The following is a 111146-nucleotide window of genomic DNA, read 5'->3' on the forward strand; positions in this document are numbered from 1 at the left end:
CGTGAAGACGTACCCGCATTCCATTCACAGAACTGCTTGCGCGATCCTTCGCCCCGTTGCAGGGTACACGGGTTCGAAGCACGAGATGCTGGTCGGGATCCAATTCCACAAGCCCGGGTCTCCGGCTCCCGCCAAGGAGCGTGCCGACAAATATTACGTCGGACCGGTGACGATTGCGATCAACAGTAAGTACGGTACGTACAGGGTGTTCGGCGCGATCACGATCGGCAAGCGCGTGTACAACATCAGCGGTCCCTGGCGGAGCTGACCGGCTCCCAAGTCGACACCCGTTCCGAACGCTCGGTGAAGGGTTCCGCGGAAGCGCCCTGGGCACTCCTTGTGTCGCTTCGACCGGAGCTTTACCGAGCGTTCCGCGCGCATCGTCGTGTACCGGACCTATCTGAGTGTGCGGGAGGACGGCCGCGACCTGGACCTCCCCGAACGAAGATCGCTTACGGCCCCGCGTGAGGTTGATCTTCGACGTGGTGTCGCGGGTGATTCCGAAACCGGACGAGAAAGGAGAAATTTTGCGCAAGCGAACAATAGGGGCGGCCGTGACGGCTGCCACCGCGCTACTGGTCCCCGCTCTGGCCGCCACGCCGGCCAACGCCGCAAGCACTTTTTATCTTCAGAACCAAGAGTCCTGGAAGTGCCTTGCGAGCAGTAGTTCGACGTCGGGTAAACCTGCTCTCATCGGCAGCTGTGGCAACGCGCGGAAGATCCGCTTCCAGACCAAGTGGGGGGACCACCTGGTCAACGTTCTCACCGGCAAGTGCCTGGACATCGCACTCGGCACGAACAAAAAGGTGAATAGCGGCGACTACGTTGTGCTGAGCACCTGCAAGAAGACCGCTGCCAATCAAAAGTGGGACGTCAGCTCAGGTAGCGTGGTCACGATCATGCACCGCCGGCGCGCAGGAGAGCCCTATGTGTATGTTTCGGAGAAGGGGGCCAGGATAAACTCTGGCGTAATCGTGCAGACGCAGCCCTACCCTCCGCCGGGCAGGCAGATCTGGGAGAAGCTCTGAGCTTGCTCCGCGTGGTCATGAGCGGAGCCGGCTGAGGGACGCGACCGCGCGCCGCGGTCCGGGCGAAGGCGGGTGCGTCCGCAGGGGTCTCCTTAAGGTCGGGGAGACCCCTGCGGATTCGGATCACCGTGGTTGGTTCACCACCTGATCCACTCCCGGTCGGCTCATCACCGCCTTGATGATCGCCTGGAAGTCGGCGGGTCGGCGCATGGTCACCCGGAACGAGGCGGGGATGTCGCCGGGGCGGAGAGCGTCTCCCCTCTTCGTTCCCGCGAGGCTGTTCTTGGCCTGGGCGAACGCCTCCGCCTTCGTGACGTACTCGACGGCACGTACCTGCGGCGTCTTCCTCAGCGCGTCGGCGATCGCGTCCCGCTGGGCCGGGGTGGCCTCCTGATGGTGGCAGCTGGGGTTGAGGGACGCCTTGGCACAGAGATAGATCGTGGCCTGATTCGTCGGGAGCTGCGTCGATGTCGGCGTGGGGCGGGACTGAGGGGGAGCGGTCGTGTTCCGCGTGCCGTGCGGGAGTCCGGTCGCGAGGAATACCACCGCCGTGACGCCGGCGGCGGCCGCGAGGGGAGCGGCGAAGCGGAGTCGGCGACGGCGCGCGGTGCGGTGGCGCAGCGGCGGAGGGACGGCCGGCCCCCACTCGTCGGCCATCGCGTAGGCGTCCCGGATGCGATCTTCGAGTGTTCTCATCTGACGTCCTCCAGAAGCCTGGCGAGAGCGGCGAGGGCCCGGGACGTCGTGGCCGAGACGGTGCCGCGGCTGATCTTCAGAATGCCGGCGATCTCCTGTTCGGGCAGGTCGCAGTAGAAGCGCAGGGCGAGGACCTCACGCTGGCGACGAGAGAGCCGTGCGATCGCGCCCAGGACCGCCAGCCGCTCCTGCCCGTCGATCGCGCTGTCCTCGGCCGACCACGCCGGAGGCTGGTACGGCTGCCGGAACCGGCCGGCGACCGCCCGGCGGCGCAGCACGGACCGGCAGCGGTTCAGCACCGCCGATCTCAGATAGGCCAGCCCGGCGGCCGGATCGCGCAGAGACCGCCATTTGTCGTGCAGCCCCAGGAAGGCGTCCTGGACCACGTCTTCGGCCGTCGGTCCGTCACCGACCATCAGCATCGCGAGCCGGATGAGCCCGAGGGCGTGGTCCCGATAGAGATCACCGACATCATCGGGCGCCCGCGCGGAAGAGACCATTTCAATGTCCACGTACCAGAGACGCCCCGAGGCCTCGAATGCTGCGTGCCTCCCATGATCATCGAGAGTCCTGACACCGCCAACGCATGAAAACCTCGATGATCAGGCGCGGCAGTCGCGTCTACTACGCCCTTATCCACGAGACCGCCGCAGGGGGACGCCGAAGGCGGAGACACGTCGAGCACTTAACGTACGTCGCTCGGATAAGCGATTACGTGCGTGTGCCTCGCACCGTATTCGGGTCTCCGGGCCGTATCGGCCCGGAGACCTCGACACCGTCAGGACCAGGCGAGCATGCGCATGGGGTCCTCGAGCATGGCGCCGACCTCGCGGAGGACGGCCGAGCCGAGTTCGCCGTCGACGATGCGGTGGTCGAACGACAGTGCCAGCGTCGTCACCTTGCGAATCCTGATCTCACCCTCGTGCACCCAGGGCATGTCCCTGATCTGGCCGAAGCAGAGGATCGCCGACTCACCGGGCGTCAGGATCGGGGTGCCCGCGTCGACGCCGAAGACGCCGACGTTGGTGATCGTGATCGTGCCGTCGGACAGGTCGGCCGGGGTCGACTTGCCGGCTCGCGCCGTCGCGGCGAGGTCGGCGAACGCCCGGGCCAGGTCCGGCAGCGACAGGTCGTGGGCGTCGCGGACCTTCGGCACGATCAGCCCGCGCTCGGTCGCGGCGGCGATGCCCAGGTTCACGTAGTGCTTGACCACGATCTCCTGTGCCTCGTCATCCCACGACGAGTTGATCAGCGGGTGACGCCGGACCGCCAGCAGCAGCGCCTTGGCGACGAGCAGCAGCGGCGAGACCTTGAGGCCCTCGAAGTCGGGCAGGTCGCGCAGCCGCCTGGCGGCGTTCATGGTCTCGGTGACGTCGACCTGCAGCCACTCGGTGACGTGCGGCGCGGTGAACGCCGACTGCACCATGGCCGCCGCCGTGTGCTTACGCACGCCCCGGATCGGGATGCGCTCCTCCCGCCGCTCGCCCACGGCCCGTACGGGGGCTGCGGGCGCGGGGGCCGTCGCGGCCTGACGGACGTCGTCCCGGGTGATCGACCCCTGCGGGCCGGTGCCGGTGACGGCGGTCAGGTCGACGCCGAGGTCCTTGGCCAGCTTGCGGACCGGGGGCTTGGCCAGCACCGCGACGCGTCCCCCGGCGGGCCGGACCGCCGGCGCGGGCGTGGCGGCCTCCGCCCGTACGGCGGCGCTCGCGGGAGCGGCCGGGGCCGTCCCGGCCGGCGCGCCGGACGCCGCCTTGCGCGGCCGGCGCTTGGTCGAACCCGCCTTCACGCCGTAGCCGACGAGCACCGGAACACGCTTCTGCTCCGGGGCGGACGGGTCCACCGCCGGTGCGGGGCTGCCCTCCATGCCGGGCTCCCGCGCGCCCTCGGCGGGCGGGGAGGCGACCACTTCCTGCGCGGGCGCCGTGTCCTCGGCGGTCCTGCCGACGACCGGCACGTCGCCGCCGACGGCGACCGAGATGATCGGGACGCCGACGTCGACCGTCGTGCCCTCCTCGACGAGGAGCTCGGCGACGGTGCCCTCGTACGGGCACGGCAGCTCGACGACGGCCTTGGCCGTCTCGATCTCCACGATCGTCTGGTTGACCTCGACGGCGTCGCCGGGCCGTACGTGCCACTTGATGATGTCGGCCTCGGTCAGGCCTTCGCCGACGTCCGGCAGTTTGAACTGCTTCAGCTCGCCCATGCTCACCACGCGAAGGTCCGGTCGACGGCGTCGAGGACGCGGTCAAGGTCGGGCAGGTAGTGGTCCTCGAGGCGGGACGGGGGGTACGGCGTGGAGAAGCCGCCGACCCGCAGCACCGGTGCCTCCAGGTGGTAGAAGCACTTCTCGGTGATCCGGGCGGCGAGCTCGCCACCGTACCCGCTGAACACCGGGGCCTCGTGCACGACCACGCACCGGCCCGTCCGGCGTACGGAGGCGAGCACCGTCTCCTCGTCGAGCGGGTTGAGGGAGCGGATGTCGATGACCTCGATCGAGTGGCCCTCGTCGGCCTGCGCGGCCTCCAGGGACGTCTTGACCATCGGCCCGTACGCGAGCACGGTCACGTCCTCGCCCGGGCGTGCCACGACGGCCTTGTCGAAGGGAGCGGCGTTCGCCAGGTCGCGGTCGACGGGGGCCTTGTCCCAGTAGCGGCGCTTCGGCTCGAAGAAGATCACTGGGTCGGGGCACTCGATGGCCTGCTGGATCATCGTGTACGCGTCGGCCGGGTTCGAGCAGGCGACGACGCGCAAGCCGCCGGTGTGGGTGAAGTACGCCTCCGGCGACTCGCTGTGGTGCTCGACGGCGCCAATGCCGCCGCCGAACGGAATGCGGATCACGACCGGCAGCTCCAGAGTGCCCAGCGAGCGCATCCGCATCTTGGCGAGCTGGGAGGTGATCTGGTTGAACGCCGGGAACACGAACCCGTCGAACTGGATCTCGCACACCGGCCGGTAGCCGCGCAGCGCGAGCCCGATGGCCGTGCCGACGATGCCGGACTCGGCCAGCGGCGTGTCGATGACACGGGCCTCGCCGAAGTCCTTCTGCAGACCGTCGGTCACCCGGAACACACCGCCGAGCCGGCCGACGTCCTCACCCATGATGAGGACCTTCGGGTCGTTCTCCATGGCCTTGCGAAGGCCCTCGTTCATGGCCCTGGAAAGAGTCAGCGTCTCAGCGCTCACCGTCGCACTCCCCTCCGCGCGTGCCGTCGGCCCGGGTCGGCAGCCGCCTCATCGGGACACCTCCTCGAACGACTCCAGGTAGGAGGTGAACCCGGCGCGCTCGTCCGCCAGCATCGGGTGCTCGGTCGCATAGACGTTCTCCCAGATCGCCGTCGCCTCGGGGTCGGGCAATTCTAGACACCGTTTCCGCAGGTCCGACCCGACACCTTTGGCTTCGGCCTCGATCGCGTCGAAGAATGTGCGGTCGGCCATCTCGTTCTTGACGAGGTACGCCTTGACGCGCTCGATCGGGTCCTTGAGCTTCCAGGACTCCAGCTCGGCCTGGAGCCGGTAGCGCGTCGGGTCGTCGGTCGTGGTGTGGGCGCCCATCCGGTAGGTGTACGCCTCGATGAGCGTGGGGCCCTGGCCGCTGCGGGCGTTCTCAAGGGCCTTCTTCGTGACGGCCTGGACGGCGAAGACGTCGTTGCCGTCGACCCGGATGCCGGGGAACCCGAAGCCCTCGGCGCGGCGGTACAGCGGGATCCGGGACTGCTTCTCCAGCGGCTCGGAGATCGCCCACTGGTTGTTCTGGCAGAAGAAGACGACGGGGGCGTTCTGCGCGGCCGACCACACGAACGCCTCGTTCACGTCGCCCTGGCTGGTGGCGCCGTCGCCGAAGTAGACGATCGCGGCGTTCTCGGTGCCGTCCCGCTGGATGCCCATGGCGTAGCCGGTGGCGTGCAGGGCGTGGCTGCCGATGACGATCGTGTAGAGGTGGAAGTTGTGCTCCTTCGGATCCCACCCGGCGTGGTTGACGCCGCGGAAGAGCCCCAGGAGGTCGAGCGGGTCGACGCCCCGGCAGTAGGCCACGCCGTGCTCCCGGTAGCTCGGGAACGCCATGTCGTCCGTACGCAGGGCGCGGGCCGAGCCGATCTGCGCGGCCTCCTGGCCGAGCAGCGACGCCCAGATGCCCAGCTCGCCCTGGCGGGTCAGCGCGACCGCCTCAGCGTCGATCCGGCGGACGATCACCAGATCGCGGTACAGACTCTTGATCTCGTCGGGGGTCAGGTTCACGTCGTAGTCGGGGTGCTCGACGCGCTCGCCCTCCGGGGTGAGCAACTGGACGAGTTCCGATGGGGGAGACTGTGCGTCGGTGCCCAGGGGCGCACCGCGCGCGGCGTCGACGATCACGTGCCACTCCTTGTGCGTTCAGGGCCGTCGCGGGATCGCCGCGGTCGGCCTGGTTGCGCGTCACCCTTCCCGCGGATCCCGGCGAGTACGGGAGACGTAGTCGTCATCGTGACAGACCTCATGTACCTGGGCGCAAGCCTCGGGTTCTACGGATTCGTACCCGGAAGGTTGTGCCCTGCCACCAACGCGAATCACACGCGAATTCGCTAGACGCGGATCACTCGCGGGACAGGACGCGGGTCGCGCCGGCCGCGACGGTCAAACCGAGGATGAAGCCCACGGCGACGAGCGCGTCGGAGATCCACAGGTAGAGGCCGTGCGGCGCGAACTCCCCCTCCTGGCCGAGCGAGCCGACCGGCAGCAGCAGGTCCAGCGTGTACAGGAAGGGATTGAACTGCGTGTTGTGGCCCGGCTCCTGGATCATCGGGTGGTGCCGGAAGATGACGGTGCCGAACGCCAGCAGCGCCACCAGCCACGCGCCGGCCAGGAACGGCCGGTAGCCGTAGCCGACGGTCCAGTCCTGGATGTATCCCCACACCCGGTGCGGCACCGGCTGGGTCGTACGGCGGTTCCGCTGCTTGGCGAGCAGCACGGTGCGCCGCTCGCCGTCGTGGCCGAGGGCGCGGTAGGTCTCCGCGAGCTTCTCGTACGGCTGGGGGATGTAGCCGTCCGTGTCACGGGCCACCCACTTCAGCCGCTCCTTCGCGGTCAGCGGCGGGTCGATCATCTCGTACGTGAGGCCGTCGAGCTGGTACCTCGGCGCCCAGGACAGCGGGTCGTCGCGCAGCAGCTTGATCCGCGCGTAGCTCAGGTCGACGATGCCCTTGATCGGCTCGGCGGTCCGCAGCAGCACCTCTTCGGCCTGGGCGCGCTGGAGGTTGAGCGCCACCCCGGCCGGGTTGGTGAGCCGCCCGCCGCGCAGGTTGAGCAGGCCGCCGATGTGCGCGCCCGCCAGGCTGACCACGCCCTCGGCGCGGAAGCCGTCCGAGCAGTAGATGTCGGTCTCGATGCTCATGTCGTCGCAGTTCAGCGCGGCGCGCGCCGGGTTGGACACGGACGCGCCGACGAGGGAGAGGTAACCGCCGATCCGCGCCCCGCGCAGGCGGATCTCCCCTTCGGCGCTGAACCCGCCGTCGCAGAAGACATTGGCCGCGACCGCGAGCCGGCTGGCGTACAGCGCCTGCCCCTTCGGGTTGCGCAGCCGCGCACCCCGGAGGATCAGCTGGCCGCCGACGTGCGCGCCCGGCAGCCGGACCTCGCCTTCCGCGGTGAACCCCTGGTCGCAGTAGACGTTGTTGTCGACCACGAGGCGGTCGGCCAGCAGTGGAGCGTCGCCGCCCGGGTGGGACAGGTGCGCGCCGGTCAGGTTGAGGATGCCGGTGATGTGGGCGCTGTCGAGCCACACGCCGCCGTACACGTGGCTGCCCTCGAGCCACAGGTGCCCGTCGATGCGGGCGCCGGAGGCGACCAGGCCGGGCAGCCGGCAGCGCATGAGGTGGACGCTGCGCAGCTGTGCCCAGTACAGGTGCGGCGCGTCGGTGAGCTGGCAGCCGGTCAGCGCGAGCGGCACGGTCACGTGGGCGTGGCCGAGGTTCAGCGTTCCGGTGATCCGCGCCCCGGTCAGGCGGACGGCGGCGACCTGGCCGGGCTCGTTCTCGCGCGCGCCGAGCAGTAGCGCCGAGATCACCTCGGCCCGGATGGTGCGGTCGGGGCCCCAGGCGTTCGTGCTGTCGAAGTCCTGATCACCGCCGGACAGGTCCACCGTCTCGCCGCGGGGGAACGCGTCCCACAGCACGCGCTCGGGCGGGGTCAGTTCATCGCTCAGCATCAGACGACTCCGGGGGAGGACGGGAGAACCCTCATGTATATCGCGCCGGCGATCCGCCCGCTCTGATCGGCTTACACGGAAACGAGACGCACCTGATCACCGCAGAGTTTCGTCATATCGTCGAGGTCCGAGGTGAGAAGGACGACCGGACGTCGCTGCCGTACGGCCATCTCGGCCACGGCGGCGTCGATCGCGTACTTGTGGCCGTGCAACCCGGCACTGATCAGCATCGCCGAGGCGGCCTTGGCCTCCTCCTCGCCCACGTGCACGATACGCACACCTGAGAGGATCCAGGCCAGCCGAGCCTTGTCGGTCCGGCGATGCGCGGTTTCGATGATGGTCAGCGCGCTGATCACCACCTCCATGCCTCTTTTGCGGGCTTCCGCGACCAATGAGACGACACGCTCGTGATCATTTACGAGCTTCGACAGTCCCTCGCAGTCGAGAACGATGGTGCCCTCGTGGCTCAGCTTGCGGCGGGCCAATGGCCCTCCTCGGCGAACACCTCGTCGAAGACCTGGCGCGCCTGCTCCTGTTCTCGTGCCGAGATCGGTCCTTTGCGGCGTTCGTAGTCGGCCAGGTACTCATCCAGGATCTGGCCACGCAACTCGCGCTCGACCGCTTCCGTGATGAAGGCTGAGAACTCGCGCTTGCCGACTCGTTGGCGGATCGCCTCGGCCGTCCCCTCGGGCAGGGAGAGACTCACCCTGGTCGCTGGGCCTTCGCCGACGTTGTACGGCTGCTCACTCATGGAGCGAGATTATCAAAGAAGTAGGAATTCGGCACCGCTAGTGACGGGAGAGCACTCGCGAGACGCCCGTGGCGATGGTGGTGGCGAGGATCCAGCCTGACGCGACGAGCGCCGCGGCCAGCCACTGTTGCCAGCCGTGCGGCCCGAAGGCGTCCTCCTGGCCGAAGCCGATGATCGGCAGCAGCAGGTCGAGGGTGTAGAGCACCGGGTTGAACGGCGGCGCCTCGCCCGCCTTGAGCGGAGGCGGGTGGTGGACGCCGAACGCCACGCAGCCGAGGAGGAGCAGCCCGGCCAGCCACAGCACCGCCCGCTGCGGCCGGTATCCGTAGCCGACCGTCCAGTCCTGCACGAAGCCCCAGACGGCGAGCCAGCGCGGCAGCGTACGCCGCCTGCGGCGCTGCCGGGCGAGTTGGACCGTACGCGCGTCTGCGTCCTGCCCCAGCCGCCGGTAGACGGCCGCGAGCTGTTCGTACGGCTGCGGATGGTACCGCTCGACGCCGTCCAGCCAGCCGAGCCGGTCGGCGCCGCTTCCGGGGTCCTCGATCGTCTCGTACGCGAACCCCTCGAGCAGGGAGTGCGGCGGCCAGCCCGCCGGGTCGTCGCGGAGCACCTCGACGCGCGCGTGCCGTACGTCGACCGCGCCGTCCACGCCACCGTCCGTCCTGAGCCGCAGCACGACCGCGCGCAGCTGCCGGCAGCCGATCGCGATCGCGCCGGGTGCGCTGACCGTCGCGCCGTCGAAGCACAGCTCACCGCCGATCCGCGCGCCCGCGAACGACAGGCGGCCCTCGGCGGTGAAGCCGTCGCAGCAGTTCACGACGCCGCCGACGGAGATCCCGTGTGCCTTCAGCGCGACGGCCCCCGGCGCGGTGAGCCGCGCGCCGGACAGGTCGACACTGGCCCCCACACGCGTGTCCACCAAGTGGATCGCGCCGTCGGCCACGAATCCATACTTGCCGAACAGGCCGCCCGTGATCTCCGCCCGGGAGGCACGCAGCGCGATACCGCCCGGGTTCGACAGGTGCGCCTCGTCCAGGTCGATCGACCCGCTTACGTGGGCCGCGTCGAGGTAGACCTGCCCATGCGCCCGGAAGCCCTCCGAGGCCCGCAGGCTGCTCCCGATGCGCAGGAGATGCCCGTGCAGCGACACGCCCGAGGGATTGACCAGCTCCGAGCCGTTCAGCACGAGCGTGCCGCCGATCACGGCCGACCGCAGGCTGACCATTCCCTCGGCGCGAAGACCGCCTCCGAGTTCGACGGTGCCCTCCACGTGGGCGCGGTCGGCGTCCAGCGCGACGGCGCCGGGGGCGTTCAGGCGTGCCTTGGACAGGTCGAGCCGCCGGCCGATGCGGGCGTCGCGCAGGCGTAGTTCGCCGTCGACGGTGACCCCGACGATGGAGAGACCGTTGGGCAGGCTGATGCCCTCTGCGTCGACCGCGACGCCGCCCGGGTGCGACAGCCGGGCGTTGTCGAGTGTCATCGCGCCGTGCACCTTGGCGCCGCGCAGAGAGATCGGCCCCGCGACGCGCAGGTCCACCGCGACCAGGTCACGGGACACGGTCAGGTCATCCGCGTAGAGCGCCCGTGCGCCGTCGATCCGCGCCGAACGCAAGGACAGCGCGCCGTCGACCTGAGCGCCGACGAGAGTCACCTGGCCGTCGAACCGGCACTCTTTCAGCCAGAGCAGGCCGTCGATGCGGGCGTCGGCGGCCTGCAGACCCGGCAACCGCGAGCCGGCGAGATTCACCTGCCGCAGGTGCGCGCCGTACAGGCTCGGCTTCTCGGCGAACTCGCAGTCGTGCAACAGGGCGGCGTACGGCACGTCGGCGAACGAAAGGTCCAGTACACCGCTGATCACGGCTCCGCGCAGGCGGACGGCGGGGACCCGCCCCGGCTCGGGCGGTCGCGCGCCGAGCAGTAGGGCTGCGATCACCTCGGCGCGCACCTCGCCGTGGCCGCCGAGGTCGACCGTCCGGGCGGCGGGGAACGCCTCCCACAGCGCGGACTCCGACTCGGACAGTTCCTCGGCACGCATGACGACTCCTCGGGGGGCGGGGAACGGCCCCTACGATCCCATCGGGCGAGGCCTTGCGTCATCGGCGGCGCGGCGTGCCGTACGCTTCGGTGCCGTACCTGCAGATCAGAGGGGGTTGTCATGGCGCGTTTCATCGTCGACGTCATGCTGAAGCCGGAAATTCTCGATTCCCAGGGTCAAGCCGTCGCCCGTGCGCTGCCGCGGCTCGGCTTCGAAGGCGTCACCGGGGTACGCCAAGGTAAGCGCTTCGAGATCGAAGTCGAAGGGCCTGCCGACGAAGCGGCCACCGAACGCGTGCGGAAGATGGCCGAGACGCTGCTGGCCAACCCCGTCATCGAGACGTTCGAACTTCGCGCAGAATAGTCGCTCAAAGTTAGCTCAGTGACGCGATTACGCCAGTTTCCACCGGGGAAGCCTTAGCTTCGTTGAAAGAATCGCGAAGACGGGGTCGACCCCCAGGTCAGGGGCCAAAGATGACACGAGGTGACCGGTGGATATGAAGTTCTCACTCGACTTGCCGCGTGAGACTCTCAGTATCCCGGTGATCCGCCGGGTCCTGGGCGATACGCTGCGCGGGTTGGGGGTTTCGGAAGGCTGTATTGCCGACCTTCTCGTGGCCGCATCCGAAGCCTGCACGAATGTCGTGCAGCATGTTGATTCGGCGACCCACTATGAAGTGATCGCCAGCATCGCCGGTGACCACTGCGTACTCAAGGTCTCCGACACCGGACACGGCTTCGAGAGCGACGCCCAGAAAGGCGCGGGCCCCGATTCGGAGTCCGGCCGCGGGATCAAGATCATGCGGGCGCTCGTCGACGACGTCATCTTCGACAGCCGCCCCGACACGGGCACGGTCGTCTACCTCCAGAAGCGGCTGAGCTGGCGGGAGGAGTCGCCGATGCGCCTCCTCGAGCCTGAGCTCCTGAAAACCGCAGGTTGAACCCCGGATAAGCTGGGGCACGTCCCGAGGCCGTTCTTGATCGGAGTGTGCCCATGTCAGCCCGTGTGGGCGTCATCACCTTTCCCGGTTCGCTGGACGACCGGGACGCCGCACGAGCGGTTCGCCTGGCCGACGCCGAGCCAGTATCCCTCTGGCACGCCGAGGCCGACCTGCTCGGTGTCGACGCCGTCATCCTTCCCGGCGGCTTCTCGTACGGCGACTACCTCCGCGCCGGCGCCATCGCACGCTTCGCGCCGCTCATGGAGAAGCTGGTCGCCGCCGCCGGTGACGGCCTGCCGGTGCTCGGCATCTGCAACGGCTTCCAGGTGCTGTGCGAGTCGCACCTGCTGCCGGGCGCGCTGACCCGCAACGCCGGCCTGCACTTCGTGTGCCGCTCCCAGCGGTTGCGCATCGAGAACGCCGGCACCGCCTGGACCCAGGACTACGAGGAGGGTCAGGAGGTCGTCGTGCCGGTCAAGAACATGGACGGCTGCTACGTCGCCGACCGGGCCACCCTCGACGAGCTGGAGTCCACCGGCCGGGTCGTGGCCCGCTACCTCGACGTCAACCCCAACGGTTCCCTGAACGACATCGCCGGCATCTGCAACGAGGCGGGCAACGTGGTCGGCCTGATGCCGCACCCCGAGCACGCCGTCGAGGCACTGACCGGCCCCTCCACCGAGGGTCTCGGCTTCTTCACCTCGGCCGTCAAGAAGTTGGTCCAGTCATGAGCGAGCAGGTCAACACCTCCGTCAACGAGCCGGGCGACGAACGATCCGAGGAACTCGCCGAGTCGTCGGTGACGCGCCCGGACATGTCCGCCCCGGAGCCCGCGGAGGAGCAGCACGCCGCCGTTCCGCCGTCCGACGTGGACACCGTCGCACGCGCGGAGGAGACGCCCGAGCGCGAGCTGCCGTACGCCGAGCTCGGCCTGAAGGACGACGAGTACGCCCGCGTGCGGGAGATCCTGGGACGGCGGCCGACCTCCGCGGAGCTGGCCATCTACTCCGTCATGTGGAGCGAGCACTGCTCGTACAAGAGCTCGCGCGTCCACCTGCGGCAGTTCGCCGACAAGGCGCCGCAGAGCGACGCGCTGCTCGTCGGCATGGGGGAGAACGCCGGGGTCGTCGACGTCGGCAACGGCTGGGCCGTCACCTTCAAGATCGAGTCTCACAACCACCCCTCGTACGTCGAGCCGTATCAGGGCGCGGCCACCGGCGTCGGGGGCATCGTCCGCGACATCATCTCGATGGGCGCCCGACCGGTCGCCGTGATGGACTCCCTGCGCTTCGGCCCGCCCGACGTCCCGGACACGCGCCGCGTGCTCGACGGTGTCGTGCGCGGCGTCGGCGGCTACGGCAACTGCCTCGGCCTGCCCAACATCGGCGGCGAGGTCGTCTTCGACCCCTGCTACTCCGCGAACCCTCTGGTCAACGCGCTGTGCGTCGGCGTGCTCAAGCCCGAGGACATCAAGCGCGCGATCGCGCCCGGACCCGGCAACAAGGTCATCCTGTTCGGTGCGGGCACCGGGCCGGACGGCATCGGCGGCGCGTCCGTGCTGGCGAGCGCCACCTTCGATGAGGAGTCACAGCAGAAGCGGCCGTCGGTGCAGGTCGGCGACCCCTTCATGGAGAAGCTGCTCATCGAGTGCTGCCTGGAGATCTTCGCCGAGGACCTCGTCGTCGGCATCCAGGACCTCGGCGCGGCCGGTGTCTCCTGCGCCACCACGGAGCTGGCCGCGGCCGGCACCGGCGGAATGGACATCGACCTGACCCGCGTCCCGCTGCGCGACGCCACGCTGCGGCCCGAAGAGATCCTGATGAGCGAGTCTCAGGAGCGCATGATGGCCGTGGTCGAGCCGGCCAAGGTCGAGCGCTTCCTCGAGCTCTGCGCGAAGTGGGACGTCCCCGCGACCGTCATCGGCGACGTGACCGACACAGGCCGGCTGCGCATGACCTGGCACGGCGCGACCATCGTCGACATCCCGCCGGGCACCGCCGCCGACGAGGGGCCGGTCTACGAGCGGCCGTACGAACCGCCGGCCGACCTCGCGCAGCTGCAGGCGGACGGCCCCGGCCGGCTGCCGCGCCCGGTCACCGCGGAGGACCTGCGCAACACCGTCGTGTGGCTCGCGGGCTCGCCGAACCTCGCCGACAAGTCGTTCGTAACCTCGCAGTACGACCGGTTCGTGCTCGGCAACACCGTGCTGGCCACGCCGGAGGACGCCGGAGTGATCCGCATCGGCGACGGGCCGCAGGGCATCGCGCTGGCCACCGACGGCAACGGCCGCTACGCCCGGCTCGACCCGTACGCCGGCGCGCAGCTCGCGCTGTCGGAGGCGTACCGCAACGTGGCGACCACGGGCGCGCGGCCGCTCGCGGTGACCAACTGCCTGAACTTCGGCTCGCCGGAGGACCCGGGCGTGATGTGGCAGTTCGCGCGCGCCGTCGAGGGTCTCGCGGACGCCTGCCAGGCGCTGGGCGTCCCCGTGACCGGCGGCAACGTCAGCTTCTACAACCAGACGGGCAGCACCCCGATCAACCCGACGCCGGTGATCGGCGTTCTCGGCGTGCACGACGACGTCAACCGCCGGGTCCGCATGTCGTTCAACATCGAGGGCACCACGCTGCTGCTGCTCGGCGAGACCCGGCCGGAGCTCGGCGGCTCCGAGTGGGCGAACGTCGTGTTCCAGCACCTCGGCGGCCTCCCGCCGCTCGTCGACCTGGCGGCCGAGGCGGCGCTGGCGTCCGTGCTCGTGACCGGCGCCCGCGAAGGCGTGCTGAACGCCGCCCACGACCTGTCCGACGGCGGCCTGTCGCAGTCGCTGGTCGAGTCCTGCCTGCGCGGCGGGCTCGGCTGCGTGATCAGCCTGCCGGACGACCCGTTCGTCGAGCTGTTCAGCGAGTCGGTGGCCCGCGCCGTCGTCGCCGTCTACCCCGAGCACGAGGAGCGGGTGGCCGCGCTGTGCCAGGCCGCCGGGGTCCCGGTGCGTCGCCTGGGCACGGTCGGCGGCGATGCCTTCGAGGTCGAGGGCCTGTTCTCCATCCCGCTGAGCGAGCTGCGCGAGGTCCACCAGGGCGCCCTGCCCGCCCTGTTCGGCTGAGCGAGGGATCGCGCCGGGCGTCGGACGACGCCCGGCGCGATCCCTCCCACCGCCGGCGGCGGCGATTCGGCGCCGAAGCGCGGCGGCCGCACGTTGGTGTCGGCGGGTGCGGTCAGCCGTTGGGGGCCAGGGCCCGGACGCCCGCGACGAACAGGTCGATCCCGAGAGCGACGTAGGGGTCTGAGTCCTCTCCGAAGGAGAGCGCCGACGCGGCGTCCACGACGTGTGCGTACCGGTCGGGCGGCAGTGTCTCGAGCGTGATGCGCTTGTGCCGACGGAGCTCCGTGACCTCCTGGCACGACATCTTCGGGTTGATCTCGGGATCAGCGATCGCCAGGGTGACGGCCGTGCGCAGGCCGTAACGGCAGATGGCCGCGGCTCGACGCGGCTCGAACCCGGCCTCCGCGAGGAGCGCCAGCGCCGCTTCCATGGAGTCGAAACACCTCGGAGCCGCGTCGAGGTGCGTGGTCATCATCAGCTGCGCCGCGCTCGGGTGCGCGTGCAGCACGTGCACGACCGACTCCATCAACGCGCGGAGCCGGTCGAACCACGGCGCCGCCGGGTCGACCTTCGTGTCGACCAGCGACCACATGCGGTCGACGAGCGCGTTGTGCAGCTCGTCCTTGTTCTTGAAATGCCAGTAGAGCGCCATGGGCGTGACGCCGAGCCGCTGGGCGAGCCGGCGGATCGTCAAGCCGTCCAGGCCCTCCTCGTCGGCGAGCGCCAGCGCGCCGTCCACCACTGTCTCCCGGCTCAGGCGAGCCCGTTCCTCTGTCGTGGCCACTTGACAACTATACGCCGTACAAGATTTCCTATACAAGGTACATGTACGACGTATAAGACAGCCGTATAGGAGCGGGGCAATGGAATCTTCTCGACGGTGGTGGACCCTGACCGGGGTCGCGCTGGCGACCTTCATGACCTACCTGGACAACAACGTCGTCAACGTGGCGCTGCCGTCGATCCAGCGCGACCTGCACCTGACGCTGTCCGGGCTCGAGTGGATCGTCAGCAGCTACATCCTGGTCTTCTCCGGCCTGATGCTCGTCGGCGGCCGACTCGGCGACGTGTTCGGCCGCCGACGGGTCTTCCTGGCCGGGCTCACCGTCTTCACCGCCGCGTCGCTCCTGGCCGGGATCGCGAGTGATGAGACGACCCTGATCGTCGCCCGGGTCCTCCAGGGAGTCGGCGCGGCGGCGGCGGCGCCGTCGACCATGGCGATCATCTCGTCGATCTTCCCCGACCCCCGGGAGCGCACGAAGGCGGTCAGCGTGTGGAGCGCGGTCGGGGCGCTCGCCCTGGCGCTCGGCCCGCTCACCGGCGGGTTCATCAGCGACCACTGGCACTGGGGCTGGATCTTCCTCATCAACGTGCCGGTGGGCGTGGTCACGATCGCGATCTTCGCCTTCTCGACGCGTGAGTCCGGCGCGGCCGTACGCCGCCGCCTGGACGTCCCGGGCCTGCTGGCCTCCGCGATCGCCCTGTTCTCCGTGACCTACGCGTTGATCGAGGGCCACGACCGGGGATGGACGTCCCCGCTGATCCTCGGCGCGTTCGCCCTCGCCGCCGTCGCGGCGGCCGCGTTCATCGTCGTCGAGACGCGCACCGGCGACGCGATGGTGGACCTGTCGATGTTCCGGGAGCGCGTCTTCAGCGGCGGCCTCGGCGCGATGGTCCTCTGGGGCTTCGGCGTCATGGGCGTCTACCTGTTCACGGCCATGTACCTCCAGAACATCCTGGGCTTCTCGCCGACCAAGGCGGGCGCGTCCATCATCCCGATGGCCGTGATGATGATCGCCATGGCGCCGTTCGCCGGAACGGTCGCGCGGCGCCTGGGCACGCACGTCACGGTGGCCGCCGGCCTCGCCCTCAACGTCGTCGGAATGGTCATGGTGTCGTTCGTCGGCGAGGGCGGTGGCTTTCTCGACCTGCTGCCCGCGTTCATCGCCTTCGGCGTCGGCTCGGGCTTCACGATGCTGCCGCTGACCGACGCGGTCATCGGCGTCCTGCCGCCCGCGCGGGCCGGCGCGGCCTCCGGCGTGCTCAACGCCGCACGCGAGGTGTCGGGCCTGCTCGGCGTCACGATCATCGGCGCGATCCTGACCTCACGCCAGTCCGCGGTGCTGCGCGGCGGCTCGACCCCGACCCACGCCTTCCTGTCGGGCTACCAGCTCGCCCTGCTGGTCGGCGCCGCCATCGTCTTCGTCGGCGTCCCGCTCAGCCTCTACACCCTCCGCACCCGCCGCGAGGCCCCCGTAGACGCCCAGCCCATCCTGCAACCGATCGCCTGAGCCTAGGCGCCGCGCCCCAGATTAGGGGCGGCGACGCTACCCCGGCCAGGAACTGATCACCAGCGTCGGTGAGTGCAAGTCAGGTACGCGAGAGCCCCCGGCCGTACGGCCGGGGGCTCTCGGTTTCACGCTTTGACAACGGTCACTTCAACGCATTCCGTGTTCTGGCCACTGCGTGAGCTCTTTCGCCAGTCCGAACCCGACAGATCCTTCTCAGTCATGGGCAGACGTCTCTCGTTGGGTGGATTAGGCACTTGTCGCCTCATTGGCGATCAGCGACAGGGTATCCACTGGACTGAGCGCCGCTCCGACGAGATGCCGGAACGCGGTGTGGAACCGCCCGACCTCTTCGGGCTCCTCCACGAACAGCTCTCCGGCGAAAGTATCGACGTAGACGGCATCTTGATCTGCTTCATCCGGGAACTGCAGGATCGTGAACGACCCACCCGTGACGCCCGCATGCAAACCCGCCGAGAACGGGATCATCTTCAGCGTCACCCTGGCAGTGCGGGCCATCTCGGCGAGATGCGCGAGTTGCTCACGGTCGGCTCTGCGTAGAGCCGCCTCGTCGAGGACCGCCCAGATCCGAACCGGATCGTCTTCCGTCAGCACGGCCTGTCGTTCGCGGCGGACACGCGCACGCTGCTCAATACCATCCGCGTCGAGTTCAGCCGGCCCCGCCTGGAAGAGCGTGCGAGCATAGGCATCGCTTCGACCGGCCTCCGGCGACTTCGGTCCGGTGGAAGTCACTCTTTGAGTCTCAGGTCCGAGTCGGTCTGATCCGGCCGTTGATCACTGGTGGTCACTGCGGTCCTGGAGGCTGTCGCACTACTCGCGATCTCGATTGCTCAAGGCCATGGCGATCCAGCGAGCTGGCGCGCAAAGGCTGCGAATCGGGCTGCCGCCGGCGCGGTTCGGTGCTGAAAGCTCGGCGAACGCTGCGGGGGTCATCCCGTTAAGGGGACGGAGTGGGGCAATTCGGCTCGCCGCAGGGGTGTTCTCCGAGAGTTCTGCACGGTGGCGGCCGGGGCGGCATCCGGCGGGGTCGGGGGGGGGCGCGGCGTCGGTCGGGCTTCGCCGGGTGGGTTGCCGGTCGCCGTGCTGGAACGGGCGCGGCCGACGAACTGAGCCGGGGGCCGGCAGAACGCTCGGCGAAGGCCACGCGCGGCCCGCCTCACCAAGGGCAAACCTGGGTGAACCGGGCCGCTGCCGGTTTGTTCCCGAGCGTTCTGCGCGCCGCCCTCCGCCGGGTACACACGTCCGCGTCGGCCGACCGGTGCCTGCACCCGGTCGAGGACGCCTTCGCCAAGACGGCGTGGGGATATGAGTGGAAGGGGAGTGTCTACGTACGGGCGCTCGCTGGAGTCCGTTTTAGCGTCCAGTAAGAAAGCCGGCCCTCGATTTCATTATCGTGACGTTTGGATTCGATGAAAAATACGCTATACATGAGAACCCCCTAGGCGATGGACATCGCCTAGGGGGCTTTTGCGCGCTATACGCGGAAGGGGGAGTTAACGAACTCCCGCCACTGCGCTACGCCCGCGAGGAGTTGAGGTACACCTCGGTCTCTTCGGGAGACATCGCGCGGAAGGAGTTGATGAACCCCGTCCACGCACCGGGAGTCAGCGTCGCGATGCCACCGGCGTCCCCTGCCTTCGAGTCGCGCACCTCGACGGCCTTGCGGACGCGCCATTCGACGCAGGCACAGCCGGACGCACTATAGGACGACGTCGTCCACTCTTGCGGATTTGTTGTTTGCATCGTTTTTCTCCTCTCGCCACCACTTTGGTGGGGGCGACCTGATCATAGCATTGCATGATAAAACTTCAAAGGGCCCATTGAAAAGGTAATAATTGCCGTTGCAGCGCGCGAAGCGAGGGCTGTTCAAAAGCAGAGATTGACCGTTCATCTTCAATCTCCTTGGCAAGTTTGAACGCGACGAGGCCGCCGCCCTGCAGGGCGGCGGCCTCGTCGGTGGTCAGAGCTTAGAGGGAGCTCTTGTAGAGCAGGCGGTTGTGGGTGCTCGCCTTGTTCTTCTTGATGACGCCGGCGGTGGCGTTCGAGTTGATCCACTGCTGGACGGTGCCGAACGACTTCTGGCCGTACGCCGACTTGTAGAGCGCCGCGACGCCGGCGACGAACGGAGACGCCATCGACGTGCCGCTGGCGAGCGCGGTGCCGCCCAGGTAGGTCGACTTGATGTTCACGCCCGGTGCGTAGATGTCCACGCACTTGCCGTAGTTGCTGAAGTCGGCGCGGGTGTCGCTGGACGAGCTGGCCGCGACGGCCTCGACGCTCGCCGCGCTGGCCGGGGACGTGTTGCAGGAGTTGGTGCTGTCGTTGCCCGCGGCGACCGCGAGGAACACGCCGGACTTCGACAGCTTCGTGGCCGCGTTGTTCAGGGCGGTGGACTTGCTGCCGCCCAGCGACATGTTGGCGACGGACCGGGCGCCGTGGTGCGCGATCACCCAGTCGATGCCCGCGATGATGGTCGAGATCTTCGTCTCACCGGTGCAGTCCGTGAAGACCCGGACGCTGTGCAGGCTGACGCCCTTGGCCACGCCGTACGTCTTGGAGCCGATGATGCCGGCGACGTGCGTGCCGTGGCCGTTGCAGTCCTTGCCGCCGTACGCCAGGTCCGCGCGCCCCTGGAACTGGCTCAGGGAGGTGTCGATCCCCGTGTCGATGACGTAGGCGTCGACGCCCGCGCCGGTGTGCTTGTAGGTGTAGGAGTGCGACAGCGGCAGCTTGCGCTCGTCGATCCGGTCCGGGCCCCAGTTGGGGTTCGTCTGGGTGGTGTTGATCCGGACGATCTGGTCCTGCTCGATGGCGGCGACGTTCGGGTCGCTCTGCACCTTCTTGAGCTGCTCCGGCGTCAGCTTGGCCGCGAAGCCGTCAGTGAAGTCGTGGATGTGGCGGAGGCCGGACAGCCGCGACAGGCGGGAGCCGGCGTGCTTCATGGTCACGATGTACTGCCCGGGCACGGCCTCGGTCGAGGAGGAGGCGGAGGCGATCGCGACGTGGGACGTGGGCGTGCTGATCGCGGCGTACGCGGGAACGGCGGCCGCGGCGATCGCAACGGCGGAAGATGCGATCACAAGTCGTCTGGCTCGGACCCTCACAGGGGGGATCTCCTTCAGATGGGGGGCGCCGGCCGGGAACGGGGGGCACCGGCGACAAAAAACTGCCACCAAACGGTACAGCCGTGACAAGCGGGCTTTAGTGGCATATGGGTGACTAGGGTAATTTAGCGGGTTTGGCGGGTCAGTGGGGGGTGATCTGGACCCTGTAGCGTCGGTGCTGTCATGGCCCGACCCACACCGGAGCGGCTGCGCGCCGCACTCGACGCCCAGCTCGCCGCGCTCGGCGAGGAGCCCTACGCCGGCCCGGTCGCCCGCCTCGCCGACGCTCTCGTCGACGCGGTCCTGACCGCCTACGCCGCCGGCGACGACCCCGAGCGCACCGCCGTACGCCTGGCCGCGAAGGTGCTGCTGCAGCGGCTGGCCGACGAGGCGCCGGGCCGCTCGGTGGAGGTGCGCGTGCCGCCGTACGCCGCCGTGCAGTGCGTGGAGGGCCCCCGCCACACCCGCGGCACGCCCCCGAACGTCATCGAGACCGATCCGAAGACCTGGATCCTGCTGGCCACAGGCCGGCTCGCGTGGGCGGACGCCGCCGACCGGATCGCGGCGAGCGGCGCGCGGGCCGACCTGTCGCCCTATCTGCCGGTGAAACCGTACGAATCCCGGTAGAGCCGGCGGTGCTCGTGGTCGCGCGGCCGGCTCAGGACCGGTTCAGGCGAGGTCGAGCAGTTCCAGGCGCTCGGCCATCGCGCCGAACAGCGGATCGTCCTCGTCCGGCACGGACGATCCGCATCCCAGGCAGAAGCCGACGCCGTCCTGGACGATGAAGTACTCCCGCACGGTCCAGGTCCGGTCGGCGTCATGCCGCGCGCAGCCGAGCCGTGCGCCGGCGCGGTCGGCGACGGTGGCGTCGTCGATCTGGAAGTCGACGAAGCCGATCCCCGCGAGCGAGTGCTGAGCGCCCTCGGCGATCTCGGCGGCGGAACGCCCGGGTCGTACGGGTCGTACGGGCTGGCGGAAGACAGTCAAGAAGTGTCCGCGTTCGATCCCGTCGTCAGGGGGCGGGGGTGGCCTGGAAGAAGGGGACCCGCTTCTGGAGGCACTGGTCGCGTGCCTCTTTGGTGGGGTAGCGCGTCTGGTCGGAGCAGGGCGCGATGCGGCTGTAGAACCACGCCGCCAGGCCGATCGCGAGCACCAGCGTCACCGCCGACAGGATCAGGCCCGCGACGGCCATGCCGCGGCCGTTCCGCTGGACCACCGCGATGATGCCGACGATCAGACCGGCGACCGCCAGGATCGCGCCGAGGCCGCACAGCAGCAGCGTCAGGATCGACGCGATGCCGAGGACGAGCGCGGCGATGCCCAGCCCTCTGCGCTGAGGCGGCGCCTCGCGCACCGGTGGATACACCTGTCATCACCCCCCTCCCTCCATCGTCCTGGATCGGGGACGGCAGGGCGCCGAGGCACGCCGACCGCCGCGCCGTGAGCGGAGGCGCTTCGGCGGCCGTACTACGCCGCATCCGGCACGGTACGGGGATGAGCTCGGCGAATGCCGCACTACACTGGCCATGTGTCGCACGGAGACGGACGGCTGAGCCATGACCTCGACCCCCGTGATCGAAGCCCCCAGGACGCCTGCGGGGTCTTCGGCGTCTGGGCACCCGACGAGGAGGTGAGCAAGCTCGCCTACTTCGGGCTGTACGCCCTGCAGCACCGCGGTCAGGAGTCGGCCGGCATCGCGGTCAGTGACGGCACGCGGATCGTCGTCTTCAAGGACATGGGCCTGGTGTCCCAGGTCTTCGAGGAGCCCGTGCTCAACACCCTGCGCGGGCACATCGCCATCGGTCACTGCCGCTACTCGACGACCGGGTCCAGCGTCTGGGAAAATGCCCAGCCGACGTTCCGGTCCACCGAGACCGGCAGCCTGGCGCTCGGGCACAACGGCAACCTCATCAACACACGGGAGCTCGCCGCGCGCGTCCCGGCGGGTGAGCTGACCGCCACCACCGACACCGAGGTGCTCACCGCCCTGCTGGCGGGCGGGGAGAGCAGCGTCGAGGAGACCGCGGTGGAGGTGCTGCCGCTGGCCCGCGGCGCCTACTCCCTGGTCTTCATGAACGAGCGCACGCTCTACGCCGCGCGCGACCCGCAGGGCATCCGCCCGCTGGTGCTCGGCCGCCTCGAGCACGGCTGGGTGGTCGCCAGCGAGACCGCCGCCCTCGACATCGTCGGCGCGACGTTCGTGCGCGAGGTCGAGCCGGGCGAGCTGATCGCCATCGACGAGGCGGGCGTGCGGTCCACGCGGTTCGCCGTCGCCGAGCCGAAGGGCTGCCTGTTCGAGTACGTCTACGTCGCCCGGCCCGACACCTCGATCGCCGGCCGCAGCATCCAGGCCACCCGCGTCGACGTCGGCCGCCGGCTGGCCCGCGAGCATCCCGTCGAGGCCGACCTGGTGATCCCGACGCCGGAGTCCGGCACACCGGCGGCGATCGGGTACGCCGAGGAGTCCGGCATCCCGTACGGCCAGGGCTTCGTGAAGAACTCCTACGTCGGGCGCACGTTCATCGAGCCGTCGCAGACCATCCGGCAGCTCGGCATCCGGCTGAAGCTGAACCCCCTGCGCGAGGCGATCGAGGGCAAACGCCTGATCGTCGTCGACGACTCGATCGTGCGCGGCAACACCCAGCGGGCCATCGTGAAGATGCTCCGCGAGGCGGGGGCCGAGGAGGTGCACGTCCGCATCTCCAGCCCGCCCGTGGCGTGGCCGTGCTTCTACGGCATCGACTTCGCGACCCGCGCCGAGCTGATCGCCGGGAACCTCTCGGTGGAGGAGGTCCGGCAGTCCCTCGGAGCCGATACGCTCGGCTACATCTCGCTCGACGAGCTGATCGCGTCGACGCGGCAGGACAAGAGCCGCCTGTGCCGGGCCTGCTTCGACGGCGTCTACCCCATCGACGTCGCCGAGGACGCCCGCGGCAAGCACCTGCTCGAAGAGGCCCGCCGGTGACCGACGAGTCCTCCGCCACGTCCTACGCCGCGGCCGGGGTCGACATCGCGGCCGGCGAGCGTGCGGTCGAGCTGATGAAGTCCCGCGTCGCCTCGTCCCACCGGCCCGAGGTCGTCGAGGACGCCAGCGGTTTCGCGGGCCTGTTCGACGTCTCGGCGCTGAAGCGCTTCGAGCGGCCGCTGCTGGCGACCTCCACCGACGGCGTCGGCACCAAGGTCGACCTGGCCCGGCGCCTCGGCGTGTACGACACGATCGGGCACGACCTGGTCGGCATGGTCATCGACGACCTGGTCGTCTGCGGGGCCGAGCCGCTGTTCATGACCGACTACATCGCCTGCGGGCGGGTCGTCCCGGAGCGGATCGCCGCGATCGTGGGCGGCATCGCCGAGGCCTGCGCGCTGGCGGGCTGCGCCCTGGTGGGCGGCGAGACCGCCGAGCATCCGGGGCTGCTGGAGCCCGACGAGTTCGACGTCGCGGGGGCGGGCACCGGTGTGGTCGAGGCGTCCGCGGTGCTCGGCCCGCACCGGGTGCGGGCCGGTGACGTGGTGCTGGGCCTGGCCTCGTCGGGCATCCACTCCAACGGCTACTCCCTGGTCCGGCACATCCTGCGCGAGAGCGGGCTCTCGCTGGAGGAGACGCCGGCCGAGCTGACCCGCTCGCTGGGCGAGGAGCTCCTCACCCCGACCCGGATCTACGCCAAGGACTGCCTGGCACTGATCGCCGCCGCCGAGGTGCACGCGTTCGCGCACATCACCGGCGGCGGGCTCGCGGCCAACCTCGCCCGGTCCCTGCCGAGCGGGTGCGACGCCGTCCTCCAGCGCTCCTCCTGGGAGCCACCGCCGATCTTCGGCGTGCTCGAGGCGTACGGCCGGGTGCCGCGGGCGGAGATGGACAAGACCTTCAACATGGGCGTCGGGATGGCCGCCGTCGTCGCCGCGTCCGACGCCGACGCCGCGCTCCGTACGGCCTCCGAGCGCGGCCTCCCGGCCTGGGTGCTCGGCGAGATCGTGTCCGGTACGGGCGAGGCCCGCCTGATCTGACCGGATCGTCGGCAGCGCGCCCGAACCTGCGGGGCGCGGCCGGCGTCTCTTCAAGAGTGCGGAAGCTCTGGTCGCGTGCGCGGAAGCCGGCGCGGATCCTTTGGCGGTGCAAGGCACCGCTGTCCGTGCTGTGTGCTCTGGGCGCGTACGCGCTGATCCTCCCCGCCGCGTGGATGTACACCGACACCGGCCGGTACCGGACGAGCCCGGAGCGGGTTCCGGCGACGACCGTGGGAATGATCTTTGGCGCGGGGGCGCTGAACGGCCGGCCGTCGCGGATGCTCGTCGAACGCCTCCGGCTCGGCGCGGACCTCTACCGCCGGGGAAAGATCCAGGTGCTGCTCGTCACGGGGGACAACAGCCGCAAGGACTACGACGAGCCCTCGGTGATGCGGGATTTCCTGGTCGCCCAGGGCGTGCCGCGACCCCGGATCGTCCTCGACTACGCGGGCTTCGACACCTGGGACTCGTGCGCCCGCGCCAAGCGGATCTTCGGCGTCGACCGGGCGATCCTCGTCACCCAGGATTTCCACCTGCCGCGCGCGGTGACGCTCTGCCGCGCGGCGGGCATCGACGCCTGGGGCGTCGGCGACGACAGCAGCCGGTACAACGTGACCACGACCGCCTACCTGTACGTGCGCGAGGCACCGGCCGCCGTCAAGGCGCTGTACGACCTCGCGCTGCACCCGCGGCCGTACTTCCTCGGCCCCCGCGAACCGGGCATCCAGCGGGCCTTGGAAGCCGCCGGGCGCCACTGAACGGCCCGCCCTCGCCGCGTCCCGGCCGCTCGGGGCACGGCACTCTTGCCGTGCCCCGGGCGGCCGAGCCGCCGGCCCGCGTCAGCCGGTGAGGGCCGGCTCCCGCATCCGTACGGACGACTTCTCGTCGCGTCCGTCGTGCTGTGCCGCCCACGCCTGCAGCGCCGTACGGCAGGCGTGGTCGAGATGGCGCAGGGCGGACAGGTCGAGTTCGACCGCCCGGCCGTGCGGGATCGCCTCCAGGGTGTCGAGCACCTTCGGCAGGCGGAGGAACGTCGCGTTCCCGCTGAGCCGGATGACGAGGGGGTCCGCCTTCTCGTCCACGTCGACGTGGATGTCGGAGACGTCCCAGGCGGTCTTCACGATCGCCAGCAGCAGGCCGATGAGGACGCCCTCGAACAGGTTGGTGACGACGATCGCCAGCGCGGTGCCGGTCAGGACGACCGCCTCGCCGCGCTCGGTGCGCCAGAGCCGGCCGACCTCCCGCAGCGACAGCAGCTTCCATCCCGCGTGCACGAGGATGGCGGCCAGGGCGGTCACCGGGATGTGGCCCAGGGCCGCCGGGAAGATCGCGGTGAAGGCCAGCAGCCACACCCCGTGCAGGATCCGCGATGCCTTCGTACGGGCCCCGGCCTGCACGTTGGCGGCGCTCCGCACGATGACGGCGGTCATGGGCAGGGCTCCCAGGAGCCCGCAGAGCGTGTTGCCGGCGCCCTGCGCGATCAGTTCCCGGTCGTAGTCGGTGCGGGAGCCGTTGTGCATCCGGTCGACGGCCGCCGCGCTGAACAGGCTCTCCGCCGAGGCGATGAGCGCGAACGCCACCACGGTGCCGAGCACGCCGACCGACGCGAGCCCACCGAGGTCGGACAGACCCGGCGGCTGGATCGAGCCCAGGAGGCCCTTCACCTCGATGCGCTTGACCGGGAGGTCGAACGCGAGGGTGGCCAGGGTCGCCAGCGCCACCGCCACGAGCGCGCCTGGAACCACCCGCAGGCGCTTCGGCGCGTACTTCCAGCAGACGAGCACGACGATCGTGCCGATGCCGATCCCGCCGGCGGCGAGGGCGGCCGGTTCGTTCGCCGAGTCCGTGAGCAGGCCCGGCAGGCCCGCCACGTTGGCCGTCGCCGCGCCGGGCGACCTGCCGTCGAACAGGCCGTGCACCTGGCCGGTGACCAGGACGAGCCCGATTCCGGCGAGCATGCCCTGCACGACCGAGATCGAGATCGCGCGGAACCAGCGGCCCAGCCGCAGCGCGCCCATCCCGAGCTGGATGAGGCCGGCGGCGATGACGATCGCTCCGAGCGACCGCAGGCCGTACTCCCGCACGGCCTCGAACACGAGCACGGTCAGACCGGCGGCCGGGCCGCTGACCTGGAGGCTGCTGCCCGGCAGGGCACCGGCGACCAGGCCGCCGACGATGCCGGTGATCAGGCCGAGCTCGGCCGGGACACCGGACGCCACCGCGACGCCGATGCACAGCGGCAGGGCGACGAGGAAGACGACGATCGACGCGAGCAGGTCCTGTCGGACGGTGTCACGTCGGGAGAGGAACGATGTCATGTTCACCTCGTTTCAGGATCGGGGGATCAGAGCGGCGAGAACGTTCCGGTGCGCGGGCGGTGGGCGCTGACGACGCCGGTGTCGATGGCGTAGAACCACGCGTGCAGCGCGAGCCGCCCGTCGTCCACCCGGGCCGCGACGCTCGGGTGGGTGCGGAGCCGGTCGAGCTGGGTCAGGACGTGCCGCTGGACGGCGGAGGTGATCGCGGCGCCGTCGGCGTCGGTCATCGCGTCCCGTACGGGGTCGTGCGGCTCGGTGTGGGCGAGCCAGCGCTGGACGGAGGGGATGGCGGTCAGGTCGCCGGCACGCAGGAGTGCGCCCACGGCCCCGCAGTGGGAGTGCCCGCAGACGATGATGTTGGTCACCTCGAGCACCTCGACGGCGTACTCGATGGTGGCGGCCTCGGCGGTGACCCGTTCGGCGTCATGGACAGGGACGATGTTCCCGGCGGTGCGGAGTTCGAAGAGCTCCCCCGGGCCGGCGCCGGTGATCAGCGTGGGAACGACGCGGGAGTCGGAGCAGGTGATGAAGAGCGCCTCGGGGTGTTGGCCCTCGGCAAGGCGACCGAGGTCCGTACGCCGGTCGGCCGCTCGCTGCGGGAACAGACGAGCGTTGTCGATCAGCGACTGCATGGCAAGCCTTTCTGTGGGTCGTCGGAACCGGTGAGAGAACTGACGAGGAATGCGCGGCACGCGAGGCACGGCGCTGGGCCGTCGCGGGCAGGCGTGGACCAGGCGGCGCGAGCGATTCACGCCGTCTGCGGAGAAAAGGGACTTGTCGGGCGGTCGATCGCCCTAAATGCCGATCAGCAGCGGAAGACCTGCAGAGATTCGGGTGAGCAGCCGGTGCGATGACGCACGGGGTGGCGGTCGGTGATCGAGCCCGCAGATCCGCGCGCCAGGTCGGTGGCGACGCCGTTGTGTCCGGTCGCGGCGGCGGCGCGGGTGTTCTGGGAGGGCGGCAGGCCCGGCACCCGGCGGCGGCCGAGCGTGAGGTGCTCGGTCACGGAATCGGGGCTGTCGAGCTCATCGCCGGCGCGGTGGTCGCGCTCGGCGGCCGAGGTGGCCGCGGCCGCCGGGGTGTGGGAGTGGCCGGTCAGGAGGTCGGGGCCGCCGAGGAACGCCAGGGCGATCAGCAGCACCGCTGCGACCCAGCCTGCGCGCACCCTGAGCACGACGCCCCCCCCGACTCCGGATCCTTACCCACTTGACTCGGGTCAGCGTAACCCGAGACGCAGCGTGATGGGGAGGCGTCATATGGTGGCGATTTCGACGCTGGCCAGCGCATTTTCGGGAGGTTCCCGCATTTTTCGTGGCGAATGCCACTGCTCGGTCAGGGGTATTTAACCCGGAAGTTACACGGCGTCAGCGACCGGTCACCGACGAATTCCATCGGTGCCGGTCCGCCCATGCGTACGGGCCGCGGGGAGGCCCCGCGGCCCGTACACATCAGGGACTAACTACAGGTGTGATCCGGTTTGAGCGCGAAGTCGGCCGTCGTCGACGCGAGCTTCACGATCTTGACGGATCTGGTCTGCGGCGCCCAGCCGTCCTTCGCCGCGATCAGGGTGAGCGGGTTGTTGCGGACGTCGAGCCAGAGCACGTACTGACCGTTCTTGTCGGTCTTGAGCGTGTAGCTCGCCGTCCAGGTGTCGATCTGCACGGTCGCGCCGGCCAGCGGCGCCGGAGTCCCGGTGCAGGGCGCCCCCGTCACCGTCCCGGTGATCTTCCCCCACGTCGACGGCGGGTTCACCGTGAACGTCACGGGCACGGGCGCCACACCGTAGGGGGTCTTGGCGTCCACCGTGAGCTGCGCGGTGAACGTCCCCGGTTGGGTGATCGCGGCGATGTTCGCGTCGAAGGCCACCGTGACCTTGGCGCTCTTGCCCGGCTGGATCGTCACCTCGGTCGTGTCCTCCGACAGCCACGGAACGTCGGCCGTCGCGGTGCACTGGTCGTACCCGGGCAGGGTCTCGCCGCTCTTGACGGCGTTGAACCCGCCGCTGGAACCTCCGATCCGGTACAGGCCGCAGGCGGCACCGCCGCGATAGAGGGTGTTGTTGGAGTTGGGCAGGGCCGTCCAGGAGTCGGAGTCCGGGCGGTAGGCGAAGCCCTGGTTGGTGAGCGTGCTCGTGCCGTTGGTCACGCCTCCGGACACCAGGAGCTGCCCGCCGGCCGCCGCGTACCCCATCGCCCACAGGTCGATCGGCAGGTCGGCGATGGACGACCAGGTGCCGCCGGCCGGGTCGTAGGCGTAGGCGTGCTTGCTGCTGACGCTGGACGACGAACCGCCCGCGCAGTACAGCTTGCCGCCGAGCCCGCCGCAGGCGAGCCAGGAGGTCTTCTCCGGGTACGCCGCCGCCGAGCTCCAGGAGTTCGCCGCCGGGTCGTAGACCTGCACGTCGTCCGCGCCGCAGCTGTCCAGGCAGCCACCGACGACGTAGATCTTGCCGCCTACGACGCCGACGCCCGCGCCGGCGTACGGCTTGGGGTTGTCGGCCCCGGCCGACCACGCGCCGGTCGCCGGGTCGTAGATCTCGGTCTTGGCGACCGCCGCGCCGGTGGAGCTCCAGCCGCCGAGGACGTACAGCTTTCCGCCGACCGTCGCGGCCTGCGGTGCCTCCCGCGCGGTGTTGAGGGCGGCGATGGCCGACCACGCCTGGCCGGCCGGGTCGTAGACGTACGCCTTGTTCAGCACGGACGAGGAGTCGACGCCCGCGATCGAGTAGATCTTGCCGCCGACGTTCGTCACGGCGTTGTCCATGATCGTCGAGGGGTAGTCGGCGATGCTCGTCCACGGTGGCGCGTACGGCGCCGCGGCGGCCCTGGCGGCGGCCTTCGTACGGGCCGTCGCCGCCTTGTCGGGACGGAAGCGGCCCTGGGCGTAGTCCCCCTTCACGTTCTGCACGGGCGCGCCCTGCGCCGCGGGCCGGTAGTCACCGGGCTGCTCGCCGATCTTGGCGGTCACCGGGGCGGACCCGGTGTTCTTCAGGGTCAGGGCCGCGCTGCCCTGTCCCTGCCAGGCGACCGTCTTCTTCAGCTCGGCCGGCGTCACCGCGAGCCGGGGCGCGGGCAGCGAGAAGTCGGCCGCCGACGCCCAGTCGGCCGCGACGTTCACGGTCGCGTCCTTGCCGGAGTAGCCGCTCGCCGACGCGGTGAACTTGTGGCTCCCGGTGACCGAGGAGAAGAGCCAGTAGAAGCCGTCGCCGAGGTTCGGGTCGTCCGGCGTCGCCGCCGAGGTCGCCTTCTCCGCCGGCCGGTCGGCCGACGTCACCACGGCGCCGTTCACGCCCGTACCGGTGTTCTGGTCGAGCACCTGGCCGACGACGAGGCCGCCGGAGACCGGCTCGCACGTGCGCTCGCCCAGGAAGACGTCGTCGACCTGCCACCAGTAACCGAACTTCCCGGTGAAGTGGAACCGCACCTGGACCGCGCTCTTGCCGGCCGCCGCCGACAGGTCGACGGTGTCCGTGCGCGGGCCGCGCACGCTGGTCGTACGGTGCGAGACCGTCGTCCACGTCTGGCCGCCGTCGACGCTGAGGTCCACGTCGCCGACCTGGCCGGAGAAGCCGTAGTAGTCGCTGCGGAAGGACACGATCGGATGCGCCGTGCCGCTGAAGTCGGTGACCGGGCTGATCAGAGAGGTGTCCTGCGTGTTGCCCGAACCGTACTTGTCGCTGTCGACGATCGCGAACCCGCCGGCGCCGCCGGTCTTGTTGCCGCGACCGCCCGGGTCGTTGAACACCCAGGTCTGGCCCTTGCCGACCTTGTCGTCGACCGTCCAGCCCGCCGGTGCGGCGGTGCCGTCGAAGCCCTGCGTCGCGCCCGCGTAGTGGAAGCCGTACCCGGGGGCGCTGCACGTCGTCTGGTCCACCAGCGTGGTGACGTCGTGCGTGGCGTCGGCGGATCCGACCTTCACGTCCTGAGAGTCCGCCGTGTATCCCGGATACAGCGGGTCGACCTGCAGCGCGTAGGTGTCGTCGGCGGGCAGGCTGAGCGCGTACCTCCCCGTCTTCGGATCGGTGTAGGTCACCGCGGTCGGCTCGTCCTTGACGCGCACCGTCGCGTAGACGGGCCAGCCGTGGCCGGAGCCGTCCCGTACGAGGCCGGTCACGTTGACGCGCGCCTTGGCCGTCAGTGCGAGCTTCTCGGTCACGGTCTGACCGTCGCCGACCTCGACGCCGCTCACGGTCCTGGCGGCGTAGCCGAACTTGCTCGCGGTCACGTCGTACGTCCCGGGCGGCACGCTCAGGGTGTAGTTCCCCTGGCCGTCCGTCGTGGTGGTGGCGTCGCCCGCCGTGACCTTCGCGGCGGCCAGGGGGGCGGTCCCGTCCGTGACCGTGCCCGTCACGATGCCGTGCGGCCCGGACCGGAACGCTCCCACGCCCTTCGGCGTGCCGAGCCCGGTCGGCCCGTCGTACCCCGTCCCCGCCGTGCACAGGTACGCCGGGCTGCAGCTGCCGTTGGAGCCGCTGGTCACGTCGTTGAGGTCGCCCGGGTGCGCGTACGGCAGGGCGTTCGGCGAGGAGCCCGCCGCCGGGGCGCCGGCGAGCGCGTAGACCGACGCGATGATCGGGGCGGACACGCTGGTGCCGCCGTAGACGTGCCAGCCGCCGTTGTAGACGGCGACGCCGGTGTTCGGGTCGGCCACCGCCGACACGTCGGCGATCGACCGCTTGGCGCAGCCGGTGTCCTGCTGGAAAGACGGTTTGGCCTCGTACGTGGAGCAGCCACTGCCCGCGCCGTCCCACGTGGTCTCGCTCCAGCCGCGGGAGGAGGTGTCCTTGACCAGGGACGTGCCGCCGACGGCCGTGACGTACGGCGACGCCGCCGGATAGCTGGTGCCGTACCCGTCGTCGCCGCTGCTGGCCGTGACGACGACACCGGGGTGCTTGAAGTACGCGTCGTCGGCCTGGCCCTCGTCGGAGCCCTCACCGCCGCCATAGCTGTTGGAGACGAACTTGGCGCCCTGCGTGACCGCCTGGTTCACCGCCGCGCCGAGGTTGTCCATGTAGTTGTCGTCGGCCTCGACCAGCAGGATCTTGCAGTCCGGGCAGACCGCGCTCACCATGTCGATGTCGAGGGCGATCTCCCCGGACCACCCGGCGTCCGGTGCCGGGTAGCTCGTGCCGCCGCGCTGGTCGATCTTCTTGAAACAGCCGTTGGCCGTCGTGCACGGCGCCAGTCCGTACTGCTGCCGGTACACCGCCAGGTCGGCCTCGGCGTTCGGGTTGTCGAACGCGTCGACGATCGCGACGGTCTGGGCCGCCCCGGTCGCGGGCAGGTCGTAGGCGCCGGCGAGGTCGGCGGGCGCCCACCCGGCAGGGGTGCTGTTCGGCTGCACCCCCTTCGGCCCGAGGACGTCGTCGCGGACGAAGGCCAGGCAGGCCATCTCGCTCGCCCGGGAGGGCTTGGCGCACGCCCGGCTGGTCGGGTGCGACCCCGGTGAGGTCGCACTCGTCGCCTTGGCGTGCGGCGCGGGTCGCTTGGCCGGGATGCCCGAGGCGGACGCCGCGGGCACCGTGATCACCGTCAGGACGGCCACCATGAGCGCCACGATGAGGGCGCCCACGCGTCCGCCCGCGGCCGACAGGCGGACCGCGGGCGGAGGGGGCAGGCGACGGGGCCGTCGCCGGCTGGGGGGTCGGGGCATGTACGTCTCTCCTGGCGGGGGAGGGAACCCGGATCGCGGGTCTCGAACACGCCGATCGTCACCCAGGAGACGGCAAAGATCACGTCCGCATATGGCCGAAAGTCAAGCTGTCTGTCAGCTTGAAATTCACTGAAAAAACGCTCAAAACGTGAAGAACTTACGAAGCGTGAGATTTTCGACCCTGTTGCACACCCGTGTGGACCGTGCCAGTGCCGACCCCTACAAACGAAGGTCCGCATTTCTGGCCGCGTACCGGTCCGGTCACGGAGAGCATCGGCGACACGTACGCGAAGCGGTGTGGACGTACGAAAAGCGCCCCCGCCGGTGCCGGCGGTGACGCTTTTCGGTCGTACGTCCCGGCATACCCCTCAGGCCTCGGTCGGCCGGGCGACCGGGTGTCTCAGACGTCGAGACGGCATTCAGCTGCTACTCGTGCCGTCCTTCTTCTCGTCGTAGTCCTCGGCGTAGTCCGCATAGCGTGCCGCGAGGTCTTCGGACGAGTCGTCGTCGTAGGGGTCATGGTCATCCTGTGAGTTCTGGTCAACGCCCAGCTCACCGCGCAGGCGATCCAGGTCCGTCCCGCCGCTGTTGTACTTCAGCCGGCGAGCAACCTTGACCTGCTTGGCCTTGGCTCGGCCGCGCCCCATTGGCTCGACCCCCTCGATGGTCGGGGGCCCGTCGTATCGGCCCCACTTACGCGCTTACGCATCCGCAACCGGGCGCGACGTCACCCCGCGCACCGGCTACGGATACAACCGTACCCGTTTTGCGCCCAGCTCGGTACGTCGTCTACTCGGCGGCGGCTGATGAAGAGCTTAGCCCACCGGTCCGGCCGCCGCTCTGGCGGCCGTGGCCAGGGCAGAGATGCCCAGCGTACGGTGATCACGGGTTGAGGAGGATGCCCCGCAGGCGGCCGATTTCGGACATCCGGCGTTCGGCGAGCCGATCCGCCGCAACCGCCGGCGGAACGCCCTCGTCGGCGGCGATCGTGAAGATCCGCCGGGTGGTCTCGAAGATGCCGCTCGCCTTCTGCTTGGCCCGCTCGAAGTCGAAACCCTCGATCTCGTCGGCCACCTGGATCACGCCGCCGGAGTTGACGACGTAGTCCGGCGCGTAGAGGACACCCCGGTCGGCGAGCTGCTTCTCGATGCCCGGGTGGGCGAGCTGGTTGTTGGCCCCGCCGCAGACGACCTTGGCCCGCAGCGTGGCGACCGTGTCGTCGTCGAGGGCCGCGCCGAGCGCGCACGGGGAGTACACGTCGATGTCGGAGCCCGTGAGGGCCGCGTGGCCGTCGACCACGTCGACCTCCGGGTGCCGGGCCTTCACGCGGGCCACCGCGGCCGTGTCGACGTCGGTGATCACCACGTCGGCGCCGTCCTCGCGCAGGTGCTCGACGAGCCGGTGCCCGACCTTGCCGACGCCCTCGACGCCCACGCGCCGGCCGCGCAGCGTGGGCGAGCCCCAGACGCGCTCGGCCGCCGCCCGCATGCCCTGGAACACCCCGAACGCCGTGAGGATCGACGAGTCACCCGCGCCGCCGTGCGCGACCGTACGGCCCGTCACGTAGTCGCACTCGCGCGCGATGACGTCCATGTCCTCCGAGAAGGTGCCCACGTCACAGGCGGTGAAGTAGCGGCCGCGCAGCGACTGCACGAACCGCCCGTACGCCCGCAGCAGCGCTTCGGACTTGTCCGTGGCGGGATCGCCGATGATGACCGCTTTGCCGCCGCCGAGGTCCAGGTCGGCCAGGGCGTTCTTGTAGGCCATGCCCTTCGACAGGTTGAGGACGTCGGCGAGGGCCTCGTCTTCGGAGCCGTAGGGGTAGAAGCGGGTGCCGCCGAGCGCGGGACCGAGCGCGGTCGAGTAGATGGCGATGATCGCCTTGAGGCCGCTGGTCTCGTCGTGGCAGAAGACGACCTGCTCGTGGGGTGTGCCGAAGACCTTCGTCACTGTGGGGGCTCCTCTCTGAGCACACGCTGCCCATGACCGGGGTGAGGCACGGGCGGAATACCCGGTGCCGATGGCATCACCGTGGATCGCACGGCCGCGACCGGCACCGGGGCATGAGTCCGACAGGTTCAGGGTAGGCGTCTCGCGGTCGGAGTGCGGGCAGCGGCACGGCGGAACACTGAAGAGGTCTCAGGAGGATCTCGGCGGCCCCGGCGACGAGCGTTTTCCGCACGCTCGTGTCACGATGCGGTCGTGTTGCCTTACGCCGCCTACCTCCGGGTGTACGAACCGCTGGCCGCCTATCCCGAGCCGGAACGCTCCCGGTGGTCGGCGTACGCCGAATCGGAGGAGCGGCCGCGCAGGGTCGGGGCGCTGGGCGTCGAGCATACCCGCGCGCTGTGGCGGATGATCGCGGTTCCGCCCATCGTCGCGCCGACGCGCGAGAGCGGTGACGCGTACGTCCGGCGTGTCGAAGGCATGACGTACGTCTGCCCGTGGGAGACGCGCCTGCGGTCGTGGCTGGCGTTCGACCGGTTCCGGGCGGAGATGCCCGAGCGGCTGACGGACATGTTCGTGCCACCGCGTGTCGCCGATCAGGCGGACGCGGCGTTCGAGAGCTGGAAGCGCGGGTCCGGGTCGCTGAGTCCGCACATCCTGTCGAGCACGTGGCAGCTGCCGCTCGCGTGGTTCCTGCCGTTCGTGGCCAAGGAACGCTGGCTCGTGCTCGGCGGTCAGGGGGAGGGCGGTTCCGGCGGGCCGACGACCGCCACGCCGACCCGGACGCTCATTTACGTCACGCCGATGGCCCAGGCGCGGCGCCGTGTCGCCCGCGCGCGGGGCGTCCTGCGGCGTCAGGCGGGCGAAGGGCTGGATCTCGGGGACGTCGAGTCGGTGGGCCGCTGGCTCGAGGAGTTTCACCCGCACTCCCTCGTCGAGCTCGACTACGGCGGCCTGGTGCACCTGCTCGACGACGCGGCGTTGCGGGCCGACGAGTCCGTCGCGGAGATCGCCGCGGCGATCACGGGCCTGGAGACCGGGCAGAGCGAGGTCGCGGTCGCGATGCACAAGCGCGTGACCGCCCGCTGGCGGGTTGTACGAGCTCTTGAATCCGCCAACTGAGCAAAATTAGCCGAATCACCGCGCGATGCGACTATACGTGTCGCTAGAATCACGCAGCGTGACTCGACCACCAAAAATCACAGAGTTGCTATCAGGGACTTGCCTGTTGCGCTCAGTGGTGGCATGGTTACGTCTTGTGATGTCAAAGTGGTCCATCCAGACCATATGAGACATCAGTGGCACGCGCGAGGTTCAAACGCTGGATCGCTGTCATCGGTCCACGGAGGAGAGGCCGCACAAATGTCAGCTCGTACGCCAGAGGCCGAGCCCCTGCTGACGCCGGCAGAGGTGGCGACGATGTTCCGCGTCGACCCCAAGACCGTCACCCGTTGGGCGAAGGCCGGGAAGTTGACGTCAATCCGGACGCTGGGAGGACATCGGCGCTACCGCGAGGCCGAGGTCCGCGCTCTGCTGGGGGGGATCCCGCAGCAGCGGTCGGAGTAGTCGGAGGAGGACCCCGATCAGTCGCCGGTGACCGGTACGGACCTGTCGGCGACGTTTCAACTGGGGGGCGCACGGCCGGCAGTCGCCGGGCGTGTCGCATGAGCCACGAGCTGGCGCACTCCCGCCGCTCGTGGAAGGTCGGGGAGCTTCCGTGAGGTTCGACCGGTCCCGTTCGCTCGGGACCGTGCCGGGGGGTTGCACGGACTCCAGGTGAGGGATGCCCCGCCCGAGACCGGGCGGGGCATCCGCGCTGTTCGGCGCGCGGTGAGGAATACCCCGCGCGCGGAGGTCGGCGATCAAGGGCGCCGAGTGGGCGCTCAGGTGCACGGACCGGGCGGTCAGATGGCGCGGACCGGCCGGTCAAGTGCACGGAGTGGGCGGTCAGGTGGCGCGGGGCTCCCGCGACAGCCGGTCGAACAGCGCGGCCACCTCGGGGTCGTGCCGGGCAGCGACGTCCAGCAGCACGACGTGGTGATCGATCAGGAGACGTTCGAGCTCGTCGCGGGGGATGTCGCGGTGTTCGAGCCAGTCGAGGCCGGCCGTCTCCACCGAGGCCATCCACGACCGCAGCGTGATGCGCAGGATGGGGCCCGGCTCCTCCACGCCGATGGTGGCGATGATGCGGCTCATCACGAAGCTGCGGATGCCCTCGATGACCTCGCCGATCTCCCCGGTCCGGTAGGCCGGGCCTCCCCGCAGGAGCGCGACGAACGCAGCGGCGTAGTGCTCGACGAAATCGAAGTAGCGGTGCAGCGACACGGCCAGCCGCTCCAGGCCCCGGCCCTCCGCCGGCGGGTCGAGCAGTTCGCCCAGCTGCCTGGCGGCGGTGTGCAACGCGGCGAGGTAGAGCTCCTGCTTGCCGCCGAAGTAGTGGTAGACCAGCGCCCGTGAGGCACCCGCGGCGTCGGCCACGTCGTCGATCGAGATCTCCTCGGGCGGCCGGTCGCTGAACAGCTCGAGGGCGGCGGAGATCAGCTCCTCGCGACGCTCGTCGACGGTGAGGCGTCGTCGGCCCGGCCGTCCACCGGAAGAACGCCGGGGCGGCTCCGCCTGATCTTCCGGAGCGGTTGCGCGATCACCCACAGTGGAAGCGTATCGGAGCCGGCTTTCTCGCGGTGGTGCCGCCAACGGCTGGTCAGCGTACGGACGCGATGTAGTGACCCGGCCCGAATTCCCTCTCGGGTATGCCCCTTACTCAGGGTCACGGGCGCGGAAGGCGATGTGAGGGCATCATGGCATCTCCTCCCTTGCGGCGGTCCGCCGGTATCTGTCCCTGATTCAGGCGGTCGCTCGGACAGGAGAACCCCATGCCCGAGGACCCACGCCAGGAGGCGGCCGTGCCCAAGGTGCCGGCGGCGAAGCCGACAATCCGTAACGTCGCGGAGCGCGCCGGCGTGTCGAAGTCGCTGGTCTCTCTCGTCATGCGCGGGTCACCGCACGTCAGCGAGGCCCGCCGGCAGGCGGTGCTGAAGGCGGCCAGGGAGCTGGGCTACCGCCCGAACGCGGTCGCCCGCAGTCTGGTCGAGGGGCGCACCCGGCTGATCGGTGCGCTGGTCGCCGACCTGCACAACCCGTTCTTCGCCGAGTTCCTTGACGGGTTGCAGGAGTGCCTGCACGGCGCGGGTCTGCGGATGCTGGTCGGCAGCGGCCGCTGGGACCCGCAGTTCGAGGCCGAGGCCGTCGAGGCGTTCCTGGAGATGCGCGTCGACGGGCTCGTGCTCCTCAGCGTCGTGCCCGACACGCTGACGGAGACGGCGAAGAACGTCCCCGTCGTCGTCGTGGGCGAGCGGGACGTCGAGGGCGTGGACATCGTCGTCGACGACGACGAGCTCGGCGCGCGGCTCGCGGTCGATCACCTCGTCGAGCTCGGCCACCGCCGGATCGCCCACATCGAAGGCGCTCCCTCGACCACCGCGCGCTATCGCAGGTCCGGGTACGAATCGGCGATGAGCCGGCACGGCCTGGCGGACCTGATCGTGGTGGAGCCGGGAGACTTCACCGAGGAGGGCGGTTACCGCGCCGCACGCGAGCTGCTGAGCCGCGACGAGCCGCCCACGGCGATTTTCGCCCCGAACGACCTCGTCGCCACCGGTGTGCTGTCCGCCGCCGACGAACGCGGGCTGCGCGTCCCCGACGACATCTCGATCGTCGGGTACGACAACACGCACCTGGCGGCCATCCGTCACATCGCCCTGACCAGCGTCGACCAGCCACGTCGTGACATGGGTCGCGTCGCGGCCGAGCGCCTGTGCGCGCGCATCGAGGACCCGTTCCGGCAGCCCCGGCAGACACTCGTCGTGCCCCACCTGGTCGTCCGCTCGACCACCGGCCCCGCCCCGCGCTGAACTCGCAGTGTCCGCGCCGATCTACCCACGGCATCGCTGATCTACCCGGGAGCGCCCCCTCACCCTGCTCCGGTCTGCGGTCGGTAAGGGCGTCGCCAAGCCTCGCGGAACCCGCGTGCCACGGGTCGGCGCGCCCGTCTTAATGGGTGCGTGCCCGGCCGCCCGGCGGGTCCGCCATCGGAATCGCCACCGGCCCTGTCGGGGGGACGGCCGGGGCGCCGAAGGGGAGACCGCCGGGCGACGGACGGGTGGATCCGGTGGGAATGCCAGGGGGCCGATCGTGCGTGATCCGGAGCTGGTGTCATCCGCGCAGCGCGCGGCGAGTGAGCTGGAGCGCGCATGGTCGCAGTGGCGGCACGCGCGCGGGCTGATCGAGGAGGTGACGGAGTCCGTCGCCGGATACGTCGCCCACTCGATCGACCACCCGTGGGGACGGCCCCGCGTGGTGCTCGGCCTGGACGCGGACGAGGCGCGGGCGCTCGCCGCCCTGCTCGGCAAGGAGAGCGCCGTTCGCTGACCGTCTCCGCCCGCGACCGGCCGGGTGGCGCGGATACGCCGCCCGGCTCCGAACGTGGCCGTCGCCGCCCGACTCAGCGCGGAGGGAGCGGCGGCGGCCACTCGCCGTCCCGGGGCCGGCTCCGTGGATTCCGGGGGCGGGACACGGCGGTCCCGCGCGTTTGGCACACTGGTCGTGATGCGTTGTTCGACGATTCTCTCCGGCAGGGCGCTGGGCGCCATGGGCATGGCCGTGCTCGCGGGCGCTCTGACCGGCTGCGGGTCGGGAGGTTCGCCCTCGGCGTCGGCGGCCCCGCCGACGGCGACGTCGGCCGCCTCACGCACCGGGCAGCCCTCGCCCGAAGACTCCTCGCCGTCCCACGGGTCCAAGGGATCCCAGGGCTCCCTGGCGGGCAAGGTGATCGTGGTGGATCCGGGACACAACGGCGGCAACGCGGCGCATCCCGAGATCATCAACAAGAAGGTCGACGTCTACAACGGGCGCAAGGCCTGCAACACGACCGGCACCTCGACCGACGACAACTACAGTGAGCACGCGTTCACCTGGGACGTCGCCACCCGCCTCGTCAAGATCCTGCGGGCCAAGGGCGCCAAGGTCGTCCTGACCCGCCCGAACGACACCGGCGTCGGGCCGTGTGTCGACGAACGCGCCAGGATCGGCAACCGGGCGCACGCCGACGCGGTCCTGGCCATCCACGGTGACGGCGCCCCCGCGAAGGGACACGGCTTCCACATCATCGAGCCGGCGCCGATCAAGGGCCACAACGAGTCCATCATCGCGCCGTCCCGCCGGCTCGGCGGGGACATGCGCGACGCCTTCCACCAGGGCACCGGCATCCCGTACTCCACGTACCTCGGCAAGAACGGCATCGACGTCCGCAGCGACCTCGGCGGTCTGAACGTCTCGACGCGGCCGGCGGTGTTCATCGAGTGCGGCAACATGCGCAACCCTGGGGACGCCGCGAAGATGAAGAGCCCGCAGGGCCGCCAGAAGATGGCCGAGGCCCTCGCGAACGGCTTCGCGAAGTACTTGGGCTGAGCGTGGCCGTCGACCAGGGCGCCGCCGAGCGCGTGCGCGGGTTGTTCGACCACGCCGACTACACCGTCGCCGGGGTCCGGCACCTTCTCGGACCGGTCGCCGGAGCGGCGCTGGCCCGCGACGAGATCGTCCCCGCGCTGCGGTCCACCCGGGGCGCCGCGCCGCTGGAGACGCTGGTCCGGCTGTTCTGGCTGCAGGTGCCGGTTCCGGAGTCGGCGCTGCCGTTCGACGACCTGGCCGCCCTCGGCCTGGTCGAGCGGTCGGGCGGTGAGGTCCGCGCGCTGCTGCACGTCGAGCCGGTGGAGTCCCCTTCCGGCGTTCCCGGTGACCCGTCGTCCGCCCGCGGCCATGTGGTCTCCGACCTGAAGGCGCGGCCGGGCGACGCCCCGCCGCGCCCCGATCACGTCGTCGGCCAGGGCGGGGCGTCGGGCAACCTCGCGCAGCTGGTCGTCCGCGGCCCGGTGGGCGACGTCCTCGACCTCGGTACGGGATCCGGCGTGCAGGCCGTCCACCTCGCGGACCGGGCTCGGAGCGTCACCGCCACCGACGTCAGCCCGCGCGCCCTCGAACTCGCGCGGCTGAGCTTCGCGCTGTCCGGCGTCGACGCCGAGCTGCTGGAGGGTTCCCTGTTCGAACCCGTCGAGGGCCGTACGTTCGACCTGATCGTGTCCAACCCGCCGTTCGTCATCTCGCCGGACCTGCGGTTCGAGTACCGCGAGTCGGGGCTGCCCGGCGACGAGCTCTGCCGGCGTCTGGTCCGGCGGGCACCCGCGCACCTGGCGCCCGGCGGCTGGTGCCAGCTGCTGGCGAACTGGCTGCACGTGGAGGGCGAGGACTGGCGCGAACGCGTCGCGGGCTGGGTCGAGGGCGTCGACGGCTGGGTGGTCGAGCGCGACGTCCAGGACCCGGCGGAGTACGCCGAGCTGTGGCTGCGCGACTCCTGCGACGCCGGTTCGCCGGAGTACCACCGGCGCTACGACGCCTGGCTCGACTACTTCGAGGCGCACAAGGTCACCGGGATCGGCTTCGGCTGGATCACCCTGCACCGCTCCGGCGGTGACGACGTGCGGGTCGAGGAGCTGCGGCACGCGGTGGACCAGCCCGTCGGCGCCTACGTGCGGGACGTCGTACGCGCCCGGACGCACGTCACCCCGTCGACGCTGTTGCGCACCACGCCCGGCGTCGTCCAGGAGCAGATCGGCCCGCCCGGCGCGGAGGACCCGGAGCGGATCGTGCTCCGGCAGACGTACGGACTGCGCAGGGCGGCGCAGGTCGGGACGGTCGAGGCCGCGTTGGCGGGGGCGTGCGACGGTGACCTGCCCCTCGGCCCGCTGCTCGACGCGATCGCCGAGCTCACCGGCGCCGACACCGGGATCGTACGGGCGCGCGCCCTCGCGGTGCTGCCCGATCTGGTGGCCGACGGGTTCTTTGACATCATCTGAGCATGGTTCCGATCCGTACGCTCACGCTCGGAGTGCCCGAGCCTCACCCGCTCGCCGCGGACGTCATCGCGAAGGGCGCCGACGCGCTGCGCCGCGCGGAGGCGGTGTTCCGCGACGCGGGATACGAGGTGCAGACGCTCCGCCTGTCGACCCGTCCCGTGTTCGACGACATGACGCCGACCGCCGCGTACGCGCGGGGCCTGCAGGCCGCGCTCGACGACGCCGGCCTGGCGTACTGCTCGCTCGGTCCCGCGACCTCGGGCGTCGAGACGATCCCGGACCTGCTGATCGGTAACGACGCCCTGAGCTGCACTGTTCGCCTCGACGGGAACACGGCGGCGGCCCGGCCGGCGGCGGAGGCGATGCTGCGGCTGGCGAACGAGACGGAGGAGGGCTTCGGCAACTTCCGGTTCGCGGCGCTGGCGTGCGTTCCGCCCGGGGCCCCGTTCTTTCCCGCCGCCTACCACGAGGGGGCGGCGAGCCTGACGGTCGGCCTGCAGGGCGCGAGCATCGCGGTCGGTGCGGCCAAGGGCGGCCTGGACGGCCTGACCGAGCGATTCGCCGCGGCCGTCACCGAGGAGGCCGCCCCCGTCGTCCGCCTCGCCGAACGGGCGGCCGCCGAGCTGGGGGTGCGCTTCGGCGGAATCGACCTGTCCCCGGCCCCGAACGGCGAGGACAGCATCGGCGCGGCGTTCGAGGAGATCGTCGGGGAGTTCGGCGCTCCGGGCACGCTCGCCGTCGCGGCCGCGCTGACCGCTGGGCTGCGGAGCACCGCCCTGCCGACCTGCGGCTACAACGGGCTCATGCTGCCGGTGATGGAGGACGTCGTCCTCGCCCGGCGCTGGGAGGAGGGCCGGATCGGCCTGCACGACCTGCTGGCGTACTCCTCGGTCTGCGGCACCGGCCTGGACACCGTGCCACTGCCCGGCGACGCTTCCGCCGACGCCATCGCCCGCCTGCTGCTGGACGTCACCGCGCTGGCCGTACGCCTGCGCAAGCCGCTCTCGGCGCGGCTGTTCCCGGTGCCGGGCACGCGCAGCGGGGACCGTACCGCGTTCACCTCGGAGTACCTGACGAACACCACGGTCCGGTGGTGACCACGGCGGCCCTCAGGTGGTGACGCGCCCGATCGCCTCCAGCGTCGTGGCGACGTACGTCTCCGGGTCGGCCAGGAAAACGTCGTGGTCGTCGTGGATCTCGAGCACCTCGGCGTCCAGCAGGCGCGCCATGTCGTACTGGTCGCCGGGCGGCACCGCATGGTCCCGCGTCGTCAGCACCACGGCGGTCGGCAGGCCGGCCAGCAGCGGCGCGTACGGCCGGAAGTCGAACTCGTACTCGGCCAGCATGGTGTCCACGATCGCGCGGGGATGGGCCTGTACGAGTTCGCGGCGCAGCCAGGGCCACAGCCGCGCGGTCTCGGGGCTGCGCTCGCGCGTGTCGCTGAAGTAGCGCAGCGGGGCGGTACGGCCGATGTCGAAACGGGTGAGCGGCCGGACGGCCTTCAGCAAGGGCCGGGTCACCCGGTCGGCGGGGCTGTCGAAGCGCAGGGCGGTGGACTGCAGCACCAGGCCGGCGACCCGATCGGGGTGGCGGCGCGCGAGTTCGAGGCCGACCGGGCCGCCGAGGGAGTAGCCGCACACGATGACCTCGTCGATGCCGAGGGCGTCGAGGAGCGCGGCGTGGTCGTCCGCGGCGGCCTCGATGCGGAACCGCCCCGGTCGGCTCGGCCCTCGTCCGTGCCCGTGATGGTCCATCGCCACCATGCCCTGGGACAGGTGCGGCATGAGGTGGCAGAAGTTGACGTCCGCGGTGAGCGCCCAGCCGTGGAGGAGGAGGACGGGTGCCGGACCCTCGACGACACGTACGGTGGCCTCGCCGCGCCGGGGCAGATCGACGACCCGCGCGGGCGGGAGGGGCGGCTCGACGACGCCGTCACCGACCCTGCCGACCCGGCGGACGAAGGAGAGTCCCCGCCGGAGATCCGCCTGCATCGAACTCATGATCAGAGCTTGGCATGACCAGATGACGGCGAGGTATGAGACCGTGGTCACATCCGTGTACTCCGCGGTGCATTTACGCTGAACGTGATGGAACGCATCCTCGTCAGCGCGTGTCTGCTGGGCCGGCCGGTGCGCTACGACGGCACCGGCAAGCGCAGTGACCACCGCGTGTTCGAGCGGTGGCGGGCCGAGGGGCGTCTCGTTCCGGTCTGCCCGGAGGTGCGCGGCGGGCTGCCCGTGCCGCGCCCACCCGCGGAGATCCACGGCGGGCTCGGCGGCGACGTGCTGGACGGGCGGGCGCGGGTGCTGACCCGCGACGGCGCCGACGTCACGGAGCACTTCCTGGAGGGCGCACGGCAGGCGCTCGACGAGGCGCGTGCGCACGGCGTGCGCATGGCGATCCTCAAGGAGAGCAGCCCCTCTTGTGGCGTCGCGCGGATCTACGACGGCACCTTCAGCGGCACCGGGGTGCCGGGTGAGGGCGTGACGACCGCGCTGCTGGAGCGGCACGGCATCGCCGTCTTCGCCGAGAACGCCATCGACGAGGCCGCCGCCCACCTGGCCGACCTCGAACGCTGAGTCGCTTCGCCGCGCACACCCCGACCGGTCCATGCGAGTAAACGCGATATGTCTTGACGCGTCTCGATGAACGCGATATATCTTCTCTGAAATCGAGTGATATCTGCGAGATCGGAGGAGCCATGCCCGCTACCGATACGTCCCGCGCGGGAGTCGTCGTCCCGGTGGCCTACCGCTGGCGGTGGGTCGCCCTGTTCGTCCTGCTGGCGGCCGAGGTCATGGACATGCTCGACGCCATGATCACCAGCATCGCGGCGCCGTCCATCCGCGCCGACATCGGCGGTGGCGTCAGCACGGTGCAGTGGCTGGGCGCCGCCTACACCCTCGCCATGGCGATCGGCCTGCTCACCGGTGGGCGGCTGGGCGACGTCGCCGGACGCAAACGGATGTTCCTGATCGGCGCGATCGGCTTCACCGCCGGCTCGCTGCTGTGCGCGCTGGCGCAGTCGCCGGAGACGCTGATCGCCTTCCGGGGGCTCCAGGGGCTGTTCGGGGCGGTGATGCTTCCGCAGGGCCTCGGCGTGATCAAGGAGATGTTCTCGGACGAGGAGTCGTCGAAGGCGTTCGGAATGTTCGGCCCGGTGATGGGCCTGTCCTCGGTCGGCGGGCCGATCCTCGCCGGCTGGCTGATCGACGCCGACTTCTTCGGCACCGGCTGGCGGATGATCTTCCTCATCAACCTGCCGCTCGGGCTGCTGGCCGTCCTCGGCGGGCTGAGGTTCCTGCCCGAGTCGCGGTCCGCGCGGCCGCCCAGGCTCGACATCGTCGGCGTGGTGTTCGCCGCGGTGGCCTCGCTGCTCCTCGTCTACCCGCTGGTCCAGGGCCGTGAGCTCGGCTGGCCGGCGTGGACGTTCGTCATGATCGCCGCCGGGGTCGCCGTCTTCGGCCTCTTCGGGTGGTACGAGAGCCGCAGGCAGCGCGCGGGGGACGACCCGCTGATCGTGCCGAGCCTGTTCCGCAAGCGCGGCTTCACCGGCGGGCTGATCGTCGGGATCGTGTTCTTCTCCGGAATGGCCGGGTTCTCGCTTGTCTTCAGCCTTTTCCTGCAGATCGGCCTCGGCTACTCGCCGCTGCGGGCCGGCCTGTCCACGGTGCCGTGGTCGGTCGGCGTGGTCGTCGGGTTCGGCGTCGCCCAGGCCGTGCAGCGGTTCGGCCGGCGGGTCATCCACGGCGGCACGCTGGTGATGGCGCTCGGCGTCGCGGGCGTGGTGCTCACCCTGCACCTGGCCGGCTCCGGCGTCGGCCCCTGGGAGTTCGCTCCCGCGCTCATCGTCACCGGTACCGGCATGGGCCTGCTGATGGCGCCCTTCTTCGACACCGTGCTCGCCGGAGTCGAACAGCACGAGACCGGCTCGGCCTCCGGCGCGCTCACCTCGGTCCAGCAGCTCGGCAGCTCACTCGGTGTCGCCGTGCTCGGCACCATCTTCTTCGGCCTCCTCGGCGGCCAGGTCGCCACCGCCACGGACACGGCGGCGGCGAAGGCGTTCGCGGCGGCCGGAGTCTCCGGTCCGCAGCGGGACCGGCTCGTCACCGCGCTGCGCGACTGCGGTCACGACCGTGCGGTGGCCAAGGACTCCGAGGCCGTCCCGGCGGCCTGCCTCCGGGCTCAGGGGCAGGTGCGCGCGGCCGGTGCCCCGGCCCAGCGGGCGGCCGCCGAGATCGGGCGGACGGCGCTGCGGAGAGGGTTCGTCGAGGCCATGAAACTGACGCTGTGGGTGGAGGTCGGCCTGCTCGGCCTGACCTTCCTGGCGGCGTTCCTGTTGCCGAGGCACGCGCGTTCGCCGGAGTGAGCCCTCCGGACCGCGTGCCGAATGCTCGGTGAGGGCGTCACGAAAGCGGGAGAGTCGCCGCGAAACGGCCACCCGCCGACGCCTTCACCGAGCATCTCGTACGGGCTCAGCCGTCGATGCGGAGGCACCCGCCTCTCAGGGCTCAGTCCTCGAGGTGGCGGCGTCCCGCCTCTCGATCCTCCAGCTTGCGGCGGCGCAGTTCGGCGTCGGTCGCCCGGCGCTGTACGCCGACCCCGCCCCAGAAGGCGAAACCGGTGATGATGATCTTCGGTGCTCCGGGGGCGCCCACACCGCTCGCGCGGTGGTCGAAGCCGCCCATGATGCCGATGCCGTTCACGTGGACCTCGGCGTCCTCGGGCACCAGGATCTCCATGCCGCCCATGACGGCGAACGCCCGGATCGTCACCTGCGGCGCGGCGAACCGCGCCTCGCGCAGGTCGAGCTGACCGCCGCCCCAGAACGCCACCGCGGTGAGCTCTTCGGGCACGACCCAGGCGCCCTTGCGCTGGAAGCCGCTCATGATCCCGAGGAGTACCCGTGAGCCGGGCGTCCCGCCGAACCGGTCGCCGCGCGGGGCGGCCGGCCGGGTCGCGGGTTCGGGCAGGTCACGGGTGACGGGCTCCAGATCGCCGTACGTCTTCGCGGCGTAGACTGCCGTGAGGCGTTGGTCGAGCTCCTCGAAGTCCAGCCGGCCCTCGCCCGCCGCCTCGCGCAGAATCGCGGCGACCTGGTCGCGTTCGGCGTCGGAGATGCGCATTTCGCGCCGCTCCGGAAGATTCGTCATGACCACACCCTAGATTGCCGGGTTCCCGTAGGCTTGTCGCCAGCGAACACGCTGGGGGTTTTCATCGTGAAAAACCAACGAACCGCGATCCTCGCCTCGATCGTCCTCGCGGGCGGTGCGGCGTTCACCGCCCTGGCGCCCGCCGCGCAGGCCGCCACCTTCAACCCGTGCTCGGCCGCGAACCACGGCAGGCTGAAGTACTCCACGGGTTCCGCCTCGCACGTGGTGTTCGCGATCTCCTCCGGATACTCCTCGAACCACGTCGTGGTCACCGAGTGCGTCAAGCAGGGGAAGTCCTGGAAGAAGGTCAGCGCCACCACGGGACGCGCGGGAACGAAGGCCTTCGCCCGTCCGGGCGCCAAGCGCGAAGGCGACGGCAAGTCGCCGACCGGCTCCTTCACCCTCACCGACGCGTTCGGCCTGGGCAACCCCGGCACCAAGCTGACGTACCGCACGCTGCACAGCAGCGGCGACTGCTGGGGATCCACCCCGGGCGAGAGCCACTACAACGACTACTACGCGGCGGCGAAGTGCCGCTCCACGGACGAGGACCTGTCGGCCACCGCGCGCCGCGGGCCGTACCACCAGGCGGTAGTGATCAACTACAACCGGCCGAACCCCAAGCGGGGGTACGGTTCGGCGATCTTCTTCCACGTCGGCGGCGTCACCCCGACCGCGGGCTGCATCTCGATCAAGGAGTCGAAGCTGCGCGCCATCATGCGCACCCTCGTCCCGTACGACCGGATGATCATGGGCCCGAAGAGCGCGCTCTTCCGGTCGTAGACGCCGGGAGCCCGTCGCGGCGTTCGGCCGCGCGTACGAGCCGCCGGGTCAGGGAGCGGAGTATCAGCCGCATCACCCGCTCGGCCAGTGGTCCGGTGCCGGGGATCAGCTCGGCGAACGTCCCCTCCCAGACGACGTCCGTGCCGCCGCCGTCGCGGGGTTCGAACCTCACCTCGGCCCGGTAGTCGCGGATCGGGGCGGGCGTGCGCAGGGCGTAGCCGTGCAACCGGTCCTGCTCGTAGGCGACCGTCTCCTCGCGTACCACGACCGGCCACAGGCCGAGGCGGCGGACCGCGCCGATGCCGCCAGGGGGCGGGTCGCCCTGCCGCTCCCACGACGACCGCGGCGCGAACGGGCCGGCCCACTCCGACCAGCGGCCGCCGTCCGCCGCCAGCCGGAAGAGCGTCGCGGCATCCGCCCGGCTGTGCGCCGTCGCCGTCGCCGTGAACGAGGATCTTCGCCCGTCGCGTGCCATGCCGACCTCCCGGGTGTCGCCCCCAACGATCTCGCGGCACGCCGTCTCACGCCAGGGCCCGCTGACAGGACGGTGCTGAAGACCGCTCGGTAGGGCCACCGCGAACGGCCCCGGCGACAGCGCCGGGGCCGTTCGCGCGTCCGTCAGCCGAACAGCCGCTGCCGGAGGTGCACGGCCTGGAGCAGGCCGAAGGCGATCATGTTGGCCAGCGTCGCGGACCCGCCGTACGAGATGTACGGCAGCGGCACCCCGGTGATCGGCATGATGCCGATCGTCATGCCGATGTTCTCGAACGTCTGGAACGCCAGCCACGACACGACACCGGCCGCGAGGAGCATCCCGAAACCGTTCGCGCACAGGGCGGCGATGCGCAGGCCGCGCCAGAGCACGACACCGACGAGCACGACGATCAGCGCGGAGCCCAGGAAGCCGAGTTCTTCTCCGGCGACCGTGAAGATGAAGTCCGTGTGCTGCTCGGGCACGAAGTGGCCACCGGTCTGCTGCCCCCGGAACAGCCCCTGACCGGCCAGGCCGCCCGAACCCACCGCGATACGGGCCTGGGCGGCGTTGTACCCGGCGCCCTTCGGGTCGGCCGCCGGGTCGGCGAACGCGATGAACCGGTTGATCTGGTACGGCTTGAGCAGGTGGAACCGCCAGGCGGCGACCGCGCCCGTCACGCCGCCGCCCACCATGGTCAGCAGCCAGCGTTTGGGCGCGCCGGAGATGGCCACCATCGCCAGGACGACGACGGCGAGGACCATCGTCGTGCCGAGGTCCGGCTGCATCATGATCAGGCCGGCGAGCAGCGCGGCGAGGGCGAGCGCGGCCACGATGTCGCGGGTGCGGGGTGCGGCCTGTGCGGCCTGTGCGTCCCGTCGCTCGCCGAGCAGCACGGCGAGCACCACGACGAGGCCCACCTTGGCGAACTCCGACGGCTGGAGCTGGAACCCGCCGCCCAGCTCGATCCAGGAGTGATGTCCCTTGATCGTCGAGCCGAGCGGGGTCAGGACGAGGACCAGGCCGACGCACGAGGCGCCGTAGAGGATGGGCGCGTAGGCGCGCACGAGCCGGTAGCCCAGCGCCGTGACCAACGCGGCGAGCCCGAGGCCGATCGCGACCGTCAACAGGTGCTTCTTGAGGAAGATCTGCGGGTCGCGGCCGGTGTTGAGCAGGGCGGGGCGGGTCGCCGACCACACCAGCAGCGTGCCGATCAGCGTCAGCATGACGACGGCGCTCAGCAGGACCCAGTCGAGCCGGCGCAGCGGCGACTCGTGACCGGACAGCCGGCGCAGCAGCGAACGCCGCGCCGTCGTCGTCACCCTGTTGCGGCTCCCGAACATGGCACCCCCACGCCCGCCCCCCGACGGGCCCCGACCATCGGCGCTCGGAGCCCGCAGCCCCGGCGGCAGATCGATGGCGTCTCTCTGAGTGACTGATCAGTTACTCGGTGAGCATACCCGTGAGCGGCGGAAACGCCGCCGAGGCGGGGAGCGGGGGCGGGGAGGCCCAAGGGGTGTCCGACAAATCCGCTCGCTACAAACGGGATCTGTCAGACACGCCTAGAGGGGCACGAAGGTGCCGGTGTCCGGCTGGTACCTCCACACCGCGCCGGTCTCGACGTCGTAGAACCAGCCGTGCAGCCGAAGGGCGCCGTTGGCCAGCCGCCGGGCCACCCACGGATAGCGGCGGAGCTTGTCCAACTGGGCGACGAGGTGCGGCCGTCCCGGATCCTCCTGCGCCTGGGCGGGGATTCCGCGCCATCGGTGCGTGTGCAGCAGCCAGAAGCGTGTGGTCGGAGCGTGGCGGAGCGCCCGGCCGCTCGTGCGCGCATGGACGGCGCCGCACCGGGTGTGGCCGCACACGATGAGGTCCCGGATGCCGAGGACCACCACGGCGTACTCCAGGGTGGCCGCCTCCGCGGTCAGCCGTCCCACCCGGTGGGGCGGGATGACGTTGCCCGCCGTGCGCAGCTCGAACAGGTCTCCGGGTGCGGAGCCGGTGAGCAGCGAAGGGACGACGCGGGCGTCGGAGCAGGAGACGAAGACGGCCTGCGGGGTGCTGTCCGGCCGGGAGGAGGAGAGCCGCCCGCGTCGGGTCGCGACCTGCTGATGGAAGCTGCGGGCATGGTCGATCAGTGACTGCATGGGACATGTCCTTCACGCTGGAGACGAGCGGTGCGGGCCGGTGATCCCGTCGCGCGGCGTCCTCGCGCGCGTACGGGCGGATCGCCGATCAGCAGCGGAAGACCTGCAGCCGTTCCGGTTCGGGGTGCGCGAGGCGCCGTGCCGACCGCGCGACCCGGCGGGGTGCCGCCGAGCCCGCGTCCGCGTTCGCCCGGACGGGCGGCCCGGAGCACCCCCGCAGGACCTGCCCGCCGTGGCCGGAGGGCGGCGCGGGCGCCCGGTGCAGGGCGGCGTCGCAGTGGCCCCAGGGCGCGGGCCGGCCGCCGTCGCCGGGGTCGGATCGCACCCGGTGCGCCGACCTGGAGACCGGACAGGGATCGAGCACCGGATGATCGGCGCGGATGGACACGAGCGCGGCCGCCGCGTGAGGGCCGTGTGCGGCGGTGCCGTGCACGAGGAGGACGACCGTCACGGTCAGCGCCCAGAGGATGACGGCCGCCGCGCGTGCCGCCCGGAGCGCACCGTCCCCCGCTCGCCGTCTCCGGCCCAACCCGGCTCCAATCAACTACAAAGAGTGTCCAATCAATGACTCTATGTTGCCGCTGGGTGTCGGGTCTACACGTGGGGCGACGCAGAGGTGTCGCCGCCGCCACCTACGGGCGGGGGGTCTCACACGGCGAAGGACCGAGCCGGTCGACCTCGGCTCGGTCCTTCGCCGTCTCCCTCCGGTGGTGTCAGCCCTTGCCGGGTGATCCCTCGTGCCAGGTCATCTGGGCGCCGAGGTGGCCGGTGCGCACCACCCAGATCGCCGACACGATCGCGACCACGACGGCGAGGACGGCCACCGCGGTGCCGATCACGGGACGGGCGAAGAAGCCCTCCGAGGTGTACGCGCGGTACCGCGCGAGGATCACCAGGACGATGAGGAGGACGGTGAGCAGGGCCACCAGCAGGCGCAGCTGCGAGCCGAGCTCCGCGTGCCGGTCCAGCATGCTGCTCTCGCCGCCGCCGCCTCGGGGCGCGCCGGCGCCGCCGGCGCCTTGGGGCGCGCCGGCGGGACGGCCGCCGGCCATCTGCTTCATCCGCTGCGTCCGCGCGTCCCGCAGCTTCTCGCCGGCGCCGGCGGTGAGGACGGTCGCCGCCATCGTCACGATGGCGAAGATCCCCGCCGCGAGGCCGTACCGGACCTGCCAGACGGGGCGCACGGCGAGGGCGATGACGACGCCTGCCAGGATCGGGACGAACACCACCGGAACGTGCAGGAAGATCGCGTGGGCGGGCAGCCCGAAGGCCTTCGACAGCTCGATAGGGGTGACGGCGACGGCCACCACGACGGTGGCCGCGAGCAGCAGGAGTGAGGGGTCCGAGGGGAAGAACCGCCGCGCGGGCGGGCTCTCCGGGGTGTCGGATCCGGGCAGGGCGGTTTCGGTCATGGGCGGTGAAAGTATTAGAGGCGCCGCTGCGTTCGCTGAGAGAAAGCTATGAATCACTTCTCAACATCCCCGGCGAACGTGTTCTCGATCACTCACCCAATGTGTCGCGTCTACCGCACACTGTGGCGATCCCGGCGATAACGTGTCCTGATCATGAAATCGCAGTGAACATCGCGGTGTCGTCGGAAGGGCGTACGTGGCGAGTCGGGTCAAGATCATTGGAGGCGTGCTGCTCCTCGCCGTCGTGGCGGCACTCGGCCTGGTCGCCAAGACCTCCGCGGTGACCAGCGCGGACATTCGCCTCGACGAGCATCTCGTCGCCCTGCGGAACCCCACCTTCACCCTGGTCGCCAAGGCGGCGACGCTGGCCGCTCAGGCCGCGGTGGGTGTCGCCGTCGCGGTCGTCCTGCCGGTGGTCCTGTGGTTCGCCCGGCGCCGCCGTGACGCGCTGCTGACCGCCTGCCTGATGATCGGTGCCCTCGCGATCGCCTTCGCGGTGAAGACCCTGGTCGCCGAGCACCGCCCGCCGAAACGGCTGTGGGTGATCCCGCCGGACAACGCGATGAGCTTCCCGAGCGGGCACGCCGCCGTCGCCGCCGCGTTCGCCCTGCTCCTGGGCATGCTTCTGCGCGGGCGCATGCGTCCCCTCGCGATCACGGTCGGAGTGATCTTCGCGGGCGTCGTGTCCTTCGCCCGGGTGTACCTCGGCGTCCACTACCTGCTCGACGTCGGCGGCGGTTGCCTGGCCGCGGTGAGCGCCGCGCTGCTGGTCTCCGGATTCCTCGACCTGCCGCGCATCCGGCGCAGCCTGGAGGACGTCGGGACGCCCGCCTCCGGACGGCACCACGCCGGCCGTACGCCCCGGGTCCCCACCGGGTGACGTCCGCGCTGTACGCCCTGGGTCCCCGCCGGGTGACGCGGCTGATGACGGTGGTGGGCACCGCGACGATCGTGCTGGTCATGCTGCCGATCCTGCGCGGAGCCTGGCGCGTCGTCGCCTGGGCGGCCGCGGCGGTGCTCAGTGTGGTGTCCGGGCTGTGCCGCGTGCTGCTGGGCGTGCACTATCTCAGCGACGTCGTCGCCGGGTGGATCCTCGGAGCCGCCGTCGTGCTGGCCACCACGGCGGCGTTCGAGGCGTGGCGGCGCGGCGAGGGCCGGCGCCCGGCCACCCCGATCCGCGAGGGCACCGAACCCGAGGCGCACGCGTCGATCGCGGGCAACGACCAGGCGCGGTCCGCCTGACCCCGGACGGCAGAAGACCCCGGGCGGCACCCGCCCGGGGTCTGTCACCGACGCGACGTGCGGCGGATCTTTAGGAGTGGACCGGCCGCGACGGCTCCTCGGCGGCCTTGATGGTCGTCGCCGCGCCCGTGGGCCACACGGCCGCGCAGTGCGTGCCCGCCGGAGGGACCTTCAACGCGGTCAGGTACGTCTCGATGTACCCCTTCGCGCACGGGCTGTTGCGGTAGTCGCCGTGTCCGACCCCGTCGTACTGCAGGAGCCGGGCGCTCGGGATCTGCTTCGCCACCGCCGTGCTCCACACGTGCGGCGTGGCCACGTCGTACTTGCTGGCCGTGACCAGGATCGGGGTGGAGGTCCGGACCGACAGCCGGTGCTGCGGGTTCGTCACCTTCGACGGCCAGCCGAGGCAGCTCGTGATGTCACTCCAGAACTGCGACATCCGCGTGTGCGGCGCGATCTTCGCCAGGCTCTTCCGGTAGCGCTGCAGCTCCGAGTAGCCGCTCACCTGCCACTTCCAGTCCTGACACCAGATCGCCTGGTAGGAGTTCTCGCCCAGGTCCGCGTGGGCGGGCCGGGCAGGCGACGCGAGCGTACGCGCCGTGGGGTTCCCGTTCGCCAGGGCCGCGAGCCGGGTCGCGAGTGCCGCCCAGCGTTCCCCGGGCCGGTACATGGGGCTGAACGCCACATCGCGCAGCGCGTTCGCGTCGATCTTGGCGCCGTTCGCCGGATCGGTCAGGGTGCCCTTCTCGGCCTTGGCGTACAGACCGTCCCACAGCGCCCGTACGTCCTTGCCGTGCAGCGCGCAGCCGCTCGTACGGGCGCACCAGTCGGCGAACGCGTTGAACGACGACTCGAAGTCACGGGTCGCCGTCTCCAGGTACCGGTACGCCGACGTGATGCTGTGGTCCATGTTGGAGTCGATCGTCATCGCGCGGACGCGTCCGGGGAACCGCTCGGCGTACTGCTGGCCGATCTGCGTCCCGTAGGAACCGCCGAGGTAACTGAGCTTGCGTTCGCCCAGCGCGGCGCGGATCGCGTCCATGTCCCGGATGGTGCTGACCGTGTCGACGTGGTCGAACAACGGTCCGGTGTGGGCGCGGCAGTCCGCGCCGAGTTCCGCGTTGTAGGCCAGCAGGCTCTTGTACGCCGCCGCGCTGTTCGGGAAGTCGGTCGGCGCCTTGCCGAGCAGGTCCTGGCTGCACTGCACCGGGTGGCTGCGCTCGACGCCGCGCGGATCCCAGCTGACGATGTCGAAGCGCTGGCGCAGGACGTTGTCGTCCTTGAAGAACCCGCCGGTCATGTAGTAGTCGATGCCGGACACGCCCGGGCCGCCGGGGTTGACGAGCAGCACCCCGATCCGGTGCTTCGGGTCGAGGGCGGGCAGCCGGCCGACGGCCAGGTCGAACGTCGTGCCCTTCGGCTTCGCCCAGTCGACCGGCACCTTGATCGTCGTGCAGTCGGACTTCTGGGTACCGCCGCAGTCGTGCCACGACAGGCTCGCCGGTTTCGCCGTCGTCGTTTCGGCGGTCGCGGGAGTGGCCACCATTGCCGTGGCACCGGCGATCAGGGCGGCCATCGCCGCCGTCATTCTTCGCACCCGTTTGTCTCCTGACTGTGGGGGGATCAGCGGAGCCGTCGGACGGGACGGCGCGATCGCGAACGAAGATGATCTTAGTGAGATGGCCGACAGACGGGGGCAAGACGGATCTTTCACCGGTGGCGCGCGGGGCTCACGCCGTTCCCTTTCCTGCTGCTGACGTTGTCGTGACCGGAATCGATCGGCTCTCTCAGTGACCGCACGAGAGCATGGGGTGCGCATACGTCGTCCCGTCGCATCGTCCGTGCGGCTTGTCTCGTAGGGAGCCTGATCGTCATGTGGCCGAGAACGCGAAAGACCCGGTCTCGTGCGGTGCCGCGCGCGATGGTCGCCGCTGTGACCATGCTGACGTGCGTCGCCCCCGGTCCGGCGTTCGCCGCTCCGTCGGTCCAGGGAAGTCGCTATGGCCTTCCGATGCCGATTCCACTCGTCCGGCTTTCCGGCATCACCGCGGTCTCCGCTGGTGTCGACTTCGCGCTGGCGCTGCGCACCGACGGCACGGTCGTCGGCTGGGGAAAGGACGATTTCGGCCAGGCCAGCTTCGCGCGACGGCTGCATGGCATCACGGCCATCTCCGCCGGGCTCGACTTCGCGGTGGCGCTGCGCACTGACGGCACGGTCGTCGGCTGGGGGCGCGACGAGTTCGGCCAGGCCAGCCCACCGCGCTGGCTGACGGGCGTCCGGGGGATCTCGGCCGGCGGCGACTTCGCCCTGGCGGTGCGCTGGGACGGCACCGTCGTGGGCTGGGGCGGCGACGAGTTCCGCCAGGTCAGCTCGGGCAACCGGCTCTCGGGGATCACAGCGGTCTCCGCCGGCGGCGACTTCGGCCTCGCGCTGCGCACCGACGGCACCGTGGCCGGCTTCGGCAATGACCAGTTCGGCAAGTCGAGCCTGACGCGCCGGTTGTTCGGGATCACGCAGATCTCCACCGGCAACAACTTCGCCGTGGCACTCCGGTCGGACGGCACGGTCGCGGCGTGGGGCGGCGACGAGTTTCGTCAGGTCACCTCCGCCCGCAGGGTCTTCGGAATCCGGCAGGTGTCCGCCAGCGCCGGGTTCGTGAACGCGGTGCGGTGGGACGGCACCGTGGTCGGCTGGGGCCGGGACGAGTTCGGCCAGGCGAGCCCGCCGCGCTGGCTGCACGGTGTCATCGAGGTCTCCTCGGGCAACGATTTCGTGCTCGCCCTGCGGGCCGACGGCACCGTCGTCGAATACGGTCACGTCGTCCTGCCGGGCCACGGTCGAGGCGACGCCGGCTAGAACTCGAACTCTGGCTCGGGAACGGCCTCTGGCCCGGGCACGGGCGCCTGACCCGGGCGCCGACAGGGCGCCGGGGCGGTCGGGCGGTGGAGAGACCGGGCCGTCAGGCGGCGGCGGGCACGGGGGCGGGCCCGGAAGCGGGCGTCGGCGCCGCCGCACGCCGGGCGATCCGGGGGGCCAGGGCTCCGACCCCCAGGGCGGCCGCAGTGCCGGCGATCGCGCTGAACCACCACACCACGGCGGGCCCGCCGGACGCGTAGACGCCGGTCCCCACGGACAGGGCGGTGAACCGGGCGATGCCCCAGGTCCACTGGAAGGCGCCCTGGTAGCGGCCACGAGCGTCCTCCGGGGCCAGGCCCGCCACGATCGCGCCGGGGACCCCGCCGACCATCGCCTCGCCGGCCGACCACAGCACGACCGTCCCCGCGTACGCCCAGAGACCGTGGGCGACTCCCGTCAGGGCGATGCCCACCGCCACCAGCACACTGCCGGCCACGTACACCGGGATCTGCGGGAACCGGGACAGGGCGTGCAGCGCGACCGGCTGCAGGACCACCACCAGGATCGCGTTGAGCGTGGCCATCACGCCGAGCGTGGCAGGGGACAACCCGTCGTCGCGGATCGCCAGCGGCAGGCACACCTCGGTCAGCGAGTAGATCGCCAGGGCGGTGCCGAACAGGGGGAGCAGCGCCCGCATCAGGGGATCGCGCAGGACCACTCCGTATCCCGCGCCGCTCTCGGATCCGCTGGAACGCGCGCCGCCGCGGCCGCCGGGGAGCAGCGCCATCACGATGACGGCGTACGCCAGTGAGGTCGCCGCGTCCACCGCGAACAGCAGCCAGTATCCGTGCGCGGCCAGGAACCCGCCGAGCACCCCGGCGACCGCCGTCCCGATGTTGACCGCCCAGTGGAACAGCGAGAAGGCCGCGCGGCGCTGCTCGCTCCCCACCGCGTCCGTCATCAGCGCGCCGGCGGCCGGTGAGACCATCGTGGCCGCGCCGCTGAGGAGCGCGGCCGCGAGCGCCAGCGTGACCAGGCCGGGCGCCGCGAACAGCAGTCCCTGGGCGAGTGCGGTGCCGACCAGGCCGACCAGCATCGTGGGACGCCGCCCCACGCGATCGGCCGACAGACCCCCGACCATCGGGCCGATCAGGTTGCCGGCCCCGAGTGCCCCCAGGACGTACGGCGCCTGCGCCGTGGAGATGCCGCGCGAGCCGAGATAGAAGACGAGGAACGGCGTGACGACGTACCCCAGCCGGTTGACGATGGTGCCGGCGAAGATGATCCAGGCGGTGCGGGGCAACCCGCTGAACGTGGACAACATGGGGGGAATCCTGCGCCTGGGCCTACAATCAGGGCCATTGATTAAGCCTGGACCGAATCCATGGAGGGGCCGTGCTGTCCGAACTGGCCTTCTCGACGGAGGACCTGGCACTGACCCGCTTCGCGGCCTCCCCGATGTGGGAGGTCGTCACGAGCTTCCGTCTCCTGGCCACGGCCTCCGCGCATCCTGTCCACCGCCCCTGGCTGGATCAGGTACGGCCGCGGGCGGCCGCCGCCGGACTCGACCGGGGCTGGCTGGCCCGGCTGATCCCGCGCTCCGGCTACCTCCCCGACTTCCTCACCCCGCCCGCCGGTGAGCCGGCCCCGGACCTCGCCACCGAACTGGCCGCCATCCGCGCGACCCCCGCCGACCGGGTCCGCGCCGACCTCGACGTTCTCGGCAGGGACGGCCCTCGCCACCGGGCCCTGCGCGCGGACCCGGAGACCCGCCTGGGCGAGCTCTGCGAGGAGATCCAGACCTACTGGGACGTCGCGCTCGCCCCGTACTGGGCCAAGATCCGCGCACTGCTGGACGCGGACGTCTTCCACCGCGCCCGCCAGGTCGCCGAACGCGGCACCGGCTACCTGTTCAACGAGCTGCACTCGACCCTGAGCTGGGACGACAACACCCTGCGCATGGTCCGCCGCCACTGCGGCATCTCACGGGAGACCGCCGGGCGCGGCCTGCTGCTCGTTCCCTCCGCCTTCGCCGACAAGGTCTACACCTGGTCCTCCCCGCCGGAGCCACCCCAACTCGCCTACCCGGCCCGGGGCACCGGCACCCTGTGGGAGCACCGCCCCGTGACGCGTGCCGAGGCCATCGCCGCCGTCCTGGGCCGGTCACGGACCCTCCTGCTGACCGAACTGGCGGCCCCGGCCTCCACGACCGAACTCGCCCGCCGTACCGGCATCTCCGCCGCCGGCGTCTCCCAGCACCTCACCGCGCTGCGCGACGCGGGCATGGTCAGCGCCCACCGCGCCGGCCGCTCGGTCCTCTACGCCCGCACGGCGATCGCCGAATCCCTCCTCGGCACGGCCGCCTGACGCTCACCACGGTCAGGAGACCTTCTCCACCGAGGGGACGTGGGTCACCTGGTTCCAGGTGAACCGGTACTCGGCGCCGCCGGCCGGGACGCTGAGCTTCAGGTTGTCGCCACCGGCGGCGCCGCCCGCGCCGTAGTTCTCGTTCCACGAGTCGTTGATGGCGATCTTCCACTCGTAGTCGCCGGCGGGCAGCGTGAAGGTGCCGTGCCACTGGCCGTCGGTCGTGTCGAAGGCCAGACGGCTGCTCGCGCAGGCCGGGTCCCAGTCACTGCCGCAGCCGGCCTCCGTCTGCAGCGACCCGGCCAGCGTCACGTGGTCGCGCGCCGGCTTCGGCTCGGCCGTCGTCACCGTGATCGGCGCGCTGGTGACCGGCCGCGAGCCGCGCTCGAGGAGGATGGCGCGGTACCCCACCCGCGTGCCCAGCGGCAGCTTCGCGACGTCGTCCGTGACGGTGTAGGCCGGGGAGGAGGTGTCCGTGCCCAGGTCCTCCCAGGCGCCACCGCCGACGCTGCGCTGGAACCTCACCGACTGCGTCGCCCGCTCGGGGTCGACGTTCGCCTGGACGGTCACGGGGTCGATGCTGGTCACGGTCCCGCCGTCCGTGGGGGCGGTCACGGTCACCGACGGCGCCGGGACGGCCGTCGGCCGCTCGTCGCTCCAGCGGGTGTGACCGGCGTTGTCGAGCACGACCGCCCGATAGCGCAGCGGGGTACCGGTCCGATACCCGCTGGTGTCGTGGAACACCTGGTACGGAGCCGAGTCGTCGGTGCCGATCGCCTGCCACGGACCGTTGCCGACCTTGACCTGGAAGGTGACCTCGTTGAACAAGGACCCGGCGACGTTCGCGGCGACGCGCATCCGGCCGTGGGACACGTCCGCCGGCGCAGGGGCGTCGAGCCGGATGGCCGGGGCGGCCTTCGACGCGGGGAGCCGGCCGTCCGCGAGGTACACCACCGCGGACAGCGGCGGCACCGTCACCTCGAGGGTCCGGTCGCCCTTGCCGCGCAGCGTGGCCGCGCCGGTGCCGTACACCTTCGTGAAGCCGCGGTCACCGGCGTACGTGGGGATGGCGGCCGTCTGCGCCGTCGTGCCGTTGTTGAGCGCGACGACGTACTCGCGCTGCTCCTTGCGGTCGATGCGGGAGAACGCGAAGACGCCCGGCCCGTCGGAGGCGTAGCGCACCTGCTCGGCGCCGTTCCGCAGGGCGGGGTGCTGCCTGGTGATCGCGGCGAGGGCGGTGATCGTACGGTAGAGCGGGTGGCCGGTGTTGAAATTGTCGACCGCGTGCGTCGAGTCGGTCCCGAGCAGGTCGTCCTTGAGGTACTCCGGCACCTTGCTGGCGAACATCGTCTGCCGGGCCAGCTGGTCCCCGCCCGTACCCGTGAAGCCCTGCTCGTCGCCGTAGTAGACGACCGGGTTGCCGCGTGAGAAGTACATCAGCTCGTGCGCGAGCCTGTCGCGGGCGACCAGTTCCGCGTCCTTCGCGCCCGGGTTGTCGCTGCTGAGGAAGTAGCCGATGCGTCCCATGTCGTGGTTGCCGAGGAAGGTCGGCAGTTCGTACACGTTGGAGTCCGCGTCGGTGTACCAGTCGTCATTCTGGAAGAACCGCGCCAGCGCGGCGTTGCCCCGGCTCCGCGACGCGAAGTTCCGCGCGGCGTCCTGGAACGGGAAGTCGAGCACCGCCTGCATCTTGTCGTGCGTCGTGTAGTGCGAGGTGAAGCTCTTCGCCGCGTCGTCGCTGCCGTCGAGGGCGACCTCGCCGAACATGAAGAAGTCCGGCTTGCCGTGCGCCCGCGCGTACCGCACGATGCCCGGCCCGAATGTCTGCCAGAACTCGTCATTGACGTGCTTCATCGTGTCGATGCGGAAGCCGTCGATCCCGAAGTCCTTGATCCACGTCTCGTAGACGTCCATGAACCCGCGGACGACGCGCGGGTTCTCGGTCATCAGGTCGTCGAGCCCGAAGAAGTCGCCGTACTGCGAGTCCTCGCCGGTGAAGGTCGTGTTGCCGCGGTTGTGGTACAGCGTCACGTCGTTGAGCCACGCCGGCACCTTGAGGTTCTTCTCGCCGTCGTCGAGCACCGGCGTGTACGGGAACGACGTGTTCGGGTCCAGCTTCGGGAAGGTGGAGGTGCCCGCGTAGTCGCGGTCGTCGAACGGCTTCCCGCCGGCCGTGCGGTACGGCCGCTGGTCCTTGGAGACGTACGCCGTGCGCGCCCCCTGCTTGTACCCGATCACGTCCGCGGTGTGGTTGGTGATGATGTCGAAGTAGACCTTCATGCCGCGTTTGTGCGCGGCATTCACCAGCGCGGCCAGGTCGTCGTTCGTGCCGAGGTGCGGGTCGATTTTCGTGAAGTCGGTGATCCAGTAGCCGTGGTAGCCCGCGGAGGGGCCGTCCTCCAGCTGGACCGCCTTGTTCTTGAAGCTGGGGGTCAGCCAGATCGCGTTGGTCCCGAGCCCCTGGATGTAGTCGAGCTTCGAGGCGATCCCCTTGAGGTCACCGCCGTTGTAGAAGCCCTTGTTGGTGGGGTCGAACCCGGAGACCAGCCGGTCGTCGCCCAGCCCACCGGTGTCGTTGGCCGTGTCGCCGTTCTTGAAGCGGTCGGCCATCACGAAGTAGAAGTTCTCGTTCGTGGCCGGACCGCGAAGCGAGTGCAGGGCTCCGCCCTTGGAAGGGGCGGGTTCGGCGTTCGCCGGCAGGGCCGTCGACGACACCGCCAGGCCGAGCGTGGCCGCGAAGGCGGCGAGGGCGGTGCGTACCGAGTTGCGCATCGTGCGGACTCCTGGCTCGTGGCTCGCCAAGACCGTAGTTCACCGTACGCCCCGGCGGAAGATCCTCTTCTTCGCCGAGGAGGATGCTCGTCGGCCGCCTGTCGGCGGCAGACGCCCGTTCTGATCCGAGATCAGGCGCCGAACATCGCGGCGGCCTACAGCTCGCCGCCCCTACCGCGCCGCCAACTACGCGTCCTGAGGTGGCGGACGAACGTACGACCTTGGGCCCGGCGGCTCAGGAGCGTTCGTAGAAGCCGTCGAGGCGACCGCGGGCGAGGACGTGACCGGCGGCGGCAAGCACGTCGCGCGGCTTGGCGGAGTCCAGGGCGGCGCCGCTCGATCCCACGGTGACCGGCTTGGCGAGGGCGAAGAGCTGGAAGACGTACCGGTGCGGGCCGTGTCCCTTGATCGGTGCTGGGCCGAGGTAGCCATGGCCCATGCCCGAACGCAGTAGGTGAACACCGCCGGAGGGGTTCTTGGCGTCGAGCGCCCCTTGGGCGAGGCCGGTGGCCGAGGGGTCGATCAGGGCGACGCAGTGGACGAACGGCGCGGCGGTGGGCGCATCTGGGTCCTCGATGACCAGCAGTAGCTGTGCGGTGCCCTCAGGTACCGGGGACCAGGCCAAGGCCGGAGAGAGGTCCTTGCCGCCGGCTCGCTTCGCGGCGTGCGCGGTCGGGATCGTCTCCTCGTGCTCGAAGTCCGGGCTGCTCAGCGCCAGCGTGTCCGCTCCGGCCAGGTTCGGTGAGTTCCAGGCGAGGCCCGCTTGCCCGGCCCGCCGATTCTTCAGCAACTTGCCAACGACTGCCATGGGTTTCTCCTTGTCGGGATGGCGCCTGGGTGGGTCAGAGCCGCCGGGTGTCGGCGGTGGCGAGCAGGGGCGCGGCGAAGCGGCAGATCTCCTCGGCCGCGTCGAACTCCTGGGTGGTCGGCTCGGCCCACTCCGGCCGGGTCGGCGCGCCGGGCCAGGTGTGGCCGCCTCCGAACACCGTCCAGGCAACGACGCGGGTTCCGCCGACGCCACCCTTCGCCGTGGTGCGGCTCGAAAGCTCGGTGGTGTGTGTCTCGCCTGGTCCGGGCGGGCATCGGTCGATGGCACGCCAGCGCTCGGCCGTCTCCTGCAGCGACAGCGTGCGGCCGCGCAGTTCGCCGTCCGGTCCGCGGTGCCGGGAGTACCCGCCGTCGATCGGCGCGATCCTGTCGGCCGTGCCGTGAATCAGCATCGCCGACACGGCGTGCGTCGGCTGAAGGTCGTGCAGGGCGGCGGGCAGCCCGCCGGCGATGGCCGCCAGCACCGCCACCTGGTCGCTCGCCTCCAGCGCCAGCCGGTGGGCCATGAACGCGCCGCCCGAGATTCCCGCCACCACGGCCCGATCCGGCGATGTGCCGTACCGGCCGGCCGACCAGTCGATGATCGCGCGAAGGAAGGCGACGTCGTCCACACCCGCCGCGTCGGTCGGCGAGACACCACGGCCGTCCGCCCAGCGCCCCTCGTAAGCGTCGGGGTAGGCGATCGGCAGACCCCACGTGTCCGCTTGCTCGTCGAAGGTGGTCCACTCGCGCATCAGCCATCCGCCGGCGTCCGGATGGTTGCCGTGAAGTGCGAGCACAAGCGGCGCCTGCCGGTCATCCGGCGCTGCTTGCGGCAGCCGGATCGTGAAGGTGCGCTCCCTCCCGCCGATCCTCAGCTCGCCAGCGACCAGATGGCCATCGCTCACCATGCGTCTGCTCCCGGAAACGATATGCGCAACTTGCCTGCGCAGTTTTGCTGTACTTTAACAGGCATGGGGGAGGGAAGGCGGCAAGCATGCGAGAAGACGCGGCAGCCATCGGCGGGGAGGTGGTCGGCGGACCGGACCCGGCGGCGATCGCCGATGAGCTGCAGTTCCTGGTCGGCGCGCTGGTCCGGCAGGTGAGAGCGGCATCGCCGTCCCGCGAAGTGACGCTGTCGCAGGTCTCGATCCTCAAACGGCTCGACCGTGAGGGCCCGCACGCCGTGGCCGACCTGGCCCGGCTAGACAAGATCACTCACCAGTCGGTCGCGGTGTCCGTGGCCGGCCTGGTCGACCGAGGGCTCGTGCTGCGCGTCCCGGACGCCCACGATGGGCGACGCAAGCTGCTGGTGATCACGGACGAGGGCAAGCGCCTGCTGACCGAACGCCAGGAGGCGGGCCACGAAAACCTCACCGACGCGATCGCCGGTCGGCTCAGCGACGCCGAGAGGGCGCAACTTACCGGAGCACTCGTGCTGCTCCGCCGGCTGCTCGACTGAAAAGCGTTCTCCGAGCCGACGGATCGCCGCAGGTCTGCTATGCGATCTGGCTTATCTCCACAAAACCGACATGCCGAATTCATCGCCTATGACCTATTCGCGCAGGTGATGGTGAGTTGCCATTGGCTGAGCCCCAGCACCCCCGCTGGGCCGAGCCGATGGAGACCCGATGCGCATCCGCACCGCCGCCGCCAGCTTCACCACACTCGCCGTGACCGCCGGTTGCGTGGTCGTCGGGTTCGGCGCGGGAACCGCCCAGGCCAGCACCTGCTCCCAGTCCTACCTGCCGCTGCCGGATTCCTCCTGCACGCCCGGCTCCTACAACCCCGACGTCACGCAGTCCACCATCGACAGCACCATTTGCGTGTCCGGCTGGACCGCCACGGTCCGGCCGCCGACCTCCTACACCAATCCGCTCAAGGCCCAGGGCATCATCGACTACGGGTACTCCGACACCACCATGTCCGACTACGAGGAAGACCACCTGGTCCCCCTCGAACTCGGCGGCGCGCCCCGGGACCCGCGCAACTTGTGGCCCGAGCCCCACTACGGCACCAAGACCGCCTACACCAAGGACGGCACCGAGACCAAGCTCAAGAACGCCGTCTGCGCCGGCACCATCACCTTGTCCGCCGCCCGAAGCGCCATCAAGAACAACTGGACCACAGCACTTCAGGTCACCGGGATCGGTTGATCACCGAGCCTGCTGTTCGTACGGCCCCGCCGCCTCGAGCCCCTCTCCATCGTTCTTCGTCAGCCCGGGTCTGTCTCAGTGACGCGGCCGTCTGTGAGGTGCAGACGGCGGGTGGTGTGCACCGCGTCGATCATCCGGCGATCGTGGGTCACCAGCAGCAGGGTGCCGGGGTAGGAGTCGAGCGCGGACTCCAGCTGTTCGATCGCCGCCAGGTCGAGATGGTTGGTCGGCTCGTCCAGAACGAGCAGGTTCACGCCCCGCGCCTGCAGCAACGCAAGGGCCGCCCGGGTGCGCTCACCAGGGGACAGCGTCGCCGCGGGGCGGGTCACATGCGCGGCGCGTAGCCCGAACTTCGCCAGCAGGGTACGGATCTCGGCCGGCGGCAGGTCGGGAACCTCCGCGCCGAAGGCATCCAGCAGGGCGCCCTCGCCGAGGAACAGGGCCCGCGCCTGGTCGACCTCTCCGATGACCACACCCGGGCCGAGCGCGGCGTGGCCTTCGGTGAGAACGGCCCGGCCCAGCAGTGCCGACAGAAGTGTCGACTTGCCGGCCCCGTTGGCTCCGGTGATCGCGACACGTTCGGCCCAGCCGATCTGCAGATCGACGGGGCCCAGAGTGAAGTCTCCGAGCCGCAGCACCGCGGAGCGCAGGGTCGCCACCACGGCACCGGCACGTGGCGCGGCGGCGATCTCCATCCGTAGTTCCCACTCCTTGCGGGGTTCCTCGACCGCGTCGAGGCGTTCGAGTGCGCGCTCGGTCTGGCGGACCTTGGAGGCCTGCTTCTCACTCGCGTCGGCACGGAAGTTCCGGCCGACCTTGTCGTTGTCTCCGCCGCCCGCGCCGCGGGCCTTCTTCCTGGCGTTCCTGACGCCCTTGGCGGCCCAGTCCCGTTGCGTCCGGCCGCGCTCCTCGAGCGTGGCGACCTTACCGGCGTACTCCTCGTAGTCGGCGCGGGCGTGCCTGCGGGCGACCTCACGCTCGGCCAGGTACGCCGCGTAACCACCGCCGTAGACGTTCACCTGCTGCTGGGCCAGGTCCAGCTCCACCACCCGGGTGACCGTCCGGTCCAGGAACTCGCGGTCGTGGCTGACCAGCACCGTGCCGGCCCGCAGGCTCGTGACGAACCGCTCCAGGCGCTCCAGCCCGTCGAGATCCAGATCGTTGGTGGGCTCGTCGAGCAGAAAGATGTCATAGCGGCTGAGCAGCAGCGACGCCATTCCCGCGCGGGCCGCCTGTCCGCCGGACAACGAGGTCATCGGCTGATCGAGGCCGGCCCCCAGGCCCAGCTCGGCGGCCGCCTCACCGGCCCGGTCCTCAAGATCGGCGCCGCCCAGGGCCAGCCATCGCTCCAGAGCGTGGGAGTAGTCGTCATCGGCCCCCTCGCGCCCATCGACCAGGCCCTCGGTCGCGTCGTCCAGCTCCCGCTGAGCCTGCGCCACCCCGGTACGCCGGGCAAGGAAACCGATCACCGTCTCACCGTCGCGCCGCTCCCGCTCCTGCGGCAGGTAGCCGACGGCCGCCGACGACGGGCTGAGCGTCACGGAGCCGCTCTCGGGGGCGAGCAGGCCCCCGAGAGTCCGCAGCAGGGTGGACTTCCCCGCGCCGTTGACCCCGACCAGCCCGACGACTTCTTCAGGGGAGACGACCAGGTCGAGCCCGGAGAACAGGGCGCGGTCACCGTGCCCGGCAGCGAGTTCCTTAGCGACAAGCGTTGCGGTCATAGACCGCCAACGCTATCCCGCCGCAGATGGATCCTGTCCCGTTCGAAGATCAGGGACGACCTCTGGGGTGCCGGCGGTGAGTGTGCCGAGGGCCACGCCTGCCCCCGAGCCACCGTCCGTCGATCCGGCCACGATGATCGCAGACGCGGCGGCGTTCAGCGCGGAATCACCCAGCCCGGCGCCCAGGTCCCGGCGGCGTCGTGGCCGGCGGCTGTGGCGGCGAGGTGGGCGCGGAGGGTGGCCAGCGCTGGGTGCGGGTTGTCGCGGTGCCAGAGGAGCGAGTGCGGGTAGACGGGCGTCGGGTCGGTCACCGGGATGCGGCGCAGGCCGTGGCCGGCGGGCCAGATGAGGCGGGTCGGCTCGCCCATGAAGGTGGCCAGGGCCGGGGTGTCGGCGATGGTGTCGAGGAGCGCGTCGGAGCCGAAATTGGGCCCGGTCGCCTCGATGGTGAGGCCGAACTCGGCGACGAGGTCGTCGTAGTAGGCGGCCCACTCGGTACCGGGGACGATGCCGGGCATCCAGATCCGGTGCCCGGCGAGCTGAGCGAGGGTCACCGACCGGGCGCCCGCCAGCATGTGGGCGGGGCCGGTGAGGAGCTGGAGTGGCTCGTCGAGCACCCAGACGGACTCGATGTCCTCGGGAAGGGGCCGGCCGGGTACGGCGACGGCGCGGAAGGACGCGTCGATCGCACCGGACCGAATGGCGGCGACGGCCGTCTCGATGTCGAACAGCATCACCACGTCGAGCTCGATGTCGGGGTGCGCGCGGTGGAAGCCGCGCATCAGGCCCGACGGCGCGCTGCGCGAGGCGATCACGTCGACGCGCAGCGGACGGCGGCCGGGGCGCACGGACGCGACCGCGCGCTCGGCGACGCGCAGCAGCTCGCGCGCATGGGGCAGGAACGCCTGCCCATCGATGGTGAGCTCGGCGCCGCGCGCGGTGCGGGTGAACAGCCGCACGCCGAGGTTGCTCTCCAGCGCGGCGATGCGCTTGGAGACGGCCTGCTGGGTGACCGCCAGCTCGGCGGCGGCCTCCTGGAACTGCCCCGCGTCGGCGGCGGCGACGAAGGTCCGGACGGTGCCGAGGTCCATGCCGAGACCCTATGGACACAACCGTTGGTTGTGGCCGGCGGCCCTGCGGTTGTTTGATCCCCGGGTATGGCGCTCGCTTTGATGTTCCCGATCGCGGATCGGTTGTGCGGGTGAGCGGCGAGGGGCGTGGGGCATGAGGAGCGGGCACCGGCTGGGACATCTGCTCGGACATCGGCTGGGGTGGCGGTTCGGGTGGCTCTGGGGAGCGTACGGGACCAGCGCGCTCGGCACGTGGCTCGCCTTCGGCGCGTTCCCGCTGATCGCCATCCGGGTGCTGCACGCCGGACCGGCCGAGGTCGCCGCGCTCTCCTCCGTGGGGGCCGCGGTGGGCGCGGCCGTGGCGGTGCCGCTCGGCCCGTGGGTGGAGTTCCGCCGCAAGCGGCCGGTGCTGATCGCGATGGACCTGGTGCGGTTCGCGGCGCTGCTGACGGTCCCCGCCGCGTTCGCGCTCGGCGTGCTCACCTTCCTTCAGCTCCTGCTGGTCTCGGTCGTCGTCGCGGCGGCCGACATCACCTTCCGCGCCGCCTCCGGCGCGTACGTGAAGACGCTGCTGCCGGCCGATGACCTGCTCGTCGCCAACGCCCGATTCGAGTCCACGGCCTGGACGACCACGATCATCGGACCGCCGCTCGGCGGCGCGATGATCGGGCTCCTCAGTCCGGTGGCGACGGTGGTGGCCGACGCGGTCAGCTACCTGCTCTCGGCCCTGGGCATCCGTGCGACGGGCGGGCACGAGCCGCGGCCCGAGCGCCGGGAGGCCGCGCGCATGCGGGCCGGGGACCTGCTCGACGGCTGGCGGTACATCCTCGCCGACGCAACGCTGCGTCCGCTGTTCTTCAACACCGCCTTGTTCAACGGCCTGGTGATGGCCGCCCAGCCGCTGATGGCCGTCCTCATGCTCGGCCGACTCGGGTTCACACCATGGCAGTACGGCCTTGCCTTCGCCGCGCCCTCGATCGGCGGGCTGCTCGGTTCGCGGCTGGCCAGACCGCTCGTCACCCGGTTCGGGCAGCACCACGTCCTGGTCGTGGTCGGGGCGCTGCGCGCGCTCTGGCCCATCGGCCTGGCCTTCCTGGGGCCGGGCACCGGAGGGCTGCTCCTGGTGATGGGCGTCGAGCTCGGGCTCATCTTCTGCTGCGGGGTCTTCAACCCCGTCTACGCCACATACCGCCTCGAGCGCACCGCGACCGACCGGGTCGCCCGCACGCTGTCCGCCTGGGCCGTGACGACCAAGGCCTCGACCGCGCTCCTGACGGCCGTCTGGGGCGTGCTCGGCGGCCTGCTCGGCCCGCGTACGGCCATCGGCCTGGCCGGCGTGCTCCTGCTGGCGACCCCGCTGCTGCTTCCCCGGCACGACCACACGCCGCGGCACGAGCCGGAACTGGCCCGTAGCCACACATGACACACCGCAACTCGCCACTGAAGCCCGCAGGCCTCAGCTGGTCCGCCGATGCGCGTCCGCGCCGACCAGGCACCACCAAGCAAGGAGAACACTCGCGTGACACTCCCGGCTCCTCGCCGACAGCGCCGCAGACCTGCTCGCCATTCTCGCCACGTATATGCGGGATGACCACACGAACCAGTCCCCGCATTCACTTTCGGTTGCTCAGGCGAAATCAGTTGGCGGGCATGCCGAACCAGCGGGAGAGGTGGTCGTCCAGGTCCTGCTGATCGTCGCCGATCCAGGCGACGTGGCCGTCGGGGCGTAGCAGGACGCACGGAACATCCAGTACCGCAGTGGGATCCGCGAGGTAATCGACCCGGTCCGACCAGCCGCCGACGGTCAGGCGTTCGGTGCGGTCCAGCAGCAGGCCGCGGCCGCGATGCAGCAGACCGTAGAGGTGGCCCTGTTTCACGTCGATGTCGCGCAGGCGGCGGCCGAGCAGGTCGGGGCCTTCGCCGAAGTCGTAGCGGATGCCGATCGCGGTGATCTTCTCGATCAGATAGCGGTTCACCTCGTCGAAGTCCATCAGTTCGGCGAGCAGTCTGCGCACGGCCTGTGGGCCTGGTTCGGTGGACAGCAGTTCCATCTGGGCGCGGGTGTTGTCCAGCACGTCCTCGGCGACCGGATGACGTTCGGCCTGGTAGGTGTCCAGCAATGTTTCCGGCGCCCAGCCGCGGATCTGTGCGGCCAGTTTCCAGCCGAGGTTGAACGCGTCCTGAACGCCCAGGTTGAGGCCCTGACCGCCGGCGGGTGGATGGACGTGCGCCGCATCGCCGGCCAGCAGCACCCGCCCGACCCGATAATGCTCGGCCAGCCGGGTGGCATCCCCGAAGCGGGACAACCAGCGCGGGGAGTGCACGCCGAAATCGGTTCCGGCGATGGTGCGCAACTGTTGTTTGAAATCCTCGAGGGTGGGCGGTTCTGCGCGATCGCTGACTCCCGCGACGGGGACTACGACGCGATAGACCCCTTCGCCGAAGGACCTGAGCCAGAATCGCTTATTGGTCTCGCGGATTTCGGTCACCTTGGCGGCGATCTCCTCCTGCGGCACACCCACTTCCATCTCGCCCATCAGCGTCTCGGTCCGCGAGGGCTCGCCGGGGAAGCCGACGCCGAGCAGTTTGCGCACCGTACTGCGCCCGCCGTCACAGCCGACGAGGTAGCGCGAACGCAACTGTTCCCCGTCGGCCAGCTCGACGGTCACACCCTCGTCGTCCTGCTCGAAACCGGCGACCGCACAACCGCGCCGGACCTGCGCACCCAGTTCGATCGCATGTTCTTCGAGCAGGTGATCGATGACCGGCTGCGGGATGCCCAGTACATAGGCGTGCGCGGAATCCAGGCCCTCGGGCGCGGGTTTGGTGATGCCGGCGAAGATACCGCCGACCGGACGCTGTCTTCCGCGTTCGATAAAGCGATCCAGCAGTCCGCGCATCGCCATCAGCTCGATACTGCGAATATGCAGAGCGTTTGCGCGGACGAACGACACGGGCTCGGTTTCCTTCTCCAGAACGAGTACCCGCACATCGTGCAGCCGCAGTTCGGCGGCCAGCATCGCACCGGTCGGCCCGCATCCGGCAATGATCACATCGAACATGAGGGGCGCGCGATCGGCGCCGGAGGCCGGCGACCAGAGAACTCCGGGTACGTCGCCCACGGTGAAGTCGCGCTCGGTCATGCCGTTCGACGACGACTCGGCGGTGAACTGCAGAGAGTGCATGGGTGTTGCCTTTCGGGAGTGCCTTGTTGTCGAGGCGCTCCCGGCGACACCTACGTCAATCGCCCGACCGTGACGGGAAGGGGGAGCACCCACATCGATACAGCGTTCATGGGTCTCACCTCCTCGGGCGGTGTCACAGTCAACTGCAAGCTACAAGCCCGAGCATCATCCCGTCCAATCCTTTCCCAGCCACGTGATCACGATTCCGAACGGGCCCGTGCGGTTGCAGGGCGAATCCGGCGTGGCGGCCCGGCTGGTCCCGGTCACGGTCGACGGTCTGATCCTGGCTGCCCCCGAGGCGGACCGGATCTCGGTAGGCGCTGCCCTGATGAGGTTCGCTCGTGGCCACTACACGAACCGGTCGTAGGCGAGCTTGACGACCAGCGCGATGGCGCGCTGATCGTGATCCGAAGGGCGAACGGCCGTCTCATCGCGGCTGTCGTCACAAGAAAGCCCCGAGACGCGCTGTTGGCTCCTGATCGCGACGATGTGTCACTAGTTCAGCCGAGCACTCCTGAGGGAACTCAGCGCCTCGGCGCGAGCGATGATGATCAGGCGTTTCCGGTGGCGGTGTTCCGGTTCGTTGTGGAAGTCCTGTGCCGTGGTCTGGGCTGAGTGCTTTCGGTACAGCATGCTCGGTGTGCTGATGAAGTATCCGTCGCTGACTGCGTTTGCGGCGATTATGAGGCCCGTGTCCTCTGATGTGTCCAAGGCCATCCAGCCGCCCAGTGCGAGCAATAGGTCGCGCCTAATGCACAGGGTCCCGGGAACGACCGGGAGCATCCAGTCATGCTCGCGCCAGAACCGGAGTACTTCGCCGCGTTCGATGATGCCCTCTTCCGGTTCGCCGTGCTCCCATCTCTTGGTATCACCGTTTGGAAGTAGATCGAGTGCGCGTGAGGTCGTCCAGCCGATTTGAGGATTGTTCGTCAGGATCTCGATGTCATGTGAAAGCGCGCCAGGAAGAAGGCGGTCATCGGCATCGAGGTTACGTACTAGCTCGCCGGCGGCCCGAGTAAGGGCAGTAGTGCGGGCTACGCCGGGCCCGTAGGGCCGGGCGGTGCTGCCGAAGCTGATGCGTTCGTCGTGTGGAAGCGTTGCGTTGGCTTCGCCGCCATCGCCGTCTTGTTGCACGACCCATTGCCATGTCCATCCGTCCGGGAGTTCTTGCCCCAACAGGGACGCGTACGCCTCGGAGAGGAACGTTAGGTTGGGTTCGTGTACGGGAGTGACTACCGTAATGACGTGCGTCATCGCTTCCAGGGCTCCAGTTTGGTTTCTCTCTGCCGAGGTAGACGGTGGGGGACGTATGCCGGTGGCTGTCGACGACTGCCGTCGTTGCCGTCACCGTTGCCGTCAGCCGCAGCATCCTTGGCCTGGGCGAACCAGTGTCGGACGTCCGTGTCTGACTACTCTGTCATGCATCCTCAGGGAGACGGCCACCAGCTGATCCGTAGCAAGATCAAGGATGTCCAGGACCGTCTGCAGCCGTCCATTGACCTGCTTCCGAACGGCTGCGGCGTCCACGCTTCGTCAAATCCGGCAAGCAAAAGTGACCTACAACACGTATAGCCCCCCGGATTTGAGCTGCCGGCACTCTGCTGCGGAAACACATCCGAGGGGCCGGCCCGCAGAGGCCGCACGCCCGGCCCGAGGGCGGGCCGCAAGCGAGCCAACGGTGACGGAGACCGTCTACCGCAAGCAGATACGGCCGGTGATTCAGGACGGAGCCGCCGCGGTGAACGAGATCTTCTCAACGAGGCGGTGACCGATTCTGTGACGTCGCTGTGACCGGTTCCTTGGCAGGCTGCCCGGCATTCGTGTTTCCCACGAGGAAGGGTTCTTTTATGAGACGTGCGACAGCCGGTGGCGTGGGCGGCTTGGCCTGCGTAATGCTGACGCTGGGCAGTGCGGCACCGAGCATCGCCGTGCCGGCCGCCGCCGTGGCGAGTCGGTCGGCTTCGGCTGTCGACTGGAGGCCCTGCCCCGCCTATTCCGATGAGGTGATCCTGAGCCTGGGCGCCACCAGCGCGCAGATACCGCAGTTCCGCGCACAGATGAAGCGCCTGGAATGCGGGACGATCAGCGTCCCACTGGATTACCGCCACCCGGAGGGCCGGAAGATCAGCATCGCGGTCACCCGGCTGGGTGCCATGGACACCAAACACCGGCTCGGCGCGCTGGCGATGGCCCCGGGCGGGCCCGGCGGCAGCGGATATCTCGACCCCATCGCCATGACGCTCAGGAACAAGGAGATCGCCCGGCTCAACGACCGGTACGACCTCATCGGCTTCGATCCCCGCGGGGTCAACTACAGCACCAAGACCAACTGCGTGGGTACGCCTCCTCCCAATGCGGGACCCGGACCACTGACCAAGGCGTCGGCCAAGCGGATCTACGAGGCTCAAGCGGCGGACAACGCCGCCTGCGGGCGGTCCGATCCGGCCTTCCTCGGGCAGCTCACCACCGCGAACGTGGCCCGGGACCTGGATCGGGTGCGGGCCGCACTCGGCGAGCGCAGGCTCAACATCCTTGGCTTCTCCTGGGGCACCTGGCTCGGCGCGGTGTACCGCAGCCTATTCGCCGGCCGTACGGGGCGCGTCTTCCTGGACAGCCCGGCGCCGCCGTATACCAGCTTCGCCGAGCATGACAAGGGGGTCGCCGAGGCCACAGAGCGGAATTTCGGGCGTATGGCGGCGTGGCTCGCGCGTTACCACACGACGTACGGCCTGGGCGCCACCGCACAGCAGGTGCGGGCCGCGGTCTTGAAGCTGCGCCACGAGTATGACGCCAACCCCAAGACGTTCACCGACCTGAACAGAGCCATCGACGGCGCCTCGATCGCCCAACTGGCCGGCACGACCTCACCCCAATGGCCGCAGGCCGGTCGGGCGCTCGCCGAGCTGCGGGACGCGACCAGCCCCCAAGCACCGCCCACCGTCAAAAAGATCTTCGGCGCCGAACCGGCCAAGCCCGTCCCCGGCGCACCCGAGATGCAGAACATGACGATGAACCGGGCGACCATCTGCAACGAAGATCAGAGCCGGCGCGGCTTCTCCGCCGCCTGGACCGCCTACCAGCAGCGCCTCAAGCGCAACCCGGTGACGGCCTACTACTTCGGCGGCGGATGCGCCGGCTGGCCGCTGCCCGTACAACAGACCCGGGTACACCGCACCGCGGGGTCGCTGGTGTTGTCCGGGCACCGTTACGACACCATGTCCGCCTACAAGTGGACCCTGCAGATGCAGGTCGCCATCGGCGGCAAGGTCTACACCGTCGACGACGACGTCCACGTATCGGCCACACGCGTGCCCGAATGCGCCGCAGACGTGGCGGCCTACTTCACCACTGGCCGGATCGACCACGGCTGCGACGGAGAGAAAATGCCAACCCCATAGGACCACAACGAGCCGGATCCCGGACCTGACCACTCCACCGGAACCGGTCAGCGGACAGGACAGATCAGGATCCAGCCGGCAGCAAGTGGCCCAATGAGCCGGCCGGCAGCTCATTGGGCCGCCGGGCTTCGCACGACTTTCGCCGTCGCCCGGTGCAAGGGCGCTTGGGAAGCTGGGGGATGCCCTCGGCTGAGGCCGTTGCCATGACCGGGGGTGCGGGGGCGGAGCGCGAGTGACCGGGGGGCAGCAGCGCGTATCGCTCCCGAGTGCGCTGGGCCATCAGCATAAATCTGATTATCAGATATGCTGGCCTCATGAGGACCATGACCGCAACCGAAGCCTCCCGGAGGTTCTCTGACCTCCTCGACGCCATCGAGCGAGGCGAAACCATCACCATCACCCGGGGCAATCGCCCGGTCGCGGAGATCGGTCCCGCGCACCGCCGCACGGGCGCTGACCTGCGGGCGGCGCTGGACGGTATCGAACCGCCGGATGACCGGTTCGCTGAGGACATCAACAGCGCTCTGGATCTGCTCACGACGGAGGAGCGGGACCCGTGGGCCGACGCCTGATCCTCGACACCAACATCCTGATCGCGTACGAACGGGGTGCCATCGACCGGGCCGCCCTCGACGATGACGAACTGGCCGTCGCGGCGGTGACGATCGCCGAATACCGCGTGGGGATAGAGCTGGCCGACACCGTCGCGCGTGCCGCCGACCGTTCCCGTGCACTCGCCGCGATCACTTCGGTGGTCGAGGTGCTGGACTACACCGACACCACGGCCGCCCATCATGCCCGCCTGATAGCGCACGTCCGCCGCGCGGGCACCCCCCGGGGAGCACACGACTTGATCATCGCGGCACACGCGACAGAGACCGGCAGGACGATCCTGTCCCGCGATGCCAAGGTACGCTTCGCCGATCTCCCCTTGGTGATCGCAGCCACAGCCACAGGACCAGAGGGTCGGGGACCGGCGGTTAGGCCGGTCCCTAGGTTGCGTCCATGACGTGGCGCCATGGTCAGGGTCAGGACGACGTCGCGCTGCGCCGACGACTCCTGCTGTAGGCCTCGACGCTCTTGTAGACGGCGTTGCCTACGACGTTGACGACAGCACCGACGATGAAGGCGCCGAGGAAGTCGACGGCGGCCGCGCCGCCGATGAGTTCGCCGATGGTGGCGCCGCAGCTGCAGACGAGCATCGCCGGGAAGGACCCGTCGGTCCTGCGGCGGTAAGGCCTACCGCACCCGCCGCCATCTGTAGAACCGTGCACCCATCAGGCCAGTCTGATCCGACGTCCAGCCCCATCGTGAACACCAGCCGACGTTCGTCCGCCGAGAAGAAGAAACACGGTGATCTTCACGCATTCTGGGCTCGCTTACGCCCATCACGCGATAGAAGCGAGTGATGCGGGTGTTTGCCCGCTGACGTACACCATCACTCCAACATGTCCCGAGAGGACCTCAGTGGCTTCGATCGACTTGAACAACGTGCTCGACAAGGCGTGGGCGGACAAGAGCCTCCCGGAGATCATGGCCGCGCCGGTGGCGGCCCTGAGGGGGATCTCAGACCGTACCGGCGAGCTCCTGAACGAAGCACTCGGCATCAAGACGGTCGCCGACCTGGCCAATCTGCCGTACGCCCGCTGGGCCCAGGCCTTGGCCGAACTGGACGCGGCCGCCAAGTAACGAGCCCCCAGCACGTCGGTCGTGGCGTTGCCCCACTCACCTCGGGGTTACGACCCGGCGGAGTCGACACTCTGGCGGGTCGTAACCCTCGACGGCCGGCCTGAGGTCGCGCCAGATGGGTTCACCTAGTCCTCCGGAGGATGCCCCGGCCTTCAGGCCGGGGAGGAATCCGGGCTCCGTCAGGAGCTTAACGTCCAGGACGGTCCACAGCCGTTTGGTGACCTGCTGTCGAGCGGCTGTGCCGTCCAGGTCCGTTCTGCTGATGCTCGTCTTCCTGGGAGTCACCGGTGGCGGGGTGCACGTCGCACGTCGGATTCGCTAGGCAGGGCGACGACCCGGCCAGATGGACGTGGTCGGCTTGTGACGGCCTGCCTAGCGACAGCCTCCTTGCCGTCGGCGTTGACGGCGCAAAAGGTGAAATTAGGACGGCCTGTCGTCCATGGCGGCGTCAAGGTGTCCAAAGTGGCCGTCCCGGCGGCAAGGAGCCTCAGCGCGGGACTCGGAGACAGGTGTCAGCCAAGAGGGGCTGCGACCGGGGGTGCGGGGGCGGGGCCCCTGCATCGTGGGTTCCAGGGGGTCGTCCCGCTGGGAAAGCACAAAGCCCCCGGCGAAGTCGATCGAAGATCGACGAGCACCAGGGGGCGAGTGGGCAGGGGCGGGGTCGAACCGCCGACCTTCCGCTTTTCAGAAGTGACATCACCCCTGCTCACAAGCGCCCCACGGCAGACGGCGGCGCATAAGGCAACTGGCTAGGCCACCTTGGCAATCTTGCATTCAATGCCTGCCGGTCCAACGGGAACTTGCGCCGCAGTGTTTCCTCCGAAGGAGGTCGTGCCGCGAACCTCGAAGGTCTGAACGCCGATCCTCTGGTGAGAGGCTGCATCCAGCACCTCGACGGTAACTGAGTAGCTCGTCGCGTCGCCTGTAATCGTGCCGCTGATCGTTACCGTGCCCTGTGATCCGACGGTATTCACCTGGCAATCGACGTTGGTCCTGTAGCTCTTCGGGCCAAGGGACGGGGCACTCCCTCCTGGCACACCGATCAAGGAGAGCACAGCGAATAGTCCCAGGAACCCCAGCACACCCAAGGCGATAATCATGTAAGTCTTCCGCCTGGGATGCGGAGGCGAGCCGTATTCATCGTTGGCCATGGTCCACTCGTGAGTCGGCATCCCTGTCCCCGTAACCCTGATCGATCCTGCTAGGCGAAGTCAGCGCAGGTCAGTGTATATCTCAGTAGGTGCGGCTTGATCTTGTTCGCTGCGGCTAAACGATCTTCGGTTCCGGTTCGTGGAAGCTTGCGGCACCCGCTGCGGACAGCGCCGGCTCAAGCACGAGCCGAAAGCGAATGGCGTCATGTTCCGACAGCACCACCACTGACCAAGCTCTTGCGCTGGCATCTGACCGAGTTCGACGCCGGACCGGAACGGCCAGTCTTCGCCGGCGTACGCGGCCGCAGACTGGCGACGATCACCTACGGCGCGCGTGGGACAAGGCACGCACGGCCACTCTCAGCCCCGCTGAGTACGCTTCACCGCTCGCGCGACGCGTCTATGACCTCCACCACGCCTGCCTCTCCACGTGGCTCAACGGCGGCGTCCCCCCGCCCAAGTCGCCGAGTAGGCCGGCCACAGCGTCTCCGTCCTTCTGAAGGTCTACGCCAAGTGCATCCAGGGCCAAGACGAGACCGCCAAGCGCCGCATCGAGGCAGCTCTTCGGGGCTAAAACGTGGGCACGTATTGGGCACAGCCACCCGCCACCAGCCGGTGACGGCCGAACACAACCGGACACATAGCGAACAGCGCCCGACCTTGTTCATGCAGGTCGGGCGCTGTCTCGAGCAGAGTGAACAGCTCGGCGAGTGGGCGTAGGGCTTCCTGGGGGACGGCGTTGATCTGTTCCTCAGCAACCGGGTCCAGGCTGAGTCGATACACCTACCGGCCGCTCTCTCGCTCGGCGAGGATCTCGCGCCACGGTCTTGTCTGCGGCATCGGCTCCCCGGCAAGGATCTGGTCGGCTCTGGCGTGCATGCGCCGACGACCTTCGGGGTCTCGTGTCGAGTCGCAAGCTGAGATCCACCAGCGATGCACGAAGTCGCTCAGCACGCCGAGGTCGAGGTTGACCCGTACTTCATCGAGTACTGCTTTGAGTCCGGCGTCGAACGCCTCACGATCTTGGGGTACGACCAGGGCAGCCCGAATAGCGCGCAGGCTCTTGGCTGGATCGGGCACACCGGCAGGGACGAAGTCGTGTGGTTGCGCGGTCATCCTCGCCTCCTCTCCCTGCCGCAGAGCTTACAGAGTTAGCCTGAGACCGCGGCCGGACGTGGGAGATCGCCTGTGCCACGGGCTGGGACGAAGCCGGCACCGCGGCGGCCGTGGGCGGGGGTGCGGGGCGGAGCCCCCGCATCGGGGGTTCCAGGGGGTCGTCCCCCTGGGAAAGCACAAAGCCCCCGGCGAAGTCGATCGAAGATCGACGAGCACCAGGGGGCGAGTGGGCAGGGGCGGGGTCGAACCGCCGACCTTCCGCTTTTCAGGCGGACGCTCGTACCGACTGAGCTACCTGCCCGCGCGGCGCCGAACGGCGCCTCAGCGGTCCTGACGGGATTTGAACCCGCGGCCTCCACCTTGACAGGGTGGCGAGCACTCCTAGCTGCTCCACAGGACCTTGCTTTTTTAGTACCCCCGGAAGGATACCGTGCCCCCAACGGGATTCGAACCCGCGCTGCCGCCTTGAAAGGGCGGAGTCCTAGGCCGCTAGACGATGGGGACTCCGACGGTCTGGCCGCCGTTGCCCTTGCCGCCTTGCCGTCGGGGACTCCGTCAGCATAGGGGACAACCGCCCCAACCACCAAAGTGATTCGCTCCCTACCGTGGCCGGCCCGCCGCGGACGGGCGGGGCGCGGCGGTCGACGGGGTCGGGGTGAGCGGCGTCCCGGACGGTGTCTGCGCTGGTGGCGGGCTGATCGGGCGGTCCGGTTTGGACTCCAGGGTGCGCTCGATCTGGGCGGAGGTGAGACCTAGGCCACCCAGGCGGATGTCGTCCCAGCCCTGGAGCCGGTGGCTGGCCCGGTTGAAGTACAGCACCGACATCTCGATCGGAGTGGGCTGCTCGTGTTCGAGGCCGCGCAGGCCGGCTCCGCCGGTCGATCCCTGGATGAACAGCCGGGTGCCGGTCTGCAGGAGCCGTGTGGACCGCTGGTGGGTGTGACCGGCCAGGATGAGGGGGGCGGTGCCGTCGAACGCCTGGCCTTCGTTCGGGTCGTGGGTGAGGACGATGTCGGGGTTCTTGCCGAGGGTGCGGAGCCTCTGCACGGCGGTCCGCCCGTACGCGAGCATCTCCTGGGCGCCGACCTGGTCGCCGCGCGTGGTCTTGTCGGGGGTGAACCGCGGGTCGGGGGTGCCGAAGATGCGCAGGCCTCCCACGTCGGCGACCTGGTCGTCGAGGACGACGGCGTTCTTCTGGCGGCGTACGGCCTTCTCGATGGAGGTCGAGTCGTGGTTGCCGCGGATGAAGACGTAGGGGACCTTGAACTTGCTGATGCTGTTCGCGAACTTGTCCTCGGCCTTGGTGCCGTGGTCGGTGAGGTCGCCGGTGTCGATCACGACCTGGATGTGGAACTGGTTGACGACCTGGCGGATGACGTTCCAGGCGACCGGGTTCAGGTGGATGTCGGAGACGTGGAGGACGCGGATGGTGGTGGGGTCGGGCTCGTACGTCGGCAGGGTGGAGGTCACGTCGTAGAGGCGGGACATGTTGCCGACGAGCCGGGCCAGTTGCTCCCGGTACGCCCCGATGCGCGACACGAGGGTCTTCGCGTCGCCGACGACCTGTGGGGCGCTGGCGAGGATGCCGGTGAAGCGCGGCTCGGCGATCGATTCGGGGTTGAACGTCAGGCTGCCGAGCAGGCCGACGATGATCAGGCCGTTCAGCGCGCTCACCGTCGTCCACAGGGTGCGCCGCCAGTTGCGGAAGACGAGCGCGCCGGCGAGGGCGGCGCAGGCGAGGGCGGCCGCGGCCCCCTTGGCCGCCATCTCGATGAACGCGTGCCGGACGTCGCCGCCGATCGTGTCGGAGAGGCGGTCGAAGGCGGAGGGGTTCTCGATGAGTTCGCGGGCGCGGTCGGGGCGGAGGCGGATCACCTGGGCGTCGATCCGTACGGGGCCGACGTGGCTGTCCAGACGGAGCGTGCCCAGCGGAGGGATGTCGATCACCGTGCCGCCGGTCGCCGACGGGTGCAGCGTGAAGTGGACGTCGGCGGGGCCGACGTCGGTCTGGGCGTGGCCGCCGGCCAGGAGGCCGATCCAGCCGCCGACGAGGCCGACGGCGATGACCGCCGTGACGCGCCCGGCGAGGCGTACCCGCCGCCGCTCGGTGAACCGCCGCAGTTGGTTCCATGCTCGGGTCAACACGTGGGTACCTATGCTCATCCGGACCAGGATCCACGCACAATGGCGGCGTGATGGAGGTAACGCGTGAAGAGTTCGAGGATCTGGTCGCCGAGGCGCTCGACACGGTCCCGGCCGGTCTGACCGCTCTGATGAACAACGTAGTGGTGCTGGTCGAGGACGATGCGCCCGACCCAGGCCTCCTCGGCCTGTACGAGGGCGTGCCGCTGACCGAACGCGGTGACACGTACGCGGGCTATCTCCCCGACCGCATCACCATCTACCGCCGGCCGCTGCAGGCGATCTCCCGCACCCGCGACGACCTGGTCAAAGAGGTACGGACGACGGTGGTGCACGAGATCGCGCACCACTTCGGCATCGACGATGAACGATTGCACGAACTCGGCTGGTGATCCCGATTGCGCACGTTGGGTCACCTTCTCTGAACGCAGCGTGAGATAATCCCCGGCAGACCGACCGCACGTGGATGGCGGCCGGACGACGTTCACCGGCAGGAGAGCGCGCGTGGGAAGACATCGGCGGCCCTTTGATCGCCAGGTCACCTATCACGAAGTTTTCGGAGTCGGTGAGTTCCGCTCGATCTGGACCGCTCAGACGCTGTCGTACATCGGCGATCAGCTCGCCCAGATCGCTCTCGCGGTGCTCGTCTACAACAACACCCATTCGGCGCTGCGCACATCCGTCGCGTACGCCCTGACCTACCTTCCATCGATCATGGGCGGCCCGGTCCTCTCGGTCCTGGCCGACCTGATCCCGCGCCGCCGCGTCATGATCGTGTGTGACGTCGCCCGGATGGGCATCGTGGCGCTGATGACGCTCCACCACATGCCCTTCGCGGTGCTGTGCTTCCTGATCTTCTGGACCGTGCTCCTGGGCGCCCCGTTCACCGCCGCGCGCGCCGCGCTGCTGTCAGAGGTGCTGCCGGGCGACATGTACGTCGTCGGCTCCGCGATCAACAACATCACCCACCAGCTCACCCAGATGCTGGGCTTCCTGGTGGGCGGCGCGGTCATCTACGCCGTCGGCACGCACCAGGCGCTCGCGGTGGACGCGGCGACGTTCGCCATCTCGGCGGTCATCCTGGTGGCCGGCGTACGGCCTCGGCCCGCGCCGCGCCGGGAGGGCCGGACGCGCCCGTCGCTGTGGACGATCACGAGGCAGGGTGCGCGGCTGGTGTTCCGCGACCGTACTCTGCGGCCGTTGGTGTGCTTCGCGTGGCTGTGCGGGTTCTACGTGCTTCCAGAGGGCCTGGCCGCGCCGTACGCCCGGACGTTCGGCGCGGGGCCCGTGATCGTCGGTCTGCTGATGTCGGCGATGCCGTGCGGCATGGTGCTGGGGGCGTTCGCGTACAGCCGGTTCGTCCACCCCGACGACCGCCTGCGGTTCATGGGCTGGATGGCGATGCTGTCCTGCGCGCCGCTGCTGGGCGCGGGGCTGCGGCCGCCGCTGTGGGCCGTGATCGTGCTGTTGGCGCTCTCCGGCGTGGGCAGCGCCTACCAGCTGGCGGCCAACGCCGCGTACGTCGCCGCGGTGCCTCCCGCCGGGCGCGGCCAGGCGTTCGGGCTGGCACAGTCGGGCATCCTGGCCAGCCAGGGCATCGGCATCCTGATCGGCGGCGCGCTGACCCAGGTGCTGGGTCCCGAGCCCGTCGTCGCCCTCGCGGGGATCGCCGGCCTGTCGGCCGCCACGATGCTCGCGATGTCGTGGACGCGGATCAGGGGAGAGGTGATCGCGTCGAGCCAGGAGCGCGCGATGAGCGCGGCCGCCTGACCGTACGCGCGGGCTATCCGACGCCCTTGGTCTGCTTGTTGATCAGGTCCTGGGCGATCGAGGTCTCCTTGCCCTCCTCCGGGATGATCAGCGTGGCGGCGACGTACAGCAGGATGCCCGCGCCACTGGTCAGTACGGTCACGACGGCCAGCACGATCCGTACGATCGTCGGGTCGACGCCGAAGTACGCACCGGCGCCGGCGCACACTCCCGTGATCATGCGGCCCTCGCGTGCGCGGGTGAGACGGCGCGGTCCGCTGCCGTCGGTGTGGAAGGTGTTCTCGCTCATGGTTCGATCGTGCCCGCGAACGGCCCCGATCGCCATGGGGGCTTGCCCTGAGGCGCCCCTGAGAGTCCCCTGATCACCGGATCGCCACATCGACGTACGCTGTGCTGCGAGGCATGGGAGGACCGATGGATCTGCTGCGCGTCGACGACCGGCTCACCGATGAGGAGCGCCTGGTCCGCGACACCGCCCGGCGGTACACCGCCGACCGGATCGAGCCGCACGTCGCCGACTGGTTCGAGGAGGGCGTCTTCCCCGCGGCGGAGCTCGCGCCCGAGCTGGGTGAGCTGGGCTTCCTGGGCATGCACCTGTCGGGGTACGGCTGCCCGGGGGCCGGCGCGGTCGCGTACGGGGTCGCCTGCCGGGAGCTGGAGGCCGCCGACTCCGGGCTGCGCAGCTTCGTGTCCGTGCAGGGATCGCTCGCGATGACGGCGATCCACAAGTACGGCTCGGAGGAGCAGAAGCAGGAGTGGCTGCCCCGCATGGCCGCGGGCCGGGCCATCGGCTGCTTCGGGCTGACCGAGCCCGACCACGGCTCCGACCCGGCGAACATGCGCACTCACGCCAAGCGCGAGGGCTCCGACTGGATCCTGAACGGATCCAAGATGTGGATCACGAACGGCTCGATCGCCGACGTCGCGGTCGTCTGGGCGCGTACGGACGACGGCGTCCGCGGGTTCCTCGTCCCGCGCGGCACTCCGGGGTTCACGACGCGGGACGTCCACAAGAAGCTGTCGCTGCGCGCCTCCGTGACCTCCGAGCTGACCCTCGACGACGTACGCCTGCCCGGCGACGCGCTGCTGCCCGGCGTGAAGGGCCTCAGGGGGCCGCTGGGCTGCCTGTCGGAGGCGCGGTACGGCATCATCTGGGGCGCGGTCGGGGCGGGCCGCTCCTGCTACGAGACGGCCGTCGCGTACGCCCGTACCCGCGAGCAGTTCGGCCGGCCGATCGGGGCCTTCCAGCTCACCCAGGAGAAGCTCGCCTGGATGGAGGTGGCGCTGGGCCAGGCGGGGCTGGTCGCCCTGCACATCGGGCGGCTGAAGGAGGCCGGCGAGGTCACGCCGCAGCAGGTGTCGTTCGGCAAGCTCGCCAACGTACGGGCCGCGATCGACGTCGCCCGCCAGGCGCGCTCGGTCCTCGGCGCGAACGGCGTCACCCTGGAGTACCCGGTGATCCGGCACATGAACAACCTCGAGTCCGTGCTGACGTACGAGGGCACCCAGGAGATCCACACACTCGTGCTCGGCGAGGCGATCACCGGCCTGCCCGCCTACCGCTGACCGTCCCGCCAAAGGCCCGGCAAATTGTCGCATATGACCTGATCACGGGGGCGTCGCGCCGGGTTTGACCCGCGCCCGCCTACGGGAATGTCTGCTCTCGGCGACAGGCCGAGTCGGATCCGATCGACTGGGAACCGCCGCTCCAAGGGGGAGGTGGGACCATGACGACGCCACGCTTGACGATCACTTCGGGCTGGCTGTCATTCGCCGGGATCCTGGCGATCGTCGTGGGATTGTTCAACGTGATCGACGGACTGGTCGCGCTGCTGCGGGCGGACTACTACCTGGTGACCGACCGCGACATCCTCATCCTCGGCTTCACCGCCTGGGGGTGGATCTGGCTTATCCTCGGGGCCGTCCAGATCGTCGTCGGCGCGGGCATCATGGCCGGCCGCATGTGGGCGCGTACGGCGGGTGTCGCCCTGGCCGTCCTGGCGGCGCTCGGCCATCTGGTGTTCCTTCGGGCCTTCCCGGTGTGGTCGGTGATGGTCATCGCCCTCTGCGTCATCGTCGTCTACGCGCTGACCACCCCACCCCGAGGCTCCCGGGCCGCCTGACCGCGTCCCCCGCGGGCCTGGCGCCTCCAGTGCCGGCTCCGCAGGCAGGTGACGCGGCGGGCTTCGGTGGCCGGCCTACGGGCCGCCCGCCGAGGAGTGGCGTGCGCACGGCTTCGCGGCCGAGCCGTCGCACGCGCTTCGGGTCGCTACCGGCGTGGGAAACGCCGGTCTTACCGTGCTCACGGCCGGTCGATCGGCACGGTGGCGGCCTCGCGTCGGCACAGACAGAACAGGTGCCCCGCCGGATCGGCGAACACCCGGAACCGATCCCCTCCCGGCTGGTGGTCCAGGACGACCGCGCCCCCGCCGACGAACCGCCGGTAGAAGGCGGCGAGTTCTCGCGGCTCCCCACAGTCGAGCGTGACGGGCAGCAGGCCGGCGATCGCGGTCATGAGAGCTCCTTGCCGGGGCATCGGATCGTCACGGCCACCGTGCCATGGCACGAGGCCCTCCGCCCACGGGTATTCCGCGCGCGCGGTGTACGGTGCCTCCGGTACGCTCATGGTCAGCGGGGCGTTAGCTCAATTGGCAGAGCTGTGGACTTTTAATCCATAGGTTCCGGGTTCGAGCCCCGGGCGCCCTACCACTTACCTTGCCGCTGACCTGCGGTTTCTTCGGTTCGCCGGATCTTGCAGTGATCGTTTCGGGGCGGTGGGTGCTCCGTGGGTGCTCTTTTGTTGCGCTGCCCGAGGCGCCGGATGGCCACCGGGCGGGTGAACGACAAGCCCGGCCCTGCACGGTCGCCGAAGGCGTGAGCGGCACCGCGCGTGACCTCATCAACGGCCCTGCTTCATACCGGCGACTCGTCGCCCGGCCTGACCGACCCCGAGCGTCTGGAACGGATACTCACCGGCCTCCTGGCCCGATATCGCGCTGCCGGACTTCTGGCGATCCCCGACCCGGCCGTGGCCGCCGGCCACTTCGTCGCGCTCCGCCATCGGATCTGATTGGATCGGCGCCGTCCCGGTGTCCCGGAATGTTCGGGTTCATTGGATGCGCGCGGCACCTGTCGTTAAACGATTGTTTGACGACAGCATTGGCGCCGGCCGCTGACACCGCGTCCGACGGCAGTCCGGCCGTGAGGGGTCACCAGCGGGCAGCGGGCACCGTCGCCGCCATCTGCTCCAGCCGCTCGAAGACGAGCTTGGCGTCGGCGACGGCGACGGCGACGGCGTCGTGCGAGCCGCCGAGCGGCTGGTCGCGACTCAGCCTCTCAGCGTCGCGCGCGAGCGCTGGATGGCTCGACGAGGCGATCGTCGGAGACCCGAGTGCCGGCCTGCTTGACGTGCCTCAGCACGGGTGAGACCTCCATGCTCTGCAGCCCGGTCAGGGACCCGATGCGATCCGAAGTGAACTCGAACAGTTCGTCGAGGTCCCGGCAGTGTGCGACGGCGTGGATGTTCCAGGGCCCGGAGATGGCTGAGACGAAGGCGATCTCGGGTTCCTGCGCGAGTGTGCGGCCCGCGCTCTTCACCGCCGACGGGTGCATGCGAAGCCAGAGGTTCGCGCGAGCGTGATACCCCAAGGCTGCTGCGGCGGTCTCGACGTCGATGTGGACGACGCGGTGCTGGAGCAGAGCATCAAGGCGTCGCGAGACGCGTCCCGGAGTGAGGTCGGCGGCTGTGGCGAGATCGACGAGACTGGCGCGGCCGTCTGCAGCGAGCGCATCGAGCATCTTCTCGTCCTCGGGGGTGAGGCGCAGGGGCTCGCGAGTGACGACCGGAGACTCGGTGAAGGGGGGCCCGCCGCTCCCCAGCGCTGCTTCCTCCTTCGGGGACAGTGTGCCCTGCAGGGCGGACCAGTAGTGGCCGCGGCCTCCGAGGAATTGGCGGAGCATGGCGAAGGCGTTGATGTCGATCACCGCTGCAGTGCGGGGAAGCCGCTGCCCCAGGAGGTCCTCGCGTTGTTCCCGCGTCCGGGATTGCGTCGCGCAGGTGATCTCGCAGCCCGCCGCGCTCAGGGCTACCCAATTGACGTCGTCACGATTGGCGAGCGCGTCGGCGATCGCCGCGACACCGCCGGGGCGGCAGCGCAGTCGCACCAGCCACCTGCTCTGCCCCAGGGCGCCCGGGTTGACCACGCCGGCCACGCGGATGACGCCGTCGGCGCGCAGGCGGCGATACCGACGGTTGACGGCGCCCTCGGTCAGGCCGAGGGCGGTCGCGATCGCGGCGAACGAAGCCCGCGGAGCGATCTGCAGCGCCCGAATGATTCGTACATCGTCAGGCTGTATCGAAGCGGATTCCGTCATAAGCGCCCTTGCCATGTCGGCAATCGTACAAACGAGCGCTCGTGGCTCGCCTGCGATGCAGTGCGGACGAAACACTTGAAGCGCACGGGTTGAGGGGCCACAGCAGCGGGAACCGCCCTGTGCCGATCCCGGGGCCTCGACGATGCCCGAACGGAGTACAACGCTCGAAGAACGGAGATGACGCTGAATGTCATCGACTGGCACCGAACAACACCCACCGACCGCTCTCATCATCGGGGCCTCGCGCGGCCTCGGCCACGCGATGGCGGCGGAGTTCCTCGACAGGGGCTGGAACGTCGTCGGCACCGTTCGCGACACCACTGCCCGAACGCCGCTGCACGATCTCGCGGACCACGCCGACGGGCGGGTGACCATCGAGCATCTCGACATCAACGACCCCGGCCAACTGCCCCCGCTGCACGAACGTCTGGCGCACCGCCGACTCGACGTGCTCTTCGTCAATGCGGGCACCACCAACAATGAGCAGATGCCCATCGGCGCGGTTGCGACAGCCGACTTCATCGACGTGATGGTCACCAACGCGCTCAGCCCCATGCGCGTCATCGAAGCTCTCGAAGACCTGGTGTCACCGGCGGGGCTCATCGGGGCGATGTCCTCCGGACAGGGCAGCATCACGAACAACACGACCGGAGGCCGCGAGGTCTACCGAGGGAGCAAAGCAGCCCTGAACATGTTCCTGCGGAGCTTCGCGGCCCGGCAAGGTGAGACGCAGCGCGCCTTCGTACTCATGGCGCCGGGCTGGATACGTACCGCCCTGGGTGGTCCGGATGCGCCGTTCACCATCGAGGAGACCGTCCCCTTGCTGGTGGACGTCCTGCTCTCCCAACTGGGCACGCCCGGCCTGGCGTACCTGGACCGCTTCGGCCAGACCGTCCCTTGGTAAACCCTGCGGCCCACCCCAGCACTCATCAAAAGGTGTCGTCGTCCTCGTCCAGCTCGGGCGTGTCCGGGTCGCGCAGCGGGCGCAGGCCGCCGCCGGCCGGGGTGGAGGCGGTGAAGCTGTAGCGACCGAGCACGTTGAGGTTGCGGTGATTGAGCGGGGCAAGCCGGGCGGTGTCCTCGTCGCGGATCTCGTTGCCTTCGTCGGGGAGCCGGTCGACGGCGGCGTCAATGTACCGCGTCGTCCAGAGCACGACGGCGCCCCGGACCAGGCCGAGCGCGCCGAGCTGGTCCTCCATCCCGTCCCGGTACGCCTGGTGGATGGTGCCGCGCTTGCCGTGGCACACGTCCCGGGCCAGCTTGTGGCGCGACTCCTGCACGGTGAGCTGCCGGTTCATCTTGGCCAGGTTCACGCGGTTACGGGCCAGGTCCTCCAGCACCCGTACGAGCCGGTCTCCACCCCGGGCAGGGTCGCGCGCCAGAACCGCTGGTCGTCCAGGTCGCGGAACCGCGGGCTGAAGTTGTAGCCAAGGATCTTGAACAGGCCGAACACCATGTCGGAGTAGGAGGCGTTGTCGGTGGCCACCATCTCCGGCTTCACCCCGCCGTCCAGGTTCAGCAGCGCGTCCAGGATGTGCAGGGAGTCGCGCGGGGTGCCCGGGACGACCATCTTGCCCGATGCCCGCGACCTGGTCGTTGACGGCGTTGAGTCAGGTGATGCCGCGCTTGAAGCCGAAGTACTTCGGCGACGGCGCCGCGCTGATTGGTGCGCGCGGGATCGATAAACCGCAGCCCGTCCACGGAGGCGAGCAGGCCCTCGCCCCAGAACCGGACGATGGGCACCTCGGCCTGGGCGGCGATCAGCTTCGCGCACGAGCCGGGACCGGCTCAGCGCCTCGTAATTCGGGTTCACCACCCCTCATATGCCGGTATCGCCGGAGTCGTTTGCCTGCTCGGCGGGGGTGCCGCAGGCGCATCCGGCGGTGGTGGCGGTGGCGCTCTTGCCGAGGGTGTCGGCGCCGGCCGGTGGAGGGCGAACTACGCGTAATCGGAAACTTTTTGGTCTGACGGCGTATCTACACCACCAGTAAGGCCATGCCCCGAGGAGAGGAGCTGTACCGGATGGTGCGCCGCGTTCGTGTGCTGTTGGTGTCTGCGTTGTTGCTGGTGACGGGCTCGGTGATGGTGTCCGGGCCGGCCTCGGCTGTCATCGGCGGGTCAAAGAGCACTTACGGCCCATGGGCGGTGCGCATGCTTGTCGACGGCAAACCGGTGTGCACCGGGACGGCGGTCACGAAGCAGTGGGTCATCAGCGCCTCGCACTGCTTCTTCGAGCAGGGGCAGTCGGTCGCCGACAAGCGGATCTCGTTCCGGGTCGGCAACCTCGACATGCGTAAGGGCACCACTGTCCGCCCGGTGGGCAAGCGGGCGGGGAACTCGCGCGCTGACATGATGCTCATCAAGGTCTCGCCGATGAAGATCCGCCCGGTGCGCTTGGCCAAGGCCCATGTCCACCCCGGTGAGATCGTGCGGCAGTACGGGTGGGGCGCCACCTGCACCAAGGATGAGAACACCTGCCAGTCGCCCGTGCTCAAGCAGTCGAAGCTGCGGGTCGTACGGTCGGACGCCCGCCGCTGCGAGGGCTACGCCGAACCGGGCGGCACGGACTTCTGCATGGAGAAGGTGTCCGGGATTCCCGCCGGCGGCGACTCTGGAGCCCCGGTGATGAGCATCGGCGCACACGGCAAGGAGACCCTGCTCGGCGTCTTCTACGGCTCCGACCGAGAGAAGATCGCCGGGGCCGGGGAGATCGCCCAGCAACTCGCCTGGATCCACAAAGTCACGAAGCGATAGGGCAGAGCGCAACCCCCGAGGCCGGTCCCCGCGCGGGGACCGGCCTCAGCGCATGGTCGATCCGCCGTCGACGCTGAGCACCTGGCCGGTGACCCATTCGGCGTCCACTGGTCCATCGGCACGTCGTTGACCGGTGCGGGAGCGCCCCGGTAGTGCTTGAGCAGCAGGTATTGGCCATCATGTTCTCCTCAGTATGGTCGGGACCGTGTTCAGGCGCGCTCACGCTCGGCCCGCTGCCGGACCAGCTCCTCGACCGCGCTCGGCAGGGTCGTCTCGAAGTCGATCAGCTTCGCCCACGTCGGGGTCACCACGATCCGGACCATGCCGTCGTAGAGCGAGCGGACCTCGGCCTCCCACTCGACCCGCTGCTCGGGCGACATCTCGTACGAGCCGTTGATCTGGAGGTACTCGTCCGGGATGCCGTCGACGACGTCCAGCTCGGCCCGACCGCGGATCAACAGGATCTTGGGCGGGTGCACCTCGGTGTCGATCGTCAGGGCGACCATCGGGTTCTCACGCAGAGTCGGGAGCTTCGGGGCATTCTTCGTGGTGCACATGACGATCTCCGAACCGTTCCAGGTGAACGCGATCGGGACGTTCCGGGGCGTGCCGTCCTTGGCCACGTACGCCAGCCGGGTCACGTCGCGTGCCAACAGCTCTCGGCTGATCGGCCGGTCCAGAATCTCGGTGATCTCGTTCGCTCGCATAGCCGTCCCTCCAGGGTCGTTGTCGTGATCCACCCCAGGGACGGAGCCGTCGGAGCATTCTCGACATCCGCCGGCCCCCGAGTTCCCAAATTTTCTGGCTGCACCGCACGGCACCAGGTCGAGATCTTCACGGAAAGGCCGCTTCCTGAAAGGATCCGGTTACGCGTACACGAATGTTCTTCTGGCAGAAGGGGTGCGGACGGTGGATGCTGGTTATCTTCTGGGCGACCGGTACCGGCTGGTCCGGGAGATAGGCGCTGGGGGGTTCGGCCGGGTGTGGCAGGCGCGCGACGAGGAACTACGCGTCGATGTCGCCGTCAAGGAGGTGTGGCTGCCGCCGGCCACGTCGGCCGCCGAGCACGGCGAGCGGCTGGCCCGCGCCAAACGTGAGGCCCGCAACGCCGCGAAGCTGCGCGGCCACCCCAACATCGTCGCCGTGCACGACGTCATTACCGTCGACGACGCCCCCTGGATCGTCATGGACCTGGTGCGCGGCCACTCACTGGAACAGCGCATCGCCAAGCGGGGACGGCTGCCCGCCGACGACATCGCGGGGATCGCCGCCGCGTTGCTGGACGCCTTGGCCGCCGCCCACGACGCCGGGATCACCCACCGCGACGTCAAGCCCGCCAACGTCCTGCTCGCCGACGACGGCCGTGTGCTGCTCACCGACTTCGGCATCGCCGAGCATCACGCCGACACCGGCCTGACCGCCTCCGGCACCATCGTGGGCTCCGTGGAGTACATCGCGCCCGAACGCCTCGACGGCAAGGCCGCCGGCCCCGCCAGCGACCTGTTCTCCCTCGGCGCCACGCTCTACCACGCCGTGGAGGGTGCCTCCGCGTTCCGTCGCGACACCCCCACCGCCACCATCACCGCCGTCCTCCTGCGCGACCCCCCGCCCCCCGCCCACGCCGGGCCGCTCACCACACTCATCACACGACTGCTGGACAAGGATCCCCACGCGCGCCCCGACATCGCCGAGGCCCGCCGCCTCCTCGACACCCCCCATGCCGGCGAGTCCACCACCAAGCCCGCGACGAAGCGACTCACCACACCCACCGCGACGAAGGCGCCGCCCACCGCCTTCGGGACCAACCCCGACGACAGCAAATCCCCAGCCCGGCCGAGCCCGGCGCCGAAAAAGGCGTCCCCGAGGAAAAATCCCGATCCTCTCCGCGGTGGCGCCCTGGGTGTCATCGCGCTCATTATTCTCGGGATCATCTTCGTGCCTAAATTCATCCACCACATCGATACGTCGGGGATGCCCGCCGGATGCGCAGAAGTCAGGACCGCCTGGGGCCGGAACAACCAGACGGTCAGAACCAGGACTGATCTTAATGTCGCTCCGGGCTACCGGCAGTTGGGCGATGACATGGATGCGGCGGCGCAGAAGGCTACCGACCCTAACGTCAGATCGGTGATCCAGGATCTCGCTGACGCCAGTCACGCAGTAGCCGATGACGTGGACCGACAACATGCTAGCAGCAACCCGGATGCCGGTGATTACAATCGCGACATGACGAAATGGGCCACTGCCAATAACAAACTCATAGGAATCTGTCAATGACGGCCGTATTCCGGCCCGCCACTCCTGCGCTGCGAGTTCGAGGGTGCTAAATTCGATGCAAGCGAGTTCGGGATCGAACGCGGGCGAAAAGCCCTGAACGTCTTCAACTGATCGATCCGTAGCTCCTCAGGATCTCGGGACGGTTGAGTTCCACACAGGGCGACCTGGGTAGGAGTAGGTGCGGTGCATATTACACGAATACACCCAGGTCGCATGAGGTGACACATTATTCGGCACCCACACTCTTCAGGAAATTGCCATTTCCTGAAAGGATCTGGCCCAGGCAAACGCTGGTGTTCTTCTGGGCTGAGGATAGGTGCTGATGGAGGCGTTGCATGCGGGCGATCCGCGCCAGGTGGGGCCGTATCGTCTGCTGGGGCGGCTGGGCGGCGGCGGGATGGGCCAGGTGTTCCTGGGCCGGTCCCCGGGTGGGCGGCCGGTCGCGGTGAAGCTGGTCCGCCCCGAGCTTGCGGGTGATGGGGGGTTCATCCGCCGGTTCGCCCTGGAGGTAGCGGCCGCCCGCCGGGTGGGCGGCTTCTACACCGCCCAGGTCGTGGATGCCGACCCTGATGCTGAGCCGCCGTGGCTGGTCACCGCCTACGTCCCTGGCCCGTCCCTGCACGAGGCGATCCAGGCGCATGGGCCGCTGCCTGCGGCGGCGATCGGCGTGCTGGGGGCGGGGTTGGCCGAAGGTTTGGCCGCGCCCGCGACCGGTCGTTCTCCGGTCCATCGCCAGTGTCGGATCTGATCGTCGGTCCACACCGCGCGGTGCGAGTGGGAGATCGACGTAGCGGGCTTGCCTTGTACGCATGCGCACTCGCCCGAGCGCCCGCTCGATGAGCCGTACGTATGGCGGTGATCAGACCGGCGTCAGGCCGGCGTCGTGCTCGCCAAGGTCGACGACATCGGCGACGATGCAGGTGATGTTGTCCGGGCCGCCGCCGGCGTTGGCCGCTTCAACGAGGTCGCCGACCACCTGGTCAGGATTGGTGATGCCGGCGAGGGCCTTGTGGATCGCCTCCGGGGTGACCACGTCCCACAGGCCGTCGGAGCACAGCAGATATCGGTCGCCGACCAGCGCGCTGCGCAACTGCAGATCGGGGGCGATGTCGGAGCGGCCGTCCAGCGCCTGCAGCAGCATCGAACGGAAGGGATGTGTGGCGGCCTCCTCCTCGTTGATCTTCCCGTCGTCCAGCAGCGTCTGCACGAGCGTCTGATCATGGGTGATCTGATAGAGGTCGCCGTCGCGCAGCAGATAGGCCCGCGAGTCCCCGATCTGCACGAGTGCCAGCCGCGACCCCGACCACAGCATCGCCGTCAGGGTCGTCCCCATCCCCTGCAGTGACGGATCGGCCTCGACCAGGCCATGAACCTTCTGGTTGGCCCGGCGGACCGCCTCCTCCAACGTGGCGACAAGTTCGTCCTCGGGCACGTCGACGTCCACCGCGCGCAATTCCTCGATCACGGCGGCGCTGGCGATCTCACCTGCCGCGTGGCCTCCCATGCCGTCGGCGACGGCCAGGACACGCCTGCCCGCGTATGCCGAATCCTCGTTCTCCTCACGCAGCATCCCGACATCTGACCGCGTGGCGTAACGGATCCCGATCGTCATGCGCGCAACCCTACAGATCACGCCCGGTGGCGCGTTCGGCCTTGGCCGACGACTGAGGGGGGACAGCCGTCCCCGGGCGTTGGGCGTTCCTCGGATGTTCCACGCCTACGGCTGTTGAACGGACCGACCGTGACGCGAAGACGCCGACCACGTCGCTCCCGTGCGCGGGGATGTCGTCCCACGGCGTCGTCAACTGCGCGCCTTTCGTTGTGCTGCTGTGGGTCGAGGGCTGACTTTCTTCAGCGGGCCTCGAGGTTCGCGTGGCCTTTTAGGGTTGGCGCGCGGGCACGTCTGGCGTTCCGGTGTTGTCGCTGGCCGAATGGCTGGTGTTGTGCCTGGTCACCGAGGGGCCGACGCACGGGTTCGCGATCGCGTCGCCGGCCGGGCCAGACGGGGCGCTGTGGGACGAGGAGTTCCCAGAAGCGATCGTTTCGAGGAGCCGGGGGACGAGTGCGGCGGCCTGGGCGCGGATCTCGGGAATCGCCGTCGTCTCATACCGTACGCCGCGCAGCGTCGGCCCAAGTGCGAAGATGCGGTCATGCGGTCGTCCTGTGGCGTCCAGGACCGCCCCGGCCTCCTCGGCGTCCAGACCGAGCCGTAGCGGGTCCGGCCGGGCCAGACCCGAGTCGATGAGGCTGTTCAAAAAGGGATCCCCGGTGACTTCGGCAGCCGGACCGGTGCCGTTGACCAGCCAGCCGACACGGAGTTCGCGGCTGACGCCGTCGCTGTTGAAGCGAACCCTCATCTCATCACGGCCCGCCGTCGCGGTGACGAGACGACCGCGCAGCACCTTGAGACGACCGGTGGCCTGAAGGCTTGCGATCTGGGCGGCTGTGGCCGGAGGAATCCGATGCCGGTGAACCTCCCAGTACCTGGCCACCGAGGTCAGAAAACGTCGCCGGTCATCGATGCTGAGCCGCGCCCACAGGTCAGGGACGTGGGGACGTAGACCGTCGATGACCCCTTGCCAGTCACCACCATTGCTCTTGATCGCGGCGCGAACCATCCCCAACAGCTCGGCGAGGCGGACCTCACCGCCGGGCAGGGACATCTCGGCCGCAGGCGAGGGAGGACATCGGTGCCGGCGCGGTAGCAGGCCGTGCCGGGAGATCGCGTACACGACCGTGTCCTTGTTCGCCCGGGTCGCCGTGGTCGCCAGATCCACCATCGTCAAACCGGTGCCGACCACCAGGACGGGGCTGCTGCCGTCACAGATCTCGGTCAGCGCACCAGGACCCCATGGATCCGCGACATACCGAGGACCGGCCTCGATCTGAGACCACGGCGCAGGCGGACGATTGCCGGTGGCCAGCACCACGGCGTCCGCGTCGATCCTGTCCCCGTTCAACAGCTGGAGTCGCAGTGGCCGTCCCGGCGCCGCCGTGGTGAGCGAGGTGACGGTCCCCGTGAGCTGCGTAATACGCCCGCCATACGGCATCTGGCGTGCGCAGCCATCGAGGAGCTCACGCAGATAACGCCCGTACGTGCGCCGCGGAAGAAAGGCAGAACCGGCGAAATTCAGGCCCTCTCCGTGCGCCCAGCGCAGCAGGTGGTCCGGATCATCGGCCAGGGCGCTCATCTTCGCGGCACAGGCATTGAGAAGGTGATGAGGATCGGTCGTCGCGTACGCCTGCCCCAACCCGTGACGCCCATCCCGATCGACCAGCAGGACCTGCAGCGATCTCCCACGCGCCTGCGCGCCGCGAAGCAGATGCACCGCGGTCAAGGTGCCGCTCGCACCGCCCCCGACGATCACGACCACCGGTGCATCGTCACGGCGAGCCGAAGAGTCACTCACCCTTGCGAGGGTAGCCGGTAATCCCGGTTGATTTAATTGACTACCCGCAAGCGCAGATCAGGCTCGTGCCGGATCCGGGTCCGTTCAAGCGCGGAGGTCCCAGGTCGCCGCGACTCACTCGCCGGCGGTCTTCGGCTCGCTCATCCGGCGGGCGGCCTCGACGACTGCCGAGCGGTGCAGGGCTAGCCGCTGCGGCGACCAGGACTGGCCGCCCTCCTGCACCTCGACGCCTTCGGCGGCCCAGAACCATGCTTGTGCCACGGCGAGAACCATGGTCAGGAGATCGGCGGGCTCCATCTCCTGGGCGACGTCGCCACGCTGCTGCGCGTCGGCCACTTCGGCGGTTTTGCGGCGGAAGGCGGCTGGCTCGAGTCCGGTGGCGGAGGGGCGCTCCAGTAGTTTCCACAGTCGTAGGCGCATCAGGTCCGGCCGGGCGACAAGGTGGTCGAAGATCGCGCCCGCGTATCCGGGCAGGTCCTCGACGTCGAACGGCACGGACTCGGCACCCGCCGTCAGTGCCCGTTGCAACACCTCGTCGAACAACTGCTCCTTGTTGCCGAAGTAGACGTAGATCAGCCGCTTGTTCACCCCTGCGGTCTCGGCGATCCGGTCCACTCGGGCACCGGCGATGCCGTAGGCGGCGAATTCGGTGAAGGCGGCGTCGAGCAGCCGGGCCTTGGTGGCGCTGGAGTCCCGTGGCATGGCTACGTACCCTAGCAAGTAACTATCTAGATATTGACATCGATGGCTCGCAGGCTTATGGTCATGTATCTATCCAGTTAGTTACAGGATCGGGGGATCCTCATGGAACACCGCGCACTGGGCGGCCAAAGCCTGACCGTCGGCGCCCAAGGCCTCGGCTGCATGGGTATGAGCGCCTTCTACGGCGCCGCCGACGAGGCCGAGTCGCTGGCCACCATCGACCGCGCGCTGGAACTCGGCGTCACCCTGCTGGACACCGCCGAGAGCTACGGCCCCTTCATCAACGAACAGCTTCTCGGCAAGGCGCTGGCAGGGCGCCGGGAGGCCGCCGTGGTCGCCACCAAGACCGGCATCGAGATCACCGACGGCGGCCAGATGCTCGATCTCAACGGCCGGCCCGAGTACGTCCGCCGGGCCCTCGAACGCTCGCTACGACACCTGGGCACCGACCACGTCGACCTGTACTACCTGCACCGCATCGACCCCAAGGTGCCCATCGAGGAAACCGTCGGCGCCCTGGCCGAGCTGGTCGCCGAAGGCAAGATCCGCCACATCGGCCTGTGCGAGGCCTCCGCGCAGACCATCCGGCGGGCCCACGCCGTCCACCCGCTCACCGCCGTCCAGACCGAGTACTCGCTCTTCGAGCGCGGCATCGAACTGGACGGGGTGCGCGACACGCTGCAGGAGCTGGGGATCGGCCTGGTCGCCTACTCCCCGCTGGGACGCGGCTTCCTGTCCGGCGCGATCACCAGCCCCGACGACTTCGCCGAGGACGACTGGCGCCGGACCGACCCCCGGTTCCAGGGCGAGAACTTCGACCGCAACCTGGACGTCGTTCGCGAGGTCCGCCGCATCGCGTCCGACAAGAACGTCACGCCGTCCCAGCTGGCCCTCGCCTGGGTCCTGCACCAAGGCGCCGTCGCCATCCCCGGCACCAAGCGCCGCCGCTACCTCGAGGAGAACGTCGCCGCGACCGAGGTGACCCTGACCACCGACGACATCGCCGCGATCGAGGCGGTCGCCCCACACGGCGTGGTCACCGGCGACCGCTACGCACCCGAGCTGATGGGGACGCTCAACGGCTGAGAGCCGACCGGCGCCTCACAAGATCCCATCGCGGGGCCGGAACACCCCCGCCCCGCCACACGCAGTCCAAGCCCTCGCGTCTCGAAAGACATCCCAAATGCCCCAGCCAGCCATACGGTCCCGGATCACCATCGGCGGAACGACGATCACCTATCTCCCCGACGGTTTCGGCGCGCACAACCCAGACGTCCTGTTTCCCGGCGTGGACTGGACGACGCGCCCCGGCTACCTCGAAAACGGGCAGCTCATCCTCTCGTTCGGATCCTTCCTGATACGCGCCGGGGACCAGAGGATTCTCGTGGATCTGGCCGTAGGGAAGATCGACGTGGACGTGCCCGGCGTCGCTCAACTCAAGGGCGGTTCGCTTCTGCGGAACCTCGCCGCGGAAGGACTGTCCACCGACGACATCGACACGGTGGTGTACACCCATCTGCACCTCGATCACGTCGGCTGGACCAGCGATGTCACGCCGCTCCCGAACACGCCCGCGACGGACTCGCCCACGGGCCTCACCTTCGCCCGGGCACGCCATCTCATGTCGGAAGACGAGTGGCGGTACTGGACGACGAAGACGGCGACCATGGGCGGACCGGACGCCGAGGCAGTGCTCAAGCCGCTCGACGGCGTCGTCGAGTTCGTCGGGAGCGGCGACAGCATCGCGCCCGGGGTGACCGTCGAGGCCACACCCGGGCATACCCCCGGACACCTGGCGATCGTCGTGCGGGACCCGTCGGGCGGCAGCACCGAATCGGCCTACATCGTGGGAGACATCCTTCACTCCCCGGCTCAGGTCGGCGACCCCGCCTTGGTGTTCTCCTCCGACGTCGCCCCGGACCAGGCCCGAGCGGTGCGCGACCACGTGCTCCAGCGGCCGGACACCGTGATCGCTGCCGGGCACTTCACGGACGACGTGTTCGGCCGTGTCACGTCGGTGGGCGACGCTCGCGCCTGGGCTCCCGTCGGCGGCTCGCCGTCTTCCTGGTAACCCGGCCGGACCTGCGTCCCGGGTGCGGCCCGGCCGCGCCCTGCGACCAACCCCCATCGCCGAGCGCCGAGCGCGATCGGTGAGTGAGCCGCCCACGTTGCGGCCCTCGGATTTCTCAAGTCAGGAGACTCACCTCATGTCCGTACCTCAGACGCCCCACATGTTCGGGGCAGGCACAACCGCCGCCGAGGTGATCGACGGCGTCGACCTGCACGGCCGCCGAGCCGTGGTGACCGGAGCCAGTTCCGGAATCGGGGTGGAGACGGCCCGGGCGCTCGCCGCGGCGGGCGCCGACGTCACCCTGGCCGTACGGGACACCGACGCGGGTGCCCGCGTGGCGGCACGCCTGGAGGCAGAACTGCAGCCCGAATCAGGACAGTTGACAGTGGGGCGGCTCGACCTGGCCGACCGGTCGACGGTCGCGGCGTTCGTGGCGGCCTGGCACGGTCCGCTGCACATCCTGGTCGGCAATGCCGGAGTGATGGCCCTGCCGGAACTCACCCGCACACCCGACGGCCGGGAAACGCAGTTCGCCGTCAACCACCTGGGCCACTTCGCCCTCGCCGTCGGCCTCCACCCGGCACTCGCGGCGGCGGACGGCGCACGGATCGTCTCGGTGAGTTCCATCGGCCACCTCTTCTCACCGGTCGTCTTCGACGACCTGGACTACCGCTTCCGCCCTTACGACCCGTGGACCTCCTACGGGCAGTCGAAGACCGCCAACGTCCTGTTCGCCGTCGGCGCCGCCGAGCGATGGGCCGACGACGGCATCACCGCCAACGCTCTGATGCCGGGCAACGTCGGCGACACGTCCCTGGCCCGGCACATGGACATGCAGCAGGTGGCCGACTTCATCGCCTCGGGCGAGCTCGCACTGCCACCGCAGAAGACTGTGGAACAGGGCGCCGCGACCTCGGTGCTGTTGGCCGCCTCACCGACGGTGGAGGGCATCACCGGCCGCTATTTCGAGGACTGTGCGCAGCCCGAGCCGGTCGCCGAGCGAGCCGGTGCGGTCGCCGGCGTCGCGCCGTACGCCCTGGATCGGGAGAACGCGGCCCGGCTGTGGGCCGTGTCCGAGACTCTCGTCCGTTAGCGCTGCGGGCATGACCTCGCGACACGAGCAGTGGGCCCGGCTGCGCCGTCAGCTGTGGCAGCCCCCGCGCGCCCATGGCGAGCAGCCGCGCGAGCGGGTGGTCGGCCCGCTCGAACTGTTCTACGACCTGGTCGTGGTCGTGCTGGTCGCCCAGGCCGCCCACCACTTGGCCGGGCACCTGACCTGGCGCGGGCTGGGTGAGTTCGCCGCGGTGTTCGCGCTGGTGTGGATCGCCTGGTTCAACGGCACCCTCCACCACGAACTGCACGGGTACGAGGATGCCCGCGGCCGGAGCATGTTCCTGCTGCAGATCCTGGTGCTCGTGCCGCTGGGTGCGTTCATCCCCGAGGCAGGCGGCGCACGCGGAGTCGCGTTCGCCGTGGACGCGGGGGTGCTGTTCGCGGTGCTGGCGGTGCTGTGGCGGCTTGCCGCTCGCGGTGACAGCCCCGAATTCCGCCGTCCCAGCACGCTGTTCGTGACCGGGACGGCCGTCTGCGCGGTCGTCCTGGCCGCGAGCGCCGCCCTGCCCGCGGGCGCCCGCGTACTGACGTGGGTCCTTTTGGCCGTCGCCTACCTGGCGGGGTTCGCGGTCATGATCGGTACGGCCACCCCGGTACAGGCGGTCGCGCTCAGCGTGACCGACGCGCTCACCGAACGGTTCGGGCTGTTCATCATCATCGTGCTCGGCGAGACCGTGACCGGAGTGGTCGACGGACTGGCCCACGAGCCGGCCAACGCGCTCACCCTCGCCGTCGGGCTCGTCGCCGTCGTCGCCGGCTTCGGTGCCTGGTGGACGTACTTCGACTTCGCCGGACACCGGCGGCCGAGGCCCACACGCGCGAGCACCGTGCAGTGGATGCTGGTTCACCTGCCGCTCACGGCCGCGGTGGCCGCCATGGGCGCCGCGATGCTCGGCCTCGTCGAGCACGCCCACGACAGCCGGACCCCCGCCGCCACGGCCTGGGTGCTCTGCGGGGGAGCGGCCGTCGTGTTCTGCGCGACGATGGTGCTTGCGGCATCCCTGCGCGTCTGGCGCCTGGACCGCGGGCTCTACCGGCCGCTGGCCCGCACCTGCGTCGTGGTGGCCGTAGCGTGTGCAGGAGTCGGTGCCGCACGCCCGGCTCCACTCGTTCTCGGGCTCGTCATCGTCCTCCTCTTCGGTGTGCCCTGGGGACTCGCCGTGGCGTACCGCCTATCCCACGAAGAGGGATCCACCGCTGAGAAAGTGCCGGGGGCTGCGGAAAGTCAGGACGACAACCCGCGCTAGCCCGGCGCACCACCCGGAGGAAACCCAAGCCCCCGCGTGGATTTGCCTGTCCCCGTCCACCACCGCTCCTCGGCAGGGCGCCGAAACGCGCTGGTCCACCTCTCACGAACTGGCCCCTGCCGAGGTGTTGTAGTACTGGCCGCCGCCGTAGCTTGCCGCGTAGGCGGAACCGGCATCACGCGCTGGGATGACGATCTCGGCTACCCCGTTGTGCACCGGCCTCAGCGGGCCGTAGGCCCTGCCGTCAACCGAGAACCGGACTCTGCCCGTTGGACTCGCCGGTTGCGCGGTCGCGGGCGTGACCCGCGCGGTGAGCAGGACGCCGCCCGGCCGGTGCGTCGCGTGGACGGTGGTGGTCGTCGCCCGGAACGCGACCCTGGTCAGGAAGTCGTGCAGCGCGTTTCGCCAATACGACCAGTTGTGCCCGCCGTTGACGTTGTAGGCCACGAACGGCACACCCGCGGCCGTCAGTAGCGACTGCTCGGCCGTGGTGTTGCCCTGCGCCAGGCCGCCGAGGTCCTGGACGGCGACACCGATGTGGAGCCCGAGCAGTTGCTTGAGCTGGGGATTGGTCTGCTCGCCGGCGATCGGAATTCCGCGGGGCGCCGACCAGACGCCGTAGTAGCCGAACGATGTGGTGTTGTGGAACAGGATGTCCTGGACCACCGTCGCACCGCCCGAAAGTCCCACCAGGGCGCGCCCGCCGGCGCTTGCGTCGACGTTGTAGTGCTGCTGCGTGAACGGGATGATGTCGTCGAGAGTCTCAGCGGTCGTGGGGTTGTTGGGCATCACGACGACCATCGGCTGGATAAGGCGTCTGGCGATGAGGTCGTCCATGACGTTGTTCAGGTCCCCCTGGGTGCTCCAGTCCATCTCGTTGCCGCCGCCGCCGTGGATCAGGTAGAAGGTGGGGTACGGCGTCGCGCGGCGGGGGTTGTAACCCGGGGGTGTGTAGACGGAGAGGTAGTTCTCGTCCGCCGGATTCACGTGGCCGGGCGAACTGTAGGTGATGTGGGTCAGCGTGCCGCGCTCGCGGGCGGGAGCCTCGGACTGCCAGGAGTAGTCGGCCGTGTGGAACTTCGGGTCCGACGGCACGTAGACCTGGCTGGTGCGTTCGATCGAGCCGCTCGTGTCCCACGGGGGGTTCGACGGGTCGGCCGTCGGGGTGCAGCCGGTCAGGGCCGGCGCGGCCGCGTCGCAGTCGCGGTAGAAGGCGTAGCTGAACACGCCTGAGGGCAGCGCGGTCGTGAACGACCACACGCCAGTCGCATTGTTCTTGACCATGTCATCGACCGGCCAGTTCGCGGCCGAACCAGCGTTCGGAGAGGCCAGCGGGAAGTCCCCGACCTGCCAGGTATCGCCATGTCGCGGGTTCGGGTTGGTCGGATCCGCGGCGATGTCTTCGGCCGACGAGAACGACCATTCGCCCTTGATCCGCATCCGGGTCGCGGACGGGTCGTGGATCCGGAACGTCACCTTGTACCCCGTCGGCGCGGTGCCGGTGTGCACGACCTGCGGGGAGAAGATCTTCGCCGGATCGTGTGGCGTACCGGCCGTGGCGGCCGGGACGACCGACAGGATCAGGGTTGCCGCGACGGCGGCAGCCAGCGTGGCTCTGATGACGGTGGCAGTGCCCGCGCAGCCACGCAGTCTCATTAGTTTCATCATTGCCTGTTTCCGGTTGGCTCGCTGGGATAGCGGATGCGGTGGTAAAGCGGCACACAACACCGGCCGGCGAACGCTGGGCGGCGTTCAATCCGCACGTGGCAATGAGCCAATGTGGAAAGTGCCCGAAATCGCGGTCGGGAAAATTCAGACGGCCAGTATTGACTGCGTCGGCACTGGAGCAGGCGGATCAGCCGGGATCGCCGGCAAGCAACAACTACCGATGCCGAAGCCTCGCTAGTGGACCGGACGAGCGAGGCTTTGTCGGGAAGACGAAAGCCGCAGATAATGAGGTTTCTGTTCGGGCGACCGGGTCGCCTCCGCTCCCATCCCCGGCCGCATGGGCCATGGCGCCCGAGGCACCGATCGTCAGGACCGGGACGAACACGGCCGCTGTCAACGCGGCCAGCCGTTGCTTGGAAAGACCTCTCACATGAAACTCCTCGGCGGAGGCCGCGTCCGGCCCCCGAGGTCCGCGACGTGGTGTGAGGCGGGCCCCGTGTGGGGCACACCTCCGGCGGAGGCCTCAAGGGCAGCGCGGCGAAGTAGAGCACCGGTCTTGCCGCGCACGGCGTCGAAGCGTGGCGTGCCCACCGGACCCCCGGATGTGGTGTGACAGCCACGGCGCAGCGGCGGGCCGGGGCGGGACATCCGTGAGTCGTTGTCGTGCTGTTGGTTTGGGAGAACGGCAGAACAAGCCGGGTGTTGCGCAACATCCGTAACGCATCCGGTTTGAGCGAGTTGATCACCAGGCTGGTGCGCAAAGCCTAAGGACAGGGTTTCGGATGTGTCAATGACCGAATTTGAAGCGCGTCCGTATCTCGCGGCTGGCGCGGACGACTGCCAGCCGCTGATCCAAAGTCTTCGACGAGCCCGAAGGCCACAGCGACCCCGCCGCGCGCCTCGGCGTGAACTCCGCACCGCCGGTCACGACGGGGTCGTGCAGGGCGGCGGGCTGGCTGTACCGGTCCAGTGCATCCGGGATGCCACGTAGCACGGGTTCGCCGAGGGAGCCGAGCGTCCCGCCTACGACGATCGCGTCCGGATTCAAGGTTGTCACCAGGCTGGACATCGCCCGGCCGATCGTCCGACCGGTATCGACGAGCAGCGCTCGCGTCCCGTGATCGCCCGAGTTGGCCAGGCTCATGCACGCTTCGTATCATGCCGTATCTGTCATGTCCCGAGGTCGAGCCGAGGTTGATCGCACGCCATCAGCAGCAGGTGAGACACTGAAGGCATGAACGTCAGGGGGTATGCCGCCGCGCGCCCGTACGCGACACCGGCCTCGCTTGAGGAGCTGACCGGCCCGGTGAACGGCCGTATCACCCTGCCCGGCCATCTCGACTGGGGTCCCCGCCGTACATACGACCTCGATGACCCATCCGACGTGCGGCTGCTGTACATGCGTGTCGTACGCGAAAGCGCCAGCGCCGAAGACCTGCGTCGGCTCCTCAACGCTGACCTGCTGCGGCAGGTGTGGTCCCGCCTGGTCCTTCCGCCCCGGGTACGCGTGATGTGGGAGAGCCGGTTCCCCGAACTGTCCCACGCCGCCTGATGGACGACTTCCATCGTCGGCTGGCCCGCATCGGCTTGGACGCCGCGGCTGAGCATGGGTTCGCGCTGGCCGGTGGGTATGCGGTCCAGGCGCATGGGATCCTGCAGCGCCCGAGTGAGGATGTCGACCTGTTCACCTCGGCCATGCGTGAGGACTTCGCCGAAGGCGCCGCGAAGATCATTGCCGCCTACCGAGACCATGGCCTCGACGTCCGGATCGACGTCGACAGCCCACAGTTCATGCGCCTATGGGTCACGGACACCGGCACTGGGCGAGAGAGCAAGGTCGAGCTCGCGGCCGATCTGCGGTCAAACCCACCCGTCGCCATGGCCATCGGCCCCGTCGCCCACCTCGACGACGTCGCCGGAGGCAAGGTCGAAGCCCTGTTCTCCAGAGCCGAAGCCCGTGACTTCATCGACGTGGACGCCCTGCTGACCAGCGGAGCCTTCACCCGCGACGAACTCCTGGCCCTCGCCGCGGCACGCGACGCCGGATTCGACCACAGCGTATTCGCCCAGATGCTCACCTCCCTCGATATCTACCCCGACACCGAGCTCACTGCCTACGGCCTCACCACCGCCCAGGTGACCGGACTGCGGCGGCGTATCACCGACTGACACCGAGAACTGACCGGCAGCACAAGCAACGGCGATCCGACCCCGAACACCCCCGCCAACTGACAGAGTGCAACGCATCCGTGCGCAGGCCGATGTCGGCCAGCCGGGGACGGTTGGGTGCTCGGTGGGTGCTCGTACGTCGCGGTACGTGTGGGTGCCAGAAACTCGGCCAGCAGGACGTGGCCGGGGTCATCTGGCCAGGGCCTGGGTGGGGGAAAGGCGGGCGGCGCGGGCGGCCGGGTAGAGGCCGGCGACGGTGCCGATGAGGAGGGTGCCGGCCAGGCCGAGGGGTAGGGCCGTGGCCGGGAGGACGGCCCCCCAGTGTTCGTACTGGGCGTAGCCGACGGTGACGAGGGTGCCGAGGGCGCAGCCGGCGAGACCGCCGAGGAGCGCGAGGGCGAGGGATTCGCCGATGAACTGGCCGGCGATGTGCCGGCGGGTCGCCCCGAGGGCGCGGCGCAGGCCGATCTCACTGCGGCGTTCGAGCACCGAGATGACCATGACGTTGGCGATGCCGATCGCGCCGACCAGGACGGCGACGGCGCCGAGGCCGAGGAAGAGGCTGTTGAAGGTCTTCTTGGCGGCGAGCCGGGCGCTGAGCGCGGCCGAGGGCTGGCTGGCGCTGACCAGGTCGGGGTGGGCGGGACTGGTGGCGGCGGCGAGGGTCTTGGCGGCCTCTCCGACGTGTTCGGGGTCAGCGCGCAGGTAGATGGTGGAGGTCGAGCCGTCGATGCGGAAGGCCCGCTCGGCTTCGGCGAAGCCGATGAGGGCGGAGCGGTCGATGTCGGGGGCCAGTTCGATGGGGGCGAGGATGCCGACGACCGTGAAGGTCTTGCCGCCGAGCCAGACCGCGGTGTCGGGGCGCAGGGTGGTGATGCCGAGGCGCCGGGCGGCCACCGCGCCGAGGACGGTGACGGGGTAGTTGCTGGTGGCGGCGTTGAGGAAGACGCCCTGGGCGACTTGGCCGCGCAGGAGGGAGGGCAGGTTGGGACGGGCCGCCTTGATGCCGATGCCGCCGGTGATGATGGAGCCGATGTGCTTGCTGCGCAGGACGGTGCCGGATACCGGGGCGATGCCGGACACCTGCTGGACGTACGGGGCGTTGGTGAGGGTCTGTTCGGCGGACAGCGGGAGGGTGGACTGGTCGCCGGTGAGGCTCTGGCCGGGCTGGACGGTGAGCAGGTTGGTGCCGAGCCGGTCGAGCTCGTGCTGGAGGCCGGCCGCGCTGGACTGGGAGATACCCAGGACGCAGACGATGGCGGCGATGCCGATCGCGATACCGAGGACGGAGAGGGCGGCCCGGAGTTTACGGGCGCCGATGCCGAGGAGCGAGACGCGGACCAGATCGGCGGCGGCGAGGCGGCTGGATCTCATGTCGGCTCCGGGTGGATGCGGCCGTCGCGGATGTGGATCTCACGGTCCATGGCGGCGGCGACGCTGGGGTCGTGGGTGATGACGATGAGGGTGGTGCCGTCGTCGTGCAGTTCGCGCAGCAGTTTGAGGACGGCGGCGCCGTTGGCGGTGTCGAGGGCGCCGGTGGGCTCGTCGGCCAGCACGAGGGCGGGCCGGCCGACGAGGGCGCGGGCGATGGCGACACGTTGGCGTTCGCCGCCGGACAGCTGGGCCGGGCGGTGCCCGAGCCGGTCGCCGAGGCCCACCCGGTCCAGGACCTCGGCGGCCCGGCGGCGGCGTTCGCGCAGGGGGGTGGCGGTGTAGAGGAGGCCGTCGGCGACGTTGTCCAGCGCGGTGCGGTAGTCGAGCAGGAAGAACTGCTGGAAGACGAAGCCGATGGCGGTGGCGCGCAGCCCGGCGAGCCGCCGGTCGGTCAATGCGGCGGTGTCCTGGCCGCCCACGACGAGCGTGCCGGAGGTCGGGCGGTCGAGGATGCCGATGAGGTTGAGCAGTGTGGACTTGCCGGAGCCGGACGGGCCGAGGATCGCCACCTGCTCGTCGCGTTCGATGGTCAGGTCGATGCCGTGCAGGACCTCGACCGGCCCCGGATAGGTCTTGCGTACGTCGTGGAGCTCGATGACCGGACTCACTGCGGGATCACCACCCGGAGGCCCTCGGTGATGCCCGGGCCGGAGATCTCCACCTGGCCGGTGCCCGCGCCGTTGGTGGCGAACATGCCGGTCTTGACCGCGACTCGCTGTACGGTTCCGCCGCTGGTGACGTCCACGGCGTACCCGCCGGTGGAAAGGGTGACGAGCGCGGTGACCGGTACGGCGAGGACGTTCTTGGCGCGCCGGCGGGTGAAGTCGACGGTGACCGGGGCCTGGTCCAGGCCGCCGGTGGCCTTGGGTTTGGTGAGCCGTACGGTCACCGCAATGGTGGCGTTGTTGCCGGAGTTCGAGCTCGAGTCGCCGTTGTTGTCGCCGCTGCTCTGCGAGCCGGAGGAACCGCTGCTGCTGGTGGCGGCGGTGCTGACCTGGGTGATGACGCCGGGCGTACTGCTGCCGTCGGGCAGTTCGACGGTGACCTTGTCCCCGGCGTGCGCCAGGTCGCTGTCCGCGGGCAGGCCCACGGTGGCGATGCGGGTGGTGCCGGTGATGTCGACGAGCTGGGCGCCCGCCGCGATCCGGTCGCCGGACTTGGCGTGCTGGGCGGCGATCCGGACCGCGCCCGGCAGGAACACCAGGTCGGCCAGGGTGACCTGGCCGGTCCTGGTCTGCCCGTGCGCCTTCTGCCAGCGCTTGACGGCCGCCTGGGTCGCGGCGGAGAAGTAATCGTCGATGGTCATGTCGCGGTACGGGTCGTACCCGAGGGTGCGCAGGTTGCTCTCCAGCTGCCTGACGTCCTTGCCGTCGGAGACGCCCAGGGCGAGGGTGCGCGACAGCGGCACGGTGCCGTAGAAGAGCCGGACCGGGTGCAGGCCGACGCAGTACAGCTTCTGATCACGGGTGACCGTGGTGCCCTCGGCGGGCTCGGCGGTGAGGATGCCGGACGCCGACGACTCGAGGGTTCGGGCCCCGCCGAAGCCGAGCGTGCCCTGCTCCTGGTCGGTCTCGACGAGGTCGGCACGGGTGACCGCGGCGGTCGTGGTGCCCGTGGACGGGGTGGGGGAGGCGGTGGCGGAGGGCCTGGACGTGGCGGTCCACAGGCCTCCGGCGGCGATGACAGCGATGCCGCCCACGACGGTGAGCGAGATCCCGAGGCGCTTCATGGGCTACTGGTTCTTCGGCTTGGGCTGGGGCGTGACGCCGCAGGCTCGCATCGCCTTGTCGACGGCTTCCCTGTCCAGGTTCTTACCGATGTGCATCTTCGACCCCTCGCCCTCGGTCGGCGGGGACGGGTCGGGGAAGTTCGGCACACCGTGCTGCCGGACGCAGGCGGACAGCTTGAGCGCCTTGTCGTAGTCCGCGCTGGAGTCCTTGTTCTCGTGAGTGAAGACGCCGTCCAGGTACTTGCCGCAGATCTTCATGACCTTCTGGACGATCGGGCTCTGCTTCGTGAGGCCGGGCGGCGGGCTGATGTCGATGTCGCCGTCGGCGTTCACCTTGGGGTCGGCGACGTTGGGGATGCCGTTCTTACGGGCGCATTCGACGAACTGGCGGGCCTTGGCCTCCTTGGCGGCCGTGCCGAGCGTCGGAGAGCTGGACACCGCCGGGCTGGAGCCGCCCGAGCCGCAGGCGGTGGCACCGCCGGTCACCAGGAGGGCGGCGGTGGCGAGATACAGGATTCTCATGCCGGTGAGCCTCGGGTGCGGGGCTCGGGACGGGCTCAGCTTCCGGTCAGAGTCCGGTCAGACTCCTGACGGGCGGCAGCTCGATCCGGAACTTCGCGCCCTCCCTGGGCGCACTGGTGACCTGGACCGTGCCGCCGTGGGCTTCCACGATCGAGGCGACGATCGCCAGACCCAGCCCGGAACCGTCGCCGTAGAAGCGGTCGAAGATGCGCGCGGCCCGCTCGGCGTCCATGCCCGGCCCTTCGTCCGCCACCTCGAGGACGCCCGGCGACGCGGTGACCGTGATCGGCGTGCCCGGCGGGGTGTGCCGGCAGGCGTTGGACAGCAGGTTCGCGGCGACCTGCCGGAGCCGGTTCTCCTCGCCGTGGACGTACAGGCCCGCGGCGGCCTCCAGCTCGATGGTCCGGTCCGGAGCCGCGAGCCGGGCGTCGTCCACCGCGTCGGCGGCGATCGTCGCGAGATCGACCCGCGTCGGGCGCAGCGGGCGGCCCTCGTCCAGCTCGGCGAGCAGCAGCAGTTCCTCCACCAGCCCGGTCATCCGGGCCGCCTCGGCCTCGATCCGGCTCATCGCCCGGGCCAGGTCCTCCGGCCTGTCCTGGGCCCCGCTGCGGAACAACTCGGCGTACCCGCGGATGGAGGTGAGCGGCGTGGACAGTTCGTGCGAGGCGTCGCCGAGGAGCCGCCGCATCCGCTGCTCGGACTCCACGAGCCGGTCGACGTACCGCTGGATCTGGCCGAGCATGGCGTTCAGCGCCAACCCGACCCGGCCCACCTCAGTCTTGGGGTTCTTGTCGGGCACCCGCCGGGTGAGGTCGCCGCCGGAGATGGCGTCGGCGGTGGCCGCGATCCGGGCGAGCGGGCGCGCGGTGACCCGCGCCATGACCAGCGCGAGCCCGGCTCCGATCACCACAATGATCACACCGAGGACGAGCTCGATGACGGTGAGCTCTCGTAGGACCCCGTCGACCGAGGCGGTCGGGATCGCCAGGGTCACCAGCACCGGGGTGTCACCCTCGTCCATGGTCACCGTCAGCGTCCGGTAGCCGCCCTGGCCCGTCGAGGCGGAGACCGGCTCATTCGGGGCGTCGGTGGGCCGCCGGGGTGAGAGGTCCGGTCGGTACTCCATCTTCGTCTTGGCAGCGAACATCTGGCGGTCGAGCAGGGTGCCGCTCTGGCTGCGGACCTCGATGACCAGGCCGAGCGGGAAGACCGCCATGTCAGGGCCCCGCGGGACGCGCAGGATGCCGCCATCCGCCTTCTGGGGAAGCGGGACGTCGAAGAGCCGGTCCAGATTGTGCTGGTCGGTGTCGGTGGCGAGGACCTGCCGTACGGTGCCCGCCACCGCCACCAGCTGCTGGTCGAGCTGGTGCTCCAGGTTTCCCGTCATCAGCCTGTTGATGCCCACGCCGAAGGCGGCGAGGCCGAGGACGAGCAGGCCGACGAGTCCGGCGAGGATGCGCAACCGTAGCGACATGCCCCAATGGTCGCCTCGCCGGCTCATAAACCACTCAGAAAAGGTGCGACGGCCCCGTGATCGAGTCACCATGGCCGGGTGGTGACATCTCCGGCGCGGCTGCTCGTGGTGGACGACGAGGAGAATATTCGCGACTTGGTCGCAACCAGTCTGCGCTACCAGGGCTACGAGGTGGCCACGGCGGCCGACGGCCGGTCGGCGCTGGTCCGGGCGGAGACGTTCCGCCCCGACCTCATCGTGCTGGACGTTTCGCTGCCCGACATCGACGGCTTCCGGGTGTGCGACCGGCTGCAGGGCCTCGGGCAGGCACCGCCGATCATCTTCCTGACCGCACGCCGAACACTGGAGGACAAGCTCACGGGCCTGTCCTCCGGCGACGACTACATCACCAAGCCGTTCAGCCTGCAGGAACTGCACGCCCGGGTGCGGGTGGTGCTGCGCCGTACCCGGGAGGCGCCGGACGCACCGCGCCGATTGCGGGTCGGCGACCTGGAGCTGGACATCGACACCTGTACGGTGCGCCGCGCGGGCGACCAGGTCACCCTCACCCCAACCGAGTTCAAGTTGCTGCGCTGCCTGATGGAGCACGCGGGCCAGGTGCTGTCCAAGGAGCAGTTGCTCGACCTGGTCTGGAACTACGACTTCGACGGCAACGCACAGGTCGTCGAGACGTACGTCTACTACCTCCGCAAGAAGCTGGACCGGACCGGCCCACCGTTGATCCACACGGTCCGCGGCTTCGGCTACGCGCTGCGCGCCGGGTCATAAGGGATCATCCGCCGTACCCCGCTTACCCTGGAATAGAAGGAACCGGCCCTCCCGCTCCCGAGAAGGGAGGGGAGGGCCGGCGACGTTCTACTTCTTCCCCGGGTGGGGCGTCGTGGTCGTCGGGGCCTTGGTCAGGCTCCCGTCCCTCGGGTCGGGCTCACCCGTGGGCTGCTGCTGCTGCGACATAGCTTGCTCCTCGCTTTGAGACATTCCTTACGAGCGTGTAGCTCGCAAGACGTATGGTCCGGATTTATCTCTCTGCGGCAAGAAGGATTTCGAAATCCTGCGGGCGGGGGCCGACCCGGCCCGAACTGCGGCCGCCGCATGGCCGCGCACTGCCGTGAGGCAAGGAAGAGGGGCCCGGCTTGGCCGGGCCCCTCGATTACTTACGCCTCAGCGGTGCTACCGCAGCTTGCGCGTGCGGCGAACCACGTGGTGGTGAGTCACCACGTGGTGGTGAGTCACCACGTGGTGGTGAGTCACCACGTGGTGGTGAGTCACCACGTGGTGGTGGCCACCGCCGGAGCCCGGGTTGCAGGCCGTCAGGCCCAGCGCAGCAGCGAGCATCGTGCCGGTGGCGGCGACGGCGACGGCGGCCTTCTTCAGGTTCCTCGTCATCGTTGTTCCCCTCTTCGAGGTAAGCGCTGCGACTTTTGTCGTCAGCAATGTTGACTGTGCGTGCTTGGCGCGCATTCGCAGCGAAATATGATGCACGTCACATCATTGCGTCAGGCGTTGGCGCCAATCGCCCGATTCGCGCGTGCGTAAGACGGTCCCGGGTGTCGATGGGGGTGTAGCTCATCTTTTGCAGGGGTGCGACACGAGGTCGCGGATGACAGTGAACCGCGACGCCTCGACCCGAGCGTAGGGACGAGAAAGCGGCCCCCCCGGAGGGAGGGCCGCTCGGTGCCCTAACGGGCCTGAGTCAGAAGCCTGACTCAGGCCTCGGCTAGGCAACCTGCGGCTCGGGGCTAGTTCACCCCGGGCTTCGCCGGCTTCTGCGTCCGGGCGGGCATCTCGTCGCCGCTACCGTTGCCGCGGCCGCTGCCGCCGTCCTTGTCTGTGCCACCCATGTGAGGCTCCTCGGTTTGTCGGTGCCCATTTCGGCACCCTCGGGAAGTACCGTGCGCGCTCCGGCCTCCCGCGCAACGTTTCCTCGATCGCCTTTCTGCCTGGTATGCCGATGCCCGTCGTCCTCGGACAGTACAAGTCGGCCTCTTCATAAAGGAGCGGCTACGCGCGCTGACCGCGCGGAAAGACGACAGACCGGGAGACGACAATGTCAAAACCCCAGTACATGCCCGAGACGGCCACCGTGCTGGTGGCCTGGCCGCAAACGATCAGCGGTATCGCGGTCGCGTTCACGCTGACCGTCTCCTTCGAGGGGGACGCGGTGCCGACCTTGGAGGAGCTGATCGAGCTCGTGGCCGTCAGGAAGTCGGCCGCAAAAGCCGGGGATCTGCAGTTCACGTCCCTTCAATACGAGGGGCGGGAGCTGCTGTACCCGGGCGAGGTCGAGGTGCGTGACGGCGAGCCCGCCCTGGAGCTGGCCGGGTGGATGACGCTCGACGGCTTCGACCTCGACCTCGTCCTCGGGCTTCGCTTCGCGGAGCCCAACGGGGCGGACCAGGAGGTGCTGACCATGCTCCTGTCCACCGTGAAGGAGGCAACAACGGAACGGTGGGCGTGGGGTCTGTGGTTCGGTTCCTGCCGGTACCACGGCACGCTGCTGACGATGGGCTGAGTCCCACGCTGCCCTTCCCTGACCTGATCGGGGATGGGTGAACATCGGGGTGTCCCGGCGGGCGGTTACGACGACAACGTCGCCGCCCGCCGGGACGCCTTCCCTTCGCGGCCGTGACGATCCGGCGCCGCATGGCCGTGGCAACGCCTCCCGGTGCGGTGGGACACCCCGGGCGTACGGGACGCTGCTGTATCCGGTCCGTCAGGAGTTGTACTTATTCCAGAGCCGTTTCATCGTCTCCTGCGCCTCGGCGGTGGAACCGAAGACACGGGGCACACGGTCCAGCACCGTCTTCAGGTCGTCCGCGGAGCACACCCACACCCCGGTCGCGGTGGCGAAGGCCCTGTTCGTCATCCCCGGCACGCATACGATCGCCAGCACGGGCTTGCGACCGAGCGCGCGGGACAGCCGCCGTGCCTGATGAACGGCCTGCCCCGTTGGATTCTTCGGCAGCACACGTCGGCCCACCCGCATGGTGTCGCCATCGACGGTCACCTCACCGTGCCCGGTCTTCACCTCGACGGCCGCAGCGCCGCAGCCCTCGGTGAACACCACCGCGTCACAGTCGCCTCCCCGGTCTCCGAGCTTGATCCCGTACGCCACCGCGATCGAGCCGGTACGCCGGATCACCGCCCGTACCTCCCGCTCGGAACGCGCGCCGATCGCAGCCTGGCCCGCTTGCCTCAGGGTCCGTCGGGAACGGGCCCAGGCATACCAGGAACCTCCCGCCGCTGCCACTCCCACGACGGCGGCCAGTGCCCGCAGCGGTGCCACACCGGTGTACACGACCCCCACCAGGGAACCGAGCGCGACGACGGCCAGCACCGCCGCGGCGGCTCCGTAGAGAATCCCCGTAGCCCGCCGCCGCCACATCTGCTGGGAGACGTAGCCGCCGGCCCGCCCTACCTCATACATGGGCGTTCGTCCGCTCAGGGAACAGCCAACCGCGCAGATTGGACGCCGCCCGGGTCTGGATCAGAACGTGCCCGGGACCGTGGAACTCGCCGACCCAGAGTTCACCGGTGAGGACGGCCTTGAGCGGTCCGCCCAGTGGTCCGCTCTTCATCTTCATCCCCGCCGACCATGCCACCAGATGTCCGGAGTCGACGATCAGCTGTTCCCCACGCGCGACCTCGAGGTGCTCGATCGCTCCGTACGTGGCGAGGGCGACCTGGCCGGTACCCGCGAGGCCGACGGCGGTCAGCCCCTCATGCATCAGAAGCGGGGTGCTCCCGGACGCGCGGGTCGTGACGTCCACCGTCGTGGCGTAGGCGAGGACCGAGCCGGTTTGCGCCTTCAG

General features: G+C 69.8%; 109 protein-coding genes, 4 tRNA genes and 2 pseudogenes (2 of these 115 running past the window's edge). 50 read left to right on the plus strand and 65 right to left on the minus strand.

Translation table 11 applies throughout. The features are described from left to right. Both NE236_RS29150 and NE236_RS29155 read left to right on the plus strand, forming a co-directional pair. Positions 1-268, plus strand: the 3' portion of a protein-coding gene (locus NE236_RS29150; protein ID WP_252845388.1) for a hypothetical protein. The gene continues 206 nt to the left of window position 1, outside the view; only the last 268 of its 474 coding nucleotides appear in the window; the start codon falls outside the window, past its left edge; it ends in the stop codon at positions 266-268. A gap of 202 nt (positions 269-470) precedes the next feature. Beyond that, positions 471-1028: a ricin-type beta-trefoil lectin domain protein gene (locus tag NE236_RS29155; protein WP_252845389.1), complete on the plus strand. Its 558-nt coding sequence runs from the start codon at positions 471-473 to the stop codon at positions 1026-1028. Positions 1029-1151: 123 nt separating this feature from the next. On the opposite strand, the gene NE236_RS29160 is transcribed toward NE236_RS29155, so the two are convergent. The 9 genes from NE236_RS29160 to NE236_RS29200 all read right to left on the minus strand — a co-directional run bounded on the left by NE236_RS29160 (position 1152) and on the right by NE236_RS29200 (position 10694). Further along, complete coding sequence (locus NE236_RS29160; protein WP_252845390.1) at positions 1152-1724, minus strand: permease-like cell division protein FtsX; 573 nt, start codon at positions 1722-1724, stop codon at positions 1152-1154. Beyond that, entirely contained in the window at positions 1721-2224 is a 504-nt protein-coding gene (locus NE236_RS29165) for a SigE family RNA polymerase sigma factor (protein WP_252845391.1), read from the minus strand. The genes NE236_RS29160 and NE236_RS29165 overlap by 4 nt, the downstream gene beginning before the upstream one ends. A 278-nt stretch (positions 2225-2502) precedes the next feature. Then, a complete protein-coding gene (locus tag NE236_RS29170; RefSeq protein ID WP_252845392.1) occupies positions 2503-3930 on the minus strand; it encodes a dihydrolipoamide acetyltransferase family protein in 1428 nt (475 codons plus the stop codon). 2 nt (positions 3931-3932) lie between these two features. Continuing rightward, positions 3933-4910: an alpha-ketoacid dehydrogenase subunit beta gene (locus tag NE236_RS29175; protein ID WP_308209170.1), complete on the minus strand. Its 978-nt coding sequence runs from the start codon at positions 4908-4910 to the stop codon at positions 3933-3935. A gap of 48 nt (positions 4911-4958) precedes the next feature. Next, positions 4959-6080 (minus strand): pyruvate dehydrogenase (acetyl-transferring) E1 component subunit alpha, encoded by a 1122-nt coding sequence (pdhA, locus tag NE236_RS29180; protein ID WP_252845393.1) that lies wholly within the window; start codon positions 6078-6080, stop codon positions 4959-4961. 217 nt (positions 6081-6297) lie between these two features. Further along, entirely contained in the window at positions 6298-7908 is a 1611-nt protein-coding gene (locus NE236_RS29185; RefSeq protein ID WP_252845394.1) for a hypothetical protein, read from the minus strand. Positions 7909-7979: 71 nt separating this feature from the next. Then, positions 7980-8393, minus strand: a complete 414-nt coding sequence (locus tag NE236_RS29190; RefSeq protein ID WP_252845395.1) for a DNA-binding protein — start codon at positions 8391-8393, stop codon at positions 7980-7982. Further along, positions 8375-8659, minus strand: coding sequence for a hypothetical protein (locus NE236_RS29195; RefSeq protein WP_252845396.1), 285 nt, complete (start codon positions 8657-8659; stop codon positions 8375-8377). The genes NE236_RS29190 and NE236_RS29195 overlap by 19 nt, the downstream gene beginning before the upstream one ends. Positions 8660-8696: 37 nt before the next feature. After that, a complete protein-coding gene (locus NE236_RS29200; protein WP_252845397.1) occupies positions 8697-10694 on the minus strand; it encodes a translocation/assembly module TamB domain-containing protein in 1998 nt (665 codons plus the stop codon). A gap of 120 nt (positions 10695-10814) precedes the next feature. Here NE236_RS29200 and purS point away from each other — a divergent pair, with 120 nt between their 5' ends. The 4 genes from purS to purL all read left to right on the plus strand — a co-directional run bounded on the left by purS (position 10815) and on the right by purL (position 14737). After that, entirely contained in the window at positions 10815-11057 is a 243-nt protein-coding gene (gene purS / locus NE236_RS29205; RefSeq protein WP_252845398.1) for a phosphoribosylformylglycinamidine synthase subunit PurS, read from the plus strand. Positions 11058-11190: 133 nt separating this feature from the next. Beyond that, complete coding sequence (locus NE236_RS29210) at positions 11191-11634, plus strand: ATP-binding protein (RefSeq protein ID WP_252845399.1); 444 nt, start codon at positions 11191-11193, stop codon at positions 11632-11634. 53 nt (positions 11635-11687) lie between these two features. Next, positions 11688-12365 carry a phosphoribosylformylglycinamidine synthase subunit PurQ gene (gene purQ / locus NE236_RS29215; protein WP_252845400.1) on the plus strand — a complete coding sequence of 226 codons (678 nt, stop codon included), beginning with the start codon at positions 11688-11690 and terminating at the stop codon, positions 12363-12365. 83 nt (positions 12366-12448) lie between these two features. Then, positions 12449-14737 carry a phosphoribosylformylglycinamidine synthase subunit PurL gene (gene purL, locus NE236_RS29220; protein WP_252845529.1) on the plus strand — a complete coding sequence of 763 codons (2289 nt, stop codon included), beginning with the start codon at positions 12449-12451 and terminating at the stop codon, positions 14735-14737. Positions 14738-14849: 112 nt separating this feature from the next. Here purL and NE236_RS29225 read toward each other — a convergent pair whose 3' ends face one another. Then, positions 14850-15521, minus strand: a complete 672-nt coding sequence (locus tag NE236_RS29225; RefSeq protein ID WP_252845401.1) for a TetR family transcriptional regulator — start codon at positions 15519-15521, stop codon at positions 14850-14852. A 79-nt stretch (positions 15522-15600) separates the two neighbouring features. Here NE236_RS29225 and NE236_RS29230 point away from each other — a divergent pair, with 79 nt between their 5' ends. After that, complete coding sequence (locus tag NE236_RS29230) at positions 15601-17028, plus strand: MFS transporter (protein ID WP_252845402.1); 1428 nt, start codon at positions 15601-15603, stop codon at positions 17026-17028. A 125-nt stretch (positions 17029-17153) separates the two neighbouring features. Here NE236_RS29230 and NE236_RS45260 read toward each other — a convergent pair whose 3' ends face one another. The 4 genes from NE236_RS45260 to NE236_RS29245 all read right to left on the minus strand — a co-directional run bounded on the left by NE236_RS45260 (position 17154) and on the right by NE236_RS29245 (position 20126). Next, positions 17154-17294, minus strand: coding sequence for a DUF397 domain-containing protein (locus NE236_RS45260; protein WP_372494455.1), 141 nt, complete (start codon positions 17292-17294; stop codon positions 17154-17156). Beyond that, positions 17275-17778, minus strand: a complete 504-nt coding sequence (locus NE236_RS29235; protein ID WP_252845403.1) for a DUF5753 domain-containing protein — start codon at positions 17776-17778, stop codon at positions 17275-17277. The genes NE236_RS45260 and NE236_RS29235 overlap by 20 nt, the downstream gene beginning before the upstream one ends. Positions 17779-18561: 783 nt before the next feature. Continuing rightward, positions 18562-18789 carry a DUF397 domain-containing protein gene (locus tag NE236_RS29240; protein ID WP_252845404.1) on the minus strand — a complete coding sequence of 76 codons (228 nt, stop codon included), beginning with the start codon at positions 18787-18789 and terminating at the stop codon, positions 18562-18564. Positions 18790-19013: 224 nt separating this feature from the next. After that, entirely contained in the window at positions 19014-20126 is a 1113-nt protein-coding gene (locus NE236_RS29245) for a S8 family peptidase (RefSeq protein ID WP_252845405.1), read from the minus strand. A 207-nt stretch (positions 20127-20333) separates the two neighbouring features. Between NE236_RS29245 and NE236_RS29250 the strand changes: the two genes are divergently transcribed. Next, positions 20334-20777: a sterol carrier family protein gene (locus NE236_RS29250; protein ID WP_252845406.1), complete on the plus strand. Its 444-nt coding sequence runs from the start codon at positions 20334-20336 to the stop codon at positions 20775-20777. Positions 20778-20819: 42 nt separating this feature from the next. On the opposite strand, the gene NE236_RS29255 is transcribed toward NE236_RS29250, so the two are convergent. After that, on the minus strand, positions 20820-21137 hold the full coding sequence (locus NE236_RS29255) for a hypothetical protein (protein WP_252845407.1): 318 nt from the start codon (positions 21135-21137) through the stop codon (positions 20820-20822). A 25-nt stretch (positions 21138-21162) separates the two neighbouring features. Beyond that, positions 21163-21516 (minus strand): DUF4190 domain-containing protein, encoded by a 354-nt coding sequence (locus tag NE236_RS29260; RefSeq protein ID WP_252845408.1) that lies wholly within the window; start codon positions 21514-21516, stop codon positions 21163-21165. A gap of 162 nt (positions 21517-21678) precedes the next feature. Here NE236_RS29260 and purF point away from each other — a divergent pair, with 162 nt between their 5' ends. The 3 genes from purF (at position 21679) to NE236_RS29275 (ending at position 24913) form a co-directional block, all read left to right on the plus strand. After that, on the plus strand, positions 21679-23115 hold the full coding sequence (gene purF, locus NE236_RS29265) for an amidophosphoribosyltransferase (RefSeq protein WP_252845409.1): 1437 nt from the start codon (positions 21679-21681) through the stop codon (positions 23113-23115). After that, positions 23112-24155 carry a phosphoribosylformylglycinamidine cyclo-ligase gene (purM, locus tag NE236_RS29270; RefSeq protein WP_252845410.1) on the plus strand — a complete coding sequence of 348 codons (1044 nt, stop codon included), beginning with the start codon at positions 23112-23114 and terminating at the stop codon, positions 24153-24155. The genes purF and purM overlap by 4 nt, the downstream gene beginning before the upstream one ends. 125 nt (positions 24156-24280) lie before the next feature. Further along, positions 24281-24913, plus strand: coding sequence for a SanA/YdcF family protein (locus NE236_RS29275; RefSeq protein WP_252845411.1), 633 nt, complete (start codon positions 24281-24283; stop codon positions 24911-24913). Positions 24914-24994: 81 nt separating this feature from the next. Here NE236_RS29275 and NE236_RS29280 read toward each other — a convergent pair whose 3' ends face one another. The 6 genes from NE236_RS29280 to NE236_RS29305 form a co-directional block, all read right to left on the minus strand. Continuing rightward, the gene (locus NE236_RS29280; RefSeq protein WP_252845412.1) at positions 24995-26473 is read right to left on the minus strand and encodes a SulP family inorganic anion transporter; all 1479 of its coding nucleotides are present in this window, start codon (positions 26471-26473) and stop codon (positions 24995-24997) included. A gap of 26 nt (positions 26474-26499) precedes the next feature. Further along, positions 26500-27105 (minus strand): carbonic anhydrase, encoded by a 606-nt coding sequence (locus NE236_RS29285; RefSeq protein ID WP_252845413.1) that lies wholly within the window; start codon positions 27103-27105, stop codon positions 26500-26502. 173 nt (positions 27106-27278) lie between these two features. Further along, on the minus strand, positions 27279-27647 hold the full coding sequence (locus NE236_RS29290; protein WP_252845414.1) for a hypothetical protein: 369 nt from the start codon (positions 27645-27647) through the stop codon (positions 27279-27281). Between the two features lie 281 nt (positions 27648-27928). Further along, positions 27929-32125: a carboxypeptidase regulatory-like domain-containing protein gene (locus NE236_RS29295; protein WP_252845415.1), complete on the minus strand. Its 4197-nt coding sequence runs from the start codon at positions 32123-32125 to the stop codon at positions 27929-27931. A 419-nt stretch (positions 32126-32544) separates the two neighbouring features. Beyond that, positions 32545-32772, minus strand: a complete 228-nt coding sequence (locus tag NE236_RS29300; protein ID WP_252845416.1) for a DUF3073 domain-containing protein — start codon at positions 32770-32772, stop codon at positions 32545-32547. A gap of 235 nt (positions 32773-33007) precedes the next feature. Next, a complete protein-coding gene (locus NE236_RS29305) occupies positions 33008-34075 on the minus strand; it encodes a Glu/Leu/Phe/Val dehydrogenase dimerization domain-containing protein (RefSeq protein WP_252845417.1) in 1068 nt (355 codons plus the stop codon). 252 nt (positions 34076-34327) lie between these two features. Here NE236_RS29305 and NE236_RS29310 point away from each other — a divergent pair, with 252 nt between their 5' ends. After that, entirely contained in the window at positions 34328-35194 is an 867-nt protein-coding gene (locus NE236_RS29310; protein ID WP_252845418.1) for a DUF8083 family protein, read from the plus strand. A gap of 240 nt (positions 35195-35434) precedes the next feature. Further along, positions 35435-35638 (plus strand): developmental transcriptional regulator BldC, encoded by a 204-nt coding sequence (gene bldC, locus NE236_RS29315; RefSeq protein ID WP_141956617.1) that lies wholly within the window; start codon positions 35435-35437, stop codon positions 35636-35638. Between the two features lie 381 nt (positions 35639-36019). Here bldC and NE236_RS29320 read toward each other — a convergent pair whose 3' ends face one another. Continuing rightward, a complete protein-coding gene (locus NE236_RS29320; protein WP_252845419.1) occupies positions 36020-36721 on the minus strand; it encodes a TetR/AcrR family transcriptional regulator in 702 nt (233 codons plus the stop codon). Positions 36722-36945: 224 nt separating this feature from the next. Between NE236_RS29320 and NE236_RS29325 the strand changes: the two genes are divergently transcribed. The 5 genes from NE236_RS29325 (at position 36946) to NE236_RS29345 (ending at position 42077) form a co-directional block, all read left to right on the plus strand. Further along, positions 36946-37983, plus strand: a complete 1038-nt coding sequence (locus NE236_RS29325) for a LacI family DNA-binding transcriptional regulator (protein ID WP_252845420.1) — start codon at positions 36946-36948, stop codon at positions 37981-37983. Between the two features lie 280 nt (positions 37984-38263). Beyond that, on the plus strand, positions 38264-38500 hold the full coding sequence (locus NE236_RS29330) for a hypothetical protein (RefSeq protein WP_252845421.1): 237 nt from the start codon (positions 38264-38266) through the stop codon (positions 38498-38500). Positions 38501-38677: 177 nt separating this feature from the next. After that, positions 38678-39538 carry an N-acetylmuramoyl-L-alanine amidase gene (locus NE236_RS29335; RefSeq protein WP_252845422.1) on the plus strand — a complete coding sequence of 287 codons (861 nt, stop codon included), beginning with the start codon at positions 38678-38680 and terminating at the stop codon, positions 39536-39538. Between the two features lie 2 nt (positions 39539-39540). Next, positions 39541-40980 (plus strand): DUF7059 domain-containing protein, encoded by a 1440-nt coding sequence (locus tag NE236_RS29340; RefSeq protein WP_372494456.1) that lies wholly within the window; start codon positions 39541-39543, stop codon positions 40978-40980. 2 nt (positions 40981-40982) lie between these two features. Continuing rightward, positions 40983-42077: a DUF711 family protein gene (locus tag NE236_RS29345; RefSeq protein WP_252845423.1), complete on the plus strand. Its 1095-nt coding sequence runs from the start codon at positions 40983-40985 to the stop codon at positions 42075-42077. 12 nt (positions 42078-42089) lie between these two features. Here NE236_RS29345 and NE236_RS29350 read toward each other — a convergent pair whose 3' ends face one another. Beyond that, a complete protein-coding gene (locus tag NE236_RS29350) occupies positions 42090-42980 on the minus strand; it encodes an alpha/beta fold hydrolase (RefSeq protein WP_252845424.1) in 891 nt (296 codons plus the stop codon). Positions 42981-43067: 87 nt separating this feature from the next. Here NE236_RS29350 and NE236_RS29355 point away from each other — a divergent pair, with 87 nt between their 5' ends. Both NE236_RS29355 and NE236_RS29360 read left to right on the plus strand, forming a co-directional pair. Further along, positions 43068-43559, plus strand: a complete 492-nt coding sequence (locus tag NE236_RS29355; RefSeq protein WP_252845425.1) for a 2-thiouracil desulfurase family protein — start codon at positions 43068-43070, stop codon at positions 43557-43559. 122 nt (positions 43560-43681) lie between these two features. Next, positions 43682-45349, plus strand: a complete 1668-nt coding sequence (locus tag NE236_RS29360; RefSeq protein ID WP_252845426.1) for an MFS transporter — start codon at positions 43682-43684, stop codon at positions 45347-45349. A 142-nt stretch (positions 45350-45491) separates the two neighbouring features. Here NE236_RS29360 and NE236_RS29365 read toward each other — a convergent pair whose 3' ends face one another. Continuing rightward, a complete protein-coding gene (locus NE236_RS29365; RefSeq protein WP_252845427.1) occupies positions 45492-46133 on the minus strand; it encodes a DUF1707 SHOCT-like domain-containing protein in 642 nt (213 codons plus the stop codon). A 66-nt stretch (positions 46134-46199) separates the two neighbouring features. Here NE236_RS29365 and NE236_RS29370 point away from each other — a divergent pair, with 66 nt between their 5' ends. Then, positions 46200-46916: a L,D-transpeptidase family protein gene (locus tag NE236_RS29370; RefSeq protein WP_252845428.1), complete on the plus strand. Its 717-nt coding sequence runs from the start codon at positions 46200-46202 to the stop codon at positions 46914-46916. Here the strand turns inward: NE236_RS29370 and NE236_RS29375 are convergent. From NE236_RS29375 to NE236_RS29395, 5 genes are all read right to left on the minus strand, one after another. Beyond that, positions 46882-47391, minus strand: a complete 510-nt coding sequence (locus NE236_RS29375) for an SRPBCC family protein (RefSeq protein WP_252845429.1) — start codon at positions 47389-47391, stop codon at positions 46882-46884. The genes NE236_RS29370 and NE236_RS29375 overlap by 35 nt on opposite strands. 143 nt (positions 47392-47534) lie before the next feature. Then, entirely contained in the window at positions 47535-48710 is a 1176-nt protein-coding gene (rodA, locus tag NE236_RS29380; RefSeq protein WP_252845430.1) for a rod shape-determining protein RodA, read from the minus strand. 240 nt (positions 48711-48950) lie between these two features. Further along, positions 48951-49535, minus strand: coding sequence for a carbonic anhydrase (locus tag NE236_RS29385; protein ID WP_252845431.1), 585 nt, complete (start codon positions 49533-49535; stop codon positions 48951-48953). Positions 49536-49623: 88 nt separating this feature from the next. Next, positions 49624-50064: a hypothetical protein gene (locus NE236_RS29390; RefSeq protein WP_252845432.1), complete on the minus strand. Its 441-nt coding sequence runs from the start codon at positions 50062-50064 to the stop codon at positions 49624-49626. A gap of 184 nt (positions 50065-50248) precedes the next feature. Continuing rightward, complete coding sequence (locus NE236_RS29395) at positions 50249-50947, minus strand: DUF2231 domain-containing protein (protein WP_252845433.1); 699 nt, start codon at positions 50945-50947, stop codon at positions 50249-50251. Positions 50948-51173: 226 nt separating this feature from the next. Here NE236_RS29395 and NE236_RS29400 point away from each other — a divergent pair, with 226 nt between their 5' ends. Together NE236_RS29400 and NE236_RS29405 are read left to right on the plus strand one after the other, a co-directional pair. Further along, on the plus strand, positions 51174-51827 hold the full coding sequence (locus tag NE236_RS29400; RefSeq protein ID WP_252845434.1) for a phosphatase PAP2 family protein: 654 nt from the start codon (positions 51174-51176) through the stop codon (positions 51825-51827). Continuing rightward, positions 51824-52189: a phosphatase PAP2 family protein gene (locus tag NE236_RS29405; RefSeq protein ID WP_252845435.1), complete on the plus strand. Its 366-nt coding sequence runs from the start codon at positions 51824-51826 to the stop codon at positions 52187-52189. Before NE236_RS29400 ends, NE236_RS29405 begins: the two co-directional genes overlap by 4 nt. A gap of 70 nt (positions 52190-52259) precedes the next feature. Here NE236_RS29405 and NE236_RS29410 read toward each other — a convergent pair whose 3' ends face one another. Beyond that, the gene (locus tag NE236_RS29410; RefSeq protein ID WP_252845531.1) at positions 52260-53777 is read right to left on the minus strand and encodes an alpha/beta hydrolase; all 1518 of its coding nucleotides are present in this window, start codon (positions 53775-53777) and stop codon (positions 52260-52262) included. Between the two features lie 423 nt (positions 53778-54200). Here NE236_RS29410 and NE236_RS29415 point away from each other — a divergent pair, with 423 nt between their 5' ends. Next, positions 54201-55046: an RCC1 domain-containing protein gene (locus NE236_RS29415; RefSeq protein WP_252845436.1), complete on the plus strand. Its 846-nt coding sequence runs from the start codon at positions 54201-54203 to the stop codon at positions 55044-55046. Between the two features lie 103 nt (positions 55047-55149). On the opposite strand, the gene NE236_RS29420 is transcribed toward NE236_RS29415, so the two are convergent. Then, entirely contained in the window at positions 55150-56370 is a 1221-nt protein-coding gene (locus NE236_RS29420) for an MFS transporter (RefSeq protein ID WP_252845437.1), read from the minus strand. Positions 56371-56441: 71 nt separating this feature from the next. Here NE236_RS29420 and NE236_RS29425 point away from each other — a divergent pair, with 71 nt between their 5' ends. Continuing rightward, positions 56442-57413, plus strand: a complete 972-nt coding sequence (locus NE236_RS29425; protein ID WP_252845438.1) for an ArsR/SmtB family transcription factor — start codon at positions 56442-56444, stop codon at positions 57411-57413. Positions 57414-57425: 12 nt separating this feature from the next. On the opposite strand, the gene NE236_RS29430 is transcribed toward NE236_RS29425, so the two are convergent. The 3 genes from NE236_RS29430 to NE236_RS29440 all read right to left on the minus strand — a co-directional run bounded on the left by NE236_RS29430 (position 57426) and on the right by NE236_RS29440 (position 61903). Then, positions 57426-60185, minus strand: a complete 2760-nt coding sequence (locus NE236_RS29430) for an alpha-amylase family glycosyl hydrolase (protein ID WP_252845439.1) — start codon at positions 60183-60185, stop codon at positions 57426-57428. Positions 60186-60420: 235 nt separating this feature from the next. Beyond that, positions 60421-60993: a YbhB/YbcL family Raf kinase inhibitor-like protein gene (locus NE236_RS29435; protein ID WP_252845440.1), complete on the minus strand. Its 573-nt coding sequence runs from the start codon at positions 60991-60993 to the stop codon at positions 60421-60423. Between the two features lie 34 nt (positions 60994-61027). Further along, positions 61028-61903: a CE1 family esterase gene (locus tag NE236_RS29440; RefSeq protein ID WP_252845441.1), complete on the minus strand. Its 876-nt coding sequence runs from the start codon at positions 61901-61903 to the stop codon at positions 61028-61030. 86 nt (positions 61904-61989) lie between these two features. Here NE236_RS29440 and NE236_RS29445 point away from each other — a divergent pair, with 86 nt between their 5' ends. Further along, positions 61990-62454, plus strand: coding sequence for a MarR family winged helix-turn-helix transcriptional regulator (locus NE236_RS29445; protein WP_252845442.1), 465 nt, complete (start codon positions 61990-61992; stop codon positions 62452-62454). Positions 62455-62623: 169 nt separating this feature from the next. Next, the gene (locus NE236_RS29450) at positions 62624-63148 is read left to right on the plus strand and encodes a hypothetical protein (protein ID WP_252845443.1); all 525 of its coding nucleotides are present in this window, start codon (positions 62624-62626) and stop codon (positions 63146-63148) included. A 59-nt stretch (positions 63149-63207) separates the two neighbouring features. Here the strand turns inward: NE236_RS29450 and NE236_RS29455 are convergent, their stop codons facing one another. Together NE236_RS29455 and NE236_RS29460 are read right to left on the minus strand one after the other, a co-directional pair. Continuing rightward, the gene (locus NE236_RS29455; protein ID WP_252845444.1) at positions 63208-64869 is read right to left on the minus strand and encodes an ABC-F family ATP-binding cassette domain-containing protein; all 1662 of its coding nucleotides are present in this window, start codon (positions 64867-64869) and stop codon (positions 63208-63210) included. A 155-nt stretch (positions 64870-65024) separates the two neighbouring features. Next, positions 65025-65960, minus strand: a complete 936-nt coding sequence (locus NE236_RS29460) for a LysR family transcriptional regulator (protein ID WP_252845445.1) — start codon at positions 65958-65960, stop codon at positions 65025-65027. 133 nt (positions 65961-66093) lie between these two features. Between NE236_RS29460 and NE236_RS29465 the strand changes: the two genes are divergently transcribed. Next, positions 66094-67362 (plus strand): MFS transporter, encoded by a 1269-nt coding sequence (locus tag NE236_RS29465; RefSeq protein WP_252845446.1) that lies wholly within the window; start codon positions 66094-66096, stop codon positions 67360-67362. 214 nt (positions 67363-67576) lie between these two features. Here NE236_RS29465 and rox read toward each other — a convergent pair whose 3' ends face one another. Then, on the minus strand, positions 67577-69001 hold the full coding sequence (gene rox / locus NE236_RS29470; RefSeq protein WP_252845532.1) for a rifampin monooxygenase: 1425 nt from the start codon (positions 68999-69001) through the stop codon (positions 67577-67579). Positions 69002-69619: 618 nt separating this feature from the next. Then, positions 69620-70378: a glycosyltransferase family 2 protein gene (locus tag NE236_RS29475; RefSeq protein WP_252845447.1), complete on the minus strand. Its 759-nt coding sequence runs from the start codon at positions 70376-70378 to the stop codon at positions 69620-69622. 593 nt (positions 70379-70971) lie between these two features. On the opposite strand from NE236_RS29475, the gene NE236_RS29480 reads away from it, so the two are divergent. The 3 genes from NE236_RS29480 to NE236_RS29490 all read left to right on the plus strand — a co-directional run bounded on the left by NE236_RS29480 (position 70972) and on the right by NE236_RS29490 (position 73531). Then, entirely contained in the window at positions 70972-72522 is a 1551-nt protein-coding gene (locus NE236_RS29480; protein WP_252845448.1) for an alpha/beta fold hydrolase, read from the plus strand. A gap of 266 nt (positions 72523-72788) precedes the next feature. Then, the gene (locus NE236_RS29485) at positions 72789-73094 is read left to right on the plus strand and encodes a type II toxin-antitoxin system Phd/YefM family antitoxin (protein WP_252845449.1); all 306 of its coding nucleotides are present in this window, start codon (positions 72789-72791) and stop codon (positions 73092-73094) included. Beyond that, positions 73079-73531: a PIN domain-containing protein gene (locus NE236_RS29490; RefSeq protein WP_252845450.1), complete on the plus strand. Its 453-nt coding sequence runs from the start codon at positions 73079-73081 to the stop codon at positions 73529-73531. Before NE236_RS29485 ends, NE236_RS29490 begins: the two co-directional genes overlap by 16 nt. A gap of 19 nt (positions 73532-73550) precedes the next feature. Here the strand turns inward: NE236_RS29490 and NE236_RS29495 are convergent, their stop codons facing one another. Beyond that, entirely contained in the window at positions 73551-73724 is a 174-nt protein-coding gene (locus NE236_RS29495; protein ID WP_252845451.1) for a hypothetical protein, read from the minus strand. Positions 73725-73989: 265 nt separating this feature from the next. Between NE236_RS29495 and NE236_RS29500 the strand changes: the two genes are divergently transcribed. Continuing rightward, positions 73990-74211: a hypothetical protein gene (locus tag NE236_RS29500; RefSeq protein ID WP_252845452.1), complete on the plus strand. Its 222-nt coding sequence runs from the start codon at positions 73990-73992 to the stop codon at positions 74209-74211. A gap of 749 nt (positions 74212-74960) precedes the next feature. Here the strand turns inward: NE236_RS29500 and NE236_RS29505 are convergent. From NE236_RS29505 to NE236_RS29530, 6 genes are all read right to left on the minus strand, one after another. Next, on the minus strand, positions 74961-75362 hold the full coding sequence (locus NE236_RS29505) for a hypothetical protein (RefSeq protein ID WP_252845453.1): 402 nt from the start codon (positions 75360-75362) through the stop codon (positions 74961-74963). A 783-nt stretch (positions 75363-76145) separates the two neighbouring features. After that, on the minus strand, positions 76146-76478 hold the full coding sequence (locus tag NE236_RS29510) for a DUF6247 family protein (RefSeq protein ID WP_252845454.1): 333 nt from the start codon (positions 76476-76478) through the stop codon (positions 76146-76148). A gap of 227 nt (positions 76479-76705) precedes the next feature. After that, positions 76706-76779, minus strand: a tRNA-Phe gene (locus tag NE236_RS29515). Positions 76780-76803: 24 nt separating this feature from the next. Continuing rightward, positions 76804-76878 (minus strand) — tRNA-Asp (locus tag NE236_RS29520). Between the two features lie 31 nt (positions 76879-76909). Next, positions 76910-76982 (minus strand) — tRNA-Glu (locus NE236_RS29525). A 96-nt stretch (positions 76983-77078) separates the two neighbouring features. Continuing rightward, positions 77079-78641 (minus strand): metallophosphoesterase family protein, encoded by a 1563-nt coding sequence (locus tag NE236_RS29530; protein ID WP_252845455.1) that lies wholly within the window; start codon positions 78639-78641, stop codon positions 77079-77081. Positions 78642-78673: 32 nt separating this feature from the next. Between NE236_RS29530 and NE236_RS29535 the strand changes: the two genes are divergently transcribed. Both NE236_RS29535 and NE236_RS29540 read left to right on the plus strand, forming a co-directional pair. After that, on the plus strand, positions 78674-79012 hold the full coding sequence (locus tag NE236_RS29535; RefSeq protein ID WP_289851050.1) for a metallopeptidase family protein: 339 nt from the start codon (positions 78674-78676) through the stop codon (positions 79010-79012). 112 nt (positions 79013-79124) lie between these two features. Further along, the gene (locus NE236_RS29540; protein ID WP_252845457.1) at positions 79125-80390 is read left to right on the plus strand and encodes an MFS transporter; all 1266 of its coding nucleotides are present in this window, start codon (positions 79125-79127) and stop codon (positions 80388-80390) included. A gap of 13 nt (positions 80391-80403) precedes the next feature. Here NE236_RS29540 and NE236_RS29545 read toward each other — a convergent pair whose 3' ends face one another. Beyond that, positions 80404-80679 carry a PspC domain-containing protein gene (locus NE236_RS29545; protein WP_252845458.1) on the minus strand — a complete coding sequence of 92 codons (276 nt, stop codon included), beginning with the start codon at positions 80677-80679 and terminating at the stop codon, positions 80404-80406. A 125-nt stretch (positions 80680-80804) separates the two neighbouring features. Between NE236_RS29545 and NE236_RS29550 the strand changes: the two genes are divergently transcribed. Both NE236_RS29550 and NE236_RS29555 read left to right on the plus strand, forming a co-directional pair. Continuing rightward, complete coding sequence (locus NE236_RS29550; RefSeq protein WP_252845459.1) at positions 80805-81956, plus strand: acyl-CoA dehydrogenase family protein; 1152 nt, start codon at positions 80805-80807, stop codon at positions 81954-81956. Positions 81957-82117: 161 nt separating this feature from the next. Further along, positions 82118-82513, plus strand: coding sequence for a DUF7144 family membrane protein (locus NE236_RS29555; RefSeq protein WP_252845460.1), 396 nt, complete (start codon positions 82118-82120; stop codon positions 82511-82513). 179 nt (positions 82514-82692) lie between these two features. Here the strand turns inward: NE236_RS29555 and NE236_RS29560 are convergent, their stop codons facing one another. Next, positions 82693-82905, minus strand: coding sequence for a VOC family protein (locus NE236_RS29560; protein ID WP_252845461.1), 213 nt, complete (start codon positions 82903-82905; stop codon positions 82693-82695). 118 nt (positions 82906-83023) lie between these two features. On the opposite strand from NE236_RS29560, the gene NE236_RS29565 reads away from it, so the two are divergent. Both NE236_RS29565 and NE236_RS45265 read left to right on the plus strand, forming a co-directional pair. Further along, positions 83024-83099, plus strand: a tRNA-Lys gene (locus tag NE236_RS29565). A 181-nt stretch (positions 83100-83280) separates the two neighbouring features. After that, positions 83281-83460, plus strand: coding sequence for a TetR/AcrR family transcriptional regulator C-terminal domain-containing protein (locus NE236_RS45265; protein ID WP_372494457.1), 180 nt, complete (start codon positions 83281-83283; stop codon positions 83458-83460). A gap of 266 nt (positions 83461-83726) precedes the next feature. Here NE236_RS45265 and NE236_RS29575 read toward each other — a convergent pair whose 3' ends face one another. After that, positions 83727-84779: an Lrp/AsnC family transcriptional regulator gene (locus NE236_RS29575; RefSeq protein WP_252845463.1), complete on the minus strand. Its 1053-nt coding sequence runs from the start codon at positions 84777-84779 to the stop codon at positions 83727-83729. A gap of 172 nt (positions 84780-84951) precedes the next feature. Here NE236_RS29575 and NE236_RS29580 point away from each other — a divergent pair, with 172 nt between their 5' ends. Next, complete coding sequence (locus NE236_RS29580; protein WP_289851022.1) at positions 84952-85668, plus strand: SDR family NAD(P)-dependent oxidoreductase; 717 nt, start codon at positions 84952-84954, stop codon at positions 85666-85668. 25 nt (positions 85669-85693) lie between these two features. On the opposite strand, the pseudogene NE236_RS29585 reads toward NE236_RS29580, so the two are convergent. After that, a pseudogene (locus NE236_RS29585) lies at positions 85694-86534 on the minus strand (Tn3 family transposase); the annotation flags it as partial. Positions 86535-86759: 225 nt separating this feature from the next. Between NE236_RS29585 and NE236_RS29590 the strand changes: the two are divergent. Next, positions 86760-87518, plus strand: a complete 759-nt coding sequence (locus NE236_RS29590; protein WP_252845465.1) for a S1 family peptidase — start codon at positions 86760-86762, stop codon at positions 87516-87518. A gap of 98 nt (positions 87519-87616) precedes the next feature. On the opposite strand, the pseudogene NE236_RS45505 reads toward NE236_RS29590, so the two are convergent. Continuing rightward, positions 87617-87685 (minus strand): annotated as a pseudogene (locus tag NE236_RS45505) (YciI family protein); the annotation flags it as partial. A gap of 42 nt (positions 87686-87727) precedes the next feature. Beyond that, positions 87728-88225 (minus strand): pyridoxamine 5'-phosphate oxidase family protein, encoded by a 498-nt coding sequence (locus tag NE236_RS29595; RefSeq protein WP_252845466.1) that lies wholly within the window; start codon positions 88223-88225, stop codon positions 87728-87730. Between the two features lie 193 nt (positions 88226-88418). Between NE236_RS29595 and NE236_RS29600 the strand changes: the two genes are divergently transcribed. Continuing rightward, positions 88419-89795: a serine/threonine-protein kinase gene (locus tag NE236_RS29600; protein WP_252845467.1), complete on the plus strand. Its 1377-nt coding sequence runs from the start codon at positions 88419-88421 to the stop codon at positions 89793-89795. Positions 89796-90117: 322 nt separating this feature from the next. Continuing rightward, positions 90118-90543 carry a protein kinase family protein gene (locus tag NE236_RS29605; RefSeq protein ID WP_308209171.1) on the plus strand — a complete coding sequence of 142 codons (426 nt, stop codon included), beginning with the start codon at positions 90118-90120 and terminating at the stop codon, positions 90541-90543. Between the two features lie 111 nt (positions 90544-90654). Here NE236_RS29605 and NE236_RS29610 read toward each other — a convergent pair whose 3' ends face one another. From NE236_RS29610 to NE236_RS29620, 3 genes are all read right to left on the minus strand, one after another. Further along, on the minus strand, positions 90655-91407 hold the full coding sequence (locus NE236_RS29610; RefSeq protein WP_252845468.1) for a PP2C family protein-serine/threonine phosphatase: 753 nt from the start codon (positions 91405-91407) through the stop codon (positions 90655-90657). A gap of 268 nt (positions 91408-91675) precedes the next feature. After that, entirely contained in the window at positions 91676-93205 is a 1530-nt protein-coding gene (locus NE236_RS29615) for an FAD/NAD(P)-binding protein (RefSeq protein WP_252845469.1), read from the minus strand. Between the two features lie 114 nt (positions 93206-93319). Then, entirely contained in the window at positions 93320-93907 is a 588-nt protein-coding gene (locus NE236_RS29620) for a TetR/AcrR family transcriptional regulator (RefSeq protein WP_252845470.1), read from the minus strand. Between the two features lie 102 nt (positions 93908-94009). Here NE236_RS29620 and NE236_RS29625 point away from each other — a divergent pair, with 102 nt between their 5' ends. The 4 genes from NE236_RS29625 to NE236_RS29640 all read left to right on the plus strand — a co-directional run bounded on the left by NE236_RS29625 (position 94010) and on the right by NE236_RS29640 (position 98338). Then, the gene (locus NE236_RS29625) at positions 94010-94993 is read left to right on the plus strand and encodes an aldo/keto reductase (protein ID WP_252845471.1); all 984 of its coding nucleotides are present in this window, start codon (positions 94010-94012) and stop codon (positions 94991-94993) included. Positions 94994-95090: 97 nt separating this feature from the next. Further along, the gene (locus tag NE236_RS29630; RefSeq protein ID WP_252845472.1) at positions 95091-95978 is read left to right on the plus strand and encodes an MBL fold metallo-hydrolase; all 888 of its coding nucleotides are present in this window, start codon (positions 95091-95093) and stop codon (positions 95976-95978) included. Positions 95979-96114: 136 nt separating this feature from the next. Beyond that, complete coding sequence (locus NE236_RS29635) at positions 96115-97071, plus strand: SDR family NAD(P)-dependent oxidoreductase (RefSeq protein ID WP_252845473.1); 957 nt, start codon at positions 96115-96117, stop codon at positions 97069-97071. 10 nt (positions 97072-97081) lie between these two features. Then, on the plus strand, positions 97082-98338 hold the full coding sequence (locus tag NE236_RS29640) for a low temperature requirement protein A (RefSeq protein ID WP_252845474.1): 1257 nt from the start codon (positions 97082-97084) through the stop codon (positions 98336-98338). Between the two features lie 102 nt (positions 98339-98440). Here NE236_RS29640 and NE236_RS29645 read toward each other — a convergent pair whose 3' ends face one another. Next, positions 98441-99994, minus strand: coding sequence for a hypothetical protein (locus NE236_RS29645; RefSeq protein ID WP_252845475.1), 1554 nt, complete (start codon positions 99992-99994; stop codon positions 98441-98443). Between the two features lie 799 nt (positions 99995-100793). After that, entirely contained in the window at positions 100794-101150 is a 357-nt protein-coding gene (locus tag NE236_RS29650; protein WP_252845476.1) for an ROK family protein, read from the minus strand. 90 nt (positions 101151-101240) lie between these two features. Here NE236_RS29650 and NE236_RS29655 point away from each other — a divergent pair, with 90 nt between their 5' ends. Further along, positions 101241-101558, plus strand: coding sequence for a hypothetical protein (locus NE236_RS29655; protein WP_252845477.1), 318 nt, complete (start codon positions 101241-101243; stop codon positions 101556-101558). After that, a complete protein-coding gene (locus NE236_RS29660; protein WP_252845478.1) occupies positions 101558-102175 on the plus strand; it encodes a nucleotidyl transferase AbiEii/AbiGii toxin family protein in 618 nt (205 codons plus the stop codon). Before NE236_RS29655 ends, NE236_RS29660 begins: the two co-directional genes overlap by 1 nt. 189 nt (positions 102176-102364) lie before the next feature. Here the strand turns inward: NE236_RS29660 and NE236_RS29665 are convergent, their stop codons facing one another. The 5 genes from NE236_RS29665 to NE236_RS29685 are packed head-to-tail and all read right to left on the minus strand — an operon-like array spanning position 102365 to position 107334. Next, the gene (locus NE236_RS29665) at positions 102365-103549 is read right to left on the minus strand and encodes an ABC transporter permease (protein ID WP_252845479.1); all 1185 of its coding nucleotides are present in this window, start codon (positions 103547-103549) and stop codon (positions 102365-102367) included. Further along, positions 103546-104217 carry an ABC transporter ATP-binding protein gene (locus tag NE236_RS29670; RefSeq protein ID WP_252845480.1) on the minus strand — a complete coding sequence of 224 codons (672 nt, stop codon included), beginning with the start codon at positions 104215-104217 and terminating at the stop codon, positions 103546-103548. Before NE236_RS29670 ends, NE236_RS29665 begins: the two co-directional genes overlap by 4 nt. Further along, positions 104214-105338, minus strand: a complete 1125-nt coding sequence (locus NE236_RS29675) for a peptidoglycan-binding protein (RefSeq protein WP_252845481.1) — start codon at positions 105336-105338, stop codon at positions 104214-104216. The genes NE236_RS29670 and NE236_RS29675 overlap by 4 nt, the downstream gene beginning before the upstream one ends. Before the next feature lie 3 nt (positions 105339-105341). Continuing rightward, complete coding sequence (locus NE236_RS29680) at positions 105342-105860, minus strand: hypothetical protein (protein ID WP_252845482.1); 519 nt, start codon at positions 105858-105860, stop codon at positions 105342-105344. 46 nt (positions 105861-105906) lie between these two features. Continuing rightward, positions 105907-107334 carry a sensor histidine kinase gene (locus NE236_RS29685; protein ID WP_252845483.1) on the minus strand — a complete coding sequence of 476 codons (1428 nt, stop codon included), beginning with the start codon at positions 107332-107334 and terminating at the stop codon, positions 105907-105909. Between the two features lie 78 nt (positions 107335-107412). On the opposite strand from NE236_RS29685, the gene NE236_RS29690 reads away from it, so the two are divergent. After that, positions 107413-108102 carry a response regulator transcription factor gene (locus tag NE236_RS29690; RefSeq protein WP_308209172.1) on the plus strand — a complete coding sequence of 230 codons (690 nt, stop codon included), beginning with the start codon at positions 107413-107415 and terminating at the stop codon, positions 108100-108102. A 402-nt stretch (positions 108103-108504) separates the two neighbouring features. Here the strand turns inward: NE236_RS29690 and NE236_RS29695 are convergent, their stop codons facing one another. Further along, positions 108505-108720, minus strand: coding sequence for a hypothetical protein (locus NE236_RS29695; RefSeq protein WP_252845484.1), 216 nt, complete (start codon positions 108718-108720; stop codon positions 108505-108507). A gap of 661 nt (positions 108721-109381) precedes the next feature. On the opposite strand from NE236_RS29695, the gene NE236_RS29700 reads away from it, so the two are divergent. After that, a complete protein-coding gene (locus tag NE236_RS29700) occupies positions 109382-109846 on the plus strand; it encodes a hypothetical protein (protein ID WP_252845485.1) in 465 nt (154 codons plus the stop codon). Between the two features lie 201 nt (positions 109847-110047). Here NE236_RS29700 and NE236_RS29705 read toward each other — a convergent pair whose 3' ends face one another. Further along, positions 110048-110761, minus strand: a complete 714-nt coding sequence (locus tag NE236_RS29705) for an NERD domain-containing protein (protein ID WP_252845486.1) — start codon at positions 110759-110761, stop codon at positions 110048-110050. After that, a protein-coding gene (locus NE236_RS29710) for a TIGR00266 family protein (protein ID WP_252845487.1) crosses the window boundary here: on the minus strand, positions 110754-111146 show its 3' portion. It continues 294 nt past the right edge of the window; 393 of the gene's 687 nt are visible here — the last part of the coding sequence; its start codon lies off the right edge, out of view; its stop codon occupies positions 110754-110756. Before NE236_RS29710 ends, NE236_RS29705 begins: the two co-directional genes overlap by 8 nt.

This window comes from Actinoallomurus purpureus (assembly GCF_024055795.1).
GTDB lineage: Bacteria > Actinomycetota > Actinomycetes > Streptosporangiales > Streptosporangiaceae > Actinoallomurus > Actinoallomurus purpureus.

Bases quoted from the DNA above. Each gene is read 5' to 3' on its own strand.
- NE236_RS29415 (WP_252845436.1), top strand. From the start codon at position 54,201: ATGCCGATTCCACTCGTCCGGCTTTCCGGCATCACCGCGGTCTCCGCT.
- NE236_RS29465 (WP_252845446.1), top strand. From the start codon at position 66,094: ATGAGGAGCGGGCACCGGCTGGGACATCTGCTCGGACATCGGCTGGGG.
- NE236_RS45260 (WP_372494455.1), bottom strand. From the start codon at position 17,294: ATGAGGCGACAAGTGCCTAATCCACCCAACGAGAGACGTCTGCCCATG.
- NE236_RS29455 (WP_252845444.1), bottom strand. From the start codon at position 64,869: ATGACCGCAACGCTTGTCGCTAAGGAACTCGCTGCCGGGCACGGTGAC.
- NE236_RS29480 (WP_252845448.1), top strand. From the start codon at position 70,972: ATGAGACGTGCGACAGCCGGTGGCGTGGGCGGCTTGGCCTGCGTAATG.
- NE236_RS29580 (WP_289851022.1), top strand. From the start codon at position 84,952: ATGTCATCGACTGGCACCGAACAACACCCACCGACCGCTCTCATCATC.
- NE236_RS29635 (WP_252845473.1), top strand. From the start codon at position 96,115: ATGTCCGTACCTCAGACGCCCCACATGTTCGGGGCAGGCACAACCGCC.
- NE236_RS29555 (WP_252845460.1), top strand. From the start codon at position 82,118: ATGACGACGCCACGCTTGACGATCACTTCGGGCTGGCTGTCATTCGCC.
- NE236_RS29530 (WP_252845455.1), bottom strand. From the start codon at position 78,641: ATGAGCATAGGTACCCACGTGTTGACCCGAGCATGGAACCAACTGCGG.
- NE236_RS29445 (WP_252845442.1), top strand. From the start codon at position 61,990: ATGCGAGAAGACGCGGCAGCCATCGGCGGGGAGGTGGTCGGCGGACCG.
- NE236_RS29355 (WP_252845425.1), top strand. From the start codon at position 43,068: ATGGAACGCATCCTCGTCAGCGCGTGTCTGCTGGGCCGGCCGGTGCGC.
- NE236_RS29280 (WP_252845412.1), bottom strand. From the start codon at position 26,473: ATGACATCGTTCCTCTCCCGACGTGACACCGTCCGACAGGACCTGCTC.
- NE236_RS29620 (WP_252845470.1), bottom strand. From the start codon at position 93,907: ATGCCACGGGACTCCAGCGCCACCAAGGCCCGGCTGCTCGACGCCGCC.
- NE236_RS29365 (WP_252845427.1), bottom strand. From the start codon at position 46,133: ATGACGAATCTTCCGGAGCGGCGCGAAATGCGCATCTCCGACGCCGAA.
- NE236_RS29665 (WP_252845479.1), bottom strand. From the start codon at position 103,549: ATGAGATCCAGCCGCCTCGCCGCCGCCGATCTGGTCCGCGTCTCGCTC.
- NE236_RS29395 (WP_252845433.1), bottom strand. From the start codon at position 50,947: ATGACCGAAACCGCCCTGCCCGGATCCGACACCCCGGAGAGCCCGCCC.
- NE236_RS29375 (WP_252845429.1), bottom strand. From the start codon at position 47,391: ATGGCACGCGACGGGCGAAGATCCTCGTTCACGGCGACGGCGACGGCG.
- NE236_RS29605 (WP_308209171.1), top strand. From the start codon at position 90,118: ATGGAGGCGTTGCATGCGGGCGATCCGCGCCAGGTGGGGCCGTATCGT.
- purL (WP_252845529.1), top strand. From the start codon at position 12,449: ATGTCCGCCCCGGAGCCCGCGGAGGAGCAGCACGCCGCCGTTCCGCCG.
- NE236_RS29610 (WP_252845468.1), bottom strand. From the start codon at position 91,407: ATGACGATCGGGATCCGTTACGCCACGCGGTCAGATGTCGGGATGCTG.
- NE236_RS29430 (WP_252845439.1), bottom strand. From the start codon at position 60,185: ATGCGCAACTCGGTACGCACCGCCCTCGCCGCCTTCGCGGCCACGCTC.
- NE236_RS29360 (WP_252845426.1), top strand. From the start codon at position 43,682: ATGCCCGCTACCGATACGTCCCGCGCGGGAGTCGTCGTCCCGGTGGCC.
- NE236_RS29630 (WP_252845472.1), top strand. From the start codon at position 95,091: ATGCCCCAGCCAGCCATACGGTCCCGGATCACCATCGGCGGAACGACG.
- NE236_RS29655 (WP_252845477.1), top strand. From the start codon at position 101,241: ATGAACGTCAGGGGGTATGCCGCCGCGCGCCCGTACGCGACACCGGCC.
- NE236_RS29200 (WP_252845397.1), bottom strand. From the start codon at position 10,694: ATGCGTGCCGAGGAACTGTCCGAGTCGGAGTCCGCGCTGTGGGAGGCG.
- NE236_RS29680 (WP_252845482.1), bottom strand. From the start codon at position 105,860: ATGAGAATCCTGTATCTCGCCACCGCCGCCCTCCTGGTGACCGGCGGT.
- NE236_RS29545 (WP_252845458.1), bottom strand. From the start codon at position 80,679: ATGAGCGAGAACACCTTCCACACCGACGGCAGCGGACCGCGCCGTCTC.
- NE236_RS29575 (WP_252845463.1), bottom strand. From the start codon at position 84,779: ATGGCAAGGGCGCTTATGACGGAATCCGCTTCGATACAGCCTGACGAT.
- NE236_RS29165 (WP_252845391.1), bottom strand. From the start codon at position 2,224: ATGGTCTCTTCCGCGCGGGCGCCCGATGATGTCGGTGATCTCTATCGG.
- bldC (WP_141956617.1), top strand. From the start codon at position 35,435: ATGTCAGCTCGTACGCCAGAGGCCGAGCCCCTGCTGACGCCGGCAGAG.
- NE236_RS29450 (WP_252845443.1), top strand. From the start codon at position 62,624: ATGCGCATCCGCACCGCCGCCGCCAGCTTCACCACACTCGCCGTGACC.
- NE236_RS29335 (WP_252845422.1), top strand. From the start codon at position 38,678: ATGCGTTGTTCGACGATTCTCTCCGGCAGGGCGCTGGGCGCCATGGGC.
- NE236_RS29700 (WP_252845485.1), top strand. From the start codon at position 109,382: ATGTCAAAACCCCAGTACATGCCCGAGACGGCCACCGTGCTGGTGGCC.
- NE236_RS29345 (WP_252845423.1), top strand. From the start codon at position 40,983: ATGGTTCCGATCCGTACGCTCACGCTCGGAGTGCCCGAGCCTCACCCG.
- NE236_RS29705 (WP_252845486.1), bottom strand. From the start codon at position 110,761: ATGTATGAGGTAGGGCGGGCCGGCGGCTACGTCTCCCAGCAGATGTGG.
- NE236_RS29210 (WP_252845399.1), top strand. From the start codon at position 11,191: ATGAAGTTCTCACTCGACTTGCCGCGTGAGACTCTCAGTATCCCGGTG.
- NE236_RS29195 (WP_252845396.1), bottom strand. From the start codon at position 8,659: ATGAGTGAGCAGCCGTACAACGTCGGCGAAGGCCCAGCGACCAGGGTG.
- NE236_RS29230 (WP_252845402.1), top strand. From the start codon at position 15,601: ATGGAATCTTCTCGACGGTGGTGGACCCTGACCGGGGTCGCGCTGGCG.
- NE236_RS29640 (WP_252845474.1), top strand. From the start codon at position 97,082: ATGACCTCGCGACACGAGCAGTGGGCCCGGCTGCGCCGTCAGCTGTGG.
- NE236_RS29625 (WP_252845471.1), top strand. From the start codon at position 94,010: ATGGAACACCGCGCACTGGGCGGCCAAAGCCTGACCGTCGGCGCCCAA.
- NE236_RS29385 (WP_252845431.1), bottom strand. From the start codon at position 49,535: ATGCAGTCACTGATCGACCATGCCCGCAGCTTCCATCAGCAGGTCGCG.
- NE236_RS29285 (WP_252845413.1), bottom strand. From the start codon at position 27,105: ATGCAGTCGCTGATCGACAACGCTCGTCTGTTCCCGCAGCGAGCGGCC.
- NE236_RS29410 (WP_252845531.1), bottom strand. From the start codon at position 53,777: ATGACGGCGGCGATGGCCGCCCTGATCGCCGGTGCCACGGCAATGGTG.
- NE236_RS29560 (WP_252845461.1), bottom strand. From the start codon at position 82,905: ATGACCGCGATCGCCGGCCTGCTGCCCGTCACGCTCGACTGTGGGGAG.
- NE236_RS29685 (WP_252845483.1), bottom strand. From the start codon at position 107,334: ATGTCGCTACGGTTGCGCATCCTCGCCGGACTCGTCGGCCTGCTCGTC.
- NE236_RS29645 (WP_252845475.1), bottom strand. From the start codon at position 99,994: ATGAGACTGCGTGGCTGCGCGGGCACTGCCACCGTCATCAGAGCCACG.
- NE236_RS29475 (WP_252845447.1), bottom strand. From the start codon at position 70,378: ATGACGCACGTCATTACGGTAGTCACTCCCGTACACGAACCCAACCTA.
- NE236_RS29510 (WP_252845454.1), bottom strand. From the start codon at position 76,478: ATGACCGCGCAACCACACGACTTCGTCCCTGCCGGTGTGCCCGATCCA.
- NE236_RS29695 (WP_252845484.1), bottom strand. From the start codon at position 108,720: ATGACGAGGAACCTGAAGAAGGCCGCCGTCGCCGTCGCCGCCACCGGC.
- NE236_RS29505 (WP_252845453.1), bottom strand. From the start codon at position 75,362: ATGGCCAACGATGAATACGGCTCGCCTCCGCATCCCAGGCGGAAGACT.
- NE236_RS29170 (WP_252845392.1), bottom strand. From the start codon at position 3,930: ATGGGCGAGCTGAAGCAGTTCAAACTGCCGGACGTCGGCGAAGGCCTG.
- NE236_RS29535 (WP_289851050.1), top strand. From the start codon at position 78,674: ATGGAGGTAACGCGTGAAGAGTTCGAGGATCTGGTCGCCGAGGCGCTC.
- NE236_RS29300 (WP_252845416.1), bottom strand. From the start codon at position 32,772: ATGGGGCGCGGCCGAGCCAAGGCCAAGCAGGTCAAGGTTGCTCGCCGG.
- NE236_RS29650 (WP_252845476.1), bottom strand. From the start codon at position 101,150: ATGAGCCTGGCCAACTCGGGCGATCACGGGACGCGAGCGCTGCTCGTC.
- NE236_RS29495 (WP_252845451.1), bottom strand. From the start codon at position 73,724: ATGCTCGTCTGCAGCTGCGGCGCCACCATCGGCGAACTCATCGGCGGC.
- purQ (WP_252845400.1), top strand. From the start codon at position 11,688: ATGTCAGCCCGTGTGGGCGTCATCACCTTTCCCGGTTCGCTGGACGAC.
- NE236_RS29295 (WP_252845415.1), bottom strand. From the start codon at position 32,125: ATGCCCCGACCCCCCAGCCGGCGACGGCCCCGTCGCCTGCCCCCTCCG.
- NE236_RS29420 (WP_252845437.1), bottom strand. From the start codon at position 56,370: ATGTTGTCCACGTTCAGCGGGTTGCCCCGCACCGCCTGGATCATCTTC.
- NE236_RS29160 (WP_252845390.1), bottom strand. From the start codon at position 1,724: ATGAGAACACTCGAAGATCGCATCCGGGACGCCTACGCGATGGCCGAC.
- NE236_RS29240 (WP_252845404.1), bottom strand. From the start codon at position 18,789: ATGCAAACAACAAATCCGCAAGAGTGGACGACGTCGTCCTATAGTGCG.
- NE236_RS29440 (WP_252845441.1), bottom strand. From the start codon at position 61,903: ATGGTGAGCGATGGCCATCTGGTCGCTGGCGAGCTGAGGATCGGCGGG.
- NE236_RS29185 (WP_252845394.1), bottom strand. From the start codon at position 7,908: ATGCTGAGCGATGAACTGACCCCGCCCGAGCGCGTGCTGTGGGACGCG.
- NE236_RS29595 (WP_252845466.1), bottom strand. From the start codon at position 88,225: ATGCGAGCGAACGAGATCACCGAGATTCTGGACCGGCCGATCAGCCGA.
- NE236_RS29660 (WP_252845478.1), top strand. From the start codon at position 101,558: ATGGACGACTTCCATCGTCGGCTGGCCCGCATCGGCTTGGACGCCGCG.
- purS (WP_252845398.1), top strand. From the start codon at position 10,815: ATGGCGCGTTTCATCGTCGACGTCATGCTGAAGCCGGAAATTCTCGAT.
- rox (WP_252845532.1), bottom strand. From the start codon at position 69,001: ATGTTCGATGTGATCATTGCCGGATGCGGGCCGACCGGTGCGATGCTG.
- NE236_RS29675 (WP_252845481.1), bottom strand. From the start codon at position 105,338: ATGAAGCGCCTCGGGATCTCGCTCACCGTCGTGGGCGGCATCGCTGTC.
- NE236_RS29435 (WP_252845440.1), bottom strand. From the start codon at position 60,993: ATGGCAGTCGTTGGCAAGTTGCTGAAGAATCGGCGGGCCGGGCAAGCG.
- NE236_RS29460 (WP_252845445.1), bottom strand. From the start codon at position 65,960: ATGGACCTCGGCACCGTCCGGACCTTCGTCGCCGCCGCCGACGCGGGG.
- NE236_RS29325 (WP_252845420.1), top strand. From the start codon at position 36,946: ATGCCCGAGGACCCACGCCAGGAGGCGGCCGTGCCCAAGGTGCCGGCG.
- NE236_RS29590 (WP_252845465.1), top strand. From the start codon at position 86,760: ATGCCCCGAGGAGAGGAGCTGTACCGGATGGTGCGCCGCGTTCGTGTG.
- NE236_RS29350 (WP_252845424.1), bottom strand. From the start codon at position 42,980: ATGAGTTCGATGCAGGCGGATCTCCGGCGGGGACTCTCCTTCGTCCGC.
- NE236_RS29250 (WP_252845406.1), top strand. From the start codon at position 20,334: ATGGCCCGACCCACACCGGAGCGGCTGCGCGCCGCACTCGACGCCCAG.
- NE236_RS29550 (WP_252845459.1), top strand. From the start codon at position 80,805: ATGGATCTGCTGCGCGTCGACGACCGGCTCACCGATGAGGAGCGCCTG.